The sequence below is a fragment of the Lacibacter sp. genome, assembly GCF_057361365.1.
Genome location: NZ_JBMQSG010000010.1, coordinates 115,343 through 230,685 on the forward strand (window position 1 = coordinate 115,343; position 115,343 = coordinate 230,685).

Annotated in this window: 90 protein-coding genes and 7 tRNA genes; 59 read left to right on the forward strand and 38 right to left on the reverse strand. The window is 39.5% G+C overall.

Annotation, left to right across the window (positions count from 1 at the left end):
- The first annotated feature begins 91 nt into the window (after positions 1-91).
- The 6 genes from ACO1QW_RS08970 (at position 92) to ACO1QW_RS08995 (ending at position 4,750) form a co-directional block, all read left to right on the forward strand.
- Positions 92-162, forward strand: a tRNA-Cys gene (locus ACO1QW_RS08970).
- 19 nt (positions 163-181) lie between these two features.
- On the forward strand, positions 182-952 hold the full coding sequence (locus ACO1QW_RS08975; protein WP_486257703.1) for a DUF2490 domain-containing protein: 771 nt from the start codon (positions 182-184) through the stop codon (positions 950-952).
- A gap of 74 nt (positions 953-1,026) precedes the next feature.
- The gene (locus ACO1QW_RS08980) at positions 1,027-1,911 is read left to right on the forward strand and encodes an aldo/keto reductase (RefSeq protein WP_486257704.1); all 885 of its coding nucleotides are present in this window, start codon (positions 1,027-1,029) and stop codon (positions 1,909-1,911) included.
- 11 nt (positions 1,912-1,922) lie between these two features.
- Complete coding sequence (locus ACO1QW_RS08985; protein WP_486257706.1) at positions 1,923-2,246, forward strand: carboxypeptidase-like regulatory domain-containing protein; 324 nt, start codon at positions 1,923-1,925, stop codon at positions 2,244-2,246.
- Positions 2,247-2,256: 10 nt separating this feature from the next.
- A complete protein-coding gene (locus ACO1QW_RS08990) occupies positions 2,257-3,477 on the forward strand; it encodes a sterol desaturase family protein (RefSeq protein ID WP_486257708.1) in 1,221 nt (406 codons plus the stop codon).
- A gap of 97 nt (positions 3,478-3,574) precedes the next feature.
- Positions 3,575-4,750: an O-succinylhomoserine sulfhydrylase gene (locus tag ACO1QW_RS08995; protein WP_486257710.1), complete on the forward strand. Its 1,176-nt coding sequence runs from the start codon at positions 3,575-3,577 to the stop codon at positions 4,748-4,750.
- A gap of 146 nt (positions 4,751-4,896) precedes the next feature.
- Here the strand turns inward: ACO1QW_RS08995 and ACO1QW_RS09000 are convergent, their stop codons facing one another.
- The 14 genes from ACO1QW_RS09000 to ACO1QW_RS09065 form a co-directional block, all read right to left on the reverse strand.
- The gene (locus tag ACO1QW_RS09000) at positions 4,897-5,385 is read right to left on the reverse strand and encodes a hypothetical protein (protein WP_486257712.1); all 489 of its coding nucleotides are present in this window, start codon (positions 5,383-5,385) and stop codon (positions 4,897-4,899) included.
- A 188-nt stretch (positions 5,386-5,573) separates the two neighbouring features.
- Complete coding sequence (locus ACO1QW_RS09005; RefSeq protein WP_486257713.1) at positions 5,574-6,335, reverse strand: SDR family NAD(P)-dependent oxidoreductase; 762 nt, start codon at positions 6,333-6,335, stop codon at positions 5,574-5,576.
- A gap of 52 nt (positions 6,336-6,387) precedes the next feature.
- Positions 6,388-7,764, reverse strand: a complete 1,377-nt coding sequence (locus ACO1QW_RS09010; RefSeq protein ID WP_486257715.1) for a Gfo/Idh/MocA family protein — start codon at positions 7,762-7,764, stop codon at positions 6,388-6,390.
- Between the two features lie 85 nt (positions 7,765-7,849).
- On the reverse strand, positions 7,850-9,154 hold the full coding sequence (locus tag ACO1QW_RS09015) for a glycerate kinase type-2 family protein (protein WP_486257717.1): 1,305 nt from the start codon (positions 9,152-9,154) through the stop codon (positions 7,850-7,852).
- Positions 9,155-9,266: 112 nt separating this feature from the next.
- Positions 9,267-10,001 carry a BlaB/IND/MUS family subclass B1 metallo-beta-lactamase gene (gene bla, locus ACO1QW_RS09020; RefSeq protein WP_486257719.1) on the reverse strand — a complete coding sequence of 245 codons (735 nt, stop codon included), beginning with the start codon at positions 9,999-10,001 and terminating at the stop codon, positions 9,267-9,269.
- A 77-nt stretch (positions 10,002-10,078) separates the two neighbouring features.
- A complete protein-coding gene (locus tag ACO1QW_RS09025) occupies positions 10,079-10,297 on the reverse strand; it encodes a hypothetical protein (RefSeq protein ID WP_486257721.1) in 219 nt (72 codons plus the stop codon).
- Between the two features lie 195 nt (positions 10,298-10,492).
- Complete coding sequence (locus ACO1QW_RS09030) at positions 10,493-13,141, reverse strand: PKD domain-containing protein (RefSeq protein ID WP_486257722.1); 2,649 nt, start codon at positions 13,139-13,141, stop codon at positions 10,493-10,495.
- On the reverse strand, positions 13,138-13,968 hold the full coding sequence (locus ACO1QW_RS09035; RefSeq protein WP_486257724.1) for an alpha/beta fold hydrolase: 831 nt from the start codon (positions 13,966-13,968) through the stop codon (positions 13,138-13,140). The genes ACO1QW_RS09030 and ACO1QW_RS09035 overlap by 4 nt, the downstream gene beginning before the upstream one ends.
- 72 nt (positions 13,969-14,040) lie before the next feature.
- Positions 14,041-15,660, reverse strand: coding sequence for an apolipoprotein N-acyltransferase (gene lnt / locus ACO1QW_RS09040; protein ID WP_486257726.1), 1,620 nt, complete (start codon positions 15,658-15,660; stop codon positions 14,041-14,043).
- Positions 15,661-15,780: 120 nt separating this feature from the next.
- The gene (gene guaB / locus ACO1QW_RS09045) at positions 15,781-17,277 is read right to left on the reverse strand and encodes an IMP dehydrogenase (protein WP_486257728.1); all 1,497 of its coding nucleotides are present in this window, start codon (positions 17,275-17,277) and stop codon (positions 15,781-15,783) included.
- A gap of 47 nt (positions 17,278-17,324) precedes the next feature.
- The gene (gene dprA / locus ACO1QW_RS09050; protein ID WP_486257729.1) at positions 17,325-18,425 is read right to left on the reverse strand and encodes a DNA-processing protein DprA; all 1,101 of its coding nucleotides are present in this window, start codon (positions 18,423-18,425) and stop codon (positions 17,325-17,327) included.
- A gap of 24 nt (positions 18,426-18,449) precedes the next feature.
- On the reverse strand, positions 18,450-20,375 hold the full coding sequence (locus tag ACO1QW_RS09055) for an OmpA family protein (protein WP_486257731.1): 1,926 nt from the start codon (positions 20,373-20,375) through the stop codon (positions 18,450-18,452).
- A 131-nt stretch (positions 20,376-20,506) separates the two neighbouring features.
- Positions 20,507-21,166 carry a 7-carboxy-7-deazaguanine synthase QueE gene (locus ACO1QW_RS09060; protein ID WP_486257733.1) on the reverse strand — a complete coding sequence of 220 codons (660 nt, stop codon included), beginning with the start codon at positions 21,164-21,166 and terminating at the stop codon, positions 20,507-20,509.
- A gap of 22 nt (positions 21,167-21,188) precedes the next feature.
- Positions 21,189-22,064: a bifunctional 5,10-methylenetetrahydrofolate dehydrogenase/5,10-methenyltetrahydrofolate cyclohydrolase gene (locus tag ACO1QW_RS09065; RefSeq protein ID WP_486257735.1), complete on the reverse strand. Its 876-nt coding sequence runs from the start codon at positions 22,062-22,064 to the stop codon at positions 21,189-21,191.
- Between the two features lie 172 nt (positions 22,065-22,236).
- On the opposite strand from ACO1QW_RS09065, the gene ACO1QW_RS09070 reads away from it, so the two are divergent.
- Both ACO1QW_RS09070 and ACO1QW_RS09075 read left to right on the forward strand, forming a co-directional pair.
- Entirely contained in the window at positions 22,237-23,007 is a 771-nt protein-coding gene (locus tag ACO1QW_RS09070) for a PorV/PorQ family protein (protein ID WP_486257736.1), read from the forward strand.
- Positions 23,004-25,052 (forward strand): hypothetical protein, encoded by a 2,049-nt coding sequence (locus tag ACO1QW_RS09075; protein WP_486257738.1) that lies wholly within the window; start codon positions 23,004-23,006, stop codon positions 25,050-25,052. The genes ACO1QW_RS09070 and ACO1QW_RS09075 overlap by 4 nt, the downstream gene beginning before the upstream one ends.
- Before the next feature lie 11 nt (positions 25,053-25,063).
- On the opposite strand, the gene ACO1QW_RS09080 is transcribed toward ACO1QW_RS09075, so the two are convergent.
- A complete protein-coding gene (locus ACO1QW_RS09080; protein ID WP_486257740.1) occupies positions 25,064-25,717 on the reverse strand; it encodes a hypothetical protein in 654 nt (217 codons plus the stop codon).
- Between the two features lie 231 nt (positions 25,718-25,948).
- Here ACO1QW_RS09080 and ACO1QW_RS09085 point away from each other — a divergent pair, with 231 nt between their 5' ends.
- The 6 genes from ACO1QW_RS09085 (at position 25,949) to ACO1QW_RS09110 (ending at position 34,833) form a co-directional block, all read left to right on the forward strand.
- Positions 25,949-29,092 carry a SusC/RagA family TonB-linked outer membrane protein gene (locus tag ACO1QW_RS09085; RefSeq protein ID WP_486257741.1) on the forward strand — a complete coding sequence of 1,048 codons (3,144 nt, stop codon included), beginning with the start codon at positions 25,949-25,951 and terminating at the stop codon, positions 29,090-29,092.
- 32 nt (positions 29,093-29,124) lie between these two features.
- Positions 29,125-30,696, forward strand: coding sequence for a SusD/RagB family nutrient-binding outer membrane lipoprotein (locus ACO1QW_RS09090; RefSeq protein ID WP_486257743.1), 1,572 nt, complete (start codon positions 29,125-29,127; stop codon positions 30,694-30,696).
- Between the two features lie 26 nt (positions 30,697-30,722).
- Complete coding sequence (locus ACO1QW_RS09095) at positions 30,723-31,637, forward strand: DUF1735 domain-containing protein (RefSeq protein ID WP_486257745.1); 915 nt, start codon at positions 30,723-30,725, stop codon at positions 31,635-31,637.
- Positions 31,638-31,753: 116 nt separating this feature from the next.
- Complete coding sequence (locus ACO1QW_RS09100; protein ID WP_486257747.1) at positions 31,754-32,728, forward strand: acetyl-CoA carboxylase carboxyltransferase subunit alpha; 975 nt, start codon at positions 31,754-31,756, stop codon at positions 32,726-32,728.
- Between the two features lie 49 nt (positions 32,729-32,777).
- Positions 32,778-33,665, forward strand: coding sequence for a 4-hydroxy-tetrahydrodipicolinate synthase (gene dapA, locus ACO1QW_RS09105; RefSeq protein WP_486257749.1), 888 nt, complete (start codon positions 32,778-32,780; stop codon positions 33,663-33,665).
- A gap of 22 nt (positions 33,666-33,687) precedes the next feature.
- Complete coding sequence (locus ACO1QW_RS09110; protein ID WP_486257751.1) at positions 33,688-34,833, forward strand: alpha/beta hydrolase; 1,146 nt, start codon at positions 33,688-33,690, stop codon at positions 34,831-34,833.
- Here the strand turns inward: ACO1QW_RS09110 and ACO1QW_RS09115 are convergent.
- Positions 34,821-35,723, reverse strand: coding sequence for a ribonuclease Z (locus tag ACO1QW_RS09115; protein WP_486257753.1), 903 nt, complete (start codon positions 35,721-35,723; stop codon positions 34,821-34,823). The genes ACO1QW_RS09110 and ACO1QW_RS09115 overlap by 13 nt on opposite strands.
- 48 nt (positions 35,724-35,771) lie before the next feature.
- Positions 35,772-36,146 carry an STAS domain-containing protein gene (locus ACO1QW_RS09120; protein ID WP_486257755.1) on the reverse strand — a complete coding sequence of 125 codons (375 nt, stop codon included), beginning with the start codon at positions 36,144-36,146 and terminating at the stop codon, positions 35,772-35,774.
- An 83-nt stretch (positions 36,147-36,229) separates the two neighbouring features.
- Between ACO1QW_RS09120 and ACO1QW_RS09125 the strand changes: the two genes are divergently transcribed.
- The 5 genes from ACO1QW_RS09125 (at position 36,230) to ACO1QW_RS09145 (ending at position 44,572) form a co-directional block, all read left to right on the forward strand.
- Positions 36,230-38,767 (forward strand): ATP-dependent Clp protease ATP-binding subunit, encoded by a 2,538-nt coding sequence (locus ACO1QW_RS09125; protein WP_486257757.1) that lies wholly within the window; start codon positions 36,230-36,232, stop codon positions 38,765-38,767.
- A 63-nt stretch (positions 38,768-38,830) separates the two neighbouring features.
- Positions 38,831-39,514, forward strand: a complete 684-nt coding sequence (gene cmk / locus ACO1QW_RS09130) for a (d)CMP kinase (protein WP_486257759.1) — start codon at positions 38,831-38,833, stop codon at positions 39,512-39,514.
- Positions 39,515-39,813: 299 nt separating this feature from the next.
- Entirely contained in the window at positions 39,814-40,767 is a 954-nt protein-coding gene (locus ACO1QW_RS09135; RefSeq protein ID WP_486257761.1) for a T9SS type A sorting domain-containing protein, read from the forward strand.
- Between the two features lie 470 nt (positions 40,768-41,237).
- The gene (locus tag ACO1QW_RS09140; protein ID WP_486257763.1) at positions 41,238-42,731 is read left to right on the forward strand and encodes a T9SS type A sorting domain-containing protein; all 1,494 of its coding nucleotides are present in this window, start codon (positions 41,238-41,240) and stop codon (positions 42,729-42,731) included.
- A 287-nt stretch (positions 42,732-43,018) separates the two neighbouring features.
- Complete coding sequence (locus ACO1QW_RS09145; protein ID WP_486257765.1) at positions 43,019-44,572, forward strand: T9SS type A sorting domain-containing protein; 1,554 nt, start codon at positions 43,019-43,021, stop codon at positions 44,570-44,572.
- A gap of 44 nt (positions 44,573-44,616) precedes the next feature.
- Here the strand turns inward: ACO1QW_RS09145 and ACO1QW_RS09150 are convergent, their stop codons facing one another.
- Positions 44,617-45,843, reverse strand: coding sequence for a 4-hydroxy-3-methylbut-2-enyl diphosphate reductase (locus ACO1QW_RS09150; RefSeq protein ID WP_486257767.1), 1,227 nt, complete (start codon positions 45,841-45,843; stop codon positions 44,617-44,619).
- A 132-nt stretch (positions 45,844-45,975) separates the two neighbouring features.
- On the opposite strand from ACO1QW_RS09150, the gene ACO1QW_RS09155 reads away from it, so the two are divergent.
- Positions 45,976-47,256, forward strand: coding sequence for an alpha-amylase family glycosyl hydrolase (locus tag ACO1QW_RS09155; RefSeq protein WP_486257769.1), 1,281 nt, complete (start codon positions 45,976-45,978; stop codon positions 47,254-47,256).
- A 55-nt stretch (positions 47,257-47,311) separates the two neighbouring features.
- Here the strand turns inward: ACO1QW_RS09155 and ACO1QW_RS09160 are convergent, their stop codons facing one another.
- The 6 genes from ACO1QW_RS09160 to ACO1QW_RS09185 all read right to left on the reverse strand — a co-directional run bounded on the left by ACO1QW_RS09160 (position 47,312) and on the right by ACO1QW_RS09185 (position 52,762).
- On the reverse strand, positions 47,312-48,811 hold the full coding sequence (locus tag ACO1QW_RS09160; RefSeq protein ID WP_486257771.1) for a trypsin-like peptidase domain-containing protein: 1,500 nt from the start codon (positions 48,809-48,811) through the stop codon (positions 47,312-47,314).
- A gap of 287 nt (positions 48,812-49,098) precedes the next feature.
- Positions 49,099-50,517, reverse strand: a complete 1,419-nt coding sequence (locus ACO1QW_RS09165) for a Glu/Leu/Phe/Val family dehydrogenase (protein ID WP_486257773.1) — start codon at positions 50,515-50,517, stop codon at positions 49,099-49,101.
- Between the two features lie 32 nt (positions 50,518-50,549).
- Positions 50,550-50,756, reverse strand: a complete 207-nt coding sequence (locus tag ACO1QW_RS09170) for a CcmD family protein (protein ID WP_486257775.1) — start codon at positions 50,754-50,756, stop codon at positions 50,550-50,552.
- Positions 50,749-51,423 carry a cytochrome c biogenesis protein CcsA gene (gene ccsA, locus ACO1QW_RS09175; RefSeq protein ID WP_486257777.1) on the reverse strand — a complete coding sequence of 225 codons (675 nt, stop codon included), beginning with the start codon at positions 51,421-51,423 and terminating at the stop codon, positions 50,749-50,751. Before ccsA ends, ACO1QW_RS09170 begins: the two co-directional genes overlap by 8 nt.
- 89 nt (positions 51,424-51,512) lie before the next feature.
- Positions 51,513-52,175 (reverse strand): heme exporter protein CcmB, encoded by a 663-nt coding sequence (locus tag ACO1QW_RS09180; RefSeq protein ID WP_486257779.1) that lies wholly within the window; start codon positions 52,173-52,175, stop codon positions 51,513-51,515.
- Between the two features lie 23 nt (positions 52,176-52,198).
- Complete coding sequence (locus ACO1QW_RS09185; protein ID WP_486257781.1) at positions 52,199-52,762, reverse strand: thymidine kinase; 564 nt, start codon at positions 52,760-52,762, stop codon at positions 52,199-52,201.
- A 73-nt stretch (positions 52,763-52,835) separates the two neighbouring features.
- On the opposite strand from ACO1QW_RS09185, the gene ACO1QW_RS09190 reads away from it, so the two are divergent.
- Positions 52,836-53,642, forward strand: coding sequence for a hypothetical protein (locus tag ACO1QW_RS09190; protein WP_486257782.1), 807 nt, complete (start codon positions 52,836-52,838; stop codon positions 53,640-53,642).
- Here ACO1QW_RS09190 and ACO1QW_RS09195 read toward each other — a convergent pair.
- Positions 53,612-54,859: a 3-deoxy-D-manno-octulosonic acid transferase gene (locus ACO1QW_RS09195; RefSeq protein ID WP_486257784.1), complete on the reverse strand. Its 1,248-nt coding sequence runs from the start codon at positions 54,857-54,859 to the stop codon at positions 53,612-53,614. The genes ACO1QW_RS09190 and ACO1QW_RS09195 overlap by 31 nt on opposite strands.
- Before the next feature lie 117 nt (positions 54,860-54,976).
- Between ACO1QW_RS09195 and ACO1QW_RS09200 the strand changes: the two genes are divergently transcribed.
- From ACO1QW_RS09200 to rfbD, 7 genes are all read left to right on the forward strand, one after another.
- Positions 54,977-56,128 carry a DegT/DnrJ/EryC1/StrS family aminotransferase gene (locus ACO1QW_RS09200; protein WP_486257786.1) on the forward strand — a complete coding sequence of 384 codons (1,152 nt, stop codon included), beginning with the start codon at positions 54,977-54,979 and terminating at the stop codon, positions 56,126-56,128.
- A gap of 14 nt (positions 56,129-56,142) precedes the next feature.
- The gene (locus ACO1QW_RS09205) at positions 56,143-57,453 is read left to right on the forward strand and encodes a UDP-glucose dehydrogenase family protein (protein ID WP_486257787.1); all 1,311 of its coding nucleotides are present in this window, start codon (positions 56,143-56,145) and stop codon (positions 57,451-57,453) included.
- A gap of 31 nt (positions 57,454-57,484) precedes the next feature.
- Positions 57,485-58,468 carry a UDP-glucuronic acid decarboxylase family protein gene (locus ACO1QW_RS09210; protein WP_486257788.1) on the forward strand — a complete coding sequence of 328 codons (984 nt, stop codon included), beginning with the start codon at positions 57,485-57,487 and terminating at the stop codon, positions 58,466-58,468.
- 90 nt (positions 58,469-58,558) lie between these two features.
- Entirely contained in the window at positions 58,559-59,848 is a 1,290-nt protein-coding gene (locus ACO1QW_RS09215; RefSeq protein ID WP_486257790.1) for a nucleotide sugar dehydrogenase, read from the forward strand.
- On the forward strand, positions 59,848-60,912 hold the full coding sequence (gene rfbB / locus ACO1QW_RS09220; protein ID WP_486257792.1) for a dTDP-glucose 4,6-dehydratase: 1,065 nt from the start codon (positions 59,848-59,850) through the stop codon (positions 60,910-60,912). The genes ACO1QW_RS09215 and rfbB overlap by 1 nt, the downstream gene beginning before the upstream one ends.
- Before the next feature lie 77 nt (positions 60,913-60,989).
- On the forward strand, positions 60,990-61,544 hold the full coding sequence (gene rfbC / locus ACO1QW_RS09225) for a dTDP-4-dehydrorhamnose 3,5-epimerase (protein WP_486257793.1): 555 nt from the start codon (positions 60,990-60,992) through the stop codon (positions 61,542-61,544).
- Between the two features lie 9 nt (positions 61,545-61,553).
- The gene (gene rfbD, locus ACO1QW_RS09230) at positions 61,554-62,423 is read left to right on the forward strand and encodes a dTDP-4-dehydrorhamnose reductase (RefSeq protein ID WP_486257795.1); all 870 of its coding nucleotides are present in this window, start codon (positions 61,554-61,556) and stop codon (positions 62,421-62,423) included.
- Between the two features lie 55 nt (positions 62,424-62,478).
- Here the strand turns inward: rfbD and ACO1QW_RS09235 are convergent.
- Positions 62,479-62,549, reverse strand: a tRNA-Gln gene (locus ACO1QW_RS09235).
- Between the two features lie 66 nt (positions 62,550-62,615).
- The gene (cphA, locus tag ACO1QW_RS09240) at positions 62,616-65,237 is read right to left on the reverse strand and encodes a cyanophycin synthetase (RefSeq protein WP_486257797.1); all 2,622 of its coding nucleotides are present in this window, start codon (positions 65,235-65,237) and stop codon (positions 62,616-62,618) included.
- A 98-nt stretch (positions 65,238-65,335) separates the two neighbouring features.
- On the opposite strand from cphA, the gene ACO1QW_RS09245 reads away from it, so the two are divergent.
- Both ACO1QW_RS09245 and ACO1QW_RS09250 read left to right on the forward strand, forming a co-directional pair.
- Entirely contained in the window at positions 65,336-66,253 is a 918-nt protein-coding gene (locus ACO1QW_RS09245; protein WP_486257799.1) for a cyanophycinase, read from the forward strand.
- A gap of 21 nt (positions 66,254-66,274) precedes the next feature.
- A complete protein-coding gene (locus ACO1QW_RS09250) occupies positions 66,275-66,940 on the forward strand; it encodes an SGNH/GDSL hydrolase family protein (protein ID WP_486257802.1) in 666 nt (221 codons plus the stop codon).
- On the opposite strand, the gene tyrS is transcribed toward ACO1QW_RS09250, so the two are convergent.
- Positions 66,937-68,214, reverse strand: coding sequence for a tyrosine--tRNA ligase (gene tyrS / locus ACO1QW_RS09255; RefSeq protein WP_486257804.1), 1,278 nt, complete (start codon positions 68,212-68,214; stop codon positions 66,937-66,939). The genes ACO1QW_RS09250 and tyrS overlap by 4 nt on opposite strands.
- A 221-nt stretch (positions 68,215-68,435) precedes the next feature.
- Here tyrS and ACO1QW_RS09260 point away from each other — a divergent pair, with 221 nt between their 5' ends.
- The 3 genes from ACO1QW_RS09260 (at position 68,436) to ACO1QW_RS09270 (ending at position 76,286) form a co-directional block, all read left to right on the forward strand.
- Positions 68,436-69,554, forward strand: coding sequence for a putative type IX sorting system protein PorV2 (locus ACO1QW_RS09260; RefSeq protein ID WP_486257806.1), 1,119 nt, complete (start codon positions 68,436-68,438; stop codon positions 69,552-69,554).
- A gap of 5 nt (positions 69,555-69,559) precedes the next feature.
- Entirely contained in the window at positions 69,560-74,623 is a 5,064-nt protein-coding gene (gene porU2, locus ACO1QW_RS09265; protein WP_486257808.1) for a putative type IX secretion system sortase PorU2, read from the forward strand.
- Between the two features lie 145 nt (positions 74,624-74,768).
- Entirely contained in the window at positions 74,769-76,286 is a 1,518-nt protein-coding gene (locus tag ACO1QW_RS09270; RefSeq protein ID WP_486257810.1) for a sulfatase-like hydrolase/transferase, read from the forward strand.
- Between the two features lie 8 nt (positions 76,287-76,294).
- Here ACO1QW_RS09270 and ACO1QW_RS09275 read toward each other — a convergent pair whose 3' ends face one another.
- A complete protein-coding gene (locus tag ACO1QW_RS09275) occupies positions 76,295-77,404 on the reverse strand; it encodes a hypothetical protein (RefSeq protein WP_486257812.1) in 1,110 nt (369 codons plus the stop codon).
- A complete protein-coding gene (locus ACO1QW_RS09280) occupies positions 77,401-79,509 on the reverse strand; it encodes a hypothetical protein (protein ID WP_486257814.1) in 2,109 nt (702 codons plus the stop codon). The genes ACO1QW_RS09275 and ACO1QW_RS09280 overlap by 4 nt, the downstream gene beginning before the upstream one ends.
- 74 nt (positions 79,510-79,583) lie before the next feature.
- On the opposite strand from ACO1QW_RS09280, the gene ACO1QW_RS09285 reads away from it, so the two are divergent.
- From ACO1QW_RS09285 to ACO1QW_RS09295, 3 genes are read left to right on the forward strand one after another with little or no spacing between them, the layout of a single operon-like run.
- Entirely contained in the window at positions 79,584-80,489 is a 906-nt protein-coding gene (locus tag ACO1QW_RS09285) for a class I SAM-dependent methyltransferase (RefSeq protein WP_486257816.1), read from the forward strand.
- 5 nt (positions 80,490-80,494) lie between these two features.
- Positions 80,495-81,349, forward strand: a complete 855-nt coding sequence (locus ACO1QW_RS09290; RefSeq protein ID WP_486257818.1) for a ChbG/HpnK family deacetylase — start codon at positions 80,495-80,497, stop codon at positions 81,347-81,349.
- Positions 81,342-82,313, forward strand: a complete 972-nt coding sequence (locus ACO1QW_RS09295) for a GNAT family N-acetyltransferase (RefSeq protein WP_486257820.1) — start codon at positions 81,342-81,344, stop codon at positions 82,311-82,313. The genes ACO1QW_RS09290 and ACO1QW_RS09295 overlap by 8 nt, the downstream gene beginning before the upstream one ends.
- Here ACO1QW_RS09295 and ACO1QW_RS09300 read toward each other — a convergent pair.
- Both ACO1QW_RS09300 and ACO1QW_RS09305 read right to left on the reverse strand, forming a co-directional pair.
- Positions 82,310-83,227, reverse strand: coding sequence for a glycosyltransferase family 2 protein (locus ACO1QW_RS09300; protein WP_486257822.1), 918 nt, complete (start codon positions 83,225-83,227; stop codon positions 82,310-82,312). The two genes, ACO1QW_RS09295 and ACO1QW_RS09300, sit on opposite strands and share 4 nt — an antisense overlap.
- A gap of 126 nt (positions 83,228-83,353) precedes the next feature.
- Complete coding sequence (locus ACO1QW_RS09305) at positions 83,354-83,950, reverse strand: riboflavin synthase (protein WP_486257823.1); 597 nt, start codon at positions 83,948-83,950, stop codon at positions 83,354-83,356.
- A 189-nt stretch (positions 83,951-84,139) separates the two neighbouring features.
- On the opposite strand from ACO1QW_RS09305, the gene rpsU reads away from it, so the two are divergent.
- The 11 genes from rpsU (at position 84,140) to nusG (ending at position 88,848) form a co-directional block, all read left to right on the forward strand.
- Positions 84,140-84,337 (forward strand): 30S ribosomal protein S21, encoded by a 198-nt coding sequence (gene rpsU, locus ACO1QW_RS09310; protein ID WP_182805210.1) that lies wholly within the window; start codon positions 84,140-84,142, stop codon positions 84,335-84,337.
- 66 nt (positions 84,338-84,403) lie between these two features.
- Complete coding sequence (locus ACO1QW_RS09315; RefSeq protein ID WP_486257824.1) at positions 84,404-85,309, forward strand: tyrosine-type recombinase/integrase; 906 nt, start codon at positions 84,404-84,406, stop codon at positions 85,307-85,309.
- Between the two features lie 200 nt (positions 85,310-85,509).
- Entirely contained in the window at positions 85,510-85,812 is a 303-nt protein-coding gene (locus ACO1QW_RS09320; RefSeq protein WP_486257826.1) for an HPF/RaiA family ribosome-associated protein, read from the forward strand.
- A gap of 246 nt (positions 85,813-86,058) precedes the next feature.
- Positions 86,059-86,131 (forward strand) — tRNA-Thr (locus tag ACO1QW_RS09325).
- 11 nt (positions 86,132-86,142) lie between these two features.
- Positions 86,143-86,228: transfer RNA gene (locus ACO1QW_RS09330), tRNA-Tyr, on the forward strand.
- A gap of 119 nt (positions 86,229-86,347) precedes the next feature.
- Positions 86,348-86,420, forward strand: a tRNA-Gly gene (locus ACO1QW_RS09335).
- 55 nt (positions 86,421-86,475) lie between these two features.
- Positions 86,476-86,547, forward strand: a tRNA-Thr gene (locus tag ACO1QW_RS09340).
- A 144-nt stretch (positions 86,548-86,691) separates the two neighbouring features.
- Positions 86,692-87,879: an elongation factor Tu gene (gene tuf / locus ACO1QW_RS09345; RefSeq protein ID WP_486257828.1), complete on the forward strand. Its 1,188-nt coding sequence runs from the start codon at positions 86,692-86,694 to the stop codon at positions 87,877-87,879.
- Between the two features lie 96 nt (positions 87,880-87,975).
- Positions 87,976-88,046, forward strand: a tRNA-Trp gene (locus tag ACO1QW_RS09350).
- A 34-nt stretch (positions 88,047-88,080) separates the two neighbouring features.
- On the forward strand, positions 88,081-88,278 hold the full coding sequence (secE, locus tag ACO1QW_RS09355) for a preprotein translocase subunit SecE (RefSeq protein WP_486257830.1): 198 nt from the start codon (positions 88,081-88,083) through the stop codon (positions 88,276-88,278).
- A 3-nt stretch (positions 88,279-88,281) separates the two neighbouring features.
- Positions 88,282-88,848, forward strand: a complete 567-nt coding sequence (nusG, locus tag ACO1QW_RS09360; RefSeq protein ID WP_182805220.1) for a transcription termination/antitermination protein NusG — start codon at positions 88,282-88,284, stop codon at positions 88,846-88,848.
- Between the two features lie 73 nt (positions 88,849-88,921).
- Here the strand turns inward: nusG and ACO1QW_RS09365 are convergent, their stop codons facing one another.
- Positions 88,922-89,365, reverse strand: coding sequence for a hypothetical protein (locus ACO1QW_RS09365; protein WP_486257833.1), 444 nt, complete (start codon positions 89,363-89,365; stop codon positions 88,922-88,924).
- Between the two features lie 314 nt (positions 89,366-89,679).
- Here ACO1QW_RS09365 and rplK point away from each other — a divergent pair, with 314 nt between their 5' ends.
- The 12 genes from rplK to ACO1QW_RS09425 all read left to right on the forward strand — a co-directional run bounded on the left by rplK (position 89,680) and on the right by ACO1QW_RS09425 (position 107,474).
- Entirely contained in the window at positions 89,680-90,123 is a 444-nt protein-coding gene (gene rplK, locus ACO1QW_RS09370) for a 50S ribosomal protein L11 (RefSeq protein ID WP_486257835.1), read from the forward strand.
- Positions 90,124-90,147: 24 nt separating this feature from the next.
- Positions 90,148-90,840, forward strand: coding sequence for a 50S ribosomal protein L1 (gene rplA, locus ACO1QW_RS09375; RefSeq protein ID WP_486257837.1), 693 nt, complete (start codon positions 90,148-90,150; stop codon positions 90,838-90,840).
- Between the two features lie 28 nt (positions 90,841-90,868).
- The gene (gene rplJ, locus ACO1QW_RS09380; protein ID WP_486257839.1) at positions 90,869-91,402 is read left to right on the forward strand and encodes a 50S ribosomal protein L10; all 534 of its coding nucleotides are present in this window, start codon (positions 90,869-90,871) and stop codon (positions 91,400-91,402) included.
- Between the two features lie 147 nt (positions 91,403-91,549).
- Positions 91,550-91,924 carry a 50S ribosomal protein L7/L12 gene (rplL, locus tag ACO1QW_RS09385; RefSeq protein WP_486257841.1) on the forward strand — a complete coding sequence of 125 codons (375 nt, stop codon included), beginning with the start codon at positions 91,550-91,552 and terminating at the stop codon, positions 91,922-91,924.
- 127 nt (positions 91,925-92,051) lie between these two features.
- Positions 92,052-94,091: a T9SS type B sorting domain-containing protein gene (locus tag ACO1QW_RS09390; protein ID WP_486257843.1), complete on the forward strand. Its 2,040-nt coding sequence runs from the start codon at positions 92,052-92,054 to the stop codon at positions 94,089-94,091.
- A gap of 242 nt (positions 94,092-94,333) precedes the next feature.
- Positions 94,334-98,146: a DNA-directed RNA polymerase subunit beta gene (gene rpoB / locus ACO1QW_RS09395; RefSeq protein WP_486257845.1), complete on the forward strand. Its 3,813-nt coding sequence runs from the start codon at positions 94,334-94,336 to the stop codon at positions 98,144-98,146.
- Positions 98,147-98,267: 121 nt separating this feature from the next.
- A complete protein-coding gene (gene rpoC, locus ACO1QW_RS09400; RefSeq protein ID WP_486257847.1) occupies positions 98,268-102,554 on the forward strand; it encodes a DNA-directed RNA polymerase subunit beta' in 4,287 nt (1,428 codons plus the stop codon).
- A 217-nt stretch (positions 102,555-102,771) separates the two neighbouring features.
- On the forward strand, positions 102,772-103,383 hold the full coding sequence (locus ACO1QW_RS09405) for an OmpH/Skp family outer membrane protein (RefSeq protein WP_486257849.1): 612 nt from the start codon (positions 102,772-102,774) through the stop codon (positions 103,381-103,383).
- 56 nt (positions 103,384-103,439) lie between these two features.
- Positions 103,440-104,852, forward strand: coding sequence for an APC family permease (locus ACO1QW_RS09410; RefSeq protein ID WP_486257852.1), 1,413 nt, complete (start codon positions 103,440-103,442; stop codon positions 104,850-104,852).
- Between the two features lies 1 nt (position 104,853).
- The gene (locus ACO1QW_RS09415) at positions 104,854-105,849 is read left to right on the forward strand and encodes a bifunctional heptose 7-phosphate kinase/heptose 1-phosphate adenyltransferase (protein ID WP_486257854.1); all 996 of its coding nucleotides are present in this window, start codon (positions 104,854-104,856) and stop codon (positions 105,847-105,849) included.
- Positions 105,850-105,851: 2 nt separating this feature from the next.
- The gene (locus ACO1QW_RS09420) at positions 105,852-106,781 is read left to right on the forward strand and encodes an isoaspartyl peptidase/L-asparaginase family protein (RefSeq protein ID WP_486257856.1); all 930 of its coding nucleotides are present in this window, start codon (positions 105,852-105,854) and stop codon (positions 106,779-106,781) included.
- Between the two features lie 24 nt (positions 106,782-106,805).
- On the forward strand, positions 106,806-107,474 hold the full coding sequence (locus ACO1QW_RS09425; RefSeq protein WP_486257858.1) for a 2-C-methyl-D-erythritol 4-phosphate cytidylyltransferase: 669 nt from the start codon (positions 106,806-106,808) through the stop codon (positions 107,472-107,474).
- Positions 107,475-107,541: 67 nt separating this feature from the next.
- Here the strand turns inward: ACO1QW_RS09425 and ACO1QW_RS09430 are convergent, their stop codons facing one another.
- Genes ACO1QW_RS09430 through ACO1QW_RS09450 form a run of 5 tightly spaced genes read right to left on the reverse strand, consistent with a single transcriptional unit; the run spans position 107,542 to position 115,323 of the window.
- Positions 107,542-108,459, reverse strand: coding sequence for a GNAT family N-acetyltransferase (locus ACO1QW_RS09430; protein WP_486257860.1), 918 nt, complete (start codon positions 108,457-108,459; stop codon positions 107,542-107,544).
- Positions 108,459-111,293 carry a M1 family metallopeptidase gene (locus ACO1QW_RS09435; RefSeq protein ID WP_486257862.1) on the reverse strand — a complete coding sequence of 945 codons (2,835 nt, stop codon included), beginning with the start codon at positions 111,291-111,293 and terminating at the stop codon, positions 108,459-108,461. The genes ACO1QW_RS09430 and ACO1QW_RS09435 overlap by 1 nt, the downstream gene beginning before the upstream one ends.
- A gap of 42 nt (positions 111,294-111,335) precedes the next feature.
- Positions 111,336-112,910, reverse strand: a complete 1,575-nt coding sequence (locus ACO1QW_RS09440; protein ID WP_486257864.1) for a M1 family metallopeptidase — start codon at positions 112,908-112,910, stop codon at positions 111,336-111,338.
- A gap of 22 nt (positions 112,911-112,932) precedes the next feature.
- Positions 112,933-114,348 carry a sugar transferase gene (locus tag ACO1QW_RS09445; RefSeq protein WP_486257866.1) on the reverse strand — a complete coding sequence of 472 codons (1,416 nt, stop codon included), beginning with the start codon at positions 114,346-114,348 and terminating at the stop codon, positions 112,933-112,935.
- 3 nt (positions 114,349-114,351) lie between these two features.
- Complete coding sequence (locus tag ACO1QW_RS09450) at positions 114,352-115,323, reverse strand: Gfo/Idh/MocA family protein (RefSeq protein ID WP_486257868.1); 972 nt, start codon at positions 115,321-115,323, stop codon at positions 114,352-114,354.
- Positions 115,324-115,343: the final 20 nt, after the last annotated feature.

Below are 115,343 nucleotides of genomic sequence, written 5' to 3' on the forward strand. Positions count from 1 at the left end.
ATAAAAACAGGTTTTTGAATTAAGTTTTCCCTAAGCAAGCAATCGTAAAGAAAGCCAAGGCATCCCGATTCTTCGGGATGCATTTTTACAAAGCTGTATGGCCGAGTGGATAGGTAAAAGTCTGCAAAACTTTTTACGTCGGTTCGAATCCGACTGCAGCGTCAACTGAAACTGAATGAAGATGAAACGTATATATTATCTGCTGGGTTTGCTGTTATTGAGTCAGTCGAACTTGGCACAATCAAAAATCACAAGTGATGTTCAACAGGTATGGGCTGGTTATTTTAATCAAACACGTTTGTCTCATAGATGGGGTTTATGGGCAGATGTGCACCTGCGTACAAAAGATAATTTTTTCGATAGCCTGTCTCAAGGCATAGTTCGTGTTGGGTTAACGTACTATTTAAACAATGATACAAAGCTTACTGCCGGTTATGCATTTATCAATCATTTTCCAACTGATAATCACAAAAATATTTCGCAACCGGAACATCGGCCATGGCAGCAGTTTCAATGGCATACCAAATATCAAAAGGTAAAATTGATGCAATGGTTCAGGTTAGAGGAACGTTTTCGAAGAAAAATCAAAGATGTAAGCAATCTTGCTGATGGATATAATTTCAACTTCAGAGCACGATATAATATTCTTTCGCAGTTTGCTTTAAATAAGCAGCCTTTCAAGCCCGGAAGTTTTTCATTTGTTCTTTCGAATGAAATCTTTGTAAATTTTGGTAAGGAGATTATTTATAACACTTACGATCAAAACAGGTTCTTTGCTGGTTTTCATTATCATGTTAACAAACATGACAATATTCAATTCGGATATATGAATGTTTATCAACAACTGGCTGCAGGTAATCGTTACAGGAGCATCCATGCGGCCCGTGTTTTTTATTTTCATCAACTTGATTTAAGAAAAAAGAATAGTCATGAAATAAGCCATAAAAATTAACGAGCAATTTGCCCGCCAGCGATCTTAATTTTTATGCCGAATAACATGTGGCTAAACCCAATAATAATTAACACATGAATAAAATTTATCTCAGCGATTCAGGTCCAAAAGTATCTCCTGCTATTTACGGTTTTTATCGTTGGATTGAAAAGGATGTAACAACTCACAATGTGGAGTGTATTGTTCAACTTGCACTGGAACTAGGTATCAATACATTTGATCATGCAGATATTTATGGAGGTTACCAGGCCGAAAAAGTATTTGGGCAGGTGATCAAAGATTCAACTGTTAAACGGGAAGATATTGTGATCTTCAGCAAATGTGGCTATAACCTGCCGCATGCTTCAAAGCCCGGAATCAGGGTTGCGCATCATAATACCTCAAGTAAACACATCCTTGCGAGCGTTGACCAATCATTGACAAATTTGCAAACAGATTATATCGATGTTTTTCTTTTAAATGGTCTTGATCCCCTGTCGGACCTGGAAGAGACCGCCCTTACACTTCGACGATTAAAAGATGCAGGCAAGATCAAAAACATTGGTGTGGTTAATTTTTCTGTATTTCAGCATCAATTGTTGAGCTCGTATTTGCATGTGCCCATTGTTACTAATCATATCGAATTGAATTTGCTTAATACGGCTGCATTTGATAATGGTCAGATCGATTACATCAAACAAAAGTATATACGACCACTGGCAACAGCACCTTTGGCAGAAGGTAAAATTGCGGAAAGTACAGAGCGGACACCGTTGCGTGTGAGAGGAAAACTGGAAGAGCTCTCTGTAAAATATAATGTGCATTTTGAATCAATAGCTATTGCATGGTTAACAAAGCTGGGTGCTTTGCCATTGATCGGTTCAAGTGATGAACAACGAATCAAAAATATTGTGAAAGGGTTTGACATTGATCTGGATCACCAGGATTGGTATGAATTGTATGAAGCATCGAAAGAATAAAACTTTATTGTATGCAAGTAAAAAGATTAATGTTTACCACATTTACAGTTTTGCTTATGATTTTTTCTTCAGCTGAAATAGTGAATTTTTTGCCGGCAATTCTAAAAGGAAAAGTTGTGGACAACCGCACGGGTAAACCAGTTGCAGCAGTTCATATTTTTATTTCAAAGGGTGAAGAGGAAGTTTTCAGCAATGGCAAAGGTGAATTTGTTTTAAAGACCTGGCATCATTTGCCAGTAACAATTACTGTTGAACACAAGGATTATAAACAGCAAACTATTCGCATAGCAAGCGAAACAAATCAGCCAACTATTTTTCTAACACCAATTCATTAATCAGGTAGTAATGCATTTAAATTTCCTGGCATTTGCTGTACCATTGTTTACGGGGCTAATGTTGTTGGAATATTATGTAAGTACAAAGAAAAGCAAACAACATTATTTTTCATTCGATGAAGCCGTTGCTAACATTAATGTAGGAATTGCTGAACGACTCTCCGATCTTTTTACTACTGGGTTGTTCTATTATTTCTTTGCATGGGTATATCAAAACTTTGCATTGTTTGATGTAAAGGCAAATGCAATTACTTGGATATTACTTTTTTTGCTTACCGACTTTATGTGGTATTGGTATCACCGTTTTGGCCATGAAGTAAATTTATTCTGGAGTGTGCATGTGGTGCATCATCAAAGCGATAATTTTAATTATACAGTATCGGCACGCATAACTGTATTTCAATCGGCAGCACGTTGTTTGTTTTGGGCCGTGTTGCCATTGTTTGGCTTTCCGCCGGAAATGATCACAACTTTACTATTGATTCATGGCGCTTATCCCTTCTTTACACATACACAACTGATCGGCAAACTGGGCTGGGTTGAATACTTGTTTGTTACACCATCACATCATCGTGTGCATCATAGTTCCAATCCGCAATACCTCGACAAAAACTATGGTGATGTACTCATCATCTGGGATAAACTTTTCGGCACATTTGCAAAAGAAGAAGAGCAACCGGTTTATGGTTTAACCAAGCCTTTAAACAGCCATAGTTTTTTGTGGCAGCATTTTCATTTCATCATGGAAATAGTGGTTTCGTTTAAACGTTCTACGACATTGAAAGGAAAATGGAGAAGCATTTTTGGTAAGCCTGATGATATCGACCCAAGAATCAGATCAGGGCTTGAAAGAAAATTCTCACGAAAAGAGTATGATCTCTCACAAACAAAAGCATTGCGGAATTACATCAAACTGCAAACTGTAGTATCGTTATTATTGTTGTTCCTCGTAATATTATTTGAACATTATATAGGAATAGCTCAATTAACAACAGCGGCTTTTTTCATTATCCTCAGCGTTATTACAACCGGCGCCATGCTGGAGCAGCGTCGCTGGATCGTTTATCTTGAATTCTGCAGGCTTGGGTTGTTGGGCATTTTCGTTTATCTCTGCTATCCATCGTACAGCATCAGTGCAATTATCTTATTAATGCTTGGAGGTTTGCTGTTGTTTTGCAAAACGCTTAGTGAACGTTACAATAGCTATCTCTATGCTTCCATTCGTTCGTAAAAAAATAGCAAAACCAATGCGCAGAATGGCATCTTTCTGAGGCGCAAAAAACGCTTTCCCCGTAACTTCGCAACTCATTCAGACGAACAATAAAGATATGAGTAAACGACATCCACAAACGGACGCCATCCGTTTACAAATGAACCGTACCAACGAAAAAGAACACAGTACTCCTTTGTTTTTAACCAGCAGTTTTGTGTATGATAGCGCAGAAGATATGGCTGCTGCTTTTTCCGATGATAGTCTTGATGTAAATATCTATTCCCGTTTTTCAAATCCAACAGTTGATGAATTTATTGATAAGATAGCAGCGTTGGAAGGAGCAGAAGCTGGTATTGCAACGGGCACCGGTATGGCTGCGGTGTTTTCAACGTTTATGACTTTTTTAACCAAAGGCGATCACATCATTTCTGCATCAGCAGTTTTTGGTTCAACGCATACGATACTTACAAAATATTTACCGAAGTGGGGTTTTGAATCGAGCTACTTCGATATGAACAAACCCGAAACAATTGAAGCGTTAATAAAACCTAACACGAAGTTGTTGTATGTTGAAACGCCGTCAAACCCCGGCCTTGATATCATTGATCTGGAATATGTAGCTGCAATTTGTAAAAAGCATAATATCCTTTTCATTGTTGACAACTGCTTTGCAACACCAGCCGTTCAGCAACCGCTTAAGTTTGGTGCTGATCTGGTTTTGCATTCAGCAACAAAATTTATTGATGGCCAGGGAAGAGTGTTAGGTGGAGTAGTGGTAGGAAGAAAAGAATTGGTACATGAAATGTATTTGTTTGTTCGTAACACGGGTCCTTCATTGAGTCCTTTCAATGCATGGGTGTTAACCAAGAGCTTGGAAACACTGTTTATACGCATGGATAAACATGCTGATAATGCATTGAAACTTGCACAACGTTTAGAAGGAAATGCAAAACTGAACTCCGTAAAATATCCTTTTCTTACTTCGCATCCGCAATATGAAATTGCAAAGAAGCAAATGACTAACGGTGGTGGTATTGTAACATTTGAATTGAAAGGTGGAATTGAAAGCGGTCGCAAGTTTCTAAATGCCTTGGAGATGCTGTCCATGACGAATAATCTTGGCGACAGCAGAAGCATTGCATCGCACCCTGCATCCACAACGCATTCAAAATTATCGGTTGATGAAAAGAAAGCTGTAGGTATTACAGATGGACTGGTGCGTATATCTGTTGGTCTGGAACACATCGACGATATAATTGCAGACATTGAACAAGCATTGGAAAAATGCTGATAGCATATAGCATAAGATTATACGAAAAGAGGCACGCATTGCGTGCCTCTTTTCGTATAACATACATGAGTTAAATCTTGCTTAAATAAAAAGCCCCGCCACCTAAAGGACGGGACCGTTATTACCTGATAAAACCAAAACATTCTTTAGCGTGTGGGCATATTTTCATTACCACCTTTAACTTTTTTCAGTAGTAAAATATAACCGCAACACTCTTTATTCTTTTTATTTACCTGAACAGGTTTTATCATATGCCATTCGCTAATCTTAGGCATATAACCATAGCTGATAATGTTACCATCCAGTTCAGGTTTTAATTTTTTGTAGAAGACTTGTTTCTCATCATAATCATACATACGCACTTCCTGGATCTTACTGCTTGGGTCGCCAATAAAAACAATATGATACCATGCACCTTGAGTCATTGGAACAATTACCGGCATTTCAAATTCACTTTCCATGGTCATGCTGGCTTCTTTCAACACCATGAAGCCAAATTGTTCAAATGATTTTTTTAAACTATCTACCTGCTGACTGATTGATTGATTGGTACAACTGCGTTGCCGGATGACATCCTGTGCGGAAGAGGAAAAGCACATTAATGCAAATGCGCAGATGAAAAGAAAGTTTTTCATACTAGTACGGATTGTAGGGTTTTAATGCTGTTTTTCAGCAGGATTTGGTACGATTTACAGTACAAGATACTGCTAATATTATGATATTGGATCGTTTTCAATGCTATGTTTTACTACTACGTAGTTTCCCTTAAAATTGTTTATGATTTTTACCTGCTGAATATACCAATAATTATGCCTCGATATACTCACGACCCCTTGTAGGTATAAAAAGAATTCGCCTGGGCTGTGCAAGTAAGAACCAGATCATTGATGCAAACATGAGCCGGAAGGTTGGCAGCATAAAAAATTACATCAGCCACATCACTAGCTGAAAGAGCTGTATATCCTGCATAAACAGCCGCTGCTTTTTGTTCATCACCTTTAAAACGAATCATAGAGAATTCAGTTTCAGCAGCTCCGGGATGTATAGCCGTTACTTTTATTTTATGTTTTAACAAATCAATACGCATTCCTTTGCTGACGCTATCAACGGCAGCTTTGCTTGCGCAGTAAACATTGCCATTTTCATAAGCTTCTTTACCGGCGGTTGAACCGAGATTGATGATATGACCTTGTTGTTGTTTGATCATAAAAGGAATTACAGCACGGCTGACATATAACAATCCTTTAAGGTTTGTGTCGATCATGATTTCCCAATCGTTCATATCTGCCACATCAAAATGATCACGACCAAGTGCTAGCCCGGCGTTGTTCACCAATACGTCAATGTTTTGCCAATTTTCAGGCAAACTATTCACTGCTGTAAATACTTCATCTTTCTGTTGCACATCAAAAGGCAATAGAAAAATTTCTACTGAATATTGTTTTTCTAATTGTGTTTTGATTTCCTGCAAGCGATCGAGCCTGCGGCCATTTAAAATAATATTCCAGTTATTGGTAGCAAAAATTTCGGCGCAGGCTTTACCAAAACCTGAAGTGGCACCAGTGATAAAAACAAGTTTACTCATGCCATGAATGTACAGAGAAACTGAATTAAGCGAGCGGAGAGGAATTGATTTTTTAAAGCTTAATATCTTCAATTGTGCGGTGCTGCCTGCTCCGTTCAGCTGCAAAAGCCATAAGATGACTTTCAACTGAAACTTCAATAGAAGAACTCAGCAGATCTTTATTCTGTTGATAAACAGCCTGCACCCAATCTCTCACAAGGCGATGATCGCCGCCGCCATGTGCATCTGTTTTCAAACTCCAGGAAGTTTGTTTGCGGGTTTTAAAATCGGTAAGCACAAAACTTTCCATATCACCAATGATATCACCCTTTGATCCCATGATCCTTGTCTTTCTTCCTTCGTACGAAACATGCGCTTCCATTGAAAATGCTGCAGTGGTTCCATTTTCAAACAACATATTTACCGTAAGATGATCGGGCTGATCATTATCCATCCTGTAAACACAACGGCCATAGTTACCTGTTTTCAATTGCTCCAAAATAAAAGGGCCTTGTTCTTCTTCATCTTCAGGCAAGTCAAAAACATAGGTACGTTTTCGATCACGATAATAGATCTGTAAAGCTGAATAAGCACAACTTCCTTCCACTTTACAACCATCTGTACAACGTTCAGTACTTCCCTCGGGTGCATTGGCATTTTTGAACCATCGAAGATTACCGAAACAATGCACATCATGCACCGGACTGTTTACCAGCCAACGAATAATATCGGTATCGTGGGATGATTTGGCGAGAATGATAGGAGCGGCCATTTTACTGTTGCGCCATTTGCCACGCACATATGAGTGACTCATGTGCACATGTTCAATAGGTTCCATGTGTTGTACGCTGATGATCTCACCAATCAATCCTGCATTAATCACTTCTTTTAATTCACGAAAATAAGGGGAGTAACGCAGCACATGACAAACGGTTACAATTCGTCCTGTTTCTCTTGCTCTTTTTAAAATAAGCCTGCATTCTTCTTCTGTTGGTGCAATTGGTTTCTCCAGTAGAATATCATAGCCTGCATCTAATGCTGCGAGGCAAGGTGCAGTATGTAATTGATCTGGTGTGGCAATGATCACTGCATCGGCCACTTTCTCTTTTAGAAATACTTCTTTCCAGTCTTTGTAACAACGATCGGGTGCAATATTGTGATTGCGTGCTGTACGTTTTCTCCGTTCAGGATTATTATCTGCTACTGCAACAATTTGTAATTCATCCGGATGTTGTGTTGCATAATCGGCATAGATAGTACCACGATGACCGGCACCGATGAGAACGGCCGTTACCGGCTTTTCAATTTTGCAATGATTGGGATTATAGAATACATCATCGTGCAGACCGAGCAGACTCGCTACTTCTTTCCAGCCAAGGGTGGCTATATTGGTAAGCGATTCAACATGACGTAAAAACTTGCGTGAAGCAATAAACTGGCGTAGCGACATAGTTTAACAATTCGTCTTTAATAATTGGTGCCTTTCTCACAACAACAGTTCATCGGTTACGATACCTTAAAGTTAAAACAAGAATTTATTCTACAACCAATACAATGATAATATCCATCACATTTGTTTGAGTGGCCCCGGTTTTTAGTAAACCATTCACTTTTTCAAAAAAATGATACGCATCGTTGTTCTTTATGGCATCATTGATTGATAGTTGCTGTAGTTCTGCATTCTTTCGCAACGCATCGTCGGCAAAAGCACCTGCTGCATCAGTAGGGCCATCAGTGCCATCTGTTCCGGCTGCCAGCAAGGTCATATTTAGTTTGCCAGCTAAATGCTGTAATGCACAAAGAGCAAGATGCTGATTGCGGCCACCTTTACCATTACCGGTAACAGTAACAGAGGTTTCACCACCGAAAAGAAAACAGGTGAGTTTGTTTGAATAATGTTGTTTTACTTTCTGTAAGATCATTTGTGCAGATTCGGCAGTTTCACCAGTCAGCAGTTCATCATGCACGACCACACTGTAACCCAATTCTTCGGCTTTTTGTTTTGCTCCCGTAAGGCATGTGTTGTTACTGCCAATGATAATATTCTTCACATTGTTTAATAACGAATCGCCTGGCTTAACGCTATCTGCTATTTCTCCATTTATTCCCTTTTGTAAATGCTGAACAATAGATGGAGGTAGTTGCTGTTGAAGATGATATTTGTTGATGATTTTCATTGCATCCAAAAATGTTGTAGCGTCGGCGCTTGTTGGTCCGCTGGCAATGTCGTGGATTGTATCCCCAGGCACATCAGAAATACTCAGAGTGAACCAGCGTGCATGTGGAGCATATCGTAATAATTGTCCGCCTTTAATTGCTGATAAATGCCTGCGTACACAATTCATTTCGCTGATGTTGGCACCACTTTTCAGCAACAGGTCAAAACTGTGTTGCATTTCTTTTAGTGTGATTCCTTCCGGTACATCGGCCCAGAGTGAGGAAGCGCCACCACTTAGCAGGCAGATGATCAGATCGTCGGATGTTGTTTGCTTCAATAGTTCAATGGTTTGCTCTACAGCATATACACTTTGTTCATCGGGCACAGGGTGTGCGGCTTCAATGGATTTAATTTTTTGCAGCGGTAAAGCATGTTCATATTTTGTTGTGATGATCCCTGCTTTTACATAGTTGGCAAGAATAGTTTCAACTGACTGTGCCATGGCAGCGGCTGCTTTGCCTGCACCAATAACAATAATTGAATTTGGTTGAATAGTCAATTGCTCGTTATTGATACGAATGCCATTTTCATTTGCAGATAAAAACTGTTGCAGCAGCACAGATGGTTGCACTGCCGCTACTGCTGCACGATAAATTGTTTCTGCATGAGCTCTGTACTGCATGATAGAATAAACTTACATAATGATTGTTGAAAACATGATGCGATATGCATCATTAATGCCGAGTAGTGAAACAGATATCATGCCTGCTTTTGATCAGGCTTGCAGTAATTTTTCAGCTGCTTTTCTTCTTCAGCTTTTTTGCCAGCTCAATAGAATGCTTCAGTGAGTTGTTGTTGTTCCAATCGCTGTGCGAAATGATGATGACGTTTGGTTGCGGACATTTTTTCTGCACATTTTTCAGTGTGGAATAGTAGGCCGTCTTATTTGCATCGCCCAGGAAACCCAGGTTTTCAGCATCGACACCTTTTATTAAACAACCGCCGTATAATATTTTTTCTTTCTTGAACCAGATGATGATGTTATCGCTTGTGTGTCCTTCTCCGGGATAATAGGTTTCAAAACTATATTGCTCAATATTGAATACCGTATCCTTTGCCATTAAAAACTCAGCCCTTTTTTTATTATTCTTTTTGCTTAACTCATGGGTAAGGGCAGTGGTGTAAGTTTTTATTCCCTGTTGTTTGTAATATTCAAGGCCTTCCGTTCTGTCACTATGCCAATGTGTGGCAATGCATAATACAACCGGTTTATTGTGTTTGAATTTTATACTATCAAGTAACGGTTGAAATTGTGTGGTATCCCATGGTGTGTCAAACAAAACAACACCACTATTGGTAACGAGGTACATGCCGTTGGCAGGCACCCGGCTGTTTTCATAACTGTTGTAAGTAGTATAAATATAAAAGTCGCCTGATAAGGGGGTGATGTCGAGTTTTGCTTTTGCTGTTTGGGCAAAGATGTGTGTGAGAGAAAAGAGGAAAGAGGTGATTAGTATAATGAATCTCATGATATTTTCTGTGAGTTAAATTGATTGAACAACCAGACGTTTACTTCAAGCATGATTTTAACATAAGTAGCCTTTAATCAATCTTCGTATTCATAATCTTTTATCCATTCGTCAAAATGTGCCTTTGTTACAAGTTGCCCTCGAGCGGAATTATTATCAAAATAAATATTCTCAGTTTTTGACATAGCAAACTGGGCACTTTCGATGCAAACATTTTCAAAATGGACGTTTGTTAAATCAGCTTCTCTGAAATCACACGTCTTGATGCCTCCATTTATGAATTTTGCGTTTCTCAAATTTGCTTTTTTTGAAACTTATGTACAACGAACAGTTTTCAAAAATTATATCTTCAAGATTTTGCCCTTCAAAGCTTTCGTTCTCCATATTCAAATCCTGAAAATAACGTTGTCCTTGTCGATATTGTTGAATAATGTATGGAACTAAATTTGTCTTATTCATAAAGTACCAGTAAATGTTTACGAATTAAATTCTCATCGTATCAAAATCACCGTTCCCTTCTTACTGATCGTTCTTCCTAAATAATCAGTACCACTCACCATCCACACATAAGCACCGGGATCTTGCTGGATGCTTTTGAACGTGCCGTCCCATCCTTCTTTGGTTTTGTTAGTAGCAAAAATTTCCTGTCCCCAACGGTTAAACACACGGAAATAATGAAACTGTGCAATGCCAATGGGTAAAGGTGTTAATACATCGTTGAGATTATTTCCATTAGGTGTAAAACCGGTAGGTACTAAAATGTCGGGTGAAATTTTAAAGATGCGCACATTAATCGTATCATAGGCGAAACATCCTTCGGGTGTTTCTGCACGCATGATATAACTGAAGTTTTCTCTTGATGCATCAAACAATGCCAATGGGTTTTGTATAAATGCATCATTTAAATAATCAGGTGGCGCCCATGTATAAATAGTACCACCACTTCCACTCAACTGTAATGGCTGACCGACAACCACGGCTGTATCGTTTCCTGCAAATGCCTGTACTGGCGGGATCACTGTTACACGCACCGTATCATACACTGGCTTGGGACAACCAAGACTTGATGTGCCTCTCACAATATAATTTGTTGTGCTCAATGGGAAAGCAGTTGTAACAGCATTGGTGGGTGAACCCAATGTTGATGCCGGTGACCATAACCAATTCTCTGCATCGCCTACAGCAGTAAGTGTTAATGTATCATTGTAACAAATGGCATCATCGGGCCCGGCATTTACAAGCGGATAGGGAACAGTATTTACAGTTACAGTTCTTGTTTGATTACACTTACCAATCGTTGATACCACTGTAAATATTGTTGAGGGTGCTGTTGGTGTTGCAACTGCATCACGCACATTTGGATTGACAAATAAATTGGGCGGACTCCATGCATATTGCAATCCATCGGTACTTGGTTTCAATACCACCGAATCGCCACGACAGATTGTGGTATCGTTTGGCGCACGCAGTGTTACAAAATCAACTACGTTCACCAACACAGAGTCGGTATTAAAGCAACCCGGCGCCAATGTTACCGTCACATAATATTTCGTCGGCACATCGGGGCTAACCAATGGGTTAGCTACATTTTGATTATTGATATTGTATGCAGGGCTCCATTGAAATGTTCCTTGCCCGATTGCATTTAACCGCAATGTGTCAATTGAACAGATCAATGTGTCATTCGTTAATTGAAGTGTAGGCTTATCGGTTATATTGATGGGCTTTGTGATCGTATCTAAACATCCTTTTGTACTACCAGCGATGAGTTGAACATTATACGTTCCGTTTAAGGGATAAGTGTATTGCGGGTTTCGCAACAGTGATGTATCTGCCAGCGTTCCAGTGTTTCCGAAATTCCATTTCCAGGAGTTGGTTGAACCATAAACCGAAGTTGTGTTATCAGTAAATTGTATCGGTACATTTTTACAACCATCATATGAATTAAAATCGGGGAAGAAACCGGGATACACGTAAATATCCGAATACGATGTGTCAGTACAAATTTCACCACGATTAACAATTAGCATTACCTTATAAATGCCGGTGTCCGCATAAGTAAATGTGGGAAGGCTTTGTGTTGATGTATCGGTTGTTGCAGTTGTTACCCCAAAATCCCAAAACCAGTTTTTGATCTCTGCACTTGGTGTAAGATTTTGAAATGTTTGTGTGAAGCCATCGCAGGTACGATTCTCTAATGGTAATTCAGAATCAGCAAAATCACAATCAGAAATACGAATAGTAAAATCTTTACGATGTACTGAAATAGGAACACCTCTTCGCCATTCTGTTACGCAAACATTCACCACGAAAAAGGAAGCGCCACTCGGATTTATAACGCCTGATGGCGCAACACCTGATATAACACCGGTTACAGGATCAATAGTAACCTTTGAACCAAGAGGGGATTCTCCACTAAATCCCCCGGTGTAATTAACAGGCTGATAAGGAGGCGGTAATGGTTTACGATTGGTGGAGTTAGGAAGTCCGTCCGTATCGTAAGCGTCGCAGAAACTGTAACTTAATGAATCGCCACGATCAGGATCAGTTGCACTGAAGGGTAATACAAATCGTTTGTTGCGACAAACCAGTGCAGTGTCTTTTGTATCGAACACCGGGCTTGAGTTTGTTTCGCTACCTAACAACGCAGTGCCGGGGATGTTGGCAACATAAGTTGAACCTGTGGTTGATCCACTCACATTTGATAAACCATTAATGCGGCAACATGTTTCAAATGCAATAGTATAACCTTGTGCACTGTTAGGTAATTCTACAGTGGTGGAAAATAATCCTACTTCATAACACACAGGAGGTGCATTGATGATACATGAAAAAGGATTTTGCAAACTGAGTGTTCTGAAATCAGTACGGTTCACAGATACACTGTCGATATAAGCTGCGTTTGTACCTCGGTGAAAAACACCCAGCGTAACCACCGAAGGTAATGGCGCAATTTGCGCACCCCCTGTATTGTTTAAAGGGTTACAATCACGAAACAAACGAAGTGTTACACGAAAGATGCTACCGCCATTTGGTCCGGGACCTACATAAGCATAATACATTTCACCACCAGAAATATGGCCGGCATAAGTTTCCTGCAAAAACAATAGGATAGATACAATCAGTAAAATTCGTTTCATTTGGTAGTGGCAGTTACAGTAGTTAAATCATTTACTGTTGTACAAAATTCTCTGATGGTAGTGTTAAGTTCTTTTGTTGCTTCGAGCATACCCATATGTGCAATACCGGGAACAAGTTTTGCCATGCATACAGTTGGTAAAGCAGTTTGTGCCAATGCATCAGCAGGGCTTACTGCTTTATCTTCTTCACCAATAAAAAACAAAACAGGTACTGTTGTTTTTTGCAGAATATGTGAACGGTCAGGCCTGTTGATCATAGCCGTGTAATAAGCTATTAACGCTTCGGCTGTAAATTGATTGCCCTGTTCGATCAGTTCTTCAACCTGGTCTTTATGTTCGGTATTGAAGATTTTTGAAAATAAATTAGGAATGGTGGTTTGCATAAACTCAGCCGCACTATGCTCTTTAATAAAGCTGATGGATTTTTGTCGTGCTGCTTTCTTTTCTTCATTATCTGCATAAGCTGTTGAATGAATCAAACCAAATGCTGATAAACGTTCGGGATATAATTCTGCGAAAGCCAATGTTACATATCCACCCATTGAATGCCCGAGCATAATGCATTGATTGATTTTTTCTTCATCGATCATTTGCTTGATCACTTCCGCCATCGATTCCACTGACAATTCATTAGTGCCAATTTTTGATTCGCCTGTACCAGGAAGATCGGGAATGTAAAAACGAAAAGCATTTTGCAGAAAATCGATCTGGTGTTTCCAGATGCGACTGTCTTCGCCAAATCCATGGATCAATATGATCGGCTGATTGCCTTTTCCTGTTATGAAGTATGATAGCGTATGGTCAGCTTCCAGCCTCTTTTGTTGCATGCGGGTAAATTACAAAAAATAACAGGCTGGCAAAACCAGACTTTGACAATTGGCCGAATTTTACCAGATGTTTTACAACTTCTTCCGTTGTTTGGCAGCGATGGTTAGATAAATGGCGAAAAGCAACAGAATGCCGGTTAAGATGAGTGCAAGTTTGCTTAGTATATCGCCGTAACGCACAAAAAATGTTTGTTTATCATTAACAGGGATATGCATTTTGGTAGATGCGGGTGTCCACCATGGTTGTGGTTGAAAAACTTCACCCGATGGATCAATAAAACAACTGATACCTGTGTTGGCACTACGCAATACCCATTTCCTGGTTTCGATAGCACGCAATTTTCCATAAAGCATATGATGTTTATAGCCGGGAGTGTTTCCCCACCATCCATCATTGGTGATCACCGCAATAATGTTTGCACCACTACGCACAAATTTACTCATGTATTCGCCATAAATACTTTCGTAACAAATAGCGGGTGCAATAACATAACCGTTGGTGGTTTTGATGGGTGTGCGTTCATCTTGTTTAGCATACCCACCTGCTGTGCCGCCAAATTCTTCAAACACGGGAGCTAGAAATTTGAGAAAGCCGGGTAATGTTTCCACACCGGGTACCAGCATTGATTTATGGTAAAATTGATTGGGACCGGTACTATCAAACAACGCACTTCCATTATACACTTCGTAAAAATTTGAAGTGCCATCAATAGGTCTTGCATCGTTTGAAACACGTTCGTTGAATACACGATAACTTTCGATGCCCGTAAATAAATTCAGTTTTGGGTGACGTTTTAAAAAAGCAAATAATGGATTAAGGAAGAAATTTTGTTTTAACGAAATTTCTTCAAAACCATTGCCGGTATACAAAGCTGTTTCAGGCCACACGAGTAATGTGGTGTTGCTATCGATCTGCTGTTCACTTAAACGAATGAGTTGTTGCAGCTGTGCTTCAAAGGTTCCGGTTGATAATTTTTCGTAAGGATCAATATTAGGTTGAACTATCACGATGTTGGAAGAGGTTTGATTTGTGATGTCGACTTTATGATCTTGCTTGCTGCTCATCAGCATTGATATGATGATGGGCATTGCAAGCACCGCTGAAACAATTAGAAGCGATGACATGCGTATTTCGTACTTCTTACCTCGAATTTCATTGTTCTTAGGAACATCAAACAACAATCGATACAACAATACATTCACGAGCAACACCCACAAACTTCCACCACTTGTCCCTGTGTATTCATACCATTGAATCCACCCGGTGCGTCCTGCAAATAAGTTGCCCAGTGTAAGCCAGGGCCAGCTCAATCCCCAATCCTGTAAGTGCAGGTATTCAAAACTCATCCAGAAAAGAATAAAAGAAACATAGCCGATGAGTGAACCGAAACGTCTTTTCATTGTGCGGAATGCTGCTAATGGAATACACATCAGCAAACTGTTGACGATGATGGCTAACCATGCACCTAACATATCGGCATTCCATATCCACCAGGTGGTGCTGATGTTCCAGGTGAAGAGAGCAAGATAGATTAACCCGAAAAATTTCAAACCGCTCAGATCCTTTTGCTCAATGATGAATAAAGGAATGAAGGCAAAAAAGATGGCAACGGTGATGTTGACCATTGGCCATGCGATAAAGAACAGTAATCCGGAGAGGAGCGATAGTAAAACGGGTTGATACTTTTTCAAGTAAATGGTTTTTGTAAAAATAGGAATGCCCGGCAAGATTGTCGGGCATTCATCAATTAAGAATTTAATTCTTTTATATTTCTTAACGGGTCTGACGGCCAAAGGCCGTACCGATCAATGTTATCTCGAGTAGTTCGGGCTTTCTTTTGTAATGATCACATCATGTGCATGGCTTTCTTTCATACCTGCATTACTGATTTTGATAAATTGCGCACCTTGCAAATCTTTTATGGTTTGCGCACCGCAGTAACCCATCCCGGCACGTAGCCCGCCAGTGAACTGGTGAACGATCTCTGCTACGTTCCCTTTGAAAGGTACACGACCTTCAATTCCTTCCGGAACTAATTTCTTGATGCCATCTTCCACATCCTGGAAATAACGATCTCCACTTCCTTGCTGCATGGCACCAATGGAACCCATACCACGGTATTGTTTAAATTTTCTTCCTTCGTAAATAATTGTTTCACCGGGACTTTCTTCTGTTCCTGCAAATACACTACCCATCATTACAGTTGAAGCACCTGCTGCTAATGCTTTCACTAAATCACCAGTATAACGGATACCGCCATCCGCAATTACAGGGATACCTTTTGATTTTAATGCAAAGGATGCTTCCATAATTGCAGTAAGTTGAGGAACGCCTGTACCGGCAACAATACGAGTGGTGCAAATTGAACCGGGACCAATACCAATTTTCACCGCATCGGCACCAGCATCAGCCAATGCTTTTGCACCTGCTCCAGTTCCGGCATTACCTGCAATGACCTGTAGCTTTTTAAAATTCTTTTTCAGATTTTTTAATGCGTCGATCACTCCTTTACTATGTCCATGTGCGCTATCGAGTGTTACAATATCAACACCCACATGTTGTAAAGCTGCTGCACGATCGAGCATATCGCCTGTAATACCCAACGCAGCACCCACAAGCAAACGTCCATAGGAATCTTTTACTGCATTGGGGTGACTTTGCACCTGCAACATATCACGGTAAGTAATAAGTCCGGCCAGCGTGCCATCTTTTTTTACAACCGGAAGCTTTTCAATTTTATGATGACTTAATATGGTTTGTGCTTTTTTGAGATCAGTCCCTTCAGGTGCAGTAATGAGGTTAGTTGATGTCATTACTTCGCTTACTTTCTTTTTGGTGTTTGTTTCAAACCTGAGATCACGGTTGGTGAGGATACCCACAAGTTTATTTTTCATGTCAACAATAGGAATACCACCGATCTTGTTTTCTTTCATCAGCTGTAAGGCATCAGCTAATGTCGCATCAATTGTCAATGTAATCGGATCAATGATAAGCCCGCTTTCACTACGCTTCACCTTGCGTACATGCGCCGCCTGTTCTTCAATACTCATATTCTTGTGAAGAATACCAATACCGCCTTCACGTGACAGGGCAATGGCTAAACCTGCTTCTGTAACCGTATCCATTGCTGCAGAGAGCATTGGAATGTTCAGTTTTAGTGATTTTGTGAGTTGAGTGCTGATGTTGGTTTCCCTTGGGAGAACCTGTGAGTAGGCCGGCATGAGTAAAACATCATCAAATGTGTAACCTTCGCCGAAAAATTTGTTGAGAACCGCTTTGCTGAGAGGGGAATTATTTCTTGTTGCCATGTGCAAAGATAAGGGAGCGGCTATATTGCTTCCAAATCGGGAAAAGATCAGCTCAGTTTATAGATCTTTCCGGGCATACTTTTAACCAGTCCGTTCATTTCCATCATTAGTAATGCTGCAGCTACAGCGCTGCTGTTAATATTGCTTTGTAAGTTAATCTCATCAATATGCATTTGCTCCTGTGTTTGTAATAGTTGGGCAATTATTTTTTCGTCTGTTGAAAGATCAACAAAGAGCTGTTTCTGTATTGATTTTTTCTTTTGTTGTTCTTCCCAACCCATTTGCTGAATGATATCTTCTCCGTTGCGTATCAATACAGCCTTATTACTTTGAATTAAATAGTTACAGCCTTCACTTTTGCTATCGGTTGTTTTACCGGGTATCGCAAATACATCACGGTTATAGCTAAACGCCAGGTTAGCTGTAATCATGCTGCCACCTTTTATTCCTGTTTCAATTACAATGGTAGCATCGCACATGCCTGCAACTATTCTGTTTCGTTCAGGAAAATTATGACGATCAGGTTTGGTGTCTTTTCTGAATTCGGTTAAGATGCCGCCGCCTTCAGCGATCATTTCTTTGGCGAGTGCGGTATGTTGGGATGGATAAATTTTATCTAAGCCATGTGCCAATACCCCGACAGTTGGCAGCTGTTGTTTTAAACTTTGTTTATGTGCAATAGCATCAATGCCATAAGCTAGTCCGCTCACCACCAATGGTTGATGCGGCGCTAGTGATGTAAGAATTTTTTCTGTCATCATTTTTCCATAATCTGAATTGCTGCGTGTGCCGATGATGGAGATAACTTTTGATGAATTCAGGTTGGCATTGCCCCGGTAAAATAAAAGAGTGGGAGGATCGTAACAATGCAGTAAACGTTTTGGATACTCATCCGCCGTTAAGAACAGTGGCTTGATCTTATATTTCTCTATGAATTTGATTTCATCTTCCTGTTCATTGAACGCATCGAACTTCTTGATGCTATTGGCACGTACCTCACCAATGCCTTCAATTTTTTCTAAGGTTGATTTCTTTGATTTGAAAATAGCTTCAGCTGTGCCAAATTCATCAGCTAACAGTTTAGCCTGTACGTAGCCAATGTTGGGCACTTGTGTTAATGCAAGTTGGTAGAGCAGGTCGGTGTTCATCTTATTTCTAAGGTAACACAAAAATTATTTTGCGATCACCTTCAATTCCGTCCGCCTGTTTTTTGCACGACCTTCTTCTATTTTATTATCGGCCACTGGTTTTGTTTCACCAAATCCTTTGCTCGATAACCGGTCGGCTGCAACGCCTTTGTACAGGAAGTAATTGATCACCGCTTTTGCACGGTTGTTCGAGAGCGTTAGGTTGTCGGCAGGTTTGCCCACATTATCAGTGTGGCCTTCGATCTCAATTTTCAATGTTGGATTTTCTTTCAATAGTTGCACTACTTTATCCAGCTCAATCATTGATTCAGGTTTCACTTCCGCTTTATTTACATCAAAGAAAATATTCTTCAACACAATACTTGCATTTACTTCAATAGGTGTGAGCGGAATATCGATGGTGTATGTTGTATCGCTGGTTGAACCTTTCAGGAAAAAATTCTCTGAGTAAAACAAGTAGCCTTTACGATTTACATTGAATGCATAATCGTTGCCAATGGGTAAGGTGATGAGATAATTTCCTGTTTCATCTGTTTGTACTTTACTAATAGTTTGTGCCGTGGAGAAATTGATCAATTCAACTGCAGAAGGCAAACCTTGTTTTGTTTTTGCATCAAACACATTTCCTTTTACCCATAGTGTTTTGTAGGGACGAACATGATCAGGCATTTCAAAACTGTAAATATCCAAACCACCTCTGCTGTCGGCACCATCACTTGCATAGTAAGCTGTTTTACCATCGCTACTGATTACAAGCGAACCTTCTTCATCAATGGTATTTACAGGATAACCGAGATTAACAGGTTTGCCCCAACTGCCATCAGTTTGTTTTCGACTCATGAATAGATCTGCTTCACCATAACCGGGATGGCCTTTGGATTTAAAGTAAAGTGTTTGATTGTCGGGATGAATGAACGGACAACCTTCATCTGCACCGGTATTAATAACTGCACCGAGGTTGCGTGCTGCACCCCATTGTCCGTTTGCTTGTAAGGTGCTCACATAAATATCACTGCCACCTAAACCAGATGGGTCGCTTGCAGTAAAATACAAGGTGCGTTTATCCGGCGAAAGAGATGGTTGTGTTTCCCAATATTCTGTATTGATAGCACGACCAAGATTTATCTTCGGTCCCCAACCCGTTTTGTTAAGGTTCGACATGTAAAGATCAAAATTACCTTCGCCCTCACTTCCATAGTTTGCCGCAAAGAATAGCAGCTTTCCATCAATAGAAATATTTTGCGCACCCTCATTCGATTCGGTATTTAACTCACCGGGCAAAGCCGTTGCTTTTCCCCAAAAACCATTCTTGCGTTCACTCACATAAAAATCTTCATTCAAATGCGAGCCACCTGTTTTTACTCTTCGTGTGAAGATGATGGTATTATCATCAATAGTTAATGATGGTAAATATTCCGACAGATTTGAATTAATGCTGTCGCCCATGTTCTGTGGTCTGAATATATATCCACCAGCAGGGAATTGGTTTTTATAGTTTACTGCAAACTCATAACAGCCTTTACGGTATTGCGCCGATTTAGCAACACGTTCGTTAAGATTTGGCTTTTGTAAATAAGTTGTGATGACAGAAAGAGCTTCTTCAAATTCACCATTACCTGCTAATGCGATAGAGTAGGGAAGTGAAAAGTTGCTGAAGTAAACGGAATCAAGATTTTTACCGATACGATATGTTTCAACAGATTGTTTGTATTTCTTTTGCTCGGAGAAAATACCGGCTTTACTTAAATAAGCATCCACAAATTTTGCATCCGTTTTAATGCATTCATCAAGTAGCTCAATTGCTTTTGGATAATTCCGGTAACGGGCTTCGTTTAAAGCCTCTGCATATTTATAACCAAGTTTTACTTCTACTTTTTGAGGATTGTACCATTGAGCGGATGCAATAGTTGCTGACAGAAGAAGGGTAATACAGGTTAAGAGTTTTTTCACTTGATTGAATTTGAGGTTCAATATACGAATTATCGATGGAGGGGATGTTAAAGCAGCGTTGAAATTGCAAGTTGCAATCTCGACTCCGCTCGATTTGTTACAAAACCCTTCGACTTCGCTCAGGATTTTATCTACGGCACGTTAATATACTTGTGTAGCTGAAGGCTGAGCTCCCATTGAGGATTTGCTTTGATATAATCGATGATGAGCGGCGTCATTTGTGCCGCTTTATCCCATTCTGGTTGCAGATATAGCTTACAGGTTGGTGATACTATTCCCGCATATTCTTCTGCCCAGGCAAAATCACTTTTGTTGAAAATCACTACTTTTAATTCACTTGCATGTGGAACAACTTCTGGTAGCGGTGCTTTGAATTTTTTCGGTGATAAACAGATCCAATCCCACTCACCACTTAACGGATGCGATCCCGATGTTTCAATATTTGTTTCAAAACCTGCAACATGAATTGCTTTTGTAAGATCTGTCAAATCATGCATCAGCGGTTCGCCACCTGTGATCACAACGATCGGTCTAAGGTTACTTCCCAATTCCTCATTCCCAATTCCCAATTCCTTCTTCATGTTGTCGACAATAATATCAACTCCAAACTTCGGATGTTTTTCTGCATCCCAACTTTCTTTTACATCACACCAAACACAACCCACATCACATCCGCCTAAGCGAATGAAATAGGCAGCACGACCCTGATGGTATCCTTCACCTTGTAAAGTGTAGAACGATTCCATTACAGGCAATACCTGTTGTGTAGTTTCAATTAATGTTTCACTCATGAAATGCAAAGATAACGAAGGCTTACTGCTTCTTCATGTAAGCATTGTAGGTATTCATTAGCAAACCGGCAATGGTCATTGGGCCAACACCGCCCGGTACCGGTGTAATAGCGCTGCTTTTTGGTGCCACTTCATCAAACTTTACATCACCTTTCAATGCAAAGCCGCTTTTCTTTGAAGCGTCGGCTACACGTGTAATGCCTACATCAACAATAACAGCACCTTCTTTTACCATGTCGGCCGTTAAGAACTCGGCTTGACCCAATGCAGCTACGATAATGTCACCTTGCAAACAAAGCTCTTTCAGATTAGTAGTGGCAGAATGACAAATTGTAACGGTGCAATTTCCCGGATATGCTTTCCGGCTCAGCAAAATACTCATGGGAGTGCCCACAATATGACTACGGCCAATCACGACCGCATGTTTGCCTTTTGTCTCCACTTTGAAATGTTCAAGTAACAAAAGAATGCCGTAAGGAGTTGCCGGAATAAAGGTTGGCGTTCCACTCACCATATTGCCGACGCTCACAGGGTGGAAACCATCCACATCTTTTGAAGGGTGAATAGCGTTGATCACTTTATCGTCACTGATATGTTTAGGAAGGGGAAGCTGCACAAGAATGCCATCCACATCGGAATTGTTATTCAGTTCTTCGATTTCACGCAACAATTCTTCTTCGCTGATGGTAGAAGGAAAACGTTTCAGAGTAGATTCAAAACCTATTTCAGCACAGGTTTTCACTTTCGAAGCCACATACGTTTCGCTGGCGCCATCGGTGCCAACCAATATCGCTGCCAAATGCGGCGAACGCTTTCCCTGTTCCTGTAATGCTGAAGTTTTTTTCTTGAGATCTTCTTTAATGGCCTGGGCTGCCAGTTTACCGTCGAGTAGTTGCATGGCGCAAAAATAACGCAGCTATTGATTGTTTCAAGGCAGTTATAAAAATTAAATCACTACTATTTTGCCTGCTGGATTAAATGATTAAATTTCTGAAACCAAAATCTGCTGCTTGAAAACATCTACACTAGCCTTTACTTTATTTTTCTGCTGCTTCCTTTCGGCCCAAACTGTGCGCCAGCCTTTAGTAAGTAGCTATCCGGGTTTGGGAGCTTACAGCAAAAATGTTTCTGATGCATTTTCGTTTATAATAAACCCAGCGGCTTTAGCCAACATTTCTCAGACAGGCGCAGGGGTTTACTGCGAGCGACGTTTTTTGTTGAATGCATTAAGTCAGTACACCGCCGTTGCAGGTTTTCAAACAAATTCCGGAGCGTTTGGCGTACAAGCCGATTATTTTGGTTACTCAAATTATAATGAAACACAGATTGGGCTGGGTTATGCAAGAAGTTTAGGAAAGAAAATAGATGTCGGTGCGAAATTCAATTATTACAACCTGCGCATCCCAGCATACACATCAGCTTCTACTTTTCATTTTGAGGCAGGAGTATTAATGCATTTGAGTGAAAAGGTACATGCAGGGTTCAGTGTGTTTAATCCTGTTGGTGGCGAATTGAATAAAGCCGCCAATGAAAAGATCGCTTCGGTTTATCGGGGAGGATTGGGTTTTGAAGTAAGCGACCGTTTTTTTATTAGTGCCGAATTGATAAAAGAAGAAAATAAGAATGCAGGTGTAAATACGGTGTTTCAATACGAACTGGTGAAGCAGTTGTTGATACGTGCAGGTATTAATACTGTGAATACACAACCATTTGTTGGGATAGGTTTGAAGTTCGGTGCTTTCAGGGTTGATCTGGCAACAGCTTATCATCCTCAGCTAGGCGTTTCACCTGCGGTGATGATCTTGTTCAATGGTAAAAAGAAAGAAGATAAAAGCGAGTGAGACTCATCATTACCATACTCGTCTTTTGTTTGTATTGTGCCACAGGTGCAGCGCAGGAAACACAAACCAGCGAACAGCAAATTGAAAATAATACTGAAGTAAATGAATCAGAAACTGAAGATGATTCTTATTTGCAATCGCTTCGTCATTATCAACGACACAGACTAAATCTCAACACTGCCACTGACACAGAATTAAAAGAATTTCTTTTTTTATCGCCGTTACAGATCGCCAATTTTCTTAGCTATCGGCGGTTGTTTGGAAAGCTGATCAGCATTTATGAATTGCAATCCATTCCTACTTGGGACAATGAGCTTATTCAGAAAATGTTGCCCTTTGTAATGGTGGGGCCTGCAGTTTCGTTGCGGGAAGATATTGGCCGGCGTTTAAAGGATGGAGAACATACAATTCTTTCGAGACTTACTTACGTGTTAGAGGAGGCTGAAGGTTTTAAACGGAGAAGAGATACTGCCGCTACAAGTTTTTATCCAGGTAGCAGGGAACGTTTTTTACTACGTTACAAATATGTTTACAGGAACTTATTACAGTACGGAATTACAGCGGAAAAAGATCCCGGTGAACAGTGGTTCAAAGGATCACAACGCAATGGGTTTGATTATTATTCTGCTCACTTGTTTGTTCGCAATGTTGGCATCATAAAAAATCTTGCCATTGGTGACTACACCGTAAATATGGGGCAGGGGTTAATTCAATGGCAATCGCTGGCATTCAAAAAGAGCGTTGATGTTGTTAACACAAAACGACAGGCTGCCATTCTCCGTCCGTTTAATTCTACCAATGAATATTTCTTTAATCGTGGTGCAGGCATCACTTTAGAGAAGAATCAATTCCAGTTAACAGGATTTGCTTCATTCAGAAAGGTTAGTGGTAACCTCGTTGTCGATACATTAAATGCTGAAGACTATTTTTCTTCACTGGTTACAACAGGATTACATCGCACACCCAATGAACAAGCTGATAGAAAGTCGGTGCAAATGAATTCGTTAGGAGGAAATATCACTTATAGCGATGGAAATCTTCATGTGGGAGCGAACGCCGTGAATTTTCAGTTCGATAAGCCATTGCAAAAAGATGATCAGCCTTACAACAATTTTTCATTTAATGGAAAGCAACTCACCAATATGAGTATTGATTGGAGTTACACCTGGCGAAACATGCATTGGTTTGGTGAAGTAGCAAAACATAACGGCAGCAATTATGGCATGATGAGTGGGTTGTTGATCAGTGCTGATCCAAAAGTTGATCTTTCGTTTGTATATAGGAATATTGAAAAAGGTTATCAATCCATTTTTGGAAATGCATTTACAGAAGGAACCTTTCCAACAAATGAAAAAGGATTATTTGCAGGTGCTTCCATAAAACCTAATGTAAAATGGAAGATTGATGCGTACATGGATTTTTATCGTTTTCCTTATTTGCGATTTCGAATTGATGCTCCCTCAAACGGGCAAGATTATCTTGTACAGTTAACACATCGTCCCAACAAACAAATTGAAATTTATACACGTTTCCGTAAGGAAAGTAAAGCAATCAATTTCACCGATGATGGTCAGTTAGTGACTGCATTGGTTGAGCCAGTAATTCGTAAAAATTGGCGAACGCAAATTCAATACAAGCCAAATGCAGTGATTACACTTCGGCAACGACTTGATGCGATGTGGTACAATGTGGGCGGTCCTTTAGAAAGCCGGGGTTTTCTTGCTTTTTTCGATGTGTTTTACAAGCCAGCACTCAAGCCATTCTCCGCCAATCTGCGACTCCAATATTTTGAAACAGACGATTTCAACAGCCGCATTTATGCTTATGAAAACGATGTGCTGTACGGGTTTTCAATTCCTCCGTTTTCTGATAAGGGGTATCGTTATTATTTGAATTTTAATTATGACGTAACGAAAAAGCTCTCAATTTGGTGCCGTTGGGCGCAATCTATATATGAAAATAAATCAACCTTTGGTTCTGGATTGGATGAGATTTCTGGAAATCACAAGTCAGAAATAAAAGCGCAGTTGCTTTTACGATTATGAATCCTGAAGCATTAAGACTTTTTCTTTAGATTATTTATGAAATAATAAAGTTTGATTACATCTGGTTCATAAGCGAGATTGAGATTTTCCTGGCTAAAAAAAGTTTTGACACTCTCAAGACTTATGTTAAATGTATTTGCTATCTGTTTTGCATTTTTTAATTCAATAAATACACTACCATCTTTCATCCAAAAGTGTTTGATGAATTTGAATTCATTCTGATTTCTAAAATTTCGACTAAGATAAACATTTGAAACAACGTTACTTATCTGGGATGAGTTCTCTTTATGCGATCCGGTTTTATCTGTAGTCGCCTCCCTTGCAATTGGAATATTCGAATAAGAGACCAGCACAGTTGGTATCGATGTACATTCATAAAACTTATTTTTTATGGGAATAAATTTTACGTTATCAATGAGAACGGAATCAATTGATTCTAGGCCTTCTAATTCATTATAAACATTATCCTTAATAAAAATGAAACTTTGGTTATCAGTATTGTAATTAAAAGGAGTGGTTACTGTGGTTCCGTTCTTAAATGACACCGCTCCGGTAATAAACTTGTTGAATAAGAGTTTTTTCAAACTTACCTGTTCATTTACAGGTTGCGCACTAATATTTAATGTAAAAAACAAACAGAATAAAGCGATAATAACCTTTGGCATATACTTTTTTTATAAATTATAAAAATTCACATTTAATGTGCTAAGATAATGCTGTTGAACCTTTTTCATCAGCTCCTAAAAATTTATTAACAATAGTCATTTTATAAAGCATCATTTGGGAGCTTTTAAATGTCCTTGATAATGTTGGTTAAGAAAATAATACTTTTTTTTACCGATTACGAGGAATTCCTATATTTGATTTCAAAGTTTTAAAACTAAATTAACAAAAACATGAGAAAAAAGCTATGCTTCCTATTGGGATTCGTGTTACTATTTGCTCAAATAGTGGCAGCCCAAGCGATCGAAGTGTCCGGCAAGGTTACGGACGAAAAGGGCGCACCAGTTCCATTTGTGACTGTTGTTGAAAAGAGCACCAAAAAAGGTGTTTCTGGTGACGCAACCGGAAATTTCAAAATTTCAACAAAACAAGGCGCCGTATTAATCATTTCGGCGATTGGCTTTTCCACAACTGAGGTTACCGTTAAAGGTAGTTCTGTCTCCGTTGAAATGTCTGCAGGCGGAAACACAATGGAAGAAATTGTGGTGACAGCCGGCGGTATTAAAAGTAAACGTAAAGAACTTGGCACAGCGAGTACCGTAATTAAAGCTGAGAATCTTGTTTCCGGTAAATCTGTTACCGTTGCAGGAGGTTTGCAAGGTAAAGTTGCAGGTTTGCAAATTAACGCTACCGATGGTGGTGCAAATCCCAACTTCCGTGTTGTTTTAAGAGGTCAACGTTCGTTAACTGGTAATAACCAGGCATTGCTGGTTTTAGACAACATTATTGTACCTAATGATGTTTTGGGTAATCTAAATCCTCAAGACGTGGAGGAGATTACTGTGTTGAATGGTGCAGGTGCGGCGGCCCTTTATGGCTCGCAGGCATCTAATGGTGCGATTGTAGTAACAACAAAAAAAGGGAAAAAAGGTGTTTCGTCTGTTACAATCTCAAATACAGTAACACTCCAGAATATTGCTTTCTATCCTAAAATCCAGAAAAACTTTGGTGCGGGTGGTTCAGCTTATGGATTTGATGCAAACGGCAGAGTTGTTTTCTCTTATTTGGAAAATCAATCTTACGGACCTGCATTTGACGGCACAATGCGACCATTAGGTGCGCCACTGGAAGATGGAACCCAGGATTCGGCATTATACGCCTACAATCCTGGACATTATGATTTCTGGAACACAGGAGTAACTAATCAGTCTGATATCAGTTTGACTTCGGGTGATGAAAACTCAACTTTTTATTTATCTGGTCAGTTTGTAAATGTTCAGGGTACAACGCCTGGCGACAAATACAATAGAGCTTCATTGAGACTGAACGGTACAAAGAGAATTAAAGAATCTGTAAATATCACTTACAGTATCGGCTACGTTCAGAACCGATATAATACCACGACTCAAACTGGCGCTATGTATGGAAACATGCTGAATATGCCATCAAACGTTGACATTACTAAGTATAAGAACTGGAGAACTGATCCACTTGCAAATCCTAACGGCTTTTACAACCCATGGTATCAAAACCCTTACTTTACCGCTGACAACAATAGAAGTAAAACACGCAACGATTATTTAACAGGTAATGTAGAGTTGAGATTTACTCCTATCAAAGGATTAGACCTGGTAGCACGACAAGGTATTTCAACGAGGAATTATTCAAACAAAAACACCGTAGGAGAATTTAAGTATACTGATTATGCAAAGCATACAGATCAGAGTTCAAAATCTGATATAGCAGCTTCTGTTTCTGATGGATCAGGTTATACTACTAATTTACTTACAGACGTATTTGCACAATACAATAGAAAAATCGCCACTGATTTTAGTTTAAATGTTGTTTCTGGTATTCAGATCCGACATGATGAAACGAAGTCTATTAGTGTATCTGGTAACGGATTAGTTGTACCAGGATTGTATAATGTTAGTAATCGTGTAGGTGAACCAGGTGCTGGTGAAGGAAGTGCGAGAGCACGTCAGTTTGGTGCGTACGCAGATGCCAGAATCGGGTACAAGAACTTCCTATACCTTCATGGTACTGCAAGAAAGGACTGGGTATCAATTTTGAATTCTCCTAATAACTCTTTCTTTTATCCTTCAGTCGATGTGTCGTTCATTGCAACCGATGCCATAGAAGGGTTGAGAAATAATAAAATCCTCAATTACCTGAAATTAAGGGCAGGCTGGTCTAAAGTGGGTCAAGTGAACCTGTCAGGTAACTACGGAGCATATCAATTGTTACCAACATTTGGTCAGGCTTATGGATTTCCATACACTATTGGTCCTGGCTTTACAGCAGGGAATACACTTGTTGCTCCTAATTTGAAGCCTGAATTAACAAGAACATATGAAGCCGGGGCTGATATGAATTTCTGGGATAACAGAATTATATCATCAATTACCTACTTCAAATCAAATACAGACGATCAAACCATTACAACGAGTGTGTCAAACGCTACAGGATATAGTGGTTTACGTACAAACGTAGGGGAAACCAGCAGCCAGGGCATTGAAGCTACGGCTCATGTTGACATCGTGAGAACCAAGAACTGGAGTGTGAATATTGGTGGCAACTATACTTATTTAGATAACAAAGTCATTTCAATTGATGCCCAATTACCAAAGCTTGCTTTGGCAACTTATGGCAACTCATCTGGTTCATATGCAGTTCCTAATTATGTTTTCCCGGTTGTGATGGGATACGATTATAAGCGTGACCCCGCTACAGGAAAAGTAATTGTTGATGGTATCACTGGTTTACCTTCAAGGTCTGATACTATTTCTATTTTAGGAAACGGTGCAGCAAAACATACGCTCGGCGTAGATGGAACAGTGAAATATAAAGGGTTTACTTTCTCATTCGTTGGAGAATACAGAGCCGGCGGCGTTATACTGAATAATATGGGTGCTGAAATGGATTGGTCAGGAACTGGTTACAGAACAGGAATCTATAACAGAGACAGGTTTGTTTATCCTAATTCTGTGATTGCAGATCCAGCAAACCCAGGAAAATATCTTCCTAATACTAATATTACAATCAAAGACGGTAATGGTAATGCTGGTTTCTGGACAGATGGTGTTAACCGTGACGTAACATCGAACTATGTTACATCTGGCGCTTTCTGGAAATTAAGGGAAGTAAGACTAAGCTATGATCTTTCTAAAAACGTCATTTCTAAAGTAAGATTTCTTAAAGCTGCTTCTATCAGTGTACAGGGAAGAAATTTACTGATTCTCCTTCCTAAAGACAATTTGTACACCGATCCTGAGTTCAGTGACGCAGGAAGTGGAAGCAATGGTATCGGTTTAACAGGTATAGGAAGTGCCCCACCATCACGTTATTATGGTGCTACTTTGTCACTTACTTTCTAAGCCATTTTTAAATGAAGAAAAAGATTTTAAATATGAGAAATAAAATAGCAATCCTGCTTCTAAGTGCTGTTGTTAGTTTAAGCGCTTGTAAGAAGTTCATGGATATCAATACAAATCCGAATGAGGCAACAAGTGCCACCCCGCAATTAATTCTACCCCAAGCCATCGTAGCAACCGCATCACAGATCAATGGCTATAATACAACAGGTGCTCAGCTGGGTGGTATTATGGCAAATGCCGGTGGTTACGGTGGTTTTGGTTCAGCTGTCACCTATGCATTTTCCGCAGCTGACCACGGCGGCAGGTGGGGATTTTATGATGTTTTAAATGATTATCAATTGGTAATGAATTATTCATCAGGCGACCCTTCTTTGCGTTTGTTTAATGCGGCCGCCAGAATTATGAGAGCTCATGGTTTTCAAATGCTGGTAGACCAATACAATTCAATCCCTTATTCTGAAGCCTTGAAGGGAGCTGCAGAATTAACTCCTAAATATGATGACCCGGCTGTGATCTACAAAGATCTTGCTGATGAACTTGATAAGGCTATTGATACAATTAATGCAGCATTGGCGGCAACAGTAGCACCAACACCGTTATCACCAGCTACTGACCCCATGTTTAATGGAAATATGACAAACTGGATAAAGTTTGCCAACACCTTAAAACTCAAAGTCGTTGTTACTGGTAACGCAAAGGTTACTTTTACAGCAAAAAACAAAACCTTTACTGGTGGTTTCTTAACGACCGATGCATTAATCAATCCCGGTTACGTGCGAAATGCAGGTAAACAGAATCCAAAATGGGGAACTTGGGCCTTTAGTGAAACAGGTACAGATGGTAACAAAGCCTGGATGCCAAACACGTTTGTTATGGCGTTTTATAATGGTGTTAAGTTGTTAGACAATGGAAGGGGCAAGGCCTTGTATTATAACTTCCCTTCAACTCCTACAAACAGGTTAGGCTATGAAGGACCTCCGGCTGCAGCAGCAAGTCCAAGCGGAAGTTTTTGGTATCCAAGTACGAACAGGGACGGCAAAACATCGGGTAATACCACAGGTGCTTTAAAAGGACCCGATGCTGGTATGCCTGTAATTACGGCAGCCGAAAGCTATTTCCTACAGGCCGAGGCTAACGTAAGAGGAATTCTTACGGGTGGAAACGTTAAGGCTCTTTTCGAAAGTGGAATATTAGCTTCTTATAATTATTTGTATCAACTTCCAAGTGGAACGATTTCTGGTGATCCGGCAACAGATTTTGCAACATACATGAGTTATAACAATACAAGCCCATTGGTAAATTTTGATCTTGCAGTAACCACAGCTCAAAAAATTGAAGCCATCATAACTCAGAAATATATCGCAATGAATATGGTGAATTCTGACGTAGCATGGAATGATTATAGAAGAACGGGTTATCCTACAGTAATAAATACTGCAGGTGCAAGCGGTACCCAAACCTTTGCTTCTACGCAGTCAAAATCAACCAGACCAGATCATTTACCAGCCAGAATTTTATATCCACCTTCAGAAGGCGCTTATAATTCTTCCAATGTTCCAAGAAATATTGATCCTTACAGTTCATTAATTTTCTGGGCTCAATAACCACAATTGAATAAAAACAAATGAAAATGAAAAAAATAAACATAATTACAGTTGCCTTGGTAAGCCTACTTGTAAGCAGCTGTTTGAAGGAACGTACCGGGAATATTGATACGGGGCATGGCAATACACTAAATGTTGTGGAATTTTTGAATACGGGCGATAACTTTGCAGCGCAAACATCAAAATATCCTCAGTTTTATGCCGATCTTGGATCTTTATCATTAAATCAAACGGCAACAATTAATATTAACGTCAGCTATTCAGGTGTAAATACAGCGCCTGAGGACATGACGGTTAATCTAGCTGTTGATGCAGCGTCTTTAACTTTATATAATACCCAAAATGGAAAAAGTTATGAGATTCCGCCTGCCGATGCATATAGCTTCCCCTCATCAGTAGTGATTAAAAAAGGCACAAGAGTTGTTCAGGTTCCATTAACAATTAAAGTTACCTCCAGTTTTAGCTTTTCAAAAGCCTATGCTGTACCTATCAAGATCGTTTCTACTTCACCTGCGGCTACAATCAGTGGCAATTTTGGTGTTGCGGTTTATGCTTTTGGTGTTAGAAATGCATGGGACGGTAGATATTCATACAAAGGATATTCTTTACGTGCTGGTGACGCTGCACTTACCGGCAATTTTTCGGGTAAAACAATGAACCTGGTAACCACAGGTGCTTCATCTCTTCAATTTGCTTCTTTAGCATTGTGGGGCGATGGTGCAAGCGGAATCGGCATCGGTAATCCTGTGCTTGACATTACCACTGGAGCAGGAGCCACTTTACCTGTAACCGTAACAAGTTCAGGAGGTGCCTATAATGCTCCGGGATATACATCAAGGTATGAAGTAGCAACTAAGACATTTTATATTTCATTCGCTTGGGGTGCTGGCCCTGCAGCTAGGTTATCCACAGATACTCTAACTTATATAGGTCCCAGATAATCTGGTTGATTTAAATACTTTAAGTTTCTTAAAAAGACCGCCTTTATCGGCGGTCTTTTTTCATTAATATTGCAGCTCAATCTGTTAATTTTAGCATCCTAATATTCTGATATATTATGCCATCACTTGAAAATCGTCAGTTCATAGAAATAGAGAAGCCTATTAAGGAATTGGTTGATGAGCTAAAGGAATTTCGCCATAAAGCAGAAAAGAATCCGAAGATTGATTATTCTGCAACTATACAGCAACTTGAGCAAAGCATTACAGATAAGCGCAATGAAATCACCCAGCATCTTACAAGTTGGCAAAAGGTACAACTGAGTCGTCACCCTGACAGGCCATACACGTTAAAGTACATCGATAAAATGTGTACCAATTTCGTTGAATTATACGGTGACAGAGGTGTGAAGGATGACAAAGCAATGGTTGGTGGTTTTGCTCAGCTGGATGGAGAAACGGTGATGATGATCGGCCAGCAAAAAGGTATCAATACCAAAATGCGTCAGTTGCGCAACTTTGGTATGGCGAATCCGGAAGGCTATCGTAAAGCACTCCGGCTAATGAAGCTGGCAGAAAAATTTAATAAGCCTATAATTACTTTAATTGATACTCCCGGTGCATATCCGGGCCTTGAAGCTGAAGAGCGTGGACAAGGAGAAGCTATCGCAAGGAATATATATGAAATGATACGCCTAAAAGTGCCTGTCATCTGTGTAGTGATCGGCGAAGGTGCAAGTGGGGGAGCTTTAGGTATTGGTGTGGGCGATAAAGTGTTGATGTTAGAGAACACATGGTACACTGTAATTTCTCCGGAGAGTTGTAGTTCTATTTTATGGCGTAGCTGGGAGAAGAAAGAAGTGGCGGCTGAACAACTGAAACTTACGCCCGAGCACATGTACAAATTTGGTATTGTTGACGGTATAGTTCCTGAACCTGCGGGAGGTGCACATTGGGACTATGATACAGCAGCACAAATGCTGAAAAAAGAATTGATACCGATCTTACAGCAGCTTAAAACAATAGCTCCTGAAGATCGCATTAATCAACGGATTGAACGGTATAGTAAGATGGGTTTTTGGGATGAACTATAACGAACACTGCACTTAAACACAACTATTAATATTTTTTCTTCAATCAACTATGAGTTTTAGAGATCAACTGCGTGGAACCGGTGTGGCATTGGTTACTCCTTTTAAAGACAACATGGAAATTGATTTTCCAGCCCTTGAACGTGTTATTGATTTTGTGATCAATAACGGTGTAGAATATGTGATTACGCTCGGCACAACAGGCGAAACGCCAACGCTGAGTAAAGATGAAAAGGCGGAACTTATTCTTTTTACTTACGAAAAAGTAGCTGATCGTGTTCCGGTAGTAGTGGGTATTGGAGGTAACAACACATTGTCTCTTATTAAAGATCTTGAAACTTTCCCTCTGCAGAAAGCAGCGGCGGTGTTGAGTGCGAGTCCGTATTATAATAAACCTTCACAGGAGGGCATTTATCAGCATTACAAAGCATTGGCAGAAGTATCTCCTAAGCCAATCATATTGTACAACGTACCTGGCCGCACAGGAAGAAACATGACAGCCGCAACAACTTTGCGATTAGCAAACGATTTCGAAAATATTATTGGAATTAAAGAAGCTAGTGGTGATATGGCCCAGTCTATGCAAATACTTAAGGACAAACCCACTGATTTTCTCGTGGTAAGTGGTGATGATAATTTAGCTATGCCACAGATCGCTTGCGGCATGGATGGTGTTATTAGTGTTGCAGCTAACTGTTTGCCAAAGCAATTCAGCGAAATGGTAAGGCTTTCATTGAAAGGAAATTTTGCTGCGGCAAAAACATTGAATGATCAAATGCTTGAAGCTTATGATCTTCTATTTGCCGAAAATAATCCCGCAGGTGTAAAAGCCTTTATGACCGAATTGAACTTGCTTGAAAACCATTTACGTTTACCAGTTGTTCCGTTAAGCGAAGGTCTTCATGTAGCGGTAAAAAACTACCTGCAACGTTTGAGCTAAGAAATACTTCTTCACATAACATATGCCAAACTATTATTGCCGATGTATTCATTTATTGGTAGCAGTTTTCTGTTGCTTAAATTTTTGTTTTTCCCAGTCTACGGTAAAGTTTGAAGTAGTCGGCCAACCTGAAAAACATAAAGATGAAATTCTTTTTATTGCTGGCAATTTTAACGGTTGGGATCCAGGCTTACAATCATATAAATTTTCCAAATCAATCAATGGAAATTTACTCTTAGAAATAAAAAATGTTCCTCGTGGAATTATTGAATTCAAGATCACGAGAGGCAATTGGGCAAAAGTAGAATGTACCACTAACGGGTCCACTTTTAATAATCGTGTTGTAAAAATCAGCACAGATACAACTTTAGAAATCAGGATAGAAGCATGGGCCGATGATATACCAAGTCGCCCGCCTGTTTCAACCCGTACAAAAAATGTGTTTGTGATGGACAGTGCATTTTTTATTCCTGAACTAAACAGGAAAAGGCGGGTTTGGATTTATTTGCCGGAAGACTATGCGTTTAGTAAGAAGCAATATCCTGTTTTGTACATGCATGATGGTCAGAATTTATTTGATGCAATCACGTCATCGTTTGGTGAGTGGGGCGTAGACGAAATGATGGACTCGGTGAAGCCGAAAAATCAACGCATTATTGTTGGTATTGATCACGGAGATGCAAAAAGGATGACCGAATACAATCCTTACTCATCAAGGTTTGGAAATGGTGAGGGTGATGAATATGTTGATTTCCTGGTGCAAAATTTAAAGCCATATATCGATAAGCGTTTCCGCACAAAACCTGATGCAGCAAACACCTCAATTGCCGGAAGTTCAATGGGCGGTTTAATTTCTTTTTACGCTGTGTTGAAATATCCCGGCGTGTTTGGCAGTGCAGGAGTTTTTTCGCCGGCTTTCTGGATTGCTCCGGAAATAGATTCGAAGGTGGAGAAAACGTCGTCTATCAAATCACCCTTTTACTTTGTTTGTGGTGCATTAGAAGGGGAACAGATGACAAATGATATGCAACGGATTTACCAGGAGGTGAAAAAGAAAGGCTCATCTAAATCTGCCTATCGTGTTGTTGCAAATGGACAACATAATGAACGTTTCTGGCAAAAGGAATTGCCTGCGTTTTATGATTGGCTTAATCGTCAAACCAGATAAGTAACGCCCTCGATTGCTACATCTGTGTTTGCGAATACTTCCCTGGCTTCAGTTCCAAATTGATCAATCACTTCAAATTTTGCAGAGAAATGCCCAATAATTAATCGGCCCACATTTGCTTTCAATGCAATTGTTGCTGCTTGTTTACTCGTAGAATGAAAACGTTCTGTTGCCTTTTCGGTGAATGCTGCCGGGTATGTGCTTTCATGATAGATGAGGTCAGCTTGCTGTACAATGGGCACAAGTGTTTCATCATAAATCGTGTCTGCACAAAATGCATAACTCTTCGGTTTTACATTCTCATGTGTGAGTAATTCGTTTTTGATGATTGTCCCATCTGTTTCAATAAAATCCGATCCGGCTTGCAAATCAGGGAAAGCAGTAGTTGGAATATTATAAGTTGTCGTCTTTTCAATATTTATTTTTCGTGGCTGCCGTTTTTCACGAACTAAGAAACCCCAGCATTCAATACGGTGTTGTGTTGGGAAACATTCAACAGTGTAACTTTTCGACTCGAGTAACAGCCCGGCATTTTCAATTGGGTGAAATGTAAACGAGAAAGGCAGCACCGTGTTTGAAATACGAAATTGTAGATTAATTACCTCAATTAATGCAGGTGGACCGTAAACATGCAAAGGCTGAATACGACCCAGCAAAGCAAAACTATTAAGCAGTCCGATTAAACCGAAGTAATGATCGCCATGCAAGTGCGAAATAAAGATATGGTTGATGCGGCTTCGCTTAATACGATAGTTAAGTATTTGAATCTGGCTTCCTTCTCCACAATCAAACATAAGCAGATCATCGGCAGTAGTAATAATCTGGGCAGTGGGGTGTCGGCCAAATGCAGGAATAGCAGAGTTATTTCCAAGAATAGTTACAGCCAGCATGAAGACAATTGGTTTAGTGTTGGTGTTGGTTTGTTTAAGGTAAAAAGTTTATTCGTCTTCAAAAAGCTCACGTTCAATTTCTTCCATTTGCACAATATCCCATGCTTCACTTTCTGTTGGTGTGTAATTCAGAAGATCAAGGATCTCAACTTTGTCAAGAAACTCCTCTACCTCAGGTTTCAGTTCGCATATAACGAACGATATTTCAAGATCGTAAAACTCTTGTTGATTATTTAAGATGGCTTCAGCCACAGGTTGGTCAACAGTTGTCACCTGGCTCAGGTTAAGGATTACGTTTTTGACTTCCTTTTCACGGCAGGTAAGCAACAATTGGCTGATTTCGGCTGTCATATTTTCCGAAAGCGTAGTTTCCATGGGTGTCAACACATGAAATTTCTCCTTGGTATCAATTTTGACATTCATAGTATTATTAACAGATAGTGTGTAACTTATCGTAAACTTCAGTCAAAATTATTCGTTATAATTGTAAAAACCGAATATCCATTATGGATCATAATTTTTCAACCCAGGTAAAAGAGATCATTTCGTTCAGCAGGGAAGAAGCGTTGCGGCTTGGAAATGATTTCATCGGAACTGAACATCTCGTTTTAGGGATGATCAGGGAAGGAGAAAACACTGCCATCAAAGTATTAAAAAATCTGCACGTTGATCTTTACGAATTGCGAAAGGAAATTGAATTGGCGGTAAAGGATAAAACCGGAAAGAACATTGCCAACATCAACAGTTTGCCCTTAACAAAGCAAGCAGAAAAAGTAATACGTGTAACTGTGCTTGAAGCGAAAGCGCTTAAAAGTCCGCAGGTGGAAACAGAACACCTGATGTTATCAATATTAAAAAACAAGGAAAACATCGCTACTCAGATTTTAAACCAGTTTGAAATTGATTACGATATTTTCAGAAATGAATTAGGTATGGTAAAATCAAACGAACCCCGTGCCGAGTATGATGATCCCGGCGAAGAAGACTTTGATGATGAAAAATCGAAGTACTCACAATCACGTTCGAAACAACAGGCTGGTGCAAAAAGTAAAACACCCGTGCTTGATAATTTTGGAAGGGATATTACACGTTTAGCTGAGAATGGATCGTTAGATCCAATTGTTGGCCGTGAAAACGAAATTGAACGTGTTTCGCAGATTCTTTCACGTAGAAAGAAAAACAACCCAATTTTAATTGGTGAACCCGGCGTTGGTAAAACGGCCATAGTTGAAGGTCTTGCACTGCGCATTGTTCAGCGTAAGGTTTCAAGAGTGTTGTATGATAAGCGTGTGGTGTCGCTTGATCTTGCAGCATTGGTTGCCGGCACAAAATACCGTGGCCAGTTCGAAGAACGTATGAAGGCCATCATGAATGAATTGGAGAAGAACAGAGATGTGATTCTTTTCATTGATGAAATTCATACAATTGTAGGTGCTGGTGGTGCAAGTGGTTCACTTGATGCTTCTAACATCTTTAAGCCAGCCTTATCAAGAGGCGAACTGCAGTGTATTGGTGCATCAACTTTAGACGAGTATAGAATGTACATTGAAAAAGATGGCGCACTTGATCGTCGTTTTCAAAAAGTAATTATTGACCCACCAAGTATTGACGAAACTATTCAGATACTCCATAACATCAAAGCGAAGTATGAAGAGTTCCATAATGTTGCTTATAATGATGAAGCAATTAATGCATGCGTTAAGTTAAGTGATCGTTATATGACCGATCGTTTACTACCAGACAAAGCTATTGATGTGTTGGATGAAGTTGGTGCAAGAGTGCATTTGAAAAACATTAACGTTCCACAGGAAATTCTTGACCTTGAGAAAAAGATAGAAGATATTAAACAGGAAAAGAATAAGGTGGTGAAGAGTCAGCGGTTTGAAGAAGCGGCTTCACTTCGAGATACTGAAAAACGTTTGGGTGAAGAATTAGAAAAAGCAAAAGCTAAGTGGGAAGAGGAAAGTAAGCACAAGCGTTATCCAATAGACGAAGAAGCAATTGCGGAAGTAGTAAGTATGATGACAGGGATTCCTGTGAAGAGAATGGTGCAGGCTGAAACGGAAAAACTGCGTAAGATGGCTGATGATCTGCAAGGCGCAGTTATTGGACAGGATGAAGCTATCAGCAAAGTGGTAAAGGCAATTCAACGTAACAGGGTAGGTTTAAAAGATCCGAAAAAGCCCATTGGTACATTTATTTTCTTAGGACCTACTGGTGTTGGTAAAACCGAGTTAGCCCGTGCATTAGCTCGTTATATGTTTGATAGTGAAGATGCACTTATTCGTATCGATATGAGTGAGTACATGGAAAAATTCACTGTCAGTCGTTTAATTGGTGCCCCTCCGGGTTATGTAGGTTATGAAGAAGGTGGTCAGTTAACTGAGCGTGTTCGTCGTAAGCCCTATTCGGTTGTGTTATTAGATGAAATTGAAAAAGCGCATCCAGACATTTATAATATTTTGTTGCAGGTATTAGATGATGGTCAGTTAACCGATGGTCTTGGACGCAAAGTTGATTTCAAGAATACACTCATCATCATGACATCGAATATTGGTGTACGCCAGTTGAAAGATTTTGGTGAAGGTGTTGGTTTTGCAACTGCTACACGTATGCAGAATGCGGAAGAGAATAATAAAGCAGTAATTGAAAAAGCGTTAAAGAAGACTTTCTCACCTGAGTTTCTTAACAGAATCGATGATGTGATGATCTTTAATTCTCTTACAAAAGAGCATATCTTCCGCATCATTGACATTTTGATGAAAGGTGTTAGTGCAAGATTAAAGAATCTCGGATTTGCACTTGAGCTTACAGAAGAAGCAAAAGAATTCATTTCTGATAAGGGATATGATGCACAGTTTGGTGCCCGTCCGCTTCATCGTGCAATTCAAAAATACCTGGAAGATCCGTTAGCAGAAGAGATTTTAAATATGAATATCAAAGATGGTGATGTGCTAATAGCTGATCTGGATAAGGAGAATCAAAAAATAAAATTCTCTTTCAAGGAAAAAGCAAAAAAATCAACAAAATCTTCTGAGGCATAAAAAAGAACGTGTCGAATGAATTAACCCCGCTCCAGCAGCGGGGTTTTTATTTAGTTTTGCAAGGTGAAAAAAAATAGTAAGATCATTATAGCCATCGATGGATGGTCGAGCTGTGGTAAAAGTACATTGGCCAAACAATTGGCCAAAGAGTTGGGTTATATCTATATCGATAGCGGAGCAATGTACCGGGCTATCACCCTCTATTTTTTGCGTAACCACATCGACTGGACGAATGATGAAGAAGTAAACCAAGCTTTGACAAATGTTACGCTTGACTTCAGAACAAATAATAAAACCAATGATTCCGAGATATATCTCAATGAAGAAAATGTGGAGTATGTTATTAGAGACCTGGTTGTAGCAGAAAAAGTAAGTGAAGTGGCGGCTATCAAAGCCGTTCGTTCTTTTGCAGTTGCACAACAGCAAAAAATGGGTGAAGAAAAAGGAATTGTGATGGATGGGCGTGATATTGGCACCACCGTTTTTCCAAATGCTGAGTTGAAAATATTTATGACAGCAGACAATACTGTTCGTGTGGAGCGCCGGTTTAAAGAACTTTTCGATAAGAATCCTAACATTACGATTGAAGAAGTAAAGGCAAATCTGGAAATGAGGGACTATATTGATTCGCATCGTGAAGTAAGTCCATTACAAAAAGCCCATGATGCTGTGGTTATCGATAATACCAATCTTACACAAACTCAGCAACTCCAAAAAGCACTTAAGTACGTGTCCATGAAGCTGTAACAGATAGCATTCCTTATGCTATTTTAAATTTTTTTTTGAAAAAGCTTTGCATTTTCAAAAGCTACCTATATCTTCGCCCTACTATCTAATCCTTCTATCCGAAGAACTTCCCTAAATCCCTTCATCCGAATTAGTCCAATCTTTCCAATTAGAAATTAACTTCTGGTAATACTGTCCATCTTCCTGTGATGAGCTATGCTGTTTTGCAGCACAGTAATCACTATATCCTCCATTGAATTGCTTTTTCAAAAGGTGTCCTTTGAACCGCCAATCTATTTTTTTACCTCTAAACCTTTTTTATGAAAAAGTTTTTACTCTCTTCGGCTTTAGTTATGTTAGTAACGGGTGCCTTTGCCCAAGTTTGTCCTTCAGGTGCAAAAAGAAACAACGGTAATGCTTGTGCTGGTGGCGGCACTGGTGGCGGCATTGAAGTTGAATTCTTAAATAACCCTAATGACAAATTGCAAATTTTAGCAATTTTGAGTTCTCAAGGTACTGCAACAGTTATTGAGGCAACAAGGGTAGAATCAACACGTGCCGGCAAATGGTATATCGACTGGTGTTTTGAAACTGACAACATCGGTGCAGTTGTGCAAGGAAGTGTTCAATACCAGTTCTATATTGATGTAAATGGTAATAATCAACAAGATCTTCTTAATGGAGAACCAGTAATTGGTGAAGAGACATTCATTTGCACTCAAGCAACTCTTCCTGTAACATTAGTTAATTTCAATGCGGCTCAACGTAGCAACAAAGTAACGCTTACATGGGAAACTTTATTTGAATTGAATAATGATGGTTTTGAAATTGAGCGTCGTGTAGGTAGTGGCGCTTACCAAAAAATCGCTTTCGTTGATTCAAAAGCTCCAGGTGGTAATGGTGATGCATTCTCTTATAGCTTTGAAGATGCTACAAACCTTCCTAAAGGTGTAACATACTATCGTCTTCGTCAGGTTGATCTTGACGGACGTGCAACTTACAGCGAAATTAAAGCTGTAAGAACTGGTAATGGCACAATCATTCTCTCAGTATATCCTAATCCGAGTCGTGGAACAACAAATGTTGCTCTCCCTTCAGGTGTTGGAACTTACGATGTTTCAGTTGATGACTTTACGGGTAAATCAGTTCAACGTTTCAGCGGTCTTACTACAACTAATTTACAGTTGAACAATTTGAAACCAGGTATGTACATGCTGCGTGTAAGCATTCGTGCAACTGGTGAAACGATCACAGAAAGAATTGCGGTGCAATAAAATACGGGACAGGAAAAACCAGATAAGATCAAGACAAATGAAAGCCTCACATTCGTGAGGCTTTCTACTTTTTTGTAAGGTGGTCAATAGACGTCAATCAACAAAAATGGATGCAGCAAATTATTTCGGGCATGTTTTCAAAAAAAAGAATTGAAAATAAAAATTTGTAGATTGGTTTTAGAACTCAATGAGAACTCCGTATAATTTTTTTGAAAAAAAGAGTGGTTTGCTTGCAAAGTAAACGAATGAATTATATTTTTACACCCTACTCAATTCCACATCCTTCGAACACCTCTTTGCTTTAACTCCAGTTTCTATTTACGTAGTTTTCTATTTTTAAATTTCTCAAATTCCTTTGAATTGTCTGATTTTTCAGATTAACTTCTATTTACCCATATCCCACTGATCAACTTTTTCAACAGGTCCTTGTGAAACACCACCTCTGATTTTTTAACCTCAAAAACCTTTGTATGAAAAAGTTTTTACTCTTTTCCAACACGCTCTTAGCTTTATTGTTTTTCAATTCATCTTTATTAGCTCAAATCAATTGTACGCAGGTAAGCAATGCCAACAATTGTAATATTACAGCTGTAGACATAAAGTCGGCTGTAACAGAATTTAATGAGGTGGATGGTATGTGTGAAGCAACCATGACCCTTTCTTTTAAGCTTCTGCACAATTCGGGTATGAAGTTTGCGAATCTCTTTTTTTACAATGCAGCAGTAAACCTGGATTGTAAAAATGGGCCCTCAGCTACAGTGCCATCCAGTATCGCAAGCCTAGGTGGGTATATAGCCCTAACCTATGGAACAAATTGGACCGCATACTCAAACGGCATCAACGGAATTTCACCACAAGCTGCAGGTTATTCAGTGGTAGCGACTCCAATTACAGGAGGGACGGATTTTGTGATCACCGGAATTAAATTTAATTCCGGCTTGCCGTGTGGTTCTTATGATATTGGTTTGTACTTAGCGGGTACGAATGCATCAAGTAATGGGGTTCAATGCCATAATCAATCATCATTTAAACCATATTTGGTAAGTATCGGTGGCAAGATTGATTGTAGCTCACAAATAAACCCACTTAATTACGATCTGATTATTGATGCTAATTATCAAAACCCTGCCGGTACGGTGGCAACAATTAGTGGATCGTATCAGGTATATATCGACGCTAATAGTAATAATGTCATTGACGGACCAGACATGAACTTAACTCCTATTGCTCAGCCATTTTCAACAAGCGTTAGTGGCGCACCTTTAGGGTATACCAGATATACAAGTTTCGACAATAATATTAGTCTTGCTCTGGGCGACCCTTTATCAAGTAAGAATTTATTGGTTCGTGTAACACCTTCAACCGCTGGTGTGGCGTCTGTTACAGGATTGCTTACGAATCAGTGTGCTACTCTTCCCGTTTCTCTAAAATCTTTCAACGCAATACAAAGAAGCAACAAAGCCTATTTAACGTGGGAAACAGATTTGGAAAATAACAACGATGGATTTGAAATTGAAAGACGTTCTGCTGGCAATAGCCAATACCAAAAAATTGGATTTGTTGATTCAAAGGCTCCTGGTGGAAATGGCAACGCCTATTCTTACAGCTTCGACGATAATCAATCGTTAACCAAAGGTGTTACATATTATCGTTTACGCCAGGTTGATCTTGATGGTCGTGCTACTTACAGCGAAGTTAAAGCTGTGCGTACTGGTAACGGTGGATTGCTTACTATCTCTATCTATCCAAACCCAAGCCGTGGAGTTGCAAACGTAACCATTCCTGAAAGTGCAGGAAAAATGGATGTTTCTTTAGATGACTACACTGGTAAAGCGGTTCAGCGTTGGAATGGCATTAGTGTTCGCAATCTTCAAATAAATAACATGCGTCCGGGTATTTATATGCTTCGTATTAATTTCCGTGAAACCGGCGAAACAATAACAGAGCGAATTATCGTTCAATAAAAAATCTTTGGACAGGAAAACCAGATAAAACCGAAGAAAAGAGGCCTCCGAAAGGAGGCTTCTTTATTTATTGAACATTCTGATAACAATCATATCGTTTTCGAACTCATCTAATCCAAGTCATTGCTTTTATATATGCTGCTCTAGTATCTTTCATTAAAATTAAATACATGGAATACTTATTTGAAGTTGATGCTGCCATTTACTCTTCAGCCAGCTCAATAATGAACGGCATCAACTGGTAAGAGAGCCAGGCTGAAAATTGTTCATTTATCAATTTGTATTTTATGAAAAAGTATGTACTCCTCGTATCCGCAGTAGTATTTCTTTCAAACTTAAATTTGCTTCTTGCACAATGTAATGTTACAAACGTAATTGTAAGTAATGTTCGTACGTCAACATATAGCACTGATAGTTTGCTTTACACAATCGATCTTCAATTTAATGTCACGGTCAATGGCGGAAACAAAGATGTTTGGTTACATATATGGCAGGAAGCAGACTATCCCACCAATTTAATGCAACGTTATAATTGCAATGGTCAGCAAAGCACTGCACCGGCACCTTCTACATTCACAAGTGCCAATAACAATCTCGACGTATTAGATAATGCTTTTTTAACCTTTGGCTTTGATGATAATGCCATTAACCTGAACGTTCCTGGTACAAACGGAATATTCACAAATTATCATTACGATGCCGCAATTACTCCAAATTATCAAGGCGCCACTATTTATAAGATAGCCCATAGCACTGATCCTAATGTAGATCATATTTATGTTCAGGACTTGTCGTTTAAAATGAGTAAGTCAGCGTTCGATTTTTTACAAGTCAGAGCGTTCAATTGGTCAACAGTTGGAGACCAACGTCCGCAATGTTGGGGTTGTGGTGAAACATTTGTAGTGGGCGATCCTGTTGTTTCGGGTTCTGTTAACTGTTCCGCCATTCGAACATATAATCTAAACATTCAAAGTAAATTTGATAATATTACCACGCCCGGTATTGAAACTATTTCAGGAGTTTACCGCTTGTATGTTGATGTGGACAGAAACGGTTCTATCAACGAGACTATCGATATTCTTGCTCAAAGTAAAACAAGCTTTATTACAGGGTTCAACCCTGGTACAATTCTTCCAAGCTTTAAAAGTGCCTTTGTGGGTTCCGTATTGCCCTTTAACAATTATGTATTTCAAAATGGCGATACAAATTCAAATAAGCCGTTGATAGCATTGGTGAATGTAACTACTGCAGGTTACCTTGGAGCAGGAGCAATAGGCATTCTAAATAACTCCTGCACTGTTTTGCCAGTTGAAATGAAAAGTTTTAATGCAAAACGTGAGTCCAACACTGTAAATCTAAGTTGGGAAACAGCCCAGGAATTTAATTTCAGCGGGTTTGATATACAACGCAAACTTGGTGAGGCTCCATTTAGAAGTATTGGATTTATAGATGCTACGGCTAATGAAGGAACTGGCTCTGTTTACAACTTTATCGATGCGAATATTGTCTCACAAACTAACATATTGTATCGCTTGCGTCTGGTTGATAAAGATGGCGCTTATCGTTACAGTGAAATAAGAGTTGTCCGAAATAATGCTCAAAAAACCGATCTATCGGTTTATCCTAATCCCAACAGAGGGTTCTTTACAATTGCGGTGCCTGCAGATGCAGGTGTATACGATGTATTACTTATTGATGTTGCAGGAAGAATTCTGAGATCAATGAATGGTTTGCGTAACCAATCATTAAAAATGAATGCTCTCTCTCCGGGTATTTATATTGTGAAGATATCGTTCCGTGAAACCGGTGAAACCATTACAGAAAGAATAATCGTACAATAAGTAAGGCGGGATTGATAACAAAAGTGGGGCTATGAGCCCCGCTTTTAATTATAAGATTCTTTCAGCCTTTGAAATGTATTAGTGGCGTTACATATTACTGCGAGTTTATCCATCACCGCTTCTACCAATGAATCCGGACAGGAAGCCCCACTGCTGATAAAGATTTTAACCGGACGTTTTGCGGGTAAGAAATCTTTAGTGATGTATTCTTTCTTATCATGGAAATTGAAATGCATAATCTCCGTTGGAGAAATGATCTTGTCTGTTCCGTTAATAAAATAAGTTGGTAATCTTTCTTCGCATAACTCCACCAAGTGAGTTGTGTTAGAACTGTTATAACCACCCACGATCACTGCAATATCTGCATCCGTTTCCAACATACCGTTAATTGCAGTTTGATTATCATTAGTAGCATAACAAAGCGTATCTCTTGTATCGGCAAAGCGTTCACCAATGTTCTGCGCATTTAAATTGTAATGCTTCATCACTAAACTCTTCAGGTACTCTGCAATTGCCTGCGTGTCGCTGGCAAGTTGTGTAGTTTGATTTACTACACCAAATCGTTGCAGATCTTTTGTAATATCAAATCCGTTTGAGTAATGACCGTTGAATTCTTTATAAAATTGTTCTGCTGGTTTTTCGCCTGTAATGTACTTCCCCAACTCCACGGTTTCGTTAATGTCATTCACTATCAAAGTGGGCGTATGTGAACTCGCATGTGAAAACGTTGCTCTTGTTTCTTCATGTTTGGGTTTGCCGTGCACAACAATTGAATAACCTTTCGCTGCTATTTGCTCACTTCTATTCCATACTTTTTCTACAAAAGGGCAAGTTGTATTATATTTTTCCGTGGCAATACCTTTTGCATTTAGCATTTCTTCAATATCGAGAGTGGTTCCAAATGCGGGAATGATCACAACATCATCGGACTTAATTTCTTCAAACGGAATCAGTTGTTTGCCATACGTATCTTGTAAAAACTGCACACCCCGCTCTATCAAGGTTGCATTTACTTGTGGATTATGAATCATTTCGCTCAACAAAAAAATGCGCTTGCCGGGATTTTCTTCAATAGTTCTAAACGCTATTTCAATAGCATTTTCCACACCATAGCAAAATCCAAAATGACGAGCAAGGTAAAATTGAACAGTTCCTAAATCGAGCAGAGTAGGAGTGAAATCTTTTTTTAATTTGTCTTGTTCTTTTCGTTTTGCCTTGATGGCTGTTATCAGATCGCTGCGGTAGATATTTGGTACTTCAAACTTTTTCATATCTCTTTTTAACAGTTGCAAAGGTACAAGGTTTGGCAGTGGCTGAAGTGTTTTACCTCAGTTTGATTTTCTGATAACTACTACAATTCGTTTGCTGATTGGTTCGTATCATTGGGGCGAATTATGACTACTATGCCAACTGATTTTAAACCCGCAGACTGGGTGAACGCAACAAATATTTACGAGGTAAATCTTCGTCAATACACAGCTGAGGGAACTTATCTTGCTTTTTCAAAACATCTTCCCCGGTTAAAAGATATGGGTGTTGAAGTAATTTGGTTTATGCCTGTTACGCCAATATCAATCAAGAACCGAAAGGGAACTCTTGGTAGCTATTATGCTTGTTCCAGTTATATCGACTCAAATCCCGAATTTGGGACGGTCGATGAGTTTAAAGCACTGGTAAAATCGATCCATGCATTAGGAATGAAAGTGATCATCGATTGGGTGGCCAATCATACAGGCTGGGATCACGAATGGACCATTTCGCATCCTGATTATTACACGCAAGACGATAAAGGAAATTTTAAACCACCTGTTGAGAATTGGGAAGATGTAATTCATCTCAATTATTATAACCCGGCGTTGCGAAATGCAATGATTGATGCAATGAAATTTTGGGTGACAGACTGCAACATTGATGGTTTTCGATGTGACATGGCAATGTTAGTTCCTGTGGATTTTTGGAAAGAAGCAAGAGCTGAATTAGATCAAGTCCGTCCACTTTTTTGGCTGGGTGAATTTGATCAATGGAACGATGAAGCATATGCACATGTATTCGATATTAGTTACACCTGGCATTGGATGCATATTTCAGAAGAGTTTTACAAGAACCACCGCCGCATAGTTGAATTAGATAAAGCACTCACTGGGTATAAACAAAAACAGCCATCGCATCATTTACATTCATTCTTCACCAGCAACCATGATGAAAACAGCTGGAACGGTTCGGAATATGAAAAGTATGGTGCTTTTGCTTTGCCACTTGCGGTTTTTAGTTGTACCTGGGATGGCGTTCCTTTATTGTATAGCGGACAAGAACTTCCAAATAATAAACGACTGCAGTTTTTTGATAAAGATGAAATAGAATGGACGGATCAACCTGCATTACATACGTTTTATCGAAAGCTACTCTGCTTGCGAAAAGATCAGGAAGTTTTATTAGGACATGATGAACATAGTTTTACCTGGCGTATTGCTACTGATCATCCGGATGAAATGTTTTGTTTTGTAAGAAAGAATAAGGAAAAGGAATTATTGGTATTGCTTAATTTTTCGGAGAAGCCCGTCAACTTTGTGTTGCATGATCTTAGAGTAAGAGGAGAGTTCACCGATATTTTTTCTAATGAGAAAAAGGGAGCAGCAGATTCATTTATACTTGAGCCTTGGGGCTATAAAGTGATGATTAAATAAAAAAAATCCCTCGTTTAAAGCGAGGGATTTTTTTTATTGTGAGTTTTCCGTTTAATTAGGGCTCATTACGCAAATCATTAATTGCGTATTGGTATACACCTTCATATCCAGGATAAATACCTTCAATAATGATACTGTTTCCTGCATTGGCAATTGCATTTTTAAGATCATCGATTGACTTTACAGCTTTACCACCTGCACGAACAATGATAAATCCTTTTTTGATTGTTGTTTGATCTGCTAGCAAACCATCACTTAACGTTTGTATCACAACGCCGCCTTCAACGCCGTATTCTTTCGCCTTCTTAGCATCCAGTGTTACTAACTCTGCACCGAGACGATCTACTGCAGAAGTTTTCACGATTTCCGTATTACCACTGCTATTTTTCAATGTAAGTACTGCAGTACCTTCTTTACCATTACGGATGTAGGTAACATTTATTTTTTGTCCCGGACGATAACTGGCAACTGTACCAGTTAATTCATACCAGGTATCAACGGTTTTGTTATCCAGCTTAATGATCTTGTCACCTTTCTTTAAACCAGCATCTTCAGCAGCACTATTGCTCATTACTTCACCTACAACAACACCATCACCTTCTTTAATTTGTGAATCGGTATTTTCATCAGCATTTGCTTCAGGACGAATACCAAGGAAGGCACGTTGTACTGTACCGAATTTGATTAAATCGTCAACAACTTTCTTTACGATGTTTACAGGAATAGCATAAGAATAACCTGCGTATGTTCCGGTAGGTGATGCAATGGCAGCGTTAATACCAATTAATTGGCCGCTTGTATTTACCAACGCACCACCACTGTTGCCTTGGTTTACTGCAGCATCGGTTTGAATAAAACTTTCAACCACATTTGCATTACGGCCTGCTTTACGTTGATTAATTCCCAGGAAACGATACTTTGCACTAACGATACCTGCAGTAACAGTAGTTTCCAATGTTAATGGATAACCAACCGCTAATACCCACTGGCCAAGTTTCACTTCATCGGAATTTCCATAGAGTAAGTAAGGAAAGCCACTACCTTCAATTTTTACAACAGCAAGATCAGTGTTTGCATCGGTGGCAATTACTTTTGCTTTATACTGTTTTTTGTTATGGAGTGTAACAGTTACTTCATCGGCGCCATCAACCACGTGATTGTTTGTTACAATATATCCATCAGCAGAAATAAATACACCACTTCCACTTGCCATTTGCGGACGGTTACTTTGAGGACCTCCAAAGAAGTCATCAAAAAATTCATCACCGAAAATATCACCAAACGGGCTGCGGCGTTTTGTAGTGTTGTTTGTTTGCGTTGGATTTGTTTTCGTTTTAATATGCACTACACCTGCAACAGTAGAATTAGCTGCTGCTTCAAAATCGACAGCACCCGGTGCCCCATCACCATCAAAAAAACCTGCATAGTTAGCGGGTAATTGTCCTTGACTTTGGGCGACCGTATTGCTCTTAGAGAGTTTTGCATAGAGGAAAACACTTGCGAGAGCTGTAACGGCACTCACAAGCACGGTTACTAAAATGTGTTTCGCTTTCATGTTTATGTTCGTTTTTTTATGTTAGGGATCAAAGGATGTGCCTTTCACTTTGTAAAATAACAAAGCTGCCAGCATTTCAGAACTACCACGAAGCCACATTTAACAAACAGTTATGAAGGCCTTCGTAGTTCATGCTAAAGTTACAGATTTCTCAATGACAAACTTGTAGTGCACCTGTCAATACTCATGTCAACGCTTACTAACAATATTGCCTTTCTAAAAAGTAAAAGCATAAAAAAAATCCCGCTGCGGATGCAACGGGATGGGTAATAAGCAATTGGTTTATGTTAGGGGAAAATGCCTAACTCAACATAGCTTGTAGCTACTTTGTTGATGGCAACTACATAAGCAGCAGTACGCATGTCTGGTATTGCAGGATTTTGTTTCCAGCAATCCATCACTTCATTTACAGCTGTGATCATAGTTTCTTCAAGTCCACTATAAACTAGGTCCACTTCATCGGGTCCATGTGTAATGATATCTCTGTGTTCTTTCTTTACTTTTTTACCACTCAGGAATTCCATCTGGCCAAGAATGTTTGTGTTCAGATTTTCGGTAAAACGCTTTTCCAAACGGCCATAACGAACATGACTGAGGTTTTTCAACCATTCGAAATAAGATACAGTTACACCACCAGCATTCAGGAACATATCAGGCACAACTAACACGCCTTTTGATGCAAATACTTCATCAGCATCAGGAGTCAAAGGTCCGTTGGCAGCTTCGCCAATGATCTTTGCTTTTATGCGGGGCGCATTTTCGCCATTGATCACGTTTTCCAATGCTGCAGGAATAAGAATATCGCATTCCAGTTCCAGTGCATCAGTATTTTTTTCGCAGTTTGTTGCTCCGGGAAAATTAAGAATGGATTTGCTTTCCTGGCGATGTTTAAATACTGCATCGATATCCAAACCATCGTAATTATAAATACTGCCTTCATATTCAGCTAAGGCAACAATGATAGCGCCTTCCTGCTGAAAAAACTTTGCAGAATGATAACCTACATTTCCCAATCCCTGTACAATTACACGCTTTCCTTTAATGCCTGTTTCCAAACCAAGTTTCGACATGACATCTTCCATCATACAAACTTCACGAATGCCATAAAACACTCCCAGGCCTGTAGCTTCACGACGGCCTCTTACACCACCTTGTGAAACTGGCTTACCTGTCACACAACCTGCAGCATCAATTTCGCCGGGGCGGAGAGATGCATAAGTATCAACGATCCAGGCCATTTCACGTTCGCCTGTTCCATAGTCGGGAGCGGGAACATCAATGCCAGGGCCAATAAAATTTTTCTTTACTAACTCAGATGTGTAGCGACGTGTAATTTTCTCCAGTTCGTAGGGCGACCTGTTACGTGGGCTTATTTTAATACCACCTTTCGCACCTCCGAAGGGAACGTTTACAATTGCACATTTATAAGTCATTAAGGCAGCGAGTGCCATCACCTCATCCTGGTTTACTTCCATTGAAAAACGGATACCGCCTTTACAAGGTGTTTTGTGTTGAGAGTGCTGCACACGATAAGCTTCTACCACTTCAATGCTGCCATCGTCCATTTTCACTGGGAAGCGCATTTGGTAAACACTGTTACATTGTTTGATCTGTTCAAGGATACCTTTATCCCATTTTGTAAAGCCGGCCGCTTTATCGAAGCTCTGTTCCACTGCTCCAAAAAAGCTGTAATTCGTAGTTGACATACAATCGTTTTTAAAATTTAATATAGCAAAGATTAATCGTTCTTTTTTTCAAGTGCTGCTACTTTACGATCGATCATAACAAGGTATATGATCAAACCAACAAGCACGGTAAGGCATACTGTCATTACAACATAAATTTTACCGTTTTTTTCCATGGCACCACCCTCATCATTTACCTGTGCCGTAGCGATTAGTGTAATGGATAGAAAGGACAATAGGAGGGATAAAAATTTACGCATTGATCCAGTTTTTTTCTTTGATTTTAGAAATACGGATGAGCAGGGTAGTCATCCAAACACCTAATAACGTCCAGCCAATTACTGCAGGCCAAAACACCATTCGCATAGCCGGGTCGAGATCCTGGCCATTCATAGCAGGATTACCTTCTACGCCTTGTCCACCTGGGTGCAACGATTGAACTAATCGAGGTAACACCATAATAAGCGGAACATAAATAAAATAAGCAAAGATGTTGTAAACACTACTTACCCTTGCACGCTTATCCATATCGGGCATGGAATTACGCAATACAAAGTAGGCGAGGTAAATTAATAAAGCGATAGCAACCGCAATTTGCTTCGGATCGTTACTCCACGGTTCGCCCCAGGTAAAATTTGCCCAGATAGCACCAGTCACTAAACCAAGAAGACCGAAAATAATGCCGGTACGGGCATACTCACGAGCTTTAATATCGTCGGCAAGATTTCCGCTGCGCAAATACCGGATCGAAAAGATCATTGAAACCAGCAAAAGAATCATTTGACCGAACCACATCGGCACATGGAAAAATAAGTTGCGGATGGTTTGATAGAGATTACCGATGATAGGAACTTGAATGAGGAAGCCTGCGGTAAATGTGTAGAACAGGAGCAGAACTGCTAATATCTTCCACCAGGATTTTTGCATATGCTTGTTTAATCATTTCCCGAATTACATATCCTCACATTAACTTACAACCCTTCGTTTTCGGTGCGGCAAAGTTAGGGTGTTGAGCCTTAATCTTTCCATAAAAAAGGGAATAAAATCAGGCTGAGGATCATCACCAGCACATCTAATCCGCTTAATAACAGAACCATTTGCGTTAACGCACCTTCATTAAATATTTCGCCGAATGCAGATTTTGAAATTTTCACGAGTAGTAAAAGTTGTGGAATGATGAGCGGAAAACCAAGGATGGCCATAAGTGCTGCATTTTGATTAGCCCTTGCGGCAATTGCCGCCAGCAATGTAAATACGAGACTTATACTGATGCCACCTAAAACCGTAATACCTAAAAAAGGAATTGTTTTAGCGAAGGGTGCTCCAAGAAAAAAACTGAACAGTAACAAGCTTAGTAAACTCATTACCAACATGAGTAGTACATTATAAATGAGCTTGGCTAAAATAAAATCAAGTGCTCCAGCAATGCTGTAATAATACAGCATACGACCCCGACTTTCCTGCAAAAAGCTTTTGGCAACGGCGTTAATACATATAAACAATAAGTTCATCCAGAACAATCCGTTCCATGCAGTTGCTTCGGGTTGCCCCATTGCCAGGTACAAAACAAAAATGGTACTGGCGATATAAAGTAAAATGCCGTAAAACGTGTACTGCTGCCTTATTTCAAGCAGCAGATCTTTCTTAAACAGTGCGTATATTTTGTTTGTTGAAGCCAAGCTTGCAGATTTATAAGTTGATGTTAAAGATGATAGCAATGCCTGCATCTCGGTTCATATTTATCTTTTTCGCCCAACACTACTTGCCCACCTTCGCTTGAAGTTCGGTATGAGTAATTGGCAATATTGCCGCACACAACGCAGATGGCATGTAGCTTTGTGATGTAATCGGCAACAGCTAAAAGGTTGGGCATTTGTCCGAATGGTTGCGCCTTATAATCCATATCGAGCCCTGCAACAATTACACGTGCACCACGTAGAGCCAGCTGCTCGCACACATTAGTAATTTCAGGATCAAAAAATTGGGCTTCATCAATACCGATCACTTCAACATCCTGAGCCAGCAAAAGTATTTTTTGTGAATTATCGATGGGTGTAGATTGAATAGCATTCTCATCGTGCGAAACAATTTTTACATCGTCATAACGGACATCAACAGCCGGTTTAAATATTTCTACTTTCAGATTGGCGATGCGTGCACGCTTTAACCGCCGTATAAGTTCTTCTGTTTTTCCGCTAAACATGGAGCCGCAGATCACTTCAATCCAGCCTCTCCGGTCGCCTTTAATATTCGGTTCAATAAACATTATCAATATTTTATGCCAAACTGTTTGTAACTTAACCGCAAATTTCCAATACCGCCAAAAGTAAGCACTATTCATGGAACGAATTGCTTCTCTTATTGAACAATTACAGCAAGCCCTTCAGCGAAATGCCGATGCATCGCAAATGCTGATCCTTACCAACATGCTCCGTGCAGAATTGGAACAGGCAACTCAACAAAAACAAGAAAGCCTTGGTACCAACCGTGTAGCAGTAGTGTTACCTGCGTCAAGGGGCACAATACAAACTTCCGCAACCATGCCTGCTGTTGCAACTAAACTTGTTCCTCCAACAATTGTAAAAGTGGAAGAGAAGCCCGTTGAGAAAATAGTAGAAGTATTGCAGGTTGATGAAAGTGAAGTAGAAGCTGAGTTGGAAGAGATTCGCCAGAAAGCAGAATTTGCAAAAAAAGTAGAAGCACAGCAACATCAAAATAAACCCGTTTTATTGTTTGATGAAGAACCCGAAGTTCCCACACTTGTTCACCAGCCGAATTATGTTGAACCGAAAAAGCCCGAACAAAATTCTAAAGAGGTAAATGAACTGGCAAACGGCAGACAATTATCATTGAACGATCAGTTAGGCGAACAGAAAACAGAAGTGGGACATCGGTTAACAGAAGGTGCATCAATAAAAGATCTGAAGAAAGCTATAGGCATTAACGATCGCTTTGTTTTCATTAATGAATTATTCCGTGGCGATGAGGTGATGTACGAACGCAGCATCAAGACCATCAATAACTTTTCTATTTATCCCGAAGCACAATACTGGATGGAACGTGAATTGAAAATTAAACTAGGTTGGGATAATGATCGTCCGGCAACGCAAGAGTTTTATGCGTTGGTAAAAAGACGTTTCTCCTGAATCCATTCAAGAATTAAAGCAGTGGCGCCGGCATTTTCTTTTACGTAATTTTCTGCAATAGCACTCGCTTCTTTTATTTTGAGTGAAAGCATTACCCGTTCGAGTTCGGCTGCATTATTTATTGTGAAACTTCCGCCCATTTTTTTCAAATCAACGCTTTCTTTAAATTTTTCGAAGTTCGGTCCGGTTATGACTGGCTTACCATAAACCGCAGCTTCCAAAATATTATGATGACCGCTTTTATTGAAACCACCACCTATATAACAAACAGCAGCATATTTGTAAATACGTGAGAGATAGCCGATGTTATCAATGAGTAAGCAGTTATGAGTTATGGGTTGTGGGTTACGAGTAGAAAGCTCCGAAAAAGAAATTGCGTTCGGAAATAAACTTTTTAAGCGATTGATATTTTCAGCTTTTATTTCATGCGGTGCAATAATGAGTTTGTAATTAGGATTTGTCTTCGTCCATTCTGCAAGAATTGTTTCATCTTCGGCCCAGGTGCTACCCGCCACCAATACGAGGTCGGTTCCGCAGAAAGTATTAACAATTTCAACCGGCTGCCATTGCTCAGCAGCAGTAATCACACGATCAAAACGGGTATCACCTGCAACAGTTGTTTTATCGCCCAACCCAATTCTATCTAACAACTCTTTGGATGCTTCATTTTGTACGAAGAGTTGAGAAAAGTTTTGCAGCATGTTTCTGTTAAAGCCTCCCCACCATTGAAAAAATGGTTGCGATGGACGAAAGATGCCCGAGACTAAAATCGTTTCGATTTTCCTGTTCTTAAGTTCAGTTAGGTAGTAGTGCCAAAACTCATACTTTACAAAAATGGACAGCTGGGGTTGTACAAGGTTGAGAAAATCCTTTGCATTAGCCGCTCCATCCATCGGCAGGTACATCACATGATCGGCACCTTTGTAATTCTTTCTTACTTCGTAGCCGGAAGGTGAGAAGAAGGTTAAAAGGATTTTGGAATCTGGATATTGGATTTTGATCTCTTCTAACACTGGTCGACCTTGTTCAAACTCTCCAAGCGATGCGCAATGCATCCAAACCACTTTATCGTTGGGGTTAGGTTGCCAATTTTGTTGCAGTTGCTCTTGCCAGTTTTGGCGACCATCGACCCATTTACGGGCTTTTAGATTCCAGCCGGCTGCCAGACTTATGGCCGTTTTATAAGCAACACGAAATAAATTGTAGAAGAATATCATGCGCCACAAATCTAAGCGGAATGAAATGGATAGTAAAAACTTAACGTATTACGTTGGTTGTAAGCCGCCAAACGCCTTTTTTGCCGTACTTTCGCCAGCGTTTAAACAAGCTTATTTATGAGGCCTATTCAGATGGTTGACCTTAAGCAGCAATATCTTGCAATTAAGCAAGAGGTGGATGCTGCGGTTTTAGATGTGCTCGACAGTTCTGCTTTTATAAATGGCAAACCTGTGCAGGAACTGGCAGCCGATCTCAGTCAATATCTCGGATCAAAACATACCATTCCCTGTGCCAACGGTACAGATGCATTGCAAATCGCCATGATGGCGCTCAACCTGCAACCAGGTGATGAAGTGATTACTGCTTCATTTACTTACATCGCCACAGTTGAAGTCGTGGCATTGCTCCGTTTAAAACCTGTGTTTGTGGAAGTAGATCCCCAAACATTTTGTATCGACCCCAATGCGATACGGAAAGCGATCACGCCAAAAACAAAAGCAATTGTTCCCGTTCATTTGTACGGGCACGCTGCCAACATGGATGAGATCATGAAAATTGCTGCAGAACATAACCTGTACGTCATTGAAGATAACGCACAGGCAATTGGAGCTGATTATACGTTTCCTGATGGAACAAAAAAGAAAACGGGATCTATTGGAACGATTGGTTGCACATCATTCTTCCCTTCAAAAAACTTAGGATGTTATGGCGATGGTGGTGCAATGTTCACCAACGATGATGCATTGGCAGAACAATTAAAGATGGTGGCAAATCACGGACAGAAGGTGCGCTACTATCATGAAGTGGTTGGTTGCAACTCTCGCCTTGATACATTGCAGGCAGCTGTGTTAAAGATAAAATTGAAGAAGCTGGATGAATATATTGCTGCACGTCGCAAGGCTGCAGATTATTATGATGCTGCATTTGCGGGTCATAAAAACATCACCACTCCTTATCGTGCTCAATACAGTAATCATGTGTTCCATCAATACACATTAACGCTCGATGGGTTTGAAAATGTCGCAGATGTAAGAAATGGATTGAATGCTTTCTTAGCCGAGCAAAAAATTCCATCTATGATCTATTATCCTGTGCCGGCACATCGTCAGCAAATGTTTGCATCATTTGGTGGCGCAGATTTTGATTTACCGATCACCGATTGGTTAACCGATCGTGTCATATCCTTGCCCATGCATACCGAACTGGAAGAAGAACAATTAGATTTTATTACAAGCAAAGTGTTAGAATACCTTAATTCAAAATCATAAACGGAAATTAACAGATGAAAATCGCAGTAGTAGGAACAGGCTATGTAGGTCTTGTTACAGGAACTTGTTTTGCAGAAACGGGCAACCAGGTTACCTGTGTTGATATTGATAAGAGCAAAGTTGATAAGTTATCGAACGGGCAGATCACTATTTATGAACCAGGTCTGGAAAAAATATTTCTCCGTAATCTGAAAGAAGATCGTTTACATTTCACAACTAACCTTTCTGAAGGCGTAAAAGATGCCGCCATTATATTTCTTGCATTGCCAACGCCTCCTGGTGAGGATGGCAGTGCCGACCTGAAATACATTTTAGGTGTGGCAGATGACCTCGGAAAAATTCTTACCGATTATAAAGTTATTGTTGATAAAAGTACAGTGCCTGTTGGTACTGCAGATAAAGTACAGGCTGCTATTGCCAAAAACTATAAAGGTGAATTTGCTGTAGTAAGCAACCCGGAGTTTTTGCGTGAAGGTGTGGCGGTAGATGATTTCATGAAACCTGATCGTGTGGTTGTGGGTACAAGCGATGAGCGTGCAAAGAAAGTGATGACTGAATTATATGCACCATTTGTACGAAGCGGTAACCCTGTAATTTTTATGGATGAGAAAAGCGCAGAGCTTACAAAATATGCAGCGAATTCTTTCTTAGCCGTGAAGATTTCCTTTATGAATGAAATTGCACGTTTATGCGAACGACTTGGCGCCGACGTTGATATGGTGCGTAAAGGCATTGGTAGTGATGAGCGAATTGGTAAACGTTTCCTTTTCCCTGGTATTGGTTATGGTGGAAGTTGTTTCCCCAAAGATGTACAAGCCTTGGTAAAGTCATCAAGTGAAGTTGAATATGACTTTGAAATACTGAATGCGGTGATGAAGGTGAACGAAGAACAAAAATTGTTCCTTATGCCCAAGATCAACGCTTATTTCAATAATGATCTGAAAGGAAAGCGTTTTGCATTGTGGGGATTGGCATTCAAACCAAACACTGATGACATTCGTGAAGCACCGGCTTTATATATGATCGATGCTTTAACAAATGCAGGAGCAACTGTACATGCTTACGACCCCGAAGCAATGCCGAATGTGAAGCAGATTGTGGGAGATAAAATTGATTTTGCAGAAGGACAATACGATGCATTGGAAAATGCAGACGCATTGATCATTGCAACTGAGTGGAGTGAATTCCGCACACCTGAGTTTGAAAAAATTTCTTCTATGCTGAAGAATAAGGTTGTGTTTGACGGACGCAATGTGTACGACAGGTCACAAATGAAAGAATTGGGGTTCTTCTATGAAAGCGTAGGTAGAGAAGCTGTGAAATAATTTAAAACAAACAATCGCATAACTAAATACAATGGATCGTAAACGTATTTTAATTACAGGTGCTGCTGGTTTTCTCGGTTCGCATTTATGCGACCGTGCAATTAAAGAAGGCTTTCATGTAATTGCAATGGATAACCTTATTACAGGTGACTTGAAAAATATTGAACACTTGTTCAAGCTCGAACAATTCGAGTTTCATCATCACGATATTACCAAATTCATACATATTTCGGGAAAGCTTGATTATATCCTGCACTTTGCATCACCTGCAAGCCCGATCGATTATTTAAAAATTCCGATCCAGACGTTGAAAGTGGGCGCTCATGGTACACATAACTGTTTGGGTTTAGCAAAAGCAAAAGGGGCCCGCATACTTGTTGCTTCTACATCAGAAGTATATGGCGATCCGTTGGTGCATCCGCAAACCGAAGAATATTGGGGAAATGTAAACCCTGTTGGTCCACGTGGGGTATACGATGAAGCAAAACGTTTCATGGAAAGTATTACGATGGCTTACAACCGTTTTCATGGTGTGCAGACAAGGATCATTCGGATCTTCAACACTTATGGTCCACGTATGCGACTCAACGATGGCCGTGCATTACCAGCATTCATCGGCCAGGCTTTGCGTGGAGAAGACTTGACTGTATTCGGTGATGGTAGCCAGACAAGGAGTTTCTGTTATGTGGATGACTTGGTAGAAGGTATTTATCGTTTGCTCATGAGCGATTATGATATGCCCGTGAACGTTGGTAACCCTACAGAAATCACTTTGAAAGAATTTGCAGAGGAAGTGATTAAGTTAACAGGCACATCACAGAAAATCATTTACAAGCCATTGCCGGTTGATGATCCTAAGCAACGTAAACCAGACATTACAAAAGCAAAAGAATTGCTTGGTTGGGAACCGAAAGTTGCAAGAGCAGAAGGTTTGAAAATTACCTACGAGTATTTTAAAAATCTTCCGAAAGAAGAGTGGAGCAAACAACCGAAAGAGTTTGTGAGCATGAAATAGTGAATGATGAGTTGTGAATGATGAATGAAGAAGTTAATGCATTCAGCGAAATAATATCAGACATCCTAAATCAGAAATCATACATTGGAAATGTATCAATCGTTAATCAATAAAGAAAAAAAAGTAGCCGTAGTTGGTTTAGGTTATGTGGGTTTGCCGTTGGCGTTAGAATTAGCCGCACACATGGATGTAATTGGTTTCGACATCAACAGCAAACGCATTGCAATGATGCAACGCAACGAAGATCCCAGCAAGGAGGTCGATGCTGAAATGTTTGCAGGAAGGAGCATTGTTTTTACCGACGATGTGAATGTATTGAAAGAAGCTTCTTTTTATATCGTAACCGTTCCAACTCCTGTTGATGATCACAAAGTGCCCGATCTTACACCATTGGAGAAAGCAAGTGAAACTGTAGGTAAGGTGTTGAAGAAAGGTGATTATGTGATCTATGAAAGTACCACCTATCCCGGCTGCACAGAAGATGACTGTATGCCGATACTGGAACAATTCTCTGGATTGAAAGGAAAAGTTGATTTTAAACTTGGTTATTCACCGGAACGCATTAACCCAGGAGATAAACATCATACGTTAAGCAATACGGTTAAGATCGTTTCAGGTTGCAGCGATGAATCACTTAAAGAAATTGCAGCGGTGTATGAAAGTGTGGTGAAAGTTGGGGTGCATCGTGCGCCAAATATTAAAGTAGCAGAAGCAGGAAAGATCATTGAAAATGCACAGCGTGATCTGAATATTTCATTGATGAATGAACTGTCGATCATCTTCGATCGCATTGGCATTAACACATTTGATGTGGTAGAAGCAGCAGGAACAAAGTGGAACTTTCATAAATACACACCGGGATTGGTTGGTGGTCATTGTATTGGTGTTGATCCTTATTATTTAACGTATAAAGCGCAACAGCTAGGTTACAATTCAAAAGTTATTGCCAGCGGTCGTTTTGTAAATGATGAGATGCCTCGTTATGTAGCGAAAAAAATCATTCAGCATATTATTAAAAATGCGCCTAATGCGGCCAATGCAAAAGTGTTAGTGCTTGGCGCTACGTTTAAAGAAAATGTTTCCGATATCCGCAATTCGAAAGTGGCGGATATGGTGAAAGAACTATTAGAGTATAATGTTGCTGTTGATTTTGTTGATCCGCATGCTGATGCAGCTGAAGTAAAACACGAGTATGGTTTAACTATTGCTCCTGTAATCGGCACCGACTACGATGCAATTGTTTTGGCAGTGGCTCACAATCCTTACAAAGATTTTTCAGAAGAATATCTTTTATCCATTGCCAATGAGAAGGCGTTGTTTGCTGATTTAAAAGGTATTTACCGCAATAAAATTTCTAAACTGAAATACTGGAGTTTATAATGAGCACATACGATAAAACAATATTGGTAACAGGTGGTGCTGGGTTTATCGGCAGTCATGTTATTCGGCTGTTTGTAAACAAATATCCCAACTACAAAATTGTAAATGGCGATGCATTGACCTATGCAGGTAATTTGGAGAATTTAAAAGATGTTGAGGGTAACGCAAATTATGAATTTGCAAAAGTTGATATAACAGATGAAACAAGGGTAGAAGAATTATTCAATCAATATCATTTTGATGCGGTGATTCACCTGGCAGCAGAAAGTCATGTGGACCGCAGTATCCTCGATCCTTTAGCGTTTGTAAAAACAAACGTGCTGGGTACGGCGATTTTACTCAATGCATGCCGTAAGCATTGGAATGGTAAGTATGAAGGCAAACTGTTCTATCATGTATCAACTGATGAAGTATATGGTTCATTAGGTGAAACAGGATTCTTCACTGAAGAAACTCCTTACGATCCACATTCACCATACTCTGCATCAAAAGCAGCATCTGATCATTTCGTGATGGCTTACCATGATACCTATGGTTTGCCAATTGTAATGAGCAACTGTAGTAACAACTATGGTTCACATCATTTCCCTGAAAAGCTGATCCCGTTAATGATTAACAATATCAAAAACAATAAACCATTGCCAGTGTATGGTAAAGGTGAAAATGTGCGTGACTGGTTATTTGTAGAAGACCATGCCAGAGCGATTGATACTATTTTCCATAACGGCAAACAAGGCCAGAGTTACAATGTGGGCGGTTTTAACGAATGGAAAAATATTGACCTGGTTCATTTGCTTTGCAGCATCATGGATAAAAAACTTGGCCGTGCAGAAGGAGAAAGCGCAAAACTCATTACCTATGTAAAAGACCGTGCCGGTCATGATTTGCGTTATGCCATTGATGCAACCAAACTCAACAAAGAATTAGGCTGGAGCCCTTCGTTGCAATTTGAAGAAGGTTTAGAAAAAACGGTGGAGTGGTATTTAAGCAATGAAGAATGGATCAACCATGTAACAAGTGGCGATTACCAGAATTACTATGATGCGCAATATGAGAAGAGGTAAATAATAATGTCTGATGTCGGATGTCTGATTTGTGATTTAAATCCTACATCCTACATCATAAATACTACATCAGTTTTATGGCTTTTTTACAAACAGGATTCCCCGGGCTAGTAGTAGTTGAACCAAATGTATTTGGTGATGAGCGGGGTTATTTCTTTGAATCGTACAATCAACAAGCTTTCGAGAAAGAAGGACTTTTTAATAATTGGGTGCAGGATAATCAATCGAGTTCAACCTATGGTGTGATTCGTGGATTGCATTTTCAAAAAGGAGAATATGCTCAAGCAAAACTGGTGCGTTGTTTAAGTGGAAGAATATTGGATGTGGTAGTGGATCTGCGTAAAGATTCTCCAACGTTTAAAAAAGTATATGCAGTTGAGTTGACATCAGAAAAGAAAAATGCATTATTGGTGCCCCGTGGCTTTGCACATGGATTTTCTGTGTTGAGTGAAACGGCTGAGGTTTTTTATAAGTGTGATAATTTTTATAATAAACAAAGCGAAGGTGGCTTAATCTATAACGACAAAGATTTAAATATTGATTGGAGAATAGAAGCCAGTAAAGAAATTGTTTCAGGTAAGGATCAATTGAATGCTGCATGGGCTGAGCTTGGAGAAGACAGCTTTTTTTAACTGATGAATATGGAAAAGCCGGTTATACTTGTTACAGGCAGTAATGGTCAGCTCGGAAAAGAGTTGCAACAACTTGCAGATGCATATCCGCAGTATCGTTTCGTGTTTGCATCTCGTGAAGATTTGAAGTTGGAAGTTTTTGGTTTAGTTGAAAATTTCTTCCTAGCAATCAAACCTAAATATTGTATTAATTGCGCTGCCTACACAGCCGTTGATAAAGCGGAAAGTGAAGAGGATCTGGTCATGCTTGTGAATGCTGAAGCAGTTGGCAACCTTGCAGAGGTTTGCAAAAAATATCAGACAAAGTTCATACACATTTCTACCGATTATGTGTTTGACGGTGAAAGTGAAACGCCTTACAAAGAAGATGACATCACAGGTCCTATCAATACCTATGGTCGTTCAAAATTATTAGGCGAACAGTTGTGTATGAAAGAAAATGCTGATGCTATCATTATTCGCACAGCATGGGTGTATTCTTCATTCGGTAACAATTTTGTGAAGACGATGATGCGGTTGATGAATGAGCGGAATGAATTAAATGTTGTGGCTGATCAAATTGGTTCGCCAACTTACGCTGCTGATCTGGCTAAGGCAATTCTCGATATTATTTCTACCGGTAAATGGGAGAGTGGCATTTATCATTACAGCAACGAAGGGAAGATAAGCTGGCATGAGTTTGCGTTGGCGATCAAGGAAATTACAGGCAGCAAAGCAGTTGTGCATCCTATTGAAACTGCTCAGTATCCCACCCCTGCAAAACGTCCGCACTTCTCATTACTGAATAAATCAAAGATCAAAACAACATATGTTATTGCTGTTCCGGATTGGAAAGTAAGTTTAGAACGCTGTATTGATATGTTGCAGGAAAGTAAATAAAGACGACGCAGACAGCTATTAAATCAAAAACCCTCCACATTGTGGAGGGTTTTTGTTGGCCTACCTGGATTCGAACCAAGACAAACAGAACCAAAATCTGTCGTACTACCATTATACTATAGGCCAATCTCCCTTGCGGGGCTGCAAAAATAAGGTTCAATAGATGATCAACCAAAAAATTTATAAAATTGATCAGCTCCTGTCGTCACGGTCTTTCAGTTCCTTGATCTTGTCCAAAGCTCCCGCCACCACATCGCACATTATGGTGTATAGAGCGCCTTGTTTGGGATTTGCATAAATATATTCCAGTGCCTCATTTTCATTCGCAATTTTCATAACAGGAATTGTTTTGTTCACCTTGCGGATGCCTTCTTCAAGCAGGTCCATGATTTCTTCAGCTGTACGACCACGGAGGTTTTTATCGCAACGCATAATGATCTCATCAAAGTACTTCGCACTTATTTCTCCAAGTTCACGAATGTCTTCATCTCTACGGTCACCTGTTCCGCTGATAACTCCGACTTTATACTTGTAATCAAGTTTGTTTACAAATTCGCAAAGCAATTGAAGTCCGTGCGGATTGTGTGCAAAATCAGCAAGGAAAGTATAATTTTTAAAATGGAAAAAATTCAACCGACCTGGAGTTAAACTTTCACCCGGAATAAATGTGAGTAATCCCTGCCGAATATCATCAATGCTGATATCACGATACAGATAAGTGGCGAGCACAGCCGGTAAGCAATTGGCGATATTATGCACTGCCTTTCCCTGGTACGTCAATGGAATATCTTTCGCCGCCATCACACGAATTTTCCATGTGCCTTTCATAATGCTGATGAAACCATTTTCATATACGGTTGCCAAACCACCAGCAGCACAATGTTCTTTAATTCTGGGATTATTTTCATCCATGCTGAAAAAAGCAACATTACACTTCAGGTCATCTTTCATCTTATACACCAAATTATCTTCGGCATTGAGAATAGCATAGCCATGCGGAAAAACCGTTTCAGGAACAACTGCTTTTACTTTCGCCATTTGTTCAACAGTGTTAATGCCGCCGAGGCCAATATGATCCGCAGCAACATTTGTTACAATGGCTACGTCACAATTCTGAAATGCAAGACCTGATTTTAAAATACCACCTCTTGCACACTCGAGTACGGCAAAGTCAACTGTTGGATCTTTTAATACAAATGTTGATGAAACAGGCCCGGTACAATCACCTTTCATCATTAAATGATTCTGGATATAAACGCCATCACTAGTTGTGTAACCTACCTTTTTACCTGCACTCTTTGCAATATGTGCAGTTAAACGTGTAGTGGTTGTCTTTCCGTTAGTTCCTGTAATGGCAATAATAGGAATGCGGCCAACACTTCCTTTCGGAAACAGCATGTCAATTACAGGTTCTGCTACATTGCGTGGCAAACCTTCAGCCGGATCGATATGCATACGGAAACCAGGTGCTGCATTTACTTCAAGTATGGCTCCTCCATTTTCACTCACTGGTGATCGTAAATCGGTAGCCATAATATCAATGCCGCAAATATCAAGACCAATGATTTTGCTGATTCGTTCGCACATAAACACATTTGCCGGATGTACCTCATCGGTTACATCAGTTGAAGTGCCGCCGGTTGAAAGATTTGCTGTTGTTTTTAACAACACCAATTCGCCTTTTGCCGGAACAGTTTCCAACGTGTAGCCTTTTTCTTCCAGCATTTTCATTGTGCTGCCATCAACAGTTATTTGTGTCAATACTTTTTCATGACCATAGCCACGACGGGGATCTTTGTTGGTTTCATCAATCAGCCATTGAATAGTATGTTCGTCATCACCTATTACACTTGCCGGTGTACGCAATGCGGCACAAATAAATTTGTGATTGATGACCAGTATACGAAAATCAAAACCTGTAATGAATCGTTCAACAATTACGCTGCGGCTATAAGCCTTTGCAGCTTCAAATGCTTTTAATGCCTGTTCTTTATTGGTGATGTTGGTAGTATTTCCTTTACCGTGATTGCCATCGATAGGTTTTATCACTAATGGATAACCAAATCTTTCAATCGCTTCATCCAATCCAACTTCAGTGCGTATAACTGTTCCTCTTGGTACAGGAATTTCAGCGGCTTCCAGCAACAGTTTTGTTTCTTCTTTATCACATGCAATATCAACAGCGATGTTTGAAGTAGTGGATGCAATGGTTGCACGAATACGTTTTTGATGTACACCATAACCCAACTGCACAAGGCTTTGCTTGTTTAACCGTATGTAAGGGATATTTCGCTTTGCAGCTTCATCAACAATACAACCTGTGGAAGGGCCAAGCCTTGTATCTTCCCTTATCTCTCTCAGCTTTTGAATGTCCTCCTCCAGATTATATTCTTCGGATGCAACTAATGCTTCTGCAATTCGTACCGCAGCTTTTGCTGCATACACCCCCGCATCTTCTTCAAGGTAGGTGAACACCACATAATACACACCTTCCTTTTCGTTGGCAGTTCTTGTTCTGCCAAAGCCAGTATCCATCCCTGCGAGTGTTTGCAATTCCAATGCAATATGTTCAATCACATGTCCCATCCAGGTGCCTTCGTCAACCCGTTGAAAAAAGCCACCCGGTTTGCCAACACTGCAACGATGACTATACATGCTGGGAAATAGCTTTTCTAATCGTTCACGAAAACCGGCTATATGATTAGTGGGGCGTTGTTCCAGTTCTTCAAGGTCGAGTTTCATCTGGATGAGTTTTGTACGTCGTACACTCCAATAGTTAGGACCACGAAGAATTTTAATTTCAAGAACTTGCATAAATAAGGTGATTGATGTGTCTCCCAATATATCAAAATTTATCCGATGCTGTTGATAAATGCAGGGAAGCACAGGAAATATTTTCCCCTTAAATTTGTTTGAAACTAAAATCTCAACCATTGCAGTATCCAAAAGGAAAACTGATCGCAATTGGCGGTGCAGAAGATAAAGGAACCGATCTTGAAGCGGGAGAAATCAACCGCAATAATCTTAATTTTTTCGAGCTGGGCATTCTCAGGCGGGTAGTTGAAGAAGCCGGCGGCATTGATGCCCGTATTGAAGTAATTACAACTGCTTCAACTATACCTTATGAAGTGGGCGATAACTATATGAATGCATTTGGAAAAATTGGGTGTACAAATATTGGTGTGCTACATATTCGTAACAGGCAGGATACTGCAAATGCTGAATATTTAGAACGTATTAAGACCTGCGATGCGGTTATGTTTTCAGGTGGTAATCAAATGCGGTTAAGTGTAACCGATGGAGGAACGGAATTTTTAGCGATCCTGAAAAAACGTTACCACGAAGAGGAAGGATTTGTAGTTGCCGGAACATCAGCTGGTGCTATGGCTATGAGTAAGACAATGATCTATGAAGGAAACGCAGCACGTGCTTATTTAAAAGGTGAAGTGAAAATGACAACTGGGTTAGGTTTTATTGATCATGTTATTATCGATAGTCATTTTGAAAAACGTGGACGTTTTGTTCGATTAACCCAAGCGGTTGCCACAAATCCATCTTGCATTGGCATTGGCTTGGGAGAAGATACAGGTATGCTCATCACCGAAGGAAATAAGATGGAAGCAATTGGTAGTGGGTTAGTGATTATTATTGACGGACATGATATGATGCATTCGAATATTGCGGACATTCCCGATGGAAATCCGATCAGCATTGAAAACCTAAGAGTACATTTCTGCGAAAAAGGAAATGGCTACATGGTAAAAGAGCGTCAGTTTTTAATGGAAGCGAAAGATGGAGCATTGATTAAAAAACAAGTACACGTAGAGTAATAAAACGATTCAATCAACTGTATGAAAAAAGTATTTTTATTCGCTATTTCAGTTCTGATGCTTATGGCATTTAAAGGTCAGGAAAAGATCAAAGTTATTTTCTTTGGTGATTCAATTACACAGGCAGGAGTTAATCCCGGAGGTTATGTAAAACGTATCGACAGCATGGCACGTGCTCAAGGGAAAATGAATTATGATTTAATTGGTGCCGGTATTGGCGGCAATAAAATTTATGATCTCTATCTGCGTATGGAAGATGATGTGCTGGCAAAAAATCCAAATGTTGTTGTGCTGTACATCGGAGTAAATGATGTGTGGCATAAAGCTTCATCAGGAACAGGAACAGATCCAGATAAATTTGCAAAGTTTTATCAAGCGGTGATCGATAAGATTAAAGCAAAAAATGCAAAGATCATTTTGTGTACTCCGGCGGTAATAGGAGAAAAGACTGATGGCAGCAATCAGCAGGATGGTGATTTAACAGAATATAGTAAAATCATTCGGGGACTTGCACAAAAGAATGGCTTGCCATTGGTTGATTTACGAAAAGCATTTATCGACTACAACAATAAAAACAATAAAGAGAATAAAGACCGTGGCATCTTAACTACTGACAGGGTTCATTTAAACGCAATCGGCAACCAATTGGTCGCCGATGAAATATGGAAAGCTATTCAGGCTCTTTAAACAGCCGATACCAGATAATAATTTTTCTTTCCTTTCTGTACAAGTAAGTATTTGCTATGCAGCAACAATGAATTATCGATTTTCATATCGATTGCTTCAACTTTTTTACGGTTAATGCTTACGCCACCACCTTGCACTGTTTTGCGAGCTTCACCTTTACTGGGGAAAATGGTTGTTTCTGCTAAGAACGAAACAACATCAATACCTTCTTGCAACTTGTCAGCAGAAAAATCAAACTTCACCACACCTTCCATTGCTTCTAGATCATCCACACTCAAACTCTCAGCTGATGCTGTTTGATTAGCGAATAATTTTTCTGTAGTTGCAATCGCTTCCCTTAATGCTTCATCGCCATGCACAAATTTTGTTACTTCTTCCGCCAAACGTTTTTGGAGAATCCGTTTGCCGGGATCGCTGTTATGCTCGATGATCAAACCATCCACTTCTTCTTTTTCAAGAAAAGTGAAAATTTTGATCCATCCTTGGGCATCGGCATCACTAGCATTTAACCAGAATTGATAAAATTGGTAAGGAGTTGTTTTGGTTGAATCCAACCAAATGTTGCCTTGTTCGGTTTTTCCAAACTTGGTGCCATCTGCTTTTTTGATGAGCGGACAAGTAAATGCAAATGCTTCACCATTTACTTTCCGGCGAATGAGTTCGGTGCCGGTTGTAATGTTTCCCCACTGATCGCTACCACCCATTTGCAGTTTGCAATTCTTATGTTCATACAGCCAATAAAAATCGTAACCCTGCATTAGTTGGTATGCAAACTCGGTATAACTTAAACCCACTTCGCTTTCAATCCTCTTCTTTACACTATCCTTTGCCATCATGTAATTGATGGTAATATGCTTTCCTGTATCACGCAAAAAATCAATAAACGATATGCTTTTGAACCAGTCGTAATTATTCGCCATTTCAGCAGCATTGGCTTTGGCAGGATCAAAATCAAGGAATTTTTCGAGCTGGGCTTTTACGCCGGCGACATTTTTATTCAAAGTGTCTTCATTCAGTAAATTTCTTTCCTGGCTCTTTCCGCTGGGGTCGCCAATCATACCGGTGGCACCTCCCACCAATGCAATGGGTTTATGCCCGGCTTTCTGGAAGTGAACAAGCAATAAGATGGGGACAAGACTGCCAATATGGAGGCTATCGGCCGTGGGGTCGAAGCCAATATAAGCGGTGGTCATCTCTTTTTTCAGTTGTTCCTCTGTGCCTGGCATGATGTCCTGTATCATCCCTCTCCATCTTAATTCTTCGATCAAATGCATGATTTATAGCGATATTTTCCGCAAAAGTAGGGCAGTAGAAGGCATTTTGCTAAAATGGAGCAATAAAGCCTGTAAATCAACGTTTCGAATAGCTGGTACTTTCTTAAACAGAGTTTGCTTTGGGCAAGATTATGTTTACTTTTGTCTTTGCCTTGAGCAGCTTTCGAAAGAGAGTATGTCTCTTTAATAAGAAACTAATTGTTTATCTGAAAACTGACCGGATGATAACCCGATTAACCCTGATCCTATCTGTAACCCTACTGTATTGCGTAAACTCTCTTGCGCAAATCCGTATTTACTCCAACGAATTTTTAAATATTGGTGCTGGTTCCCGTGCTTTTGGTATGGGTGGGGCACAAGTTGCATCAGTTAGCGATGCCACTGCCGGCTATTGGAATCCAGCTGGACTAACCGCAGTTAAAAATGATCCTTCTTTATCGTTAATGCATGCTGAATATTTTGCCGGCATCGGTAAGTATGATTTTGGCGCATTAGCCATTCCTGTTGCAAACAATAAACGTACAATCGGTCTTTCTTTCTTACGTTTTGCAGTAGATGATATACCTAATACACTTTATTTGATTGAACCTGACGGCAGTGTTAACTATGCAAATCTCCGTTCATTTTCTTCAGCAGATTATGCAGTGATTTTATCCGTCGCTCAAAAAATTAAAGAGACAGAAAATAAATCGATGAGCGTAGGTGTAAATGCAAAAGTGATCCATCGTAAAGTTGGGAGCTTTGCAACTGCCTGGGGTTTTGGATTGGATGTTGGTTTTCAGATGAAAGGAAAAAACTGGTCGGTGGGTGCTGCAGCAAGGGATATCACTACCACATTCAATGCATGGTCGTTTAACTTTACTGAAAGAGAAAAAGAAGTACTGTTTCTTACAAATAATGAAATACCTGTCAAGTCAACAGAGTTAACAGCGCCACGTTTGGTAATTGGTGGTGCATACGATTTTCGTTTCCGTAAAAATCTTTCACTAAAAGCAGAAGTTAATCTTGATCTCACGTTTGATGGACAGCGGAATACTGTTATTAGCTCGGATGTGATCAATGCTGATCCGAGAATTGGAGCGGAGTTAAATATTAAAAATGTATTCTTCCTGCGTGGAGGAATTTTTAATTTTCAGAAAACACTTGCTGATGGTGATACACTTAATCAAAAGAAAGTGTGGATTTATCAACCGGGTGCAGGTGCTGGTTTTAAACTCGGCAATTCTTTTTATGTTGATTATGCTTTTACAAATTTGGCTAACCAATCAAACCCGTTATATACACATATCGTATCGCTTCGTCTCGACCTTATGAAACCTAAAAACCAAAAGAAAAAATAACTAGCATGAAACGCTTTTTACTTTCCGTTACCATATTGCTCTGTGCTGTTTCAGCCGCTACCGCTCAATCGTATATGAATGAGTGGATTGATTTTAATAAAACCTATTACAAGTTTAAGGTTGGTGCTACCGGTGTTTACCGCATTTCACAAGCGCAGCTCAGCGCTATGGGCATTGCGAATGCAGATGCGGCACATTTTCAATTGTGGCGCAACGGTCAGCAGGTGCCGGTTTATACATGTGCTGCAAGCGGTACCATTCCTTCCAATGGTTTTATTGAATTTTGGGGACAGGTTAATGATGGTAAATGGGAGAAGAGAATGTATTTAGAGCCTGGGTACCAGATAAATGATAACTGGAGCTTGTTTACTGATACCTCTTCATATTTTCTTACAGTAAATACAAACGCAGCGCAAAACAGCCGTTTTGTGCAAACAACAAATGATCTTTCATCAGCCTTACCGGCTGAGCCTTATTTTATTCACAAAGCGGCTCTTTACTATCGCAACATAATCAATCAAGGATTTGCTGCTGTTATTGGAAGTTATGTTTATTCCTCTTCTTTTGATAGAGGCGAAGGTTTTACAAGTGTAGAGTTTAATGCAACAAGTCCGTTGCCGTCAAATCAAACAAATTTATATGTCGCAGCTTCGTCAGGAGAGCCGGCAAAGCTCAAGTTTTCTGCAGCGGGCCGTACACTTAATACCCGCTCAATTACTGCCTTTGTCAACGGTACTCAGGTGATGGACAGAGCGATGAATTACTTCAATTCACTTGTTAACGAAACAAGCGACAATATTCCAGTATCAATTCTAAGTTCAAATTCTGCAAATGTCGAATTTAGAATTTCCACCACTGACACGTTACCGCAATTTAATAGGGCAGTGATAGGGATGTACGAACTCAGTTATCCTCGTCAATTTAATTTTGGAGGACAAACAAATTTTGAGTTTGAACTACCTGCCAGCGCAAGTGGTAACAATCTTGTGATCGATAATTTTAATTTTGGAGGAGCTGTTGCTCCAGTTTTGTACGATCTCACAAATGGTTTGCGCATAACAGCTAGTATTGTTTCGCCTACACAAGTGAGGGTTGTTCTTCCTGCATCATCTGCAGATCGCAAATTGGTACTTGTAAGTCAGGAAGTCGGCAATATCCGGTCAATAACAAATTTCACTGCCCGCAATTTTACAAACTATGCATTAGCAGGAAATCAGGGCAATTATATAATTATATCTAATCCCCAACTTTATGCAGATGCAGGCGGCATAAATCAGGTAGAGCAATATCGTTTATATCGTAGCAGCAATATTGGTGGAGGATACAACGCAAAAATCTATGACGTTCAGGACATACTTGATCAGTTCGGATACGGAGTAAAAAATAATGGTTATGCGATCAAGAATTTTCTTCGTTTTGCGTATTCTGGGTTTGCTCAAAAACCGTCTTACTGTTTAATTATTGGTAAAGGGGTTGTTTATACTAATTATCGCTCCTTGGAGAACACACCGACAATTGATCAACTAAATATGGTGCCTAGTTTTGGAAATCCCGCTTCCGATATGTCTCTGGCTTCTCCAGAAGGAAGTATTGTTCCCAAAATTCCAATTGGACGTTTAACAGTTGTAAACGGTAATGAAATAAAAGCTTATCTGGACAAAGTGAAAACGTATGAATCATTTTACAACACAAAGTCCTGTGTAGTAAATGATGAATTATGGAAGAAAAATGTAATTCACGTTGCTGGAGCGAATGACTATTTGGGTGACCAGATACGGTTTTATCTCAATCAGTATGGCAATGTTTTAAAAGACACTTCCTTCGGCGCCAATATTTATTCCTTACAGAAAACGGGCGTTGCCGCTGTTCAAACTATAGCTAGTGCAAATATTAACAGGATGTTCCAGGAAGGATTTTCTCTTTTAACCTATTTCGGTCACTCATCTCCTTCCACCTTAGAATATAATTTATCTGACCCTACAAGTTATCCGTCCATCGGAAAATATCCCATCATGCTGGTAAATGGATGTCAGGCGGGTAATATGTTTTTATCTGATGCTTCGAGACTTACGGGTAATATGATTATAACGGAACGATGGGTGCTGACTCCTAATCGGGGGTCCATAGCATTCATTGCGTCAACCCACTTGGGCATTGTGAACTATTTGCATTTATACACGGAAGAATTTTATAATCAATTGGCGAAATCGGAAATGTATGGAGAATCAATCGGCAGGATAATGGCTAACGTAAACGATACTTTATCACGTGTGTATTCTTTTAATGATTTTTATGTTCGCATGCACATGGAAGAAATTACGCTGCACGGCGATCCTGCAATACGTTTTTATGAACAAGCCAAAGCTGATTATGCCGTTGAGTCGTCTATGGTGAAAGTGTCTCCGGAATTTATTTCAATTGCGGAATCAAGTTTTGATGCTAAAATCAAATTCGTAAATATTGGTAAGGCCACCGAGGATTCTGTTCGTTTAAGGGTAACAAGAATATTTCCAAGTGGTAAATCGGTTGTGGTTTATGATCAAAAAAACAGGAGGGTGCCCTACGCCGATTCAATAATTCTACAGTTGCCTATAGATCCCTTCAGAGATAAAGGGACAAATAAGCTGAAAGTGGAGATAGATCCGGACAATCTTATCGATGAATCCTGTGAAACAAATAACACTGTTACAAAAGAAATATTCATTTTTGAAGATGAAGTAAGACCCGTTTATCCTTATAATTATTCGATAATTAATAAACAGAATATAACTTATTATGCTTCCACTGCCAATCCATTAGGCACCTCCAGGAAATATTATTTCGAGTTAGATACAACACAAAATTTTAATTCAGGGTTGCGGAAAGTCGATTCAGTTACTTCTGTCGGTGGCTCAATTTCATTCAAGCCAACTGGTTTTAATTTTAAAGATAGCAGCGTTTACTACTGGCGTGTTGGAATGCGGCCGGAAGCAAATTCAGGCATACTCTGGAATGATTTCAGCTTTGTATATATTCCTGGCTCAGAAACCGGATTTAATCAATCGCATTACTTCCAACACAAGCAAAGCACTTATAATTATATGGTGATGGACCCAGCTACACGTTTAATGACTTTTGATTCAACAGTCAGAAAAGTACAGATTAGAACGGGTATCCATCCTTATCATATCGAAGGAAGTATTGACGTTGCAATAGATTTCACAAACATAGAAAGGTACGGCTGCCGATATGGATCATTTCAGATTTATGTTTTTGATGGCAAAACGCTGGAACCAATGCGTAATACTTTTGGCGGTGCACCAGGATTGTATAATAGTTTGACTACCTGCGGTGAGGGCCCACGTATTTTCTTTGAATATTCATACACGCAGCAGGCATCAAGAATAAATGCCATTAATTTTCTCAAAAATATTATTAAGGATGGCGATTATGTTGTCATCACAAATCTGGGTTCAAATCAACTTGCAATAACTGATACTGCGGCCCTTAAATCTGATCAGGCCGTATTGGGAGTTGGTAATTCGCTTTATCACACATTGAGAAATGCAGGGATAACTGAAATTGATAATTTCAAAAGTAACCTGCCAATAATCTTTGCCTATAGGAAAAACATACCTGCTTTTCTCCCGCAACAAAAAACAGGGCTTGTGAACGAAGCAATTAGCGACGTTATTGAAGTTCCTGCATATTTCACTACAGGTACAGTCGAATCTCCTTGGTTTGGACCAGTTAAAACCTGGAAAGATTTAAAATGGAATGGATATTCACTTGAAACAACTCCAAATGCCGATACAACAAGTCTTGATATTATTGGCCGAACCAGTACCGGGATTGAAGTGCTTTTGTCAACTGTTACCGAAGCAAGAGACACGAGCCTTTCATTTATTAATCCATCAGCCTTCCCATATCTTAAACTGCGTTTGCATAATAAAGACGACAAGAAAATAACTCCATACCAACTCAGTAAATGGAGGCTCTATGCGGATTATGTGCCGGAAGGAGCAATTGCTCCCAATGTGGTATTTAATTTTAAGGACACTTTTGACTTGGGTGAGCCCATGAATTTTTCGATAGCGTTCCGGAATGTAAGTGAAACGGCTTTTGACAGTTTGAGGCTTAAACTTGTTGTAACAAATCAAAATAACGTGCCCATTTCAATTGTTCTTCCTAAAAAGAAACCCTTACTGTCGGGAGATTCAATTGTAGTATCATATTCTTTTGATAGCAAAGATTTTGTAGGACTCAATACGCTTTATCTGATGGTTAATCCGGATGATGATCAGCCGGAGCAATTCCTGTTTAATAACTTTGTTTTTAAGAATTTTTATGTTAAGCCTGATGCCTATAAACCATGGCTTGATGTGACGTTTGATGGAACCCATATTCTTAATAGGGATATTGTTTCTTCGAAACCGCATATTTTCGTTCAGTTGAAAGATGACAGTCGATTTCTTGCGCTGGATGATACATCCGGAATGAAAATACAGATACGTTACCCCGATAATATATTACGTGATTACAAGCCGCAATCGGATTCGGTGAAGTTTACACCGGCAAACCTTGCAACCGGAAATAATTCTGCAACAATCGATCTGTTTCCAAAATTTTTGCAGGATGGGGAATATGAACTGATTGTAACTGGTACAGATAAAAGCGGAAATAAAGCCGGAGAGCTTGAATATAAAGTTTCATTCCAGGTGATCAACAAGCCAATGATTTCTAATTTACTAAACTATCCAAATCCATTTACAACATCTACCGCTTTTGTATTTACCATTACCGGCTCAGAGATTCCACAGAATATGCGTATACAGATCCTGACGATTACGGGTAAAGTTGTAAGAGAAATTACAAAAGCGGAACTAGGTTCTCTTAGAATAGGAAGAAATATTACAGATTTTAAATGGGATGGAACCGATCAGTTTGGTAATAAACTCGCAAATGGCATTTATCTCTACAGGGTTATTACTAATCACAATGGTAAGGCGCTGGATAAATACAAGGCAGAGGGCGATAATACTGACCAGTATTTTAATAAGGGATATGGAAAAATGTATCTTATGCGTTAAAAATCAATGCGAATTTTATAGTTGGCGACCGAAGTGATTCGTGTCGCCATTTTTTTGCCTCCATGTATTTTGAAATGAGCCGTTCGCCAACCATACAAATAAGTTGAAGCAATAATGAATATATTGCGTTATTAAAATCATTTGAATGACTTCTCACTTGGTGAGCAATAACCGATTGTTAATAGCTTTATTGAGTTCCTCTTATTTATGGTCGTTACCTCTTTATTTTATTTTGGATGCAGTCAATAAGTTTTGGGGTTTTATACCAGGTTATACATGCCTAATTGTTTTTGTGATAGTATCGGGTTCAGCAACATTAATGTTTTTCTTTTTTAAAAAATTTGTTGATGATGCTTTTGCTTCTTTAATATCGGTTTGGTTGCTTATTCATTACCTGTTTTTTAAAGTTATAAAGGAACATGTCGTTGCATTTACATCGGTCAGTTTGTATCAATATAAGTTTTACTTGCCTCTTATTTTGCTGATTTCATTACTTTTTTTTCTTTTTATTAAGCGACTTGGAAACCAAAAACAGGCCAGGCTAAATTTATACATCAATACCATGCTTGTTGTTTTTTTCTTTGCTGAAGCGGGTAAATTAGGTTTTAATCTTTTTTCCGGAAAAGTGCCTGTTGTAACTACGAGTGCTCCAAAACTTAAGCCACTTCAAACTACGGATCGTCCAAACGTTTATTTGCTTTTGATGGATGAATACCAAGGTTCCCAAACAAGTAGCAACTATTTTAATTTTAAAAATGATCAGTTTATTTATGGGCTTAAGAAAAGAAACTTTTTTGTTGCAGAAAAACCTTCCAGTAATTATAATTTGACGCCGTTTTCGGTTCTTTCCTTATTGAATATGGGTTATATCAGCGGGGTGTCCGATAAAAATATTTCATCGGGATTGGCATTTAACATGTGCTCCACTGCAATTAAAAAAAACCAAGTGGCAGGTTTTTTTAAATCCGCTGGGTATAACATTGTCAACAATAGTTTTTTTTCTGTTGGAAGTGCAGGGAGGGTTAGGCGGCTGTTTTTGCCCACTGAAGAACGATTAATGCTTGATAAAACATTTGGAAACATTTTCATAAATGATTTGGCTGCATCTTTTCAATCGAACAGCTTTCATAAGCTAATTGGAGATGGCCCTGTAAAAACTGATTTGTATAATGAAAATATTATTTCGCAGACCAAGAACGCAGCAAGCAAATACAAGCAGCCATTTTTTCTGTACTCTCATTTCATGATGCCCCATTTTCCTTATTTAAGAGATAGTACAGGACTTTTAAGAAATGTCAGGACAGCCCATTTAGAATCAAATAGCGGTCGGAATATCGAGTCTTATATAAGTTATATGAAATACACTAATAAAGTAATGATTGAAATTGTTGATGATATTTTACAAAGGGATCCCGGAGCAATTATTGTCTTAACAAGCGATCATGGCTTAAGAGAGGCGCCAAAAGGAGATGCTTTCTTTAATGAGTTTAATATTTTTTTAGCGTTACATACCCCCGAAAAAAATTACAAAGGGTTTACTGATACCACTTCACTTGTAAACGTTTTCCGGCTATTATTAAACAATCATTTTGAACAAAGCATTCCACTGTTAAAAGATTCAATGATCAATGTTAATCTCGCATTGAAAAAAAGGATGAAGTAAAAGTTAATTTATTCTCTTTTGAATCTGCAAATAAAATGGTCGATCAAAATGACGGACAATACAATCAGAAACGGAAAAATGGCTAACGTAAATCTGTAATGCCATTCATTATAAGTTAAGGCAGTAAGGTTGGCAATTAAAAATAAGGTAACAAGAAAAAAGATAAGCAGTTGCTTTTTACTTTTCAAAACGAACAAACCTCCAATTGCAAAAAAGTAAAGTAAATAATGCAGCGACAAAATGCTGTTGTTAAGCGTTGAGTAATAAGGCCTGGTTAATGTAAAGAATGAATCCAGCTTGCGGAAGTATAAACCGATGGTTTGGACAAACCCTTTTTGCTTAAATAAGTGGGAATAGGCAGCACTTAAAGTGCTCTTTTCAATTTCATTAAATTCCGGAACGTTATAATCCGGTTTATCAATGATAACAGCACCTGCCGCAATTGGTTTAATATAGCCTCTTGTTTCAACCGGAATTAAAAAAAGAGTTGAGAACAGAAAGAGCAGGAGTATAGCTGCTACTATCCAAAATTTTGAAGTTGAGACTGTTCTTTCAGCGTATAGATAATAACAGCCAAATGTTATTGACAGGAAAATACCTGGAGGGCGGGTGAATACCTGAATAATTAAAAGAAAAAGCCAGAACATTGTTTCTGCAGATGTTTTTTTCTTTAGTGTGTAATAAAGGCAAATGCTGATAAGACACACGAAAAAGTTATCGCTAAACAGCGTTAGTGTCCAGTATTGAATTGGATAGCTGAATAAAAAGATCAGAGCCCCAATTGTAGCAACTGTATTAGTGGGCAAAATAAGGTCAATTGATTTTTTTATACAGATGGCTGCAAGCATATTAAATATAACCTGCGCAATAACTACCCCCGCAATACCGCCTATAGCGTAAAAGGGTGTAATAAAAAAGACATAGGTGCTGTAAAACAAATGATGCTTAAAAGTATAGGTAATGTTGCCTTTTAAAAATTCTTCTGAAGCAATAATGTATTTTTCTGCTTCATTCGAAGTAACAATACCCGAGTACCGGTATAGAAGATACAGGAAGAGAACATAGCCGGTGCTTATCAACAGGTATTTTGCTTTAAACGAATGAGTTAGGGTTGTCATTGCAGTAATGTTTTGAACGTAAAACGATTAATGCGTGGCCAGAATAACAGAGCAATCAGAATCAGAAACATTATCCCGGAAAAAAAAAGCGCAGCTCTGATGCTTGCCGGTTTAAAAAATAGTAGCAAGTCGTTTTCTCCTTTTTCAAGTGGTATCCCAATAAAGTTTATACCAGCTTGTTGAACCGGGAACACGCTGCCATTTTTTTTATAGTACCAGTGCGGATAGAAATTTTGCAGCATCACTAAAAAACTGGCTGTATCTGCAATGACTTTTAAATGTAATTCTCCTGTTTTGTACGAAACAATATTCTTCTGCTCTATATCTTTTGTCTTATTTGGCTTTTTTTCTGAAATCGAATTTGTAATATATACAAACGGCATGTCGGTAATGCGAAGTGTGGTGTCCTTTGCTGCTTCGAAATAGTAAGTATAGTTATTAATGAGTTTTACAGGGTATAAAGCCGGTTTGGCAGCGCCGGGTTGCTTGCTGTAAAAGCTCCAATCACCAATTAACAGTACTTCGTAATAAGGTATGGTATCATTGTCTCTTACGGCTTGTAAGGTTGGTGAGGGAATACCCTGAGGTGATTTTTTTTGAATAAACGAAATGGTTGATACCGGCACTTTTCCAACTCCTGTAAAGGGTAAGTTTAATAAAGTAGCAAGAATAATGTCTAACGATGCGATAATAAATATTTTCTTCAGTTGGTTATATTTTAATGCTCTTATTAAAAGAATGAGAAGAATGATTTGTATTATACATTGAACAAATATGGTATCGTAAATACTCGTTCTGTCAAGCAGCTTTTTAATGCTGTCACGTGATAACAGGCTTCCATTAAACTCATTCACATACTTAAACACGCTTTCCTCGCCTGATATAAGATTGATAATACTGAATAATAAAAGACCTGACAGTACTCCGACGATAGCAAAAAAATAAGGCTTCAGTTTCTTCAGGCAGCTCTCTTTTGTTTCTATAAATCGATCAAAGAAAATAACGCTGGCAATTATGAAGCATAACAAAGTAAAAATCCGGAACTCGGCATTTACTCTTACGTGGCCAAGAAGAGGTAGGAGTTTTGCCGTAAACAGTTTAAACCAACCTCCCAGTGAGATCAATAAGTAAAGGCTTCCTGTTACAAGAAAAAAAATCTGTTGTTTTGATTTTGAAGCGAACAAGGAAACGAGAAACAATAAGAACATAATAAGGCCAAAGTAAATATTCCTGAATGCCGGATCGCTTTTAAAGAAATCATCACCGCTGGTTGTTGCAAAAGGCAATATACTGCTGATCCAACTTTTCAGGTTTGTATTCTGGTTCAAACTTAGAGATAGGTCAACAGTTTGGTTTCTGTCAAAGTAGGGTATAATATCACTGTAGCCTGCAATTAAACCTGTAGAAAGTAATAACAGGAAGCCAATAAATAACAAATATAATTTTGTGCTTTTAAGTAAACCTGTCTTACCGGTTAGTTTAAAATCAGAATAGAGTTTTACGGCAACATAACCTGCAAAAAAATAGATAGCACCAATGGTAATGCCCGGATGCGCAGACGATATCAGTAAGTAAAAAAATACAGATGATAGAATGAGTGATTTCAAATTACGTTCCCGGTGCAGTTTTTCCAATGCCCACAAACACCAGGGTAAGAAAGCTGCACCACTTAACCAGTTAAGATGTTGCAGGTGTCCTACAATGTAACCATTGCACATGTATGAAATGGCGGCAATCAGTTGCACATATCTGTTCTTTGAAAAATGACCGCTAAGGAAATACATACCTATCCCACTTAACAACAAATAAATTAGCACCTCAATCGTTAATGAATAAGGATTGTACCCGGTTGTTGAAGCAATGAACCAGGTAAGCGGGCTCCAATAGGACGAACTCATATCTCCATAAAATGGCAAACCAAAAGAGATGTATGGATTCCAAAGCGGAAGCTGATGGCTGTGTATTGCCTCACCCATTAAAAAACGGGGGGGCAAATACCCAATGAACATATCGTTTTTTAATGCAAAAAGAAACGAAGCAAGCGGGGAGTAGGCAATGAGAAAAACAATTGAAATCAGTAAAATGGATTGAAATGTTTTTTTCAAGTGGACTTCGTTTTACTATAATTTAATGCTAAATTACTATTATTATAACAGGACTTAAACTGATAGCTACAAAAATGGATGCTTACCGTTGTTGCTTTTGTAAAAGCAGCCATTTGATATTAAAATACAAAGATCAATTTCATCCTTCTAATAAAGAAATTGGAAGCTACGATATTTATGAATGCAGTAGTTGCGGCTCTGCCGTTACTAATCCTGTTCCAGATGCAGGAAAGTTAGACCAATTATACAATTCATTTAGCGGCGGTATTCAGTCCTCAACCGCTGCCTTACGTAAAGTGTCACCTTTACATGCGCTATATGTTCAATTGTTGCAGCATGCTATCAGCAAAATGGAAAAAAGGATTACTTCTGATTCTGTTTTCACATGGATCGATATTGGTGCAGGTAATGGAGTACTATCTGCCCTGATTAAAAAAATGTTTCCTTATTCAATAGGTGTAGCCGTAGATTTTCATGAAAGACCAGCTCTTATTAATCATCTCGATGGAATTGATTGGATACGTGCTGATCTTAACCGGGCTGATTTGACTAAAGTATTGAACGGTCGTTCTTTTGACCTTGTGATTACGTTAGCAGTTCTAGAACATGTGCAGAATCCATCGGATTTTATATCAAAACTATTGCCTCTGATCGAGCCACAAGGTTTATTGTTTCTCGCATGCCCGGATTATTCTTCCTTTGCAAGAAAGATATTGAAAACCAAATGGCCCTATTTAATACCTGGCGAACATATTAACATCCCATCTGTTGAAGGGATGAGCTTGATGCTTGAAAATGTAGCTTCGATGTATAACACTTCGAGTTCAAAACAGTTTGTAAAACGAATATGGGTTCGCTACCCACTTCGTTATTTTTTCAATTATTTTTCGATAAACTTAATTGGAAAGCTTTTGCCACCTTCATTTTCTTTAAAATTGCCTGTAGGCGCATTAGAAGCAGGTTTTATTAAGGATAAATAATAACGATGCGGATCTACTATCATTCAGATGATGCATGTTTAACTAAGAGCTCAACAGAAAAGATTCTTTCCTGTTGGGAAAAATGTTTTATCAATGGGTTTAGTGTACTTGCAAACGCTTCATTGCTTCCAATTGTTCAACACTCAATTCATCAAAACAGTCATCTTCCGCTACGTTTATCTGTTCATTTAAATCTTACTGATTTTAATGCGGTGTCCTCACCTGAAGATGTATCCCTTTTGACTGATAAGCAAGGGCGATTTAAAGTAGGCTTTATAAACGCACTGCAAATCCATCTTTGGGGCGGCAAGCGTAAAAGAGCTTTTATTCAGCAGGTTCACCGTGAATGGGATGCACAGATCAGCCTGGTAAAAAAAGAGCTCAGTCAGACTCGTATAGTGTCATTAGACAGCCACAATTATATCCATTTGGTGCCATGCCTGTTTAAAATAATTTCAGAGTTAGCAGATAAACATAATGTTTCATTCGTTCGTGTGCCAAACGAACCTTTTTATTTAGCAGAATGGAAGCATTTTTTTTGTAGGTTTTACATCAGCAATCTGGTAAAATTTGTTGTGATCAAATTATTTGTAAAAATAAACGACGCCAATAGTCATAATAAAAGACAAGATGCAATGGGCATTCTCTATTCCGGAAATATGTTCGCTGAAAATATTATAAGAGGGTTGGAGAAAGCTGAACGGAACAACTTTGCTTCACTTGAAGTTGTGTTGCATGTTGGCAGGAGTACTACAGAAGAATTAACCGGCAATATTAAACGACGATCAGCGATTGCATTCTTTGCGTCAGAAAAAAGAGATCAGGAATTAGAAGCAGTTAAACAATTGAAGCATGAATAAGGAAGGTATTTCTGTATCAACGTTCGAAGAAATTAATCAGGAGCAGTTTTGTATGCTTCATGCCGTTGCATTTCAAGAATTACTTCAGGAGAGCAAGATCAACGAAGAGTTATTTACAGTCGAACATTTCTCCTGGAAATATAATGGCCCGGCAGGTAAAGCAAAGATTGCAGTAATGCAGCAAAATGGTAAACTGGTAGGCTCTGTATCGATGTTCCCTGTTACTTTAATAAAGGGTGACCGCTTGTTTACAGCATGGAATGCAGGTGATGTTGCTGTATTGCCCGAATACCGGGGTAAGTTCTTTTTTAATCAATGTATGAATGCATTAAAAAACAGCAACAGTAAAAAGGATTTTCTATTTGGATTTCCAAATCATAATAATCTTTCCGGGGCAATGCGGGCCGGGTTTAAACATATAAAAGATTTGCAGTTTTATATAAAACCTTATTTTTTTGGTATTAGTAAAACACTTGAAAACCAAGTTGAGCCATTTTCCTTTTTACAAGATCAGTATGCTGAAGTTTTGGCAAAAGACGGACGAACGATGATCCTTCGTTCTTCTGCTTATATGAATTGGCGTTACCGAGAGAAGCCCGGCACAAACTATTTGTGTTATGCTTACAACGATGGAACCGCTGTGTTAGGAAACGTAGTGGCAAGAATGGTTAAAAGAAAAAATATCAAGGTACTGCTGGTGATGGAGTATCATTACGTTAATCCCAAAGCAATAACTTTTCTTAATCGATTCATTGGTCAGAGCGCAATAAAAAATAAGTGTTTGACTGTGATAATGCTGTCTGTAAAAGATCAAATTAAATCTGACAGAGCAGGTTTTTTTCGATTGCCTGAATTATTTCAGCCAAAGAAAATGGTGTTCTATGGTAATCCATTAAAAGAGGAAGATAAAGCGTTCATTACCGATAAATGGTTTGTGCAAACAGGCGACTGGGATGCTTTCTAATCAACATTAATCATCTCATCAATAATATACAAGGGACGCCGTTTACTTTCTCTAAACAGGCTGGCAATATATTCGCCCATTAATCCAATAACTAAAAGTTGAATACCACCCATAAAAGTTACCACTGTCATTAAAGATGCCCATCCGGGAACCGTTTTACCCTGAACGTAGCTTATAACGGTAAAACCTAATAAAACAAAGGAAATAAGCGACACAATGGTGCCAATCAGTAGTGAAATCCGCAAAGGTTTAAAACTGAAAGAAGTTGTTCCACGCAGAGCCAACTTCATCATGGCGGCAAATCCATATTTACTTTCACCATGTAGCCTGGAAGGAGCATCAAAAGGAATGGTTACTTTTTTGAACCCTACCCAACTAAAAATACCTCTGAGGAACAAGTCTCTTTCTTCAAATTTGCGGATAGCAGTCAACACTTTTCTATTAAAGCCTCTAAAGTCAGAGACGTTTTCTTCAATCGGTATGTCCGATAAAAAATTAATGAAGCGGTAGAAAAAACGGGTGAAAATTTTTTTAACGAAACCAAGATCTTCTGTTTTCATCCTTTTCGTGAGAACAATATCATGGCCATTTTCTAACCGTTCAAGAATAACAGGCAGGCAAGAGGGTGGATGTTGCAAATCACCATCCATGGTAATAATATAATCTCCGTTTGCATAATCCATGCCCGCCATTAATGCGTGCTGATGTCCAAAGTTGCGGGAGAACGAAATGCATTTTACACGATCATCTTTAAATGCTAATTGCTGTATTTCAGAAAATGTAGAGTCAGTGCTGCCATCATCAATAAACAACAGCTCGAAGTCTTCGGGAACGTATTTCTTTACTTCGTAAAAAAGCGGAAGAATATTTTCAGCTTCATTTAATACAGGTATAAGAATAGACACTTGCGGCATTCGCAAACAGTAGTTTGATTTATGTGTTGTTTAAAGAGAAAGTTGTATTCTTCTTTTTTATTTTACAATAATAATATAAGAAAAAGCAAGCTGGTATTTTTTCTTACAATGGTTTTCAATTGCGTCTCAACTGCCGGCTTGCAATCTTGCATTTCGCAACACATACTTACCAATAATATCAAATTCAAGATTTACAGCGGAACCTTCTTTTATCGTCTTCATATTGGTGTGTTCATACGTATAAGGAATAATTCCCACGGTGAAACGATCGTTACCAACATTAAATATTGTAAGACTGATGCCATTAAGAGCAATAGAACCTTTTTCAACTATTAAGCCGGCATATTGCTGCGGAAATTGAAACGTATATTCCCAACTGCCATCCAGTTCTTTTAGTTGGATACATGTGCCAGTGGTATCAACATGCCCTTGCACCATATGCCCATCTAAGCGTCCATTCATAATGAGGCAGCGTTCAATATTAATAATGCCGCCTTTTTGCCAATTGCCGAGGTTAGTTTTTTCCAGGGTTTCAGCAATAGCGGTAACCCGGTGCGAGTCCTCCTTTATTTCTTCCACGGTAAGACAAACACCACTGTGGGCCACACTTTGGTCAATCTTAAGTTCCTGTGAAACAGCCGAGGTTATCCAAAAGGTTTTATTAGTTCCCGATGTTTCTGTGGCGGTTATGATGCCGGTTGCTTCAATAATTCCTGTAAACATGCTGCAAATTAGATGGTTTTTTGACCATTGCAATTTTTGAGATGCTGATTAAGGTTTGGAGTCGAATTCATATGTAGCCGTAGTTTTGAGTTTAAAAGGACTAGTAAAGAAAAATTGTGTTGAATTGCATGAATAAAAAATGATTCCCTTATCTTTGCGCCTCAAATTCCTTAAAGGAGGTATCAAATTATGCTGATTATCGATTCAAAAGATTGCGAAAACATTGACAAGGCGCTGAAAAAATACAAGAAGAAGTTCGAAAAGAGTAAGGTATTACTTCAGTTGCGTGAGCGTCAATCGTACACAAAACCATCTGTTCGTCGTAGAGGTGATGTGTTAAAAGCAATCTATAAGCAACAGATAGCAAGCGGAAAGATCGAATTGTAAAATTCTCTTTCGCCTGAATATAGCTAATAGCCGTAAGGTTTCATAACTTTACGGCTATTCGTATTTATGCCTGTCAACGATCATCCACATATCCTTTCTTTTCTAGAGTATCTCAAATTTGAGAAGCGATATTCTCCCCACACCGTTCGTTCTTACCAGGATGATCTTGCTTTCTTCTTCGAATTTCTTTCCCTGACATTCGGCGAAGTTCAAATAGCAGACATTAAACCCACTTATATTCGTAGTTGGTTGGCCAAACAAAAAGAGGAGGGGGCTTCATCTAAAACACTCAATCGAAGAATATCTTCTCTTCGTTCTTTTTTCAAATACCAATTAAGACAGGAGCAGATCTCAGTTTCGCCCATGACCACCATTGTTACCCCCAAACAAAGCAAACGCCTGCCGTTTTTTGTGGAGCAGAAGGATACTGATGTCTTATTTCAGCATGTGGAGTTTCCAGATAATTGGGAAGGATTAATGAACCGTATGATCATGGAGTTGCTTTATTGTTCAGGCATGCGTTTGAGTGAGTTGATATCTCTAAAACATACACAGGTTGATCTTGGAAAAGGTCAATTGAAAATATTGGGAAAAGGCAATAAGGAGCGTCTAGTTCCTTTGTCGGATGTGATGAAAACGCATTTGAGCGATTATTTAAAGCAAAAAAAGGAGTATTTTGCCGATGACCCGGTATACGAAAACTTGCTTGTAAATGAAAAGGGTAAAAAACTTTACCCCAAATATGTGCAGGCAGTTGTTAAAAGATACCTTTCACTTATTACAACTATTGAGAAAAAAAGCCCTCATGTATTGCGTCACACATTTGCCACGCATTTAATGAACAACGGTGCCGATTTAAATGCTGTGAAAGAACTGCTTGGTCATAGTAGTTTAGCGGCAACCCAGATATATACGCACAACAATATTGAAAAACTTAAAGACATTCATAAAAAAGCTCATCCAAAAGCCTAGCTTTCTGCTTGCATTGGTTTATAATTTTATTAGTACAATTGGCTTATGAAACCTTGTTAAAATGGGGCCATTTTCTAACAAAAAATATTTTGATAAGTCGGTATCGTGAAGTAACTTGTTAGCACTGGAAATACCTGTACCCAAAATCAGAAAAACCAGTTCTTTCACATTATTATTCACTAGCTAAAATTTGGAATGCTATGACCGTTAAGATCCAAACCGTACGTTTTGACGCAGATGCGAAATTAATTGAGTACGTAAAACAAAGAGTAGAGAAACTTTACAACTTTCACGACAGGATCACGAAGGTTGACGTGTTTTTAAAACTCGACAATGTGGTACACAACATTAAAGACAAAGTAGCCGAGATTAAAGTACACGTACCAAGGCAGCACTTATTCGTAAAACAAACATCCAAATCATTTGAGCAGAGTTTTGATGAAGCATTGAACTCACTTATCACTCAACTAAAAAGAAAAAAAGAAAAGCAATACGATTTGTAAACACACTTTAAATCCTCCGGAAATTCGGGGGATTTTTTTTGCCCATACCTTTTTGAACATTTTCTTCAGAAAAATTTTTACAAAAATTTTTCGATTTGCTGTTTTCCGTTACCTTTGCCTTCCCAAAAAACGAGGTGTATCTCTATGTGCCTCAAAAAGTTCTTTACAGTATTGACTTTTAGCGAATAACATAGCAATTGCTTTTTTACATTTAAGCAAGTTTTGTTTTAGCGAAAAAGTATAATTGCCACTTTAGCTCAGTTGGTAGAGCAGCTGATTTGTAATCAGCAGGTCGTTGGTTCGAGTCCGACAAGTGGCTCTTGGTTTTTAGGGCAGGTTCCAGAGCGGCCAAATGGGGCGGACTGTAAATCCGCTGTCTTTCGACTTCAGAGGTTCGAATCCTCTCCTGCCCACCAATACGATTTGAAAATTATTCAATTTGAATATTTGATCAATTGTATGTGTTCTTTGAGTTTGAAAAATGAGAGCGAGGTAATTTTCAACTTATCTCATTTTTAAATTTTCAAATTGCCTTGCGGGAGTAGCTCATTTGGTAGAGCGATAGCCTTCCAAGCTATAGGTGGCGAGTTCGAGCCTCGTCTCCCGCTCAACAGAAAGTTCTTTAACCGGTTGAAGTGAGAAAATCTCATTGATACTCTGCCAGCCGTTGTAGCTCAGTGGTAGAGCACTTCCTTGGTAGGGAAGAGGTCGTGAGTTCGATTCTCACTAACGGCTCAGATTGTTTAAACACGGCTTTAAACTGGTGAGCAATGAAAAAACGATGAAGTGTGCGACGCAACAATAGTTCGATAGAAAATTGTTGCCGACAACATAAAAGAGTTTAACAGTTTTTGTAAACACAATTAAAAACAAAATAAGATGTCTAAAGAGACCTTTAAGCGGGAGAAACCCCACGTAAACGTTGGTACCATTGGTCACGTTGATCATGGTAAAACCACTTTGACTGCAGCTATCACAGACATCCTTTCTAAGAAAGGTCTGGCGCAGGCAAAGAAATATGACGAAATTGATGGTGCACCTGAAGAAAAAGAGCGTGGTATCACTATCAATACTGCACACGTAGAATATCAAACAGCTAACCGTCACTACGCACACGTAGATTGTCCTGGTCACGCTGACTACGTAAAAAACATGATCACTGGTGCTGCTCAAATGGATGGTGCTATCCTGGTAGTAGCTGCAACTGATGGTCCTATGCCACAAACAAAAGAACACATCCTTTTGGCACGCCAGGTAGGTGTACCGCAGATTGTTGTGTTTATGAATAAAGTTGACTTGGTTGAAGATGCTGAGTTGTTGGAACTGGTTGAAATGGAAATTCGTGAACTGTTGAGCTCATATGGCTTTGACGGTGACAATACTCCAATCATTCAAGGTTCTGCAACAGGCGCTTTGGCTGGCGAACCAAAATGGGTTGCTAAAGTTGAAGAATTGATGGAAGCTGTAGATACTTACATTCCTCTTCCTCCCCGCCCGGTTGATATGCCATTCCTGATGAGTGTTGAGGACGTATTCTCTATCACTGGTCGTGGTACTGTAGCTACAGGTCGTATTGAGCGTGGTATCGTTAAAGTAGGTGAAGCAGTTGAAATCGTTGGTTTGATGGATGCTCCTTTGAACTCTACTGTAACTGGTGTTGAAATGTTCAAAAAACTTCTTGATCAAGGTCAGGCTGGTGATAACGCAGGTTTACTCCTTCGTGGTATTGAGAAAAAAGATATCCGTCGTGGTATGGTTATCTGTGCTCCAAAATCAATCACTCCTCATACTGAATTCAAAGGTGAAGTTTATGTATTGAGCAAAGAAGAAGGTGGTCGTCACACTCCATTCTTCCAAAAATACCGTCCTCAGTTTTACTTCCGTACAACTGACGTAACTGGTGAAGTTGAATTACCTGCAGGAACTGAAATGGTGATGCCTGGTGATAACACTAACCTTACTGTAAAACTTATCCAGCCAATTGCGATGGAGAAAGGTTTGAAGTTTGCGATCCGTGAAGGTGGTCGTACAGTAGGTGCCGGTCAGGTAACTGAAATTATAAAATAAGCTAAGGCATAGCTTTTAGCTTAGGCAAATGTTTTACATTTGCAAAACATAAAACTAAAAGCTGTCCACCTCTTGGCGGATAGCTTTTAGCTTTCTACGGGCATGGTGCAACGGTAGCATACGGGTCTCCAAAACCTTTGATCTGGGTTCGAATCCTAGTGCCCGTGCTGATTAATCTGAAAATTAAATCAGAACGAAACAATGAACAAAGTATCCGCTTATTTCAAAGACTCTTACAAAGAGCTTCTTGAAAAAGTAACCTGGCCAACCTGGCAACAGCTTCAGCAATCAACAATGATTGTTTTGATTGCAACGCTCATTATTACCGCTATTGTATGGGTAATGGATCTGGGCATTGCCAGCGGTCTTCAAGCCTTTTATTCATTCTTCAAAAAGTAACATATGTCTGAAACTGCCAATGTGGAAACCAGTAAGTGGTATGTACTTCGTGTCGTGAGCGGCAAAGAGAAGAAGGTGAAGGAATATCTTGACAAGGAAATTTCACGCAACGGTTGGGATAATATCGTTAAACAGGTTTTTCTTCCTGTTGAAAAAGTTTATAAAGTTGCTAATGGTAAAAAAGTTGTGCGTGAGCGTAACTTTTATCCCGGTTATGTAATGATTGAAGTGGAAAACGGAAAGATGGGTGATGATATTCGTGAAACAATTGCTAATACGAGCAACGTTATTCATTTCCTTGGTAAAGAAAATCCCATCGCTTTGCGTAAAGCAGAAGTAAACAAAATGCTTGGTAAAGTAGATGAAATGGCAGATGCAAGTGGCATGACCATGAGCGAACCATTTATTGTTGGTGAAACAATTAAGATCATTGATGGACCTTTTAACGACTTTAATGGCGTAATTGAAGAAGTAAATGATGAAAAGAAGAAATTGAAAGTTGCGGTAAAAGTATTTGGCCGTGCTACACCGGTTGAATTGAACTACATGCAAGTGGAAAAGCTTTCATAAGCTTACTCAAAGGATAAAAAGAAAGTCCCCATCTCAAAATGAGTGGGGACTTTTTATTTGTGGACAAATCACATTAAGATTGAGTTTCTCCTTCAGCAGTTGGCTCAGTAACCGGAGCTTCTTCTGTCATTGGAATTTCTTCTGTCATTGGCGCTTTTTCCTCAACCGGAGCAGGAGCAGCTTTTGGTTTAGGAGTTGCTTTTTTCTTAGGCGCAGCTTTCTTAGCAGCCGCTTTTTTCACTGCAGCCTTTTTAGGTGCAGCTTTTTTAGCAGCAACTTTTTTCTTGGCAGGAGCTTTTTTAGCAACCTTTTTCTTAGCCGCCTTTTTTACCACTTTCTTGATAGCTTTTTTTGCAGCTTTTTTAACGGCTTTCTTAGCAGCTTTTTTAGGAGCGGCTTTTTTTGCCTTTTTTGCTACTTTCTTTTTAGGAGCAGCTTTCTTAGCTACTTTCTTTTTTGCCACCTTTTTAACTGGTTTCCTGGCAGCCTTGGCAGCTTTCTTTTTTGCTTTTGCCATGTGATTGATTTTTAAAGTTGTTTTTGGAGTTTTTTAGAATTGAGTTGAAAAATTAAAGCAAATTATGCAGTCAATAAAAAATAAACTCTCTTTTTTTTAAATGATTAGATGAAGAGAGTATGATAGAGCATAAAAGTTGCAATAAAAATCATTACAATTTCACCTTTACTTTTGGCTAAAATACTTCTTGAAAACCTTTGCCGGTAAGGAAATCAGCCTTACCTTTGCAATCCCAAAAAGTTCTTTAGAAGAATTTATTTGTTTGGGAGTTGTTTACAAAAGTGAACGACGCTATCACCAAAAAAACTTTTACAATGGCAAAAGAAATCACAGGATTTGTGAAGCTGCAGGTAAAAGGCGGACAGGCAAACCCTGCGCCTCCTGTAGGTCCGGCCCTAGGTTCAAAGGGTCTTAACATCATGGAGTTCTGCAAGCAGTTCAATGCAAGAACTCAAGACAAAATGGGAAAAGTAGTTCCTGTTTTGATCACTGTTTACTCCGACAAGTCGTTCGACTTTGTTATCAAAACTGCACCAGCATCTGTTCAATTATTAGAAGCAGCAAAAATTCAAAAGGGTTCTAAAGAGCCTAACCGTGCAAAGGTTGGCAAAGTAACCTGGGCCCAGGTTGAAGAAATTGCTAAAGACAAAATGCCCGACCTTAATTGCTTTACACTTGATAGTGCAATGAGCATGGTTGCCGGTACGGCTCGTAGTCTTGGGCTTACTGTAGATGGTAAAGCTCCTTGGGAAAATTAATTATTCACCTCAAATTTTTGAAACATGTCTTTGACTAAGAAAAGAAAAGTAGCAGAAGCCAAGGTGGATAATAACAAAATTTATTCCCTGAAAGAAGCTTCTACGCTCGTAAAAGAAATTAACTGTACAAAATTCGATAGCTCTGTTGACGTTCACGTTCGCTTAGGTGTTGATCCTAAGAAAGCTGACCAGGCTATTCGTGGTACTGTAACCTTACCTCACGGTACAGGTAAAACAAAAAGAGTTCTCGTACTCTGCACTCCTGATAAAGAAGCCGATGCAAAGTCTGCAGGTGCTGATTATGTAGGTTTGGATGAATTTATTGCTAAGATCGAAGGTGGCTGGACGGATGTTGACGTTATTGTTGCAACTCCAGCTGTAATGCCTAGGATTGGTAAATTGGGTAAAGTGTTAGGTCCTCGTAACCTTATGCCTAACCCCAAAACAGGAACTGTAACAAATGATGTTGCTGCCGCCGTAAATGAAGTAAAAGGCGGTAAAATCGCATTTAAGGTTGATAAAGCAGGTATCATTCACGCTTCTGTAGGCCGTATCAGTTTTGCTCCTGAGAAACTTGCTGAGAACATCACTGAGTTCTTAAATGCAATTGTAAAGGCAAAACCTTCTACTGCAAAAGGAACTTATTTGAAGAGCATTTACATGGCAAGCTCAATGAGCCCTGCTGTTGCTGTTGACACAAAATCATTCATGAACTAATCCTTTCAGGGTTACAAAAACTAAAATCATGACAAAAGATCAAAAGAATGAAGTGATTGAAGTGCTGAAAGGCAAGTTCAGTCAATACAATAACTTCTACATCACCGATACAGAATCGTTGACAGTAGAACAGGTAGGTAAATTGCGCCGTGCATGTTTCGACAAGAATGTTGAAATGAAGGTTGCAAAAAACACGCTTATTAAAAAAGCATTGGAATCAATCGATGCTGAGCGTTACAATGGTGTATTTGATGCATTAAATAACGTAACAGCATTGTTGTTTTCTGAAAATCCAAAAGAGCCAGCTTTAATTATCAGCTCTTTCCGTAAAACAAGCAATGGTGAAAAGCCGGTATTAAAAGCTGCTTTCATTAATGGCGATATTTACAATGGCGACAACCAGTTGAAAGCGTTAACACAAATCAAGACAAAGAACGAGCTTATCGGCGAAGTTATTGGCTTGTTGCAATCTCCTGCAAAACGTGTTATTGCTGCATTGCTGCATAACGCTGAAACAAAAGGCGGAGCTACTGCTGAAGCCGAAGTTGCCCCAGCAGAATAAGTACGAAATACGAAGTTGGAAGTACGTAGTTCGTTTTTTTAACCTCGCACTTTAAATAACAACCAATGCCTCTGAGGTTCAAATGAGGTACTATTTATAACCATCCGCCGGAGTCGAAAACAATGAAGGCGGTTAAAAAGTAAAAAAATGGCAGACGTAAAAGCATTAGCTGAATCATTAGTAAGCTTAACAGTAAAAGAAGTACAAGAATTAGCAGATGTTCTGAAAGCAGAATACGGTATTGAACCAGCTGCTGCTGCAGTAGTAGTTGCTGCGGGTGGTGGCGAAGGTGCTGCCGCTGTAGAAGAAAAAACTGCATTCAATGTAATTCTGAAGAGCGGCGGTGCTTCTAAACTGAACGTAGTTAAGATCGTTAAAGACTTAACTGGTCTTGGTTTGAAAGAAGCAAAAGACCTCGTTGATGGCGCTCCTAAGCCAGTTAAAGAGGGTGTATCTAAAGCAGAAGCTGATGAAATTGCAGCTAAATTGAAAGATGCAGGTGCTGATGTTGAGATTGCTTAATGCATTTCTTCATACAATTTTAGGAACCCCGGCAATTGCCGGGGTTTTTTATGCGCAACGTTTTACAAGTGGCGCTTGTCTTGATTTTATTACGTTTAATTTGCGTTTGGAAATAAAACCCGGTTAGTTGAAAAAGCGTTTATCTTTTATCGTTAGTAAATACATAGTTGCTCTTGTGCTGATGACAGCTTGCGTTAACAAAATTCAGGCACAGTGTACAACACTGGGTCAAACGCCTGCAACAGCATTTCCTGTTTGCGGCACCAGTGTATTTTCACAGTCAAATGTTCCCAGTTGTGTTAACCGCCAGGTGATAGTGCCTGGTTGCGGTTCAGAAAATACATATTATGATGTAAATCCTTTTTGGTATCGATTCACCTGTTTTACTTCCGGTACATTAGGTTTTTTGATTGATCCCATCAGTGCAAATGATGATTATGATTGGCAGATATGGGATATCACAGGCATCGATCCTTCCACAATACACAATAATACATCGGCCGCAGTTGGGGCTAACTGGTCGGGACTTAAAGGACAAACAGGAACAAATGGAAGTGCCGCTAAATTATTTGAATGCGGATCATTCAACAATAATAATCCACCTAAGTTTAGCAGAATGCCAAACCTCGTTGCAGGTCATACCTACATTTTGATGATCAGCAATTTTTCCAATTCTCAACAGGGATATAAATTGTCATTTGGTGGAGGTACTGCTGTTATAACTGATTCGAAAGAACCTTTAATGCAGCAGGTAAGAACTAATTGCGGCAGCGATGAATTACGTTTGAAGTTGAACAAAAAAATGAAATGCGCAAGTATTGCTGCAAATGGTAGTGACATTGTTGCATTTCCCGGAAATATTACTGCCGTTAATGTGCGACCAATTGGTTGTAACAGCAGTTTCGAAACCGATTCGGTTGTTATCACTTTATCTCAACCATTGCCTGCTGGTAACTATTCATTGCAGTTAAAGAATGGATCAGATGGTAATACCATTCTTGATTTGTGTGATCGTGCAATACCAACTACTGATGCAGTTAACTTCAACATTCAAACATTACAACCAACACCTTTCGATAGTATTGTTACTGTGAAATGTGCGCCCACAAGCTTGCGATTCGTATTTAAAAAATTGATTCGTTGCAGTTCAATAGCGACTAATGGTTCCGACTTTTCTATCAGTGGTACTTATCCTGTAAGTATTGTGAGTGCCACGGGTAGTTGTAATGCAGATGGTTTAACCGGTGATATCGTTCTGAATTTTTCACAGCCATTACAACAGGCTGGTACTTTTACAGTCACGTTACGTGCAGGTGTTGACGGTAACACGATTGTTGATGAATGTAATCAGCAAACACCACAATCACAATTAAGCTTTACTGTAAAAGATACAGTGAATGCAAACTTTACTTACAATGTCAATTATGGTTGCACTGCAGATACAGTTAATTATGTTCATCCAGGAGACAACGGTGTAAATAATTGGTTATGGAATTTTGGTAACAACAGAAACGGCACTAATCAAACAGAAGAAATAATTTATAATTCATTTGGCGATAAAACAGCAACGCTTATTGTTTCGAATGGTTTTTGTTCCGATACTTCAACCACTACATTGCGTTTGAATAATTTTCTGAAAGCTGATTTCTTAATGAACCCGTTCCTTTGCCCTGACAGTTTATTGTACGTGCTGCCAACACCTACATCAGAACGCCCACTGACTTTCTTGTGGGAATTTGGTGATGGGGCTACTAGTACTGATTCAATACCAGCTCCGCATTTTTATTCCGGGTCTGCAAGCGAAGCGAAGTATACCGTTGCTTATACAATAACGAACGATCTCGGTTGCTCCGACAGGGTGGAACAAATAGTAACTCAGTTAGCTACCTGCCGTATTGATGTCCCTTCTGCCTTTACACCTAACGGTGATGGTCTAAATGATTTCTTTGGCCCGTTGAATGCACTTACTGCTGGAAATTTTCTCTTCCGGATATACAACCGCTGGGGTGGGTTAGTATATGAATCAAAAGACTGGACAAAACCTTGGGATGGAACAATTAAAGGCGCACAACAACCAGCTGCAAATTATGTATGGACTTTGTCGTACAGGGATTTGGTGACCGGCAAAGAGGTGAACAGGAAGGGTAGTTTTATTTTGATACGATAACGTATCCGTTTTAAAGTGTAATTCTCTGCCAACTTTTCCCAATCCTGACAAAACGGGGACAATTGACGGCAATCAAATTTTGTTCCAACACACAATATCACTAACTTTGCCTCCCTAAATTTAGGCTGAATAGCAAGTTGGCGCCCATTTACAGTCATAAATAACTGAAAATCAATTTACTTGTCTTTACCAAAAGACGGTGAGCTATTCGTGTGCACAAACTTAAAAACCGGTAAGAACATATGTCTTCATCAAGAGTTGCAGCAAACAAGAGAATTAATTTCGGAAAAGTAAAACACCTTGCAGAAATTCCAGACCTGTTGGGTATCCAGATTCAATCTTTTAAAGAGTATTTTCAGTTAGAAACTACTCCTGACAAACGTAACATTGAAGGGTTATTCCGTGTATTCAAGGAAAACTTTCCTATCACTGATACACGTAACATTTTCGTTCTGGAGTTCCTTGATTACTTTATTGATCCACCCCGTTACTCGATCGACGAGTGTATGGAGCGTGGATTAACATATGCGGTTCCCCTCAAGGCCAAACTCCGTTTGAGCTGTAATGATGAGGAACACGTAGATTTCCAAACCATCGTTCAGGATGTGTTTTTAGGAAACATTCCTTACATGACTCCCCGTGGTACATTCGTGATCAACGGTGCTGAGCGTGTAGTGGTATCTCAGTTACACCGTTCACCTGGTGTATTCTTCGGTCAATCAATTCACCCCAACGGAACAAAGATTTACTCTGCAAGGGTAATTCCTTTCAAAGGTGCGTGGATGGAGTTTGCAACAGACATCAACAACGTGATGTATGCTTACATCGACCGTAAGAAAAAATTCCCTGTAACAACACTGTTACGTTCTATCGGCTTTGAAACAGACAAGGACATCCTTGAACTGTTTGGTATGGCTGATGAAGTAAAAGCAGATAAGAAAGCGTTGGAGAAATACGAAGGCAAGCGTTTGGCTGCACGTGTACTCCGTAGCTGGGTTGAAGATTTTGTGGATGAAGATACTGGTGAAGTTGTGAGCATCGAGCGTAACGAAGTGGTATTGGAGCGTGATTCTATTCTTGACGCTGAAGCGATCGAAATGATCAGCGAAATGGAAGTGAAGAGCGTATTCGTACAGAAAGAAGAAGTGAGTGGTGACTTCGCTATCATCTACAACACATTAAATAAAGATACTTCTAACAGTGAGTTGGAAGCGGTACAGCACATCTATCGTCAATTGCGTGGTGCTGATGCTCCTGATAATGAAACTGCACGTGGTATCATTGATAAATTATTCTTTAGCGATAAGCGTTATGATCTTGGTGAAGTTGGTCGTTACAAGATCAACCGTAAACTTGGATTGAACTTCCCTATCGAGAAGAAAGTATTAACGAAAGATGATATCATCTCCATCATTAAATACCTGGTTAAATTAACCAATGCTAAAGCTGAGATCGATGATATCGATCACCTCAGTAACCGTCGTGTACGTACAGTGGGCGAGCAGTTATATGCTCAGTTCGGTGTAGGTCTTGCACGTATGGCCCGTACAATTCGTGAAAGAATGAACGTACGTGACAATGAGGTATTTACTCCTGTTGATTTGATCAATGCAAGAACACTTTCTTCGGTGATCAACTCATTCTTTGGTACATCACAGTTATCACAATTCCTGGATCAAACAAATCCACTTTCTGAAATCACACACAAACGTCGTATCTCAGCACTCGGCCCCGGTGGTTTGAGTCGTGAAAGAGCAGGTTTTGAGGTGCGTGACGTACACTACTCACACTATGGTCGTCTTTGTACAATTGAAACGCCTGAAGGTCCAAACATTGGTTTGATCTCTACACTTTGCGTTCATGCTACTGTAAACGATATGGGCTTTATTGAAACGCCTTATCGTAAAGTAGAGAATGGTAAAGCTGATGTAAAACATCTTACTTACCTGAGTGCAGAAGAAGAAGATACAGCGAAGATCGCACAGGTAAATATTGATATTGACGATAAAGGAAACATTACTGAAGATAAAGTTCGTTCACGTGAAAGTGGCGACTTCCCGATTCTAGAAAGAGCGGAGGTTGAATACATGGACGTTGCTCCAAACCAGATCGTTGGTTTGAGTGCGTCACTGATTCCGTTCCTTGAGCATGACGATGCCAACCGTGCATTGATGGGATCGAACATGCAACGTCAGGCGGTTCCGCTTGTACGTCCGCAGGCTCCTATTGTTGGTACTGGTTTGGAAGCAATGGCAGCTCGTGACAGCCGCATTCAGTTAAACTCTGAAGGTAAAGGTGTTGTTGAGTATGTTGATGCAAATGAAATTCATGTTCGCTACGATAGAAATGAAGAACAACGTTTGGTAAGTTTTGAAGAAGATCTGAAGATATACAAACTCACCAAGTTCATCAAAACAAACCAAAGCACTTGTATTAACCTGAAGCCTTGCGTTAAGAAAGGTCAGGCAGTAAAAGAAGGCGACTTCTTAACTGAAGGTTATGCAGTGAAAGATGGTGAATTGGCATTGGGTCGTAACCTGAAGGTGGCGTTCATGCCTTGGAAAGGTTACAACTTCGAGGATGCTATCGTAATCAACGAGAAAGTAGTGAAAGAAGATCTCTTCACTTCTGTACACGTTGAAGAGTACGAACTCGAAGTGCGTGATACCAAACTCGGTGAAGAAGAATTAACACCAGATATTCCAAACGTAAGTGAGGAAGCAACAAAAGACCTGGATCAAAACGGTATCATCCGTATTGGTGCAGCTATTAAAGAAGGTGATATTCTCATTGGTAAAATTACTCCAAAAGGTGAAAGCGATCCAACTCCTGAAGAGAAGTTGTTACGTGCAATCTTTGGAGATAAAGCAGGTGATGCAAAAGATGCTTCATTGAAAGCTCCAAGTGGAACTGAAGGTGTGGTAATTGATAAGAAACTTTTCCAACGTGCTAAAAAAGATAAGAATGGTAAGATCCGTGAAAAAGCATTGTTAGAAAAAGTTGAGAAGATCCACGAAAAGAATACAACTGATTTATTAGACGTATTGCTGAGCAAATTGTTATCACTGTTGCAAACAAAAACTTCAGCAGGTGTTAACAACAACTTTGGTGAATCATTAATTGGTAAAGGTGCTAAGTTCAACCAGAAGAACCTTGCAACAATTGACTATGCAAACGTTAACCCGTTAGGCTGGACAGGTGATGCAACAACTGATGAGTGGATCAACCAATTGTTACACAACTATAATATTAAGTATAACGAAGAACTCGGCCGTTACAAGCGTGAGAAATTCAATATCTCTATTGGTGATGAATTACCTGCTGGTGTATTGAAGCTTGCTAAAGTTTACTTAGCTGTTAAGCGTAAACTGAAAGTGGGTGATAAAATGGCGGGTCGTCACGGTAACAAAGGTATCGTTGCCAAGATCGTTCGTCAGGAAGATATGCCGTTCCTGGAAGATGGAACTCCTGTTGATATTGTATTGAACCCATTGGGTGTACCTAGTCGTATGAACCTTGGACAGATCTATGAAACTGTTCTTGGCTGGGCTGGTGAAAAACTCGGTGTGAAGTTCGCAACACCAATCTTTGATGGGGCTACAGTAGAAGAAATTGCAGGACATATTGCTGATGCAGGTTTACCATTGTTTGGGCATACATTCCTTTATGATGGTGAAACAGGTGAGCGCTTCCACCAGAAGGCTACAGTTGGTATCATTTACATGATCAAACTGCACCACATGGTTGATGATAAGATGCACGCCCGTTCTATCGGACCATACAGCTTAATTACTCAACAGCCGTTGGGTGGTAAGGCTCAGTTCGGTGGTCAGCGTTTCGGTGAAATGGAGGTATGGGCATTGGAAGCATACGGTGCATCCAACATCCTGCAGGAATTACTTACACTCAAATCAGATGACATCATGGGTCGTGCAAAAACCTATGAGGCCATTGTAAAAGGTGATAACATTCCACGTCCTGGTATTCCTGAATCATTCAATGTATTGGTTCATGAATTAAGAGGCTTGGGCTTAGACCTTAAGTTTGAAGAATAATTCTGTTACCGGTTGCCAGTAAAATGGTTACCGGTTTCCTGTTTAACCGGTGAACAATTGAAGTACAATAGCCGGGATGTAGCAAATCGTACTTCGTAAATCTAAAATCGAAAATTACAATATGGCATTCAGAAAAGACAACCGTCAGAGGCCTACGTTTTCAAAGATCACCATTGGTCTGGCTTCTCCCGATACAATCCTGGAGCGTAGCTTTGGTGAAGTATTAAAGCCGGAAACAATCAACTATCGTACTTACAAACCTGAACGTGATGGTTTGTTTTGCGAAAGAATTTTCGGACCAGTAAAAGATTTCGAATGTGCCTGCGGTAAGTACAAGCGTATCCGTTACAAGGGTATTGTGTGCGACCGTTGTGGTGTTGAAGTAACAGAAAAGAAAGTGCGTCGTGAGCGTATGGGTCACATCAAATTGGTGGTGCCTGTTGTACACATCTGGTATTTCAAATCATTACCTAACAAAATCGGTTACCTGTTAGGTGTTAGCTCTAAGAAATTAGAGACAATTGTTTACTACGAACGCTATGTGGTTATTCAACCCGGCGTAAAAGAAAATATGGCGATGGGTGATCTTCTTACTGAAGAAGAGTACCTCGATCTGTTAGATACATTACCAAAAGATAACCAGTACCTGCCTGATGAAGATCCTCAGAAATTCATTGCGAAGATGGGTGCTGAAGCAGTGCATGATATGTTGCAGCGTATTGATCTCGATCAATTAAGCTACGACTTACGTAATGCTGCTGCAACTGAAACTTCACAACAACGTAAAGCAGATGCGTTAAAGCGTTTGAGCGTTGTAGAAGCTTTCCGTGATGCAAACCTCCGCATCACTAACCGTCCAGAATGGATGGTTATGCAATACATCCCTGTTATTCCACCGGAACTTCGTCCGTTAGTTCCTTTGGATGGTGGTCGTTTTGCATCATCTGATCTGAATGATCTTTATCGTCGTGTAATTATCCGTAATAATCGTTTGAAAAGATTGTTGGAGATTAAAGCTCCTGAAGTAATCCTTCGTAACGAAAAACGTATGTTACAGGAAGCGATCGATTCATTATTTGATAACTCAAGAAAATCAAATGCAGTGAAAGCCGAAGGCGGTCGTGCATTGAAATCATTGAGTGATGTATTGAAAGGTAAACAAGGTCGTTTCCGTCAGAACCTGCTTGGTAAACGTGTTGACTATTCTGGTCGTTCGGTTATCGTGGTAGGTCCTGAAATGAAACTGCACGAATGTGGTCTTCCAAAAGATATGGCTGCTGAATTGTTTAAACCATTCATCATCCGTAAACTGATTGAAAGAGGTATCGTTAAAACAGTGAAGTCTGCACGTAAACTCGTGGATAAGAAAGAAGCCATTGTTTGGGATATTCTTGAAAATATATTGAAAGGTCACCCGATCATGTTGAACCGTGCCCCCACGCTTCACCGTTTGTCGATCCAGGCCTTCCAACCTAAATTGATTGAAGGTAAAGCCATTCAATTGCACCCGCTCGTGTGTTCTGCGTTCAACGCCGATTTCGATGGTGATCAGATGGCGGTACACGTTCCGTTAAGCAATGCTGCTGTATTGGAAGCTCAGTTATTGATGCTTGCATCACACAACATCCTTAACCCGCAGAACGGTCAACCAATTACTCTTCCTTCTCAGGACATGGTACTCGGTCTGTACTATATTTCTAAAGGCAAGAAAACAACTGACACTGAAACTGTAAAAGGTCAGGGTAAAGCTTTCTATTCTGCAGAAGAAGTGATTATTGCTTACAACGAGAAGCAGGTTGATCTTCATGCATGGATTAAAGTGAAAGCGAATGTGCGCAAAGAAAACGGTGAGTTAGAATACAAGCTCATTGAAACAACTGTGGGTCGTGTCATCTTCAACCAGTTTGTACCGAAAGAAGTTGGTTTCGTAAACGCTTTATTAACGAAGAAAAACCTTCGTGAAATCATTGGCGATATTATCGAGATCACCAACGTTCCAAAAACTGCGAAGTTCCTTGATGATATCAAAACACTTGGTTTCCGTACAGCCTTCCAGGGTGGTTTGTCGTTCAACATTAATGACTTGATCATTCCTGAAGTGAAAGAACAATTGGTTGAAAATGCACAAGGTGAAGTTGATGAAGTATGGGATAGTTATAACATGGGTCTTATCACCAACAATGAGCGTTACAACCAGATCATCGATATCTGGAGCCGTGTTGATACACGTGTAACTGAAACATTGATTCGTGAAATGGCTTCTGATAAGCAAGGTTTCAACTCTGTGTACATGATGCTTGATTCAGGTGCACGTGGTAGTAAGCAGCAGGTAAAACAGCTTGCTGGTATTCGTGGTCTGATGGCGAAACCTCGTAAGAGTGGTTCTACTGGAAGCGAGATCATTGAGAATCCGGTATTGAGCAACTTTAAAGATGGCTTGAGCGTATTGGATTACTTTATCTCTACACACGGTGCTCGTAAAGGTCTTGCGGATACTGCCTTGAAAACAGCGGATGCCGGTTACTTAACCCGTCGTTTAGTTGACGTAGCGCAGGATGTTGTTATTAAAGATGAAGATTGCGGAACATTACGTGGTATTGCAACAAGTGCATTAAAAGATAACGAAGATATTATTGAACCATTGAGCGATCGTATTGAAGGCCGTACATCATTACATGATGTTTACGATCCACAATCTGACGACCTCATTGTTGCAGCTGGCCAGGAAATTTCTCCTGCAATTGCCAAGAAAATCGAAGACAGAGGTATTGAAACAGTTGAAATACGTTCGGTACTTACCTGCGAAAGCAAGCGTGGTGTGTGTGTGAAGTGTTATGGTAAAAACCTTGCAACAGGTGCTGTGGCACAAAAAGGTGATGCGGTTGGTATCATTGCTGCACAATCAATTGGTGAGCCTGGTACACAGCTTACACTTCGTACCTTCCACGTAGGTGGTGTTGCCGGTTCTGCGTCAGTAGAATCTGCATTACCTGCTAAGTTCGATGGTACTATCCAGTTCGATGGTTTACGTACTGTAACTACTACTAATAACGAAGGTGAGAAAGTACAGTTAGTAATCGGTCGTACAGGTGAAGTGCGTATCATGGATGTTAAGAATGATCGTCTCTTGATCACTAACAACGTTCCTTATGGTGCTACACTTGCAGTTAAAGATGGTCAGCAAGTGAAGAAGGGTGATGTGCTTTGTACATGGGATCCCTTCAACAACGTAGTAGTTGCTGAAATTGCCGGTACAATTAAGTTTGAAAACATTCTTGATGGTATCACATTCCGTGAAGAAGCTGATGAACAAACAGGTCACCGTGAGAAAGTGGTTATCGAAACAAAAGATAAAACAAAGATCCCTGCATTACTTGTTGAAGGCAAAGAGATCAAATCTTACAACTTACCTGTTGGATCACACATTGTGATCGAAGAAGGTGAAGAAGTAGTTGCCGGGCAAGTGTTGGTGAAGATTCCACGTGTACTTGGTAAGCTTCGTGATATCACCGGTGGTCTTCCACGTGTAACTGAATTGTTTGAAGCACGTAACCCGGGTAACCCTGCTATTGTTTCTGAAATTGATGGTGTAGTTGCTTTCGGTAACATCAAGCGTGGTAACCGTGAGATCATTGTAACAAGTAAGGATGATGTTGTTAAGAAGTACCTCGTACCTCTTACACGCCAGATCCTTGCACAGGAAGGTGACTTTATTAAAGCTGGTGCTCCGTTGAGTGATGGGCAAATTGCTCCTGGCGATATTCTTACTATCAAAGGTCCGTTCGCAGTACAAGAGTATGTAGTGAATGAGATCCAGGAAGTTTACCGTTTACAAGGTGTTAAGATCAACGATAAGCATATTGAAACCATCGTTCGTCAAATGATGAAGAAAGTTGAGATCATTGATGCAGGTGATACGAAGTTCCTTGAAGAGGACTTAGTTGACCGCTTTGAGTTCAATGAAGAAAACGATCGCATCTTCGATAAGAAAGTGGTTACTGAACCTGGCGATAGTCATAAGTTCCGTCCGGGTCAGATCGTAACTCTCCGTGAGTTCCGTGAAGAGAACAGTGTACTCCGTCGTGCTGATAAAAAGCTGGTGGAAGTAAGAGATGCACATCCTGCAACAGCACAACCTGTATTGCTTGGTATCACTAAAGCATCATTGGGTGTACAAAGCTGGATCTCTGCTGCATCGTTCCAGGAAACAACGAAAGTGTTGAGTACTGCGGCAATTGAAGGTAAAACTGATGATCTCTTAGGCTTGAAAGAGAATGTGATCACAGGTCACCCGATCCCTGCAGGTACTGGCTTACGTGAATTCGAGAACATGATCGTAGGTAGCAAGGAAGAATATGAATTGCTCCTTACAACCAAGGAAGCAATGAGCTTTGATGATGAAGAATAAGCTATAGCTGAATCATAATCTAAAGTCCTCCGGCAACGGAGGACTTTTTTTTGATGTCTGCTCATCGTAAGGTGACTGTACATGATATTGCTATTTTTTTCTAGGAGTGCAGTTATTTTCCTCCGTCAAATTAACAGACTCCCTCTTGTTAACGCTTTCTTAAAAAGCATTTCGTTTTTTTACACTCACCCGAAATCCTTTACTTTGCCCACCTGATATGAAAAGTATACAAAGCATTTTATTGTGGATAGTGGCAGCTGCTGTGGCTGTACTTTATGTGTTACATTTTACTGGTAAAAAACCAAAAGAAACATCTGGTGCCGTTGTAAAAAGAGATAGCACTGATGCAAAAGAACAACACATAAGGGTGGCGTATATCGATCTTGATACCATTCAGAAATACTATGAATATTTCAAGTTGAAGAATGATGATATCGAGCGTGAAAAAACACGTTACGATAACCAGATACAAAGTGAATTAAATAAACTTGAACGTGATCGTATTGAGTTCCTTAAAAAGGGACAAGCCATTACGCAGGTTGAAGCTGAGAAATTTCAACAGGAATATCAAACACGTTATCAGCAAATTGGTCAACGTCAGCAATCCTTACAGGGCCAGCATCTCGAGAACCAGGCGAAAGCTATTGATGATATTCAAAAACGAATCAACGAATACCTGAAAGAATATAACCAGGCAGGCAATTATAATTTCATCTTTTCAACACAGGAAGGTAATCCTACGCTTTATTACAAAGACACTGCATTCAACATTACCAATGAAGTAGTGAAAGGTTTAAACGAGAAGTACAAGCAATCCAAGAAGCAATAGCGGTTTCAAATTAATCCTTATCTTCCGTTTCATTATTTTGAAACGAAACCATTGCTATGACTTCAACTCAGCAGGAATTTAAACCGTCTTTAAGTTTACTCGATGCAACAATGGTTGTTGCAGGCTCTATGATTGGCTCAGGTATCTTTATTGTAAGTGCCGATATTACACGTAACGTTGGAAGTGCAGGCTGGCTTATTGTGGTTTGGTTGCTTACAGGTTTTATGACGTTGACGGCAGCTGTAAGTTATGGCGAGTTGAGTGGAATGTATCCTAAAGCAGGTGGACAGTACGTGTATTTGAAAGAAGCATACAATCCATTACTTGGCTTTTTGTATGGATGGAGTTTCTTTACTGTTATTCAAACAGCAACCATTGCTGCAGTTGGTGTTGCCTTCTCAAAATTTCTTGCATATCTAATTCCCGGAGTTAGTGAAGACCTGGTAGCATTTGATCTCGGCTTTATCAAAATATCTCCTGCACAACTTGTATCAATAGGTTTGATCATTCTCCTCACTTATATAAACACGAGAGGGGTAAAAGAAGGGAAATTTATTCAAACAACATTTACAGTTACCAAACTGTTGAGCTTATTTGGTCTCATTGTTTTTGGATTAATTTTCATGAAGGGTAATGTATGGTCGGCTAACTGGACAGATGCATGGAATATTCAATCGCTCAGCAAAGATGGTAGCACTATGAGTTATACCATGATTGCAGCATTGGGTGCTATTGCAGCTGCAATGGTAGGTACTATCTTCAGCAGCGATGCATGGAATAATGTAACATTCATCGCAGGCGAAATAAAAAACCCAAAAAGGAATATTGGTTTAAGCTTGTTTTTAGGAACACTGATTGTTACCATCATTTATGTTTTGGCCAACGTAATGTATACAGCTGTGCTTCCTTTGCAGGAAATTGCTTCTGCTGAGAAAGACAGGGTTGCTGTTTCTGCATCAAATGCCATCTTCGGCAATGCAGGTACGGTCATCATTGCATTAATGATCATGGTGTCAACATTTGGTTGTAACAATGGATTGATCCTTGCAGGTGCACGGGTGTATTACACAATGGCAAAGGATGGATTGTTTTTCAAGCAGGCCGGTGAGCTCAATAAATTTGCTGTTCCGCAATGGAGTTTGTGGGTTCAATGCATCATTGCATGTTTATGGAGTGTGAGTGGTAAGTATGGTCAGCTTCTTGACATGATCTCATTTGTAGTAGTGTTGTTCTATATGCTTACCATTGCTGGTATTTTTATTCTTCGCAGAAAAAGACCTGATATTGAACGTCCATACAAGGCTTTCGGTTATCCTGTTTTGCCTATTCTTTATATTATTATGGGTCTTGCATTTTGCATTCTCCTGATTGTGTTTAAACCAGAGTTTACATGGCCCGGCTTGATCATTGTTCTTATTGGTATTCCTGTTTATTATATTGCAGTGGCAAATAAAAAGAAGTTGAGTTAATATGAGTGCTTCGCAGTTTGATCAGTTGTTTCAGCGGTTCACACAATTAAAAGCAGGTGTGTTAGGTGATGTAATGCTTGATACGTATATGTGGGGACATGTAGAACGTATATCACCTGAAGCTCCTGTTCCGATTGTTGCATTAGATAAAACGGAATATCGTGTAGGTGGTGCATCAAACGTTGCTCTGAATATTGCTTCACTCGGTGCTTCTGTTTCTATCTTAAGTGTAATTGGTAATGATGATGATGGAAAACAGCTACGTCAGCTGTTAGAACATCAGCAGATCAAAACAGATTTTTTGTTAAGCAGTGATAAGCGCAGCACAACCAGCAAAACAAGGATCATCAGTCGTAACCAGCAAATGATGCGGCTTGATAAAGAAATTGCAACTGACCTTGGTTATGAAGATGAAAATCGATTGATCCTTGCACTGCAAACCTTTATTGCGCAGGAAAAACCTGATGTGATCATTTTCGAAGATTATAATAAAGGTGTATTGACAGAGCTGGTGATTCAAAAAGCGATCGCTCTTTGCAAGCATCACGGAATTCTTACAACAGTTGATCCGAAGCGAAAGAATTTCTTTTCTTATAAAGAGGTGGATGTGTTTAAACCCAATCTGAAGGAAGTGAAAGACGCATTGAATCTGTTAATTGATCAGGTGAATGAAACTTCTCTTCGTCATATTCACACCCAATTAAAAGAACAATTACAACATCATATTTCGTTCATCACGCTCTCTGAAAAAGGTGTGTTCTATCAAAATGAAGATGATGCCGATATCATCCCATCACATCTTCGCAGTATTGCAGATGTAAGTGGTGCTGGCGATACGGTTATTGCCGTTGCATCATTAGTATATGCAGCAACAAAAGATGTTGAGTTAATGGCTGAAGTAGCAAACATTGCAGGTGGTTTGGTTTGTGAAGAAGTAGGTACTGCAGCTATTGACCGTGAGCGTTTGATAAAGGAGTGTAAATTGTTATTGAATTAAGCATGGGTGATTTTTCAATTGCTATACATGGTGGTGCAGGAACGATCCTGAAAAAAGATATCACACCTGAGCTGGAAGAAGCTTACACAAAAGGTCTTGCTGATGCAATAGCAAGTGGGTATGCAATATTATCTAAAGGAGGCAATGCACTCGATGCTGTTACTGCCGCTGTTATCTCCCTCGAAGATTGTATTTTTTTTAATGCAGGCAAAGGTTCTGTGTTTACAAAAACCGGTGGACATGAAATGGATGCATCCATCATGAATGGACTTACCTTGGAAGCAGGTGCTGTTGCTGGTGTGAGCAGTGTGAAGAATCCTGTTGTGCTTGCAAGAACCATCATGGAAAAAAGTGAACATGTGATGCTAAGTGCTGAAGGTGCTTTGCAATTTGCAAAAGATCAACAACTGCAATTGGAGGACGATGATTATTTCTTTTCTCAATTTCGTTATGATCAGTGGCAGTTGGTGAAAAATGAAAATAGTGCTGCACTTGATCACAATATCCACGTGGAGAAAAAATTTGGGACAGTTGGTGCAGTTGCCTGCGATGCAAACGGAAATATAGCAGCTGCAACAAGTACCGGTGGCATGACGAATAAAAATTTCAACCGCATTGGTGATACTCCGGTAATTGGTGCAGGCACTTATGCCAATAATAAAACCTGTGCTATATCCTGCACGGGTCATGGTGAATTATTCTTGCGTGCCGTTGCCGCTTATGATGTTAGTTGCCTGATGGAATACAAAGGCATGAGTCTGCAACAAGCAATGGAAATTGTTACACTCGATAAATTAGTTAAGATCAATGGTGAAGGCGGAATGATTGGTGTGGATGCACAGGCAAATACAGCAATGATCTTTAACAGCGAAGGCATGTACCGTGCCATGCAAAACAGCAAAGGCGAAAAACAAATCGCCATTTACAGGTAAAAACTCTCTCTTATCTTTGAAGCTATGCAAACATATGTTGTAATTGTGGCCGGTGGTTCCGGTAAACGAATGGGTTCCGTATTGCCAAAGCAATTTTTACTGTTAAAGAATAAGCCGGTATTATATTATACGATCGATGCGTTTCTAAAAGCATTGCCTGAGTGTAAAGTAATTGTGGTGTTGCCGGAAGAACATCTTGAATTAGGCAAAGAGATCATTGATGGCTTTTTTGATGAGCAGCGTATACAACTTACTGTTGGTGGTGAAACACGTTTTCATTCGGTGCAAAATGGATTGAAGTTGATAGAAGATGAGTCGATCATTTTTGTGCATGATGGTGTTCGTTGCCTGGTAAGTGAAGAATTGATTAAACGTTGTTACGAAACCGCATTAGAAACAGGCAGTGCTATTCCTGCTGTTGAATGTCGTGATAGTGTGCGTATGATCACTGAAGATGGCAACGATCCTGTTGACCGCAGTAAACTTCGCCTGGTACAAACACCGCAAACATTTCATAGTAAAATATTGCTGCCCGCTTTTGCCATTGATTACAAAGCATGGTTTACTGATGAAGCAAATGTGGTAGAAGCGTTTGGTTTAAAAGTAACACTGGTGCAGGGCGAAGAAACAAATATTAAGATCACAAATCCTATTGACTTGGTGATTGCGGAGAATATTCTGGAGGGAAAGTAATAGCTAGGTCAATCTCGACTTCGCTCGATTCACTTCACCACCCTTCGACTGAGTTCAGGACTCATTCTTATTCCTTCAGCCACTTCAATAATTTCGGTAAACGATTCATGCGTAATGCAGGATATCGCTCTTCTGTAGAGCCGTAGCTGCTGTAGAAAAAAGCAAGATTGCGAATATCACTTCCTTCAAAATCAAGTAGCGTGTCTGTGCTTGCGTGCGCTTCAATAAACCGGTCGATCAAGTAATGTGAAGCACCTAATGTTTTTCCATTTGGATGATTGCCCACAAGTATATAATACCAGCGCTTATGTGAAAAAAGAAAAACAGCCGAGGCCAGCAATTGATCATTGTGGTTATAAATGCTCAATGTTTCTGCTTGTTGCTTCGCCTTTGCGTTGGAAAATACAGTTTTAAAGCGGTTCAGTTGTTCATCACTAATTGCTGAAACACGTTGCATTGTTTCTTTAGCCAATGAAATAATATCATCTACAGCAATATTTTTCACCGCCTTTAATCCACTTTGTTCTGCTTTCTTAATATTTCTCTTCAGGTTGGTCCGGTATTGCTCTGCCATATCATTGTATGAGCGATTCAAAGGCAGTACATAGTTAATGCGTTCCGTTAACGAAAAATGATCGACAGGAAAAAAGTTTTTCTGGTTCAGATAAATATCAATGTAACGAAATCGCCTGGGAATGTTTTTTAGAAATGCTTCTGTTATTCCCGCCGTAATTTCTTTTTTGGAAAATATTCCGAGGCTTGCGCAGAAATAGGGTTGATATAAATAATGCACACCATACTTTTTATTCCATGTCAGTGGCATGATGGCTTCATAATCATTCAGTACCAATGCATCCCAATGTTCAGCCATTGCATCAAGATACCATGAGTAAGCGTAGATCAAACCATTCCCCGATTCCAGCACACAGTTATCCCATTTCGCCTTGTCAATTTCACTATGTAGTATGTATTTGATCTGTGGCATCAGAAAGGCATGCGACGGTCGAATTTTTTAAAACTAAAATTCTGAATATCGATGGTAAATGAAATATTTTTCAGGAAACGCTTTTCATAAATTGTTGAGAGAAAATAGTCTTTATATACTTTGCTGTAAAGTAAAGGAGCATAAATATTAATGGTATTCTTCAACAAGGAAAGTTGCAAGCCTGCATTGTACAACACTTTACTGCCTTCTGCATTTGCCTTCCATGCATCTGCGTAAGTTCCAATGTCCATGTAGATTTTTAGCGGAACACGAAAAGGAAGAATATTAAGAATGTTGATCTGGTCTGGAATGTCGCTTGAAAAATTGAGCGCCATTAACCAGTCATCTGTTTTGCCGATTTTATTCGCCAGTAAATCGGTACGAACTTTAAAACCACCATCACGCATCATCATTTGCTGACTGGCAAACCCTTCAAACTCATTCCTGCCAATAAAATAATTGCTATAAGTATAATCTTCATATCCCTTTGGTGCCGACAAATTCAAATGGTAGGGGTCTGTGCCAAATTGTTTGCTAATCGTTTTTTCACCGAGGTAAATAAACTTACCGGCAAAAACCCTGATATTGGCTCCCAATTTTTCATTGTAGTTAAAATAGTAATTACCAGTGAATGCAAGACGAATAAAATCCTTTGCCTGCTCAGCCATTAGTTCGCCACGATAAGGATACAAAACTCTGCTGTTTTGTATCACAAAGCGAAGCTGATTCAAATAACGACTGGCACTTACGATTGAAATTTTTGTAAAACGATTTCCATTAAGAAATGTGTCGCTCTTGAAACGGAGATCATCTTCATCTAACAAAAATGTTTTCCATTGTATGAAGCGTTCCCTTGTGCTTCGTGGATTTTTTTCAGCAAATACAAACTTTAGCGTTGGTGAAATTTTCCTGAAGCCTGTAATATATTTCTGCTTTGCTGTATCAACAAAATCATTAGTGCTGAACTTTAATGCATTTACTGCAATGGTGATACGCTGAAATGTTTTTGCAGGATACATCGTATAGCTTGCACGTGCAAAGCCATTCAGTTGTTTGCTTTTGGTAGCATACATGGGTGCTACAATAAACTGGAATTTCGTGGGCGGCAATGTGTAATTGGTGAGAGCGCCACCGATCATAAAGCCATCATACATATTGATACCAGCCACAGGCGTAATGATCAATGCATTTGAATTGTTAGTATTATTGGCAGCTAGCAATCCCAAATGCAGCTTCTTTTTTGCAGGAGGTAATAGTGGATTTTTGCTGTGCAGTAATGCAAAAGCTGAATCAAGATTTTTTCCGCTGCTTTGTTCCAGCACGCTCTTCAAATCGGAAGGGTAGGGGTGCTTCAATTTCCACTGTTCAAAATATTGTTGCATACCTTTCAGGAACACATCACGGCCCAATTTATTTTCCAGCAATTGCATAAACTGAGAACCTTTCTCATAAGCAATCAACGAATAATTTGCTTCTGTTAAATTATCGGCTGTTGTGCTTAATGGCTGAGCGAGATGCAAACGTTCGAAGGTTTGTAGAAAGATATCATCACCTGCTTTAAACTGAAATGTTTTTTTCTTAGTAACAGAGGGTTTGTAACGACTGATTTCTTTTTCATACCATTTATCGTAATAAGTATTAATGCCTTCATCAAACCATGGGTATGCCTGTTCATTATTTGCAAGCATTCCCTGGAACCAATTATGTCCAACTTCATGTTCAATTACATTCTCCAGTGCTTTTTCATTTGACATTGGAGAAATGGAGGTGATACATGGATATTCCATGCCACCATCAAAACCCATTTTTGCTTCCACTGCCGCAATGGTATTGTAAGGATATTCTCCAATGCTGTTGCTTCGGAAACGTACAGCATCTTTTACCAGGGTTGTACTATTCTTCCAAACAGCTTTACCTTCTGCAGTAAAAGCAGTGAATACGTCGACAACTCTGTTCTTTAATTGCAAAGTATCGTAACGAACGAGATATTTCTTGTCAGCAAACCATGCAAAATCGTGTACATTTTTTTGCGTGTAGAAAAGTGTTTTTGTTTCTTCGTTGGCTACGGTATTGGAAACAAGCCTGGTGGTTTTTTTAGTGGCAGGTGCAGGCTTTTTGGTTTTAACGGTTCGTGTTGACACATCCATCCCTGCTTTATCTTTCAACCATTGCAATTCATCGGCATTTTGTAAATCGCCGGTGCTTAACACAACATAACTTTTGGGCACCGTGATCTTCACTTCATAATTACCAAAGTCGCTATAGAATTCACCCTGGTCTAAATAAGGCATCGGGTGCCAGCCATAACGGTCATACACAGCCGGTTTTGGAAACCATTGCGTTACCTGGTATGATTTACCAACATGGCCACCCCTCGAAAAATTCTTTGGCAGCTTTACATGAAAAGGAGTTGTAAGTATGGTGGATGCACCCGGAGCCAATGGCTGAGGCAATATCACTTTAACGATATCGATATGCTGCGGATGATCTTCTGTTTTTGCAAGCACGCTGTTTACCCGAAAATCAAGACGGTTGATATAGCCCCGATCTTCGCTATTAGAAAAATAAAAATCAGTGCGACCATTTTCCAATAACTGATCACTGAAAGCAGTTCTGTCGGTACGGTAAGCATTTGGCCACAAATGAAACCAAATAAACTTCAACGTATCAGGCGAGTTGTTGACATATTCGATTTTCGCAAAACCGTCTAATGTGTGTTCTGCATCGTTGAGGGCGACATCAAGTTTAAAATTGACCTGCTGTTGCCAGTAAGTTTGCTGGGCATGCAGAAAATGTGTTGCGATTAGCAGGAGGAGGGAAAGGATATATTTCACTCAATGGGTTTTCTCAAAAATAACATCTTCTTTCCGTTGCACCTATAGTTTGCGGCGTTCTTTTAAAAGCGCAAAGTAGTTGTCGAGATTTTTGCCACTTACTTCTTCGAGTACCTGTTTAAAATCTTCAGGGTAGGGATGACGGAATTTCCATTTTTCATAATAGCTATGAATAGCCTTGGCAAACACATCGGTTCCTAACCCTTGTTCGAGCAAATAGGCCCACACTGCTGTTTTAAGATAAACCACCATACCGTATTCATCTTTCGTCTTAAATTTTTCCGATTCAGTTTCTATAGCTTCATTCATGGGCAGTTCATTCAGCGCATTGTAAACGATAGCCATAAATTCATCAGCATTATGCTTTTTCAATTCAGCTGGCAATGAATTTCCAAACACAGAATTACTCCGGTATTTTTCAGCTTCATAACGAAACTGGAAGAATGTATTCAGCCCTTCATCCATCCACGCATGCATGCGTTCATTACTTCCCAATATGCCGTAAAACCAGTTATGACCCACTTCATGTGTAATTACTCCATCAAGTGTTTCTTTATCGGCAGAAGGACTTGTAATAAGTGTGACCATAGGATATTCCATGCCACCACTTGATACATTCCCCGGCCCTTCCACTGCATTTACAGTGGGGTAAGGATATTCGCCGATCCATTTTGAATAATTGCGCACTGCATCTTCAACATATTCAACACTATTACTCCATAGCGTGTTGGCATTGTTACTGAAGAATGTAAATGCATCAACAACCTTTCCCGATGGTAACGCAAGTGTATCATACTGTACAACAAAGTCATTATCGGTAAACCATGCAAAGTCATGCACGTTCTCAGCCTTATAAGAAAGTGTTTTTGTTGCGATGGCTGTATTTACAACGTACCGTTCAAAATCTTTTTTTCGGGTTTTATTGATCTTACCAGCTGCTTTTAATTTCTGCAATTCATCTTCGGTTTGCAATGTGCCGGTTGCAGCAACAACATAATTTGATGGCACAGTGATGTTAACATTGAACGAACCAAACTCACTATAATACTCACCCATATTTAAGTAAGACATGGGGTGCCAACCTTTCCGGTCGTAAACAGCTGGTTTAGGATACCATTGACAAGCCGCAAACGCATCGTCAATAAAGCCGCTTCTTGAAAAATAGGTTGGAAATTTTACATAGAACGGAGTGGAGATAGTGATCTTACTTCCCGGAGCCAATGGTTGCGGAAGAATTAATTTAACGATGTCGATGTTGTCTTTATCGGCTTCAACTTTTATTTGTTGATCATTGATGTTAAAGTTGAGACTGTCTATATACCCTTTGTCAGCTTTCTTAAATTTTGCTAAGCCTGCTTTGTCGCCTTCTTTGTATTGATTATATAAAGCAGTACTGTTATTCTTGTAAGCATTGGGCCAAAGATGAAACCAGATGTATGTAAGTGTATCGGGTGAATGGTTGATGTATTCTAATTGCTCGAAACCTTTGATTGATTTATCAGCAACATTCAGTTTTACATCAATCTTATAATGAACTTCCTGCTGCCAATAAGTTGTTTGTTGGGCTGATGCAGAAATAACAGTAAATGCAAGAAGTAAAAAGGCAAGTCGTTTCATATGTTATAAGTTGGGATTTTTTCTATCTACCCTTTCCTAAAAAGATAAGTCGTATAGTATGAATGATGATTTTTAAATCAAGAGCAAGCGAAATATTTTCAATATAAATCAAATCGTATTTACTTCGTTCAATCATTTGTTCTACATTCTCCGCATAACCAAACTTCACCATTCCCCATGAAGTGATGCCTGGTTTTACTTTTAGCAAGTAGCGATAGTAAGGTGCGCTTTCCACAATCTGGTCAATGTAAAATCTGCGTTCGGGTCTTGGGCCTACTAAACTCATTTCTCCTTTAAGAATATTCCAGAACTGTGGCAATTCATCCAGCCGCCATTTACGCATTACTTTTCCCCAGGGCGTTATGCGTTGATCTGTTTCTGATGATAATGCAGGGCCGTTTTGTTCTGCATCAACCATCATGGAACGGAATTTATGAATGTAAAACGGTTTGCCTTTTAAGCCGATCCTTTCCTGCGAATAAAACACCGGCCCATTCGATGATAACTTCACCCTGATTGCAACAAACAGAAGAAGTGGTGAAAAGATGATCAATGAAAAAATGGATGCAGTAATATCCATCAATCGCTTAATGTTTTGCTGCCACTCACTCATCATACCCGTGTGCAAATCAATCAGCATTGCGCCAAATACATTGCTTGTGCGAACAGAACCTGAAAGAATATCAACCGTGTTTGGTAATAGTTTAATACTTACATCATGCTCGCTTAAAATACTAAGCGATTGTTCAAGCGATTTCCGTTCTTTCTCTTCAGTAGCAATAATCACCTGTTCGATTTTATGATTTTTAATCACCGTTGACAGATTATGAAGGCTTCCTAACGAAGGCAGGTATTTGCCAAGGCCATTGGAACTATTTTCTTCAGGATAAAGAAAACCGGAAAAATAAAAGCCTTGCGTTTCGCTGCTTTCTTTAATGTCTTTATAAAGCTTGATGGCGCTTTGCTTTGCACCAATGATGAGGGTATTGATCTTTACGTTGCCAGCAAGGAACTGGCGTTTGATATTGGTTAAAATAATCCAACGAAATAGCCATGTAATGCTGAACTGCAATGCAAAAAGTAAGATCGATTCTTTATAATAAAATGTGTAAGAGCCAATACGATCATCAAGTAATAATGCAAAAAAGAGAATAAGGCAGCCAAGCAGGCAACAGAAAAAAGTGCTGGTAAGTTCCTGCAATCTTGATTTGCTGTAAAGGTTTTTATATGCACCAAACAAATGGTATAGCACCAGCCAAAATATCGGAACTAATAATATGCCGGCAAAAAAACGACTATCGAGTGGCTGGGTAAAAATTGTAGAAGCTTCGCCGAGTAAAATTCTACGTAAGAGGTAAAACAATCCCCAGGCCAGCGTTGCAGAAAACCAATCGGCAGCAACATACCAACCAATATGTATTCGTGGTATTTGGTTCATGCATTATACAGCAGTGGTTCGCTGAATTTTTTGAAGTATCTGGTGAGCAACATCCATTGCTCTTAATCCGTCGACTTCACTTACAGGTATAGGGCTATCATTTAAAATGGCATCTCTGAAATGTTCGAGTTCCATTTTTATTGCGTTCACTTCTTTTACCACCGGGTTAGATATAGCAATGGTTTTTTTGCCATTGTTTGTTTCAATGTCAAATGTGAATTCTTCTTTATCGTCAGGATTTTTCATGCGGATGATCTCTGATTTTTTTTCAAGAAAATCAATTCCTATATAAGCATCACGTTGAAACAACCTGATCTTGCGCATCTTCTTCATACTGATTCGGCTGCTGGTAAGATTGGCTACGCAACCATTATCAAATTCAATACGAACGTTGGCGATATCAGGCGTATCCGTCATAACTGCCACACCATTTGCATATACATTCTTTACATCACTCTTCACAAGGCTCATAATAATATCGATGTCGTGGATCATGAGGTCGAGGATGACGCTTACTTCTGTTCCTCTTGGATTAAATTGAGAAAGGCGATGAACCTCAATGAACATCGGGTTCAGCTTTACATCTTTCACCGCCAGGAAGGCTGGGTTAAAGCGCTCCACATGTCCCACCTGTAATTTTATATTTGCTTCACGCACCAGTTTCACCAATTCGTTTGCCTCTTCCATCGTATTACACATGGGCTTTTCCACGAAAACGTGTTTGCCTTTACGAACGGCTAACTGGCAAAGTTCAAAATGGTAATTGGTAGGAGCAACAATATCGGCCGCATCACAAAGCGACATGAGTTCTTCCGGGTCGGTATAACGTTGCAACTGGTATTTGTCTGCCACGGCTTTGGCGGCTTTATCGTTTGGATCATAGAAGCCAACCAACTCTACGCCATCAATTTCTTTCCAGTTGTTGAGATGAAATTTCCCGAGATGGCCGGTGCCAAACACAGCTATTTTAAGCATTTAATTCAGTTAATTAGGAA

Bases quoted from the DNA above. Each gene is read 5' to 3' on its own strand.
- ACO1QW_RS08975 (WP_486257703.1), top strand. From the start codon at position 182: ATGAAACGTATATATTATCTGCTGGGTTTGCTGTTATTGAGTCAGTCG.
- ACO1QW_RS08980 (WP_486257704.1), top strand. From the start codon at position 1,027: ATGAATAAAATTTATCTCAGCGATTCAGGTCCAAAAGTATCTCCTGCT.
- ACO1QW_RS08985 (WP_486257706.1), top strand. From the start codon at position 1,923: ATGCAAGTAAAAAGATTAATGTTTACCACATTTACAGTTTTGCTTATG.
- ACO1QW_RS08990 (WP_486257708.1), top strand. From the start codon at position 2,257: ATGCATTTAAATTTCCTGGCATTTGCTGTACCATTGTTTACGGGGCTA.
- ACO1QW_RS08995 (WP_486257710.1), top strand. From the start codon at position 3,575: ATGAGTAAACGACATCCACAAACGGACGCCATCCGTTTACAAATGAAC.
- ACO1QW_RS09000 (WP_486257712.1), bottom strand. From the start codon at position 5,385: ATGAAAAACTTTCTTTTCATCTGCGCATTTGCATTAATGTGCTTTTCC.
- ACO1QW_RS09005 (WP_486257713.1), bottom strand. From the start codon at position 6,335: ATGAGTAAACTTGTTTTTATCACTGGTGCCACTTCAGGTTTTGGTAAA.
- ACO1QW_RS09010 (WP_486257715.1), bottom strand. From the start codon at position 7,764: ATGTCGCTACGCCAGTTTATTGCTTCACGCAAGTTTTTACGTCATGTT.
- ACO1QW_RS09015 (WP_486257717.1), bottom strand. From the start codon at position 9,154: ATGCAGTACAGAGCTCATGCAGAAACAATTTATCGTGCAGCAGTAGCG.
- bla (WP_486257719.1), bottom strand. From the start codon at position 10,001: ATGAGATTCATTATACTAATCACCTCTTTCCTCTTTTCTCTCACACAC.
- ACO1QW_RS09030 (WP_486257722.1), bottom strand. From the start codon at position 13,141: ATGAAACGAATTTTACTGATTGTATCTATCCTATTGTTTTTGCAGGAA.
- ACO1QW_RS09035 (WP_486257724.1), bottom strand. From the start codon at position 13,968: ATGCAACAAAAGAGGCTGGAAGCTGACCATACGCTATCATACTTCATA.
- guaB (WP_486257728.1), bottom strand. From the start codon at position 17,277: ATGGCAACAAGAAATAATTCCCCTCTCAGCAAAGCGGTTCTCAACAAA.
- dprA (WP_486257729.1), bottom strand. From the start codon at position 18,425: ATGAACACCGACCTGCTCTACCAACTTGCATTAACACAAGTGCCCAAC.
- ACO1QW_RS09060 (WP_486257733.1), bottom strand. From the start codon at position 21,166: ATGAGTGAAACATTAATTGAAACTACACAACAGGTATTGCCTGTAATG.
- ACO1QW_RS09065 (WP_486257735.1), bottom strand. From the start codon at position 22,064: ATGCAACTACTCGACGGTAAACTGGCAGCCCAGGCCATTAAAGAAGAT.
- ACO1QW_RS09080 (WP_486257740.1), bottom strand. From the start codon at position 25,717: ATGCCAAAGGTTATTATCGCTTTATTCTGTTTGTTTTTTACATTAAAT.
- ACO1QW_RS09085 (WP_486257741.1), top strand. From the start codon at position 25,949: ATGAGAAAAAAGCTATGCTTCCTATTGGGATTCGTGTTACTATTTGCT.
- ACO1QW_RS09090 (WP_486257743.1), top strand. From the start codon at position 29,125: ATGAGAAATAAAATAGCAATCCTGCTTCTAAGTGCTGTTGTTAGTTTA.
- ACO1QW_RS09095 (WP_486257745.1), top strand. From the start codon at position 30,723: ATGAAAAAAATAAACATAATTACAGTTGCCTTGGTAAGCCTACTTGTA.
- ACO1QW_RS09100 (WP_486257747.1), top strand. From the start codon at position 31,754: ATGCCATCACTTGAAAATCGTCAGTTCATAGAAATAGAGAAGCCTATT.
- dapA (WP_486257749.1), top strand. From the start codon at position 32,778: ATGAGTTTTAGAGATCAACTGCGTGGAACCGGTGTGGCATTGGTTACT.
- ACO1QW_RS09110 (WP_486257751.1), top strand. From the start codon at position 33,688: ATGCCAAACTATTATTGCCGATGTATTCATTTATTGGTAGCAGTTTTC.
- ACO1QW_RS09115 (WP_486257753.1), bottom strand. From the start codon at position 35,723: ATGCTGGCTGTAACTATTCTTGGAAATAACTCTGCTATTCCTGCATTT.
- ACO1QW_RS09120 (WP_486257755.1), bottom strand. From the start codon at position 36,146: ATGAATGTCAAAATTGATACCAAGGAGAAATTTCATGTGTTGACACCC.
- ACO1QW_RS09125 (WP_486257757.1), top strand. From the start codon at position 36,230: ATGGATCATAATTTTTCAACCCAGGTAAAAGAGATCATTTCGTTCAGC.
- ACO1QW_RS09135 (WP_486257761.1), top strand. From the start codon at position 39,814: ATGAAAAAGTTTTTACTCTCTTCGGCTTTAGTTATGTTAGTAACGGGT.
- ACO1QW_RS09140 (WP_486257763.1), top strand. From the start codon at position 41,238: ATGAAAAAGTTTTTACTCTTTTCCAACACGCTCTTAGCTTTATTGTTT.
- ACO1QW_RS09145 (WP_486257765.1), top strand. From the start codon at position 43,019: ATGAAAAAGTATGTACTCCTCGTATCCGCAGTAGTATTTCTTTCAAAC.
- ACO1QW_RS09150 (WP_486257767.1), bottom strand. From the start codon at position 45,843: ATGAAAAAGTTTGAAGTACCAAATATCTACCGCAGCGATCTGATAACA.
- ACO1QW_RS09155 (WP_486257769.1), top strand. From the start codon at position 45,976: ATGCCAACTGATTTTAAACCCGCAGACTGGGTGAACGCAACAAATATT.
- ACO1QW_RS09160 (WP_486257771.1), bottom strand. From the start codon at position 48,811: ATGAAAGCGAAACACATTTTAGTAACCGTGCTTGTGAGTGCCGTTACA.
- ACO1QW_RS09165 (WP_486257773.1), bottom strand. From the start codon at position 50,517: ATGTCAACTACGAATTACAGCTTTTTTGGAGCAGTGGAACAGAGCTTC.
- ACO1QW_RS09170 (WP_486257775.1), bottom strand. From the start codon at position 50,756: ATGCGTAAATTTTTATCCCTCCTATTGTCCTTTCTATCCATTACACTA.
- ccsA (WP_486257777.1), bottom strand. From the start codon at position 51,423: ATGCAAAAATCCTGGTGGAAGATATTAGCAGTTCTGCTCCTGTTCTAC.
- ACO1QW_RS09185 (WP_486257781.1), bottom strand. From the start codon at position 52,762: ATGTTTATTGAACCGAATATTAAAGGCGACCGGAGAGGCTGGATTGAA.
- ACO1QW_RS09190 (WP_486257782.1), top strand. From the start codon at position 52,836: ATGGAACGAATTGCTTCTCTTATTGAACAATTACAGCAAGCCCTTCAG.
- ACO1QW_RS09195 (WP_486257784.1), bottom strand. From the start codon at position 54,859: ATGATATTCTTCTACAATTTATTTCGTGTTGCTTATAAAACGGCCATA.
- ACO1QW_RS09200 (WP_486257786.1), top strand. From the start codon at position 54,977: ATGAGGCCTATTCAGATGGTTGACCTTAAGCAGCAATATCTTGCAATT.
- ACO1QW_RS09205 (WP_486257787.1), top strand. From the start codon at position 56,143: ATGAAAATCGCAGTAGTAGGAACAGGCTATGTAGGTCTTGTTACAGGA.
- ACO1QW_RS09210 (WP_486257788.1), top strand. From the start codon at position 57,485: ATGGATCGTAAACGTATTTTAATTACAGGTGCTGCTGGTTTTCTCGGT.
- ACO1QW_RS09215 (WP_486257790.1), top strand. From the start codon at position 58,559: ATGTATCAATCGTTAATCAATAAAGAAAAAAAAGTAGCCGTAGTTGGT.
- rfbB (WP_486257792.1), top strand. From the start codon at position 59,848: ATGAGCACATACGATAAAACAATATTGGTAACAGGTGGTGCTGGGTTT.
- rfbC (WP_486257793.1), top strand. From the start codon at position 60,990: ATGGCTTTTTTACAAACAGGATTCCCCGGGCTAGTAGTAGTTGAACCA.
- rfbD (WP_486257795.1), top strand. From the start codon at position 61,554: ATGGAAAAGCCGGTTATACTTGTTACAGGCAGTAATGGTCAGCTCGGA.
- cphA (WP_486257797.1), bottom strand. From the start codon at position 65,237: ATGCAAGTTCTTGAAATTAAAATTCTTCGTGGTCCTAACTATTGGAGT.
- ACO1QW_RS09250 (WP_486257802.1), top strand. From the start codon at position 66,275: ATGAAAAAAGTATTTTTATTCGCTATTTCAGTTCTGATGCTTATGGCA.
- tyrS (WP_486257804.1), bottom strand. From the start codon at position 68,214: ATGCATTTGATCGAAGAATTAAGATGGAGAGGGATGATACAGGACATC.
- ACO1QW_RS09260 (WP_486257806.1), top strand. From the start codon at position 68,436: ATGATAACCCGATTAACCCTGATCCTATCTGTAACCCTACTGTATTGC.
- porU2 (WP_486257808.1), top strand. From the start codon at position 69,560: ATGAAACGCTTTTTACTTTCCGTTACCATATTGCTCTGTGCTGTTTCA.
- ACO1QW_RS09270 (WP_486257810.1), top strand. From the start codon at position 74,769: ATGACTTCTCACTTGGTGAGCAATAACCGATTGTTAATAGCTTTATTG.
- ACO1QW_RS09275 (WP_486257812.1), bottom strand. From the start codon at position 77,404: ATGACAACCCTAACTCATTCGTTTAAAGCAAAATACCTGTTGATAAGC.
- ACO1QW_RS09285 (WP_486257816.1), top strand. From the start codon at position 79,584: ATGGATGCTTACCGTTGTTGCTTTTGTAAAAGCAGCCATTTGATATTA.
- ACO1QW_RS09290 (WP_486257818.1), top strand. From the start codon at position 80,495: ATGCGGATCTACTATCATTCAGATGATGCATGTTTAACTAAGAGCTCA.
- ACO1QW_RS09295 (WP_486257820.1), top strand. From the start codon at position 81,342: ATGAATAAGGAAGGTATTTCTGTATCAACGTTCGAAGAAATTAATCAG.
- ACO1QW_RS09300 (WP_486257822.1), bottom strand. From the start codon at position 83,227: ATGCCGCAAGTGTCTATTCTTATACCTGTATTAAATGAAGCTGAAAAT.
- ACO1QW_RS09305 (WP_486257823.1), bottom strand. From the start codon at position 83,950: ATGTTTACAGGAATTATTGAAGCAACCGGCATCATAACCGCCACAGAA.
- rpsU (WP_182805210.1), top strand. From the start codon at position 84,140: ATGCTGATTATCGATTCAAAAGATTGCGAAAACATTGACAAGGCGCTG.
- ACO1QW_RS09315 (WP_486257824.1), top strand. From the start codon at position 84,404: ATGCCTGTCAACGATCATCCACATATCCTTTCTTTTCTAGAGTATCTC.
- ACO1QW_RS09320 (WP_486257826.1), top strand. From the start codon at position 85,510: ATGACCGTTAAGATCCAAACCGTACGTTTTGACGCAGATGCGAAATTA.
- tuf (WP_486257828.1), top strand. From the start codon at position 86,692: ATGTCTAAAGAGACCTTTAAGCGGGAGAAACCCCACGTAAACGTTGGT.
- secE (WP_486257830.1), top strand. From the start codon at position 88,081: ATGAACAAAGTATCCGCTTATTTCAAAGACTCTTACAAAGAGCTTCTT.
- nusG (WP_182805220.1), top strand. From the start codon at position 88,282: ATGTCTGAAACTGCCAATGTGGAAACCAGTAAGTGGTATGTACTTCGT.
- ACO1QW_RS09365 (WP_486257833.1), bottom strand. From the start codon at position 89,365: ATGGCAAAAGCAAAAAAGAAAGCTGCCAAGGCTGCCAGGAAACCAGTT.
- rplK (WP_486257835.1), top strand. From the start codon at position 89,680: ATGGCAAAAGAAATCACAGGATTTGTGAAGCTGCAGGTAAAAGGCGGA.
- rplA (WP_486257837.1), top strand. From the start codon at position 90,148: ATGTCTTTGACTAAGAAAAGAAAAGTAGCAGAAGCCAAGGTGGATAAT.
- rplJ (WP_486257839.1), top strand. From the start codon at position 90,869: ATGACAAAAGATCAAAAGAATGAAGTGATTGAAGTGCTGAAAGGCAAG.
- rplL (WP_486257841.1), top strand. From the start codon at position 91,550: ATGGCAGACGTAAAAGCATTAGCTGAATCATTAGTAAGCTTAACAGTA.
- rpoB (WP_486257845.1), top strand. From the start codon at position 94,334: ATGTCTTCATCAAGAGTTGCAGCAAACAAGAGAATTAATTTCGGAAAA.
- rpoC (WP_486257847.1), top strand. From the start codon at position 98,268: ATGGCATTCAGAAAAGACAACCGTCAGAGGCCTACGTTTTCAAAGATC.
- ACO1QW_RS09405 (WP_486257849.1), top strand. From the start codon at position 102,772: ATGAAAAGTATACAAAGCATTTTATTGTGGATAGTGGCAGCTGCTGTG.
- ACO1QW_RS09410 (WP_486257852.1), top strand. From the start codon at position 103,440: ATGACTTCAACTCAGCAGGAATTTAAACCGTCTTTAAGTTTACTCGAT.
- ACO1QW_RS09415 (WP_486257854.1), top strand. From the start codon at position 104,854: ATGAGTGCTTCGCAGTTTGATCAGTTGTTTCAGCGGTTCACACAATTA.
- ACO1QW_RS09420 (WP_486257856.1), top strand. From the start codon at position 105,852: ATGGGTGATTTTTCAATTGCTATACATGGTGGTGCAGGAACGATCCTG.
- ACO1QW_RS09425 (WP_486257858.1), top strand. From the start codon at position 106,806: ATGCAAACATATGTTGTAATTGTGGCCGGTGGTTCCGGTAAACGAATG.
- ACO1QW_RS09430 (WP_486257860.1), bottom strand. From the start codon at position 108,459: ATGCCACAGATCAAATACATACTACATAGTGAAATTGACAAGGCGAAA.
- ACO1QW_RS09440 (WP_486257864.1), bottom strand. From the start codon at position 112,910: ATGAAACGACTTGCCTTTTTACTTCTTGCATTTACTGTTATTTCTGCA.
- ACO1QW_RS09445 (WP_486257866.1), bottom strand. From the start codon at position 114,348: ATGAACCAAATACCACGAATACATATTGGTTGGTATGTTGCTGCCGAT.
- ACO1QW_RS09450 (WP_486257868.1), bottom strand. From the start codon at position 115,323: ATGCTTAAAATAGCTGTGTTTGGCACCGGCCATCTCGGGAAATTTCAT.